Origin of the sequence: uncultured Arthrobacter sp. (assembly GCF_947495145.1) — a bacterium.
Classification (GTDB): Bacteria; Actinomycetota; Actinomycetes; order Actinomycetales; family Micrococcaceae; genus Arthrobacter_D.
This window is the reverse complement of sequence record NZ_CANLXP010000002.1, coordinates 56,569-171,394: the sequence shown is the minus strand read 5'-3', so window position 1 is coordinate 171,394 and position 114,826 is coordinate 56,569. Positions and strand designations below refer to the sequence as shown.

Sequence of the window (114,826 nt, the reverse complement as noted above, 5' to 3'; positions counted from 1 at the left end):
GGATCTACCTTGGTGCGCGGCGTTCCACCGTGGCGTCGCTGGGGCTTTGGGATGAGGCCTATGCCACCCCGGCGCTGGTGCAGCCGGAGCTGTCGCGGCTCGCCTCGCTCGCCGATGGGCCGGAAGGCTCAGTGGCGTTCTTTCTTGAGGGGGTGACCGAGTTCAGCGATTCGCTGGCCGAACTCGAGCTGTCCTCGCTGGTGAAGGCTGCAGTGAAGGCCGGGCAGTGGGTTGTCGGAGAGGCTGAGACCTCAACCTGGTCCAGTGCCTGGAACCTGTCCGGTCCGTTCAAGTCCGGCAGGCGGGGTCTGCTGCTCAATCCGAACGAGCTCGACGGCGACACGCTCCTGAACACCTCGCTTGGGCGCACGGCGGGTAACCGCTTCATCCCGGGGCGCGGGTACGTCATCGGCAGGGGCAAGGCGTACAGGCTGCAGGTCGCCACGACGATGGGCGGCGTGGACTAGCGATGGTTCCTTGGAATCGGCGCCGGGGAGTGCTGCCTGGGTAGAGCTCCTTGGGGAGTGTTCCTTGGGTAGAGGTCCTTGGGGAGCGGTCCCCATCGACACTTCACACGGGGCTTGGATAGGTTGTACTAGGTCGCCCTGACAGGGAACCCGCAAGGGATACCCCCGCAAGGCAGGCGGTTCCGGAAATGCCGGGCCGCCACAGACGAAAGGTGGGGACAATGAGCAACGTTACGCACGGTAATAACCCGGAGCAGATGGGACAGCTGGCACAGCTGCTTACCCAGAAGTCCGAAGAACTGAACCAGACCGCCAACCAGCTGACGCAGCAGCTCGGCAACACGGCGTGGGTTGGCCCGGACTCGGAGCGCTTCCGCGGCGAGTGGGAGACCCACCGCGCGCAGCTGACCCAGATTGCAGCACAGCTGCAGGAAGTGAGCGCAACCGTACAGCGCAACCGCCAGGATCAGGAAGCCACCTCGAACGCGTAGGTTTCCCGATACGGCAGGACGGCCCGCGGCATCACGCTGCGGGCCGTTTTCGTTAACTGTCCTTCGTTCTCTCCTTCGTCCGGGAGCACCGGCCGGTGAGCGGGCAAGTGTCGGTGGTCTGGGGCAAGATAGGAAGCGTGGCCACAGTGAACCAACACGCCGATGAGCAATCCGATGAACGTCCCGAGGTTGAGCTGCCCGCCGATGAGGTGCCGGGTGACGCGCTGAAGGAGGAATACGGCAGGCTCGTGGAGGAGGTGCGGCGGCACCGCTTTGCCTACTACAACGAAAACGCGCCAGTCATTTCCGATGCCCAGTTCGATGAGCTGTTTCGCCGGCTGGAGCAGATCGAGGCCGAGCACCCGGAGCTGATTTCCAATGATTCTCCTACCCAGGAGGTCGGCGGGGATGTGTCGGCTGCGTTCGCGCCGGTGCAGCACCTGCAGCGCATGTACAGTCTCGAGGATGTGTTCTCCACCGAAGAGCTCGAGGCTTGGGTGCGGCGGGCTGAGGCAAGCATTGAATCGCAACGTCCGGGAAGCAGCGTGTCGTGGCTGACCGAGCTGAAGATCGACGGCCTCGCGGTCAACCTCCTTTACCGCAACGGTGAGCTGGTTCGCGCAGCCACCCGTGGTGACGGATCAACCGGTGAGGACATCACGCACAATGTTTTGACCATCAAGACCATCCCGCGCAAACTCTCCGGTTCCAACCATCCTGCGGAGGTGGAGATCCGTGGAGAGGTATTCTTCCCCTCCAGGGAGTTCGCCCAGCTCAACGAGGCGATGGTCGAAGCGGGCAAGGCGCCCTTCGCCAACCCGCGCAACGCTGCGGCCGGCTCTCTTCGCCAAAAGGACCCGGCACTCACGGCGCAGCGGCCTCTGGACATGTACGTGCACGGAATCGGTGCGCGCGAGGGACTGGAGGCCGAAAGTCAGTCGGAGACCTATGGATTGCTCGAGCAGTGGGGTTCGCCGGTTTCCCCGTACTTCAAGGTGCTCGGTTCCTACCAGGAAGTGCTCGATTTCATCAGGCACTACGGTGAGCACCGCCATGACCTGCTGCATGAGATCGACGGCATTGTGGTCAAAGTGGACAGTTTTGCCCTGCAGCGCGCACTCGGTCATACCTCCCGGGTGCCCCGATGGGCGGTGGCGTACAAGTATCCGCCGGAGGAGGTAAACACCAAGCTCCTGGACATCCGGGTCAATGTTGGCCGCACCGGGCGGGTGACCCCTTACGGCATGATGGTCCCCGTGAAGGTGGCTGGTTCCACTGTGGAAATGGCTACCCTTCATAATCAGGAGGTCGTCAAGGCCAAGGGCGTGCTGATCGGCGATATTGTGGTGCTCCGCAAGGCCGGTGACGTGATTCCGGAGATCGTCGGTCCGGTAGTGGCGCTCCGGTCCAAGCAGGATCCGCCGCCCCACGAGTTTGTGATGCCCACAGAGTGTCCCTCGTGCGGAACACCGCTGGCACCTGCCAAGGAGGGCGACGTCGATATCCGTTGTCCCAACGCGAATTCGTGCCCGTCCCAGTTGCGGGAGCGGGTCTTCCATGTAGCCGGACGGGGTGCGTTCGATATTGAGGCGCTGGGTTGGGAAGCAGCGATTGCGCTGACGCAGCCGGCCGAACCAGCAGTCCCGCCGCTGACCAGCGAGGCGGACCTGTTCAGGCTGACTCCGGAGAAGCTCGCGGACGTGCGGATTCTCCGCGACAAGAAGGTCAAGGGAGTTGTCGACGGCCAGGAACCCGTTCCGTATTTCTACACCCGCGGTACGGCCAAGAAGCCGTCGGAGCCGACGGCGAACACCCGCAAGCTCTTTACCGAACTGGAGAAGGCGAAGTCCCAGCCGCTGTGGCGTGTGCTGGTTGCCCTGTCAATCCGGCATGTCGGCCCCACGGCTTCGCGTGCGCTTGCCACTGCGTTCGGTTCGATGGAGCGGATCCGCAGTGCCGGCGAGGAGGAGCTCGCCAATGTAGACGGTGTAGGCCCAACCATCGCCGCTGCATTGAAGGAATGGTTCGCGGAGGACTGGCACTGCGAGATCGTCGACAGATGGGCAGAAGACGGCGTCCGGATGGCGGACGAGGTTGATGAGTCCATGCCCCGCACGCTGGAGGGTCTCACCGTCGTCGTTACCGGCTCGCTTGAAGGCTTCAGCCGTGACGAGGCGAAGGAGGCAATTATCCAGCGTGGCGGGAAAGCATCCGGTTCGGTGTCGAAGAACACCAGCTACGTGGTGGCGGGGGAGAACGCAGGAACCAAGCTCGACAAGGCTGAGCAGCTGGGGCTGCCGGTTCTTGATGAGGATGGTTTCCGCAAGCTGCTCGAGGAAGGAAGCGTATGACCACCAGTGATAGTCCGGCAGAACTGCTTCATGTCGCCATACAGGCGGCGGAGGCGGGTGCTTCAGTGCTGCAGAAGCGCGGCGAGGGTGACCTTCAGGCGGAGAACAAGAGTTCGGACAGCGACTGGGTGACGGCTTTTGATACGGCCGCCGAAAGAGCCGTACGCGACGTTATCTGGCGTTCGCGTCCGCACGACGCGATCACCGGCGAGGAGTACGGCACTACCGTGCCGGAAGGGGTGCCGTCCGGCGTCCGTTGGTCCATTGATCCACTGGATGGCACCACCAACTTCATTCGGAACATTGTCTATTACGGAACCTCTGTTGCAGCGGTGAACGACGACGGCGTCTGGTTGGCCGGCGTCGTTCACGCTCCGGCGCTGGATCGCGTGTACTGGGCGTCTCGGGGTCAGGGCGCATGGGTGCGTGAACGGGGTGCGGTGCGACAGTTGCACGGTCCGGTTGCCGGTCGCCCCGGCACCATTGTCGGCAGCGGCTTCACCTACAATCCCGGACAGCGGACGCAGCAGTTGGGGGAGTTGAGTGAGCTCCTTGCAGGCCATGGTGATCTGCGGCGTATTGGATCGGCTGCCCTCGATCTCTGCATGGTGGCGGACGGGACGCTGGATGCCTATGTCGAGCGTGGGCTGAACGAGCACGACTGGGCGGCCGGTGCGTTGATTGCGGAGGAAGCGGGCGTAGCTGTGCGTCGGCCCGATGTTTCTTCTGTGCTCGATGGCGGACCGGATGAAGCCGAGCGCTTTTCCGCTTTCACCGTGGCGGGTCCACAGGCGGTTGTCGACCTAGCGCAGCGGCTGGAGGCTGGGTTGTGACTGCGAGCTGGCAGAAGGTTTTTTCGACCCTGGCGTCGGAACAGCTCCGGGAGGCATATGCCCGGGCAGTTCTTGGACAGGAACCCGAGGTGCGGTCCCGGGAGTTCTCGAAGCTTGTTGAATCGGGGTTGCTGCGCAGCGATGGGACCGTTGACGGCGGGCTTTTCAAGGAGGTACTGGGTAGCTCGGCACGTCCTCGTCCGCAGGGGATTGACCGGTTTTTCCGGAAAGGGAGACTCGAGGCGTTGCCGGCGAGTCAGGGGGACCGGCGGGCCGTGCTCGAGCATCTTGCCCGCAGGCTGTTTCCCGCTGACCGGGAGCTGGGTGAGCCGACCGTGAATTTATTGATTGCAACCGTGACACAGGACATTCCCACCCTGCGGCGTGCGCTTGTTGATGCCGGGTACCTGGAGCGTCATCCGGATGGCACGGGGTACCGCAGAACGACAAGTCCGCTAATTTAATCTGATCGTTGCATCGGTCCTGTCCCACGGGTTCTTTGTTCTGCCACACTCAGATCATCGGTCCGACGCATGAGGAGGCGTTTGTGGACATCAACATCAGATCGGCTGACAGGGAAGACTTCGGGGATATCCGGCGTATCACTGTCGAGGCTTATTCGGGCGCCGGATATATCGACGACGAGTACGCCTATAACCACATTCTTGCGGCCATCGAGGAGGGGTACTCCGGTTCATCCCTTCTGGTGGCGGAATCGGATGGACGAGTTGTGGGTTCGGTTTTTGTTACCCGTCCGGGCGGCGACTTCAGCGATGTTGCCCATGACGGTGAACTCGAGTTCCGAATGCTGGCAGTCGAGCCCGGTCAACAGCATCAAGGGATCGGACATTCGCTGGTTCAGGCTGTCATCGATCGTGCTCGGTTGGATCCTGACGTCTCGGGGGTCGTTCTGACCATTGCGCCAGACATGGACGGGCAGCACGCACTGTACGAGTCCATGAACTTTGTGCGCATTCCGGAAAGGGACTTCCTGTTATCGGACACTTTTGCGCTGCACGTCTACAAGCTTGCGCTGTAGGGCTGGTCTGGCTGGTTTAACCGGTCGGGTTGGTCCGGCAGGCAGGTTGGTCCGGCGGGCAGAGAGATGCGCTGTCCGGCCAAGCACTAATCCCGCCCGCGTCGGTTTTCAGCAGAGTGTCCAGTAGTGGTTTCGCCGGGGTTGTCTGTCTGGGTCGAGGTATGCGGGTGGGATGAACCAGGGGATGCGGTCCCGGATTTGGATCGTCCAGTCGTTTTGGTGGATGAGGTGGTGGTGGTGGCTGCAGAGCAGTACGCCGTTGTCGGTGCTCGTTGAGCCGCCGTGTGACCAGGGTGTGATGTGGTGGGCTTCGGTCCAGTGCGAGGGCAGGGTGCAGGCGGGAAACGCGCAGCCCTTATCTCGGGCTATGAGGGCTTTGCGCTGCTTTGCCGTGAAGAGCCGTTGGGTGCGGCCGAGGTCTAGGATCTCGTTGTTTCCGCCGAGGACGACCGGGATTAGGTCGGCGTCGCACGCGATCTTGCGGGCGGTGCGGGCGCTGACGGGGCCGGTGTAGGCAAGGAACGCCCCGACCGCGGGGGAGAAGCCACCTTCGGTGAGGGTGGCGTCGCCGTTGGAAAGCGTGGAGTTGGAAGCGCAGGCGCCGTCGGTAGGCGTGGCGCTTGTGGTAAACGTGGCGCCGGTGGTGGTGAAGACGCCGTCACTGGTGGAAGGCGTTGCGGGTGTGGCGTCAGTGTGAGTTTGTAGGTCGTCCAGCAGTGTTTTGTAGTCGATGGTGACGAGTACTTGCGGCCGTTGGCCTCCGGTTGCCGGGAGTTTGTCGGTGGCCAGGGCTACTTGGCAGGCGCCGACGAGTCCGTCGAGCAGTAACTGTGCCCGTGTTCTGGTATCCACCGTGCCCGGACAATCGCGCAGGGAGCCGCCCTCGCCGCCGCCGTCGCCCTCGCCGCCGCCGCCGCCCCTGCCGCCCTCGCCGCCGCTGCCGTGCTCGCCGCCGCTGCCGTGACCGGGTCCGTCCCCACCGCCGTCGCCGTCGTCGGCCTGTCCGCTGGAGGTGGTGGCACTGGCCGAGGGTGTTCGGGGGTTGGTGGCGGTGTTCATGATGGTGATGAGGTGTTCGTATTGTTCGTCGGTGGCGGCGATGTCGAGCAGGTGGAGGCCGCGTTTCTTGCCGCGGAGGAACACGCCTTGACGGGCGGTGAGTTCCTTGTCGGTGGGCTCGGACCCGTCGGGATCCAGGTGCGCTTCGAAGCGGTGGATGAGTTTGGTAAGGAAGTCGGGATCGAAGCGGGTGGCGCTGGCGGTGAGCTGGGCTTCCATCGTGTCGAGCACGGCCGGTTCGGCGAGGAACCGTGCCCGGTCCAGGGCGTTGGCGATCATGGTCGTTGCTTTGCCGGAGACGGTGCCTGTGGACGCTGCTGCTGCGAGGTGTTCGCAGGCAGCGGGTAGCGGGTCTCCGGTGAGGGTGGTGCGGGGCAGGAGTTTGCCGCCCAGGCGTAGCCGCCGGTTGGCTTCGGTTCTGCTGATTCGTAGCCGGTCCCGCAGGTATTCGGCGGTGCACCGGTACACGGACCGGGCACCGGCAGCCGAAGCGGGCAGCCCGAAAGCGAACCCGACACCGCCCGTAGCTGCGGCACCACCGGTAGCAGCGGGACTGTCTCCTTCGGTTGGTCGGCCGCCGGCGTCGGCGCTGCTGCGGTCCACAGCCGCGGCGGCAGCAACCTGGAGGTACTCCACAGTCCGGGAGAGGTCTTCAATCTTGACGAGGTGCTCGGCGAGTTCGACCTGATCCATCCCGGGGAACGCGTCAACGAAATCCGACGCGTACGCGGCAGCGACCCGGTTCAGCTCCTCGATTGAGGTAGCCAGACCGTTTGCAGGGTCAGCAAACTCGAGGACCGGGACCGCACGCAACATACTGCCGGGGGAGGCGTCGAGTGCGGCTGTCAGGCTCATACTTCATTCTATTCGAACACAACTACGAAATAAAGAGGGTTGTGGAGAACATTGAAGCTAGCCTCCAGACGACGCCTCGCCAGGCAGCGGCACGGACCGGCTGAAGGCTAGCTGAGTTCCAAGACCACATGCTTTAGTGGCTGCATGCCCTCCCGAGACATGCCCTCCCCAGACGTGCCTTCCCGAGACGTGCCCTCCAGAGACACACCTTCCAGAGACACACCTTCCAGAGACACACCTTCCCGCGCCAGGTCTTCCCGGGATTGGGCAGTGGTGTGGCAGGCTGTGCATGAAGAACGCCGGGCCTTGATCGAAGACCTCGCTGCTGCCGATCCGGACCAGTGGACAACGCCCTCATTGTGTCCCGGTTGGGACGTACATGACGTGGTGGCTCATCTCGTGGATACCGCAAAGACCACTCGTCTCGGTTTCGTTCGTCGCCTGTTGGCCGCACGGTTCGACTTCGACCGGGATAATGCCGCAGGGGTAGCTCGCGAGCGGTCCGCGACGCCGGCCGAAACTCTCTCCGAATTTCGCCGCGTACTGAATGAAACCAGAACGCCGCCCGCAGCGCCGGCAACCCGATTGGTGGAAGCCATCGTCCATGGCGAGGACATCAGGCGCCCGCTTGGATTCAAGCGCACCTATCCGATCGAACACGTTGTCACAGCCCTGCAGTATCAATTGAAGACGACCGTCTCAATGGGAGGAGGCAAGCAACGCGCCGCAGGCTCACGGATAGTGGCCACAGATTCCAACGTCGACGCCGGATCTGGTGCCGAAGTCAGGGGATCAACCTTGTCGTTACTGCTCGCTGTCTCGGGTCGCCCAGCCGACCGTAATGAGTTCACCGGTGAAGGCGCCACGGCTTTTATCGAGCACCTCACGGGATAGGGAACAATGGATAGGCGGATCTTCCGCCGTCCAAACAGAACAAGGTTCGTTTCATGCCCCTCACCATCCGTCGCGTAACGGCAACCGATTACGACGACGTTCGCCGGATCACCCGCGACGCCTACCTTCACGCCGGCTACTTCAGTGAAGCTGACCATCCATACGTCCAGGTCTTGGCCAACGTTGAACACAGGGCTGAACACGCAGAGGTATGGGTTGCGGAGGAGGAGGGCGTCGTCGTCGGCTCCTTCGCCATCACTTTCGAGGGCCAGCGCTACACCGATATCGCAATCGCAGGCGAGCTCGAGTTCCGTATGCTCGCTGTGGACCCCGCCGCGCAGCGCGGCGGCATCGGACGGCGGATGGTCGAGTGGATCATCGACTATGCCCGCAGCCTGGAGGGCATCGACGCAGTCAGTCTGACCAGTGGCTCCGATATGGTCCGTGCCCACCGGTTGTACGAATCGCTCGGCTTCGAACGGGTCCCGAGCCGCGACTGGTGGGTTCCGGATGAAGACATCCAGCTATGGGTCTTCCGATTGGCGCTGCAATCTAACAAGCAGGTTGGCGCTACAACCTGACAAGAGTGTCACCGGTCGCGCATAGACTAGAACCCGAAACCCCAGCCACTGAAGAAGTACCAAGGATCGTGGAGAAACATGCCCGAGATCACCCGTGAGGACGTCGCGCATCTGGCACGGCTTGCCCACATTGATATGACTGGCGAGGAGCTGGACCGGATGACCGGCGAGCTCTCCGTCATTGTCGACTCCATCAAGACGGTCAGTGAAGTTGCCGGTGACGACGTTCCCGCAACCAGCCATCCCATCCCGCTGAGCAACGTCTACCGCGATGACGTCATCGGAGAAACGCTCACCAACGAAGAAGCCCTTAGCGGCGCTCCCGACAACGCCGCCGGCCGCTTCAAGGTCCCCGCAATCCTGGACGAGGAGTAGAAATGACCGATCTCACCAGGCTCAGCGCTGCCCAGCTTGCCGAGAAACTTTCCTCCCGCGAAGTTTCAGCAGTTGAAGCTGTCCAGGCCCACCTCGACCGAATCGGCGAAGTCGATCCGGCAATCAACGCGTTCCTGCATGTCAACACTGATGAAGCCCTCCGCGTGGCCAGCGAGGTGGATAAAGAACGGTCCATCGGAGATGCGATGCACCCGCTTGCAGGTGTTCCCATCGCCGTCAAGGACCTCATCGTCACCAAAGGCCAGCCCACCACAGCCGGCTCAAAGATCCTCGAGGGCTGGCACAGCCCGTATGACGCCACCGTCGTCCGGCGCCTGCGCGACGCCAGGATGCCCATCCTCGGCAAGACCAACCTCGACGAATTCGCCATGGGTTCCTCTACTGAGCACTCGGCTTACGGGCCCACCCGCAATCCGTGGGACCTGGACCGTATTCCCGGTGGTTCCGGAGGTGGATCAGCCGCCGCCGTCGCTGCCTTTGAAGCGCCGCTCGCGCTGGGAACCGACACTGGCGGTTCGATCCGCCAGCCCGGCGCAGTCACGGGAACCGTCGGCGTCAAGCCGACCTACGGCGGCGTGTCCCGCTACGGTGCCATCGCCATGGCGTCCTCCCTCGATCAGATCGGTCCCGTCACTCGCACGGTGCTGGACGCCGCTCTACTTCACGAGGTTATCGGCGGTCACGATCCCCATGACTCGACTTCGCTGACGGACCCGGTCGGCGCGCTCGTCGAGGCCGCCCGCAACGCGGACGTGAAGGGCATGCGTATCGGCGTCATCAAGGAACTGCAGGGCGAGGGTTACCAGGACGGCGTCCAGGCACGCTTCAACGAAGCGCTTGATTTACTGCGCCAGGCGGGTGCCAACGTCGTCGAGGTCTCCTGCCCCAACTTCAAGTACGCGCTGGGCGCCTACTACCTGATCATGCCGTCGGAAGCCTCGTCGAACCTCGCAAAGTACGACGGCGTCCGGTTCGGCATGCGCGTCGTGCCCGACGGCGCTCCCACCATTGAGCGCGTCATGGGCGCCACCCGCGCAGCCGGCTTCGGTGACGAAGTGAAGCGACGCATCATCCTCGGCACCTACGCGCTGAGCGCCGGTTACTACGACGCCTACTATGGCTCAGCGCAGAAGGTCCGCACCCTGATCCAGCGTGATTTCGACGCCGCCTTCACCCAGGCTGACGTGTTGATTTCGCCCACCGCTCCCACCACCGCCTTCAAGCTGGGGGAGAAGCTGGATGATCCGCTGGCAATGTACCTGAACGACGTCGCCACCATCCCCGCAAACATGGCCGGCGTTCCGGGCATTTCGGTGCCCGGCGGTCTTGCCGACGGTCTGCCGGTCGGCGTCCAGTTCCTCGCCCCTGCACGTCAGGATGCACGGCTCTACCGTGCCGGCGCTGCACTGGAATCGCTGCTCGAAGACACCTGGGGCGGACCCCTGCTGGCACAGGCACCTGAGATCGCTGGAGTGAAGTAAATGACTACTGCAACCGCCGAGATCCTCTCCTTCGAAGAGGCCATGGAGAAGTTCGACCCGGTGCTCGGCTTCGAGGTCCACGTCGAACTGAACACCCGCACCAAGATGTTCTCATCAGCGCCGAACGCTTTCGGGGACACACCGAACACCAACGTCACCCCGGTGGACCTTGGACTCCCCGGGGTTCTGCCGGTCATCAACCGGGTAGCCGTCGAGTCCTCGATCAAGATCGGCCTCGCGCTGGGCTGCAAGATCGCCGAGAAGTGCCACTTCGCCCGGAAGAACTACTTCTACCCGGATACCCCGAAGAACTTCCAGACCTCGCAGTATGACGAACCCATTGCCTACGACGGCTCAATCGACATCGAGCTCGCCGACGGCACCGTCTTCACCGTCGAGATCGAGCGCGCCCACATGGAGGAAGACGCCGGCAAGCTCACCCACATGGGCGGCGCCACCGGCCGCATTCAGGGTGCCGAGTTTTCGCTCGTCGACTATAACCGCGCCGGCGTACCCCTCGTGGAGATCGTCACCAAGCCGATCGTCGGCGCTGGGGAACGCGCACCGGAACTGGCCAAGGCCTACGTTGCGGCCATCCGCGAGATCGTGAAAAATCTCGGCGTTTCCGATGCCCGCATGGAACGCGGCAACGTCCGCTGCGATGCCAACGTTTCCCTCAAGCCCAAGGGCCAGGAGAAGTTCGGCACCCGCACCGAGACAAAGAACGTGAACTCGCTGCGCGCGGTTGAGCACGCGGTTCGGTACGAGATCCAGCGCCACGCCGCAGTGCTCGACGGCGGCGGCACCATCACGCAGGAAACGCGCCACTGGCACGAGGACACACGGTCGACGACGGCCGGTCGCCCCAAGTCAGACGCCGACGACTACCGCTACTTCCCCGAGCCCGACCTGGTTCCGGTAGTTACCGACGACGCCTGGATCGAGAAACTCCGCAGCGAGCTTCCCGAACCGCCGGCTGCCCGCCGCAAACGGCTGCAGACCGACTGGGGCTACGCGGACGCCGAGTTCCGTGACGTGGTGAACGCCGGTGTCATGGACTCCATCGAGGAAACCATCGCTGCAGGCGTCAAGCCGGCAACGGCCCGCAAGTGGTGGATGGGTGAAATCTCCCGCCGGGCCAAGGTCGCGGAGGTCGAACCCGCCGAGCTGGGCGTCACGCCCGCCCTGATCGTGGAACTGCAGGGGCTCATCGACGCAGGCAAAATCAACGACAAGCTCTCCCGCGAGGTGCTCGACGGCGTCCTCGCCGGTGAAGGAACGCCCACCGAAGTGGTGGCACAGCGCGGTCTGGAGGTCGTGTCCGACGACGGCGCCCTCCTGGAAGCGATCGACGGCGCCCTCGCCGCACAGCCCGATGTCGCGGACAAGATCCGCGGCGGAAAGCTGCAGGCAGTCGGCGCAATCGTTGGCGGCGTGATGAAAGCAACCCGCGGACAGGCCGACGCCGGCCGGGTTCGCCAGCTCATCCTCGAACGCCTCGGCGTCGAGGGCTGATCTGCGGAGTCGAAGCCCAGTTTGCAGGTGAGCTGATTGGACATGAACGAGAGCAACCAAGACGCAGGTGGGCAGCATTCCGCCCACCTGCGTCCGGGTTGCTCCCACGGGTGAGGAAGCCATGGCGAACATGCCGGCAGCGGAGGTGGATGTCACTACTGAACTGGTCGTCCGCCTGCTCGCCGAGCAGCACCCAGACCTGGTTGAGCTGCGACTCACTCCAGCTGCCAACGGCTGGGACAACGCGATCTTCCGGCTCGGAGCCGACCTTGCCGTACGCCTGCCACGGCGGCAAGCGGCCGCGGAGCTGATCCGGAACGAACAGCGTTGGCTGCCGGAACTGAGCCAGGGCCTTCCTGCGGCAACGACCGTCCCAGTGCGGACTGGTGCTCCGTCGTCGTACTTTCCCTGGTACTGGACCATCACACGCTGGGTGAACGGCGTGCAGGCCGCAGCCATCGAACCGCGGCGTCGCAGCCACGCGGCGGAAGACCTGGGGCGGTTCGTCCTCGCTTTTCACCGCCCGGCCCCCGCCGACGCCCCGCGTAACCCTGTCCGCGGAGTACCACTGTCCACCCGGAACGCCGCTGTGGAGGAACGGATAGCCGCAGCCGGACTGTCCCGCGAACTCCTCGGTCTGTGGCGGATTCTGCGCGATCAGCCCGAATGGAGCGGCCCGCCGCTCTGGCTTCACGGTGACCTGCATGCGGCCAACCTCGTACTAAATCCGAAGGGCAGGCTCGCCGGCGTCCTCGACTTCGGTGACCTGACAGCGGGAGATCCTGCCACCGACCTCGCCGCCGCATGGCTCGTCTTCGACCGTGCTGGCCGACGCGTCTTCATGGACACCATCAACAGCGAACGACCGCTGGACGCAGCAACCTGGCAGCGGGCACGCGGCTGGGCACTGTGTATTGCCGCTGCCATGGCGGCGACATCGGACAACAATCCGGCATTCCGCACCATGGGCAACCGCATCCTCGACGACGTACTGACCGACGAAGGGCCCGCCGGATGAACTTCACCCACGTATCCCGCGTCCAAACCGAGGGCGACAGGCACGTTATGGAAGACGCCTGCGGCTACCGAGCCAACGCCGCCTGGATGATCGACGGAGCAACGTCCCTGCTCGACGAACTCGATCTTCCCGGCGCGTCAAACCCTTCCTGGTACGCGCAGGTTCTTGGCTTGGCGCTGGCGGAGAGCGTCGGACCCAAGAACCCCCGCACGGTTTTGGCCGCGGCATTGGCCAAGGTCGACGAACTCGGTCACCATCTGGTGGGACCTGAGTCCCAGCGCTTCCCCAGCGCCGCGGTCTCACTTGTCACAACCGACGACGACGGCGCCCTCTCAGTGCTCAGCCTCGCGGATTGCCACGTAGTCGCAGCCCTCAATGGCGGGGGAGTGAGGCACGTAGGGCAGGCGTTGGACACGTCGTCGTCGCTCGATGAACTACGGCAGGCGAAACGGGCGCGGAACACCGCAGAGGGGGTATGGGTGGCACGCCGCGAACCGGCTGCCGCCGAACACGCCCGGCTCGTCACGCTCGAGCCGGCACATACGGTGGCGCTGGCGTCGGACGGCGCTTGGCGTGCAATCGACCTTGGGCTGGTGAGCGGGCCCGAGGAGTTCCTTGAGGCGGTACAAACCCCGATGGGGGCGCAGGAGCTTATGCTGATGCTGCGGACCACACAGAATGAGATCGGCGAATCAGCCGATGACGCATCGATCTGTGCGTCGCATTGGCGGAGCGTTAGCGGTAGCAGTATCGAAGCGGAACGTTAGGGAGCACTGCAATGACTGAGACAGCAGATGTTGTGATCGTCGGAGGCGGCATCGCGGGACTCTCGCTCGCAGCTGCGCTCACAGCGGGTGACCGGGCAAAACTGAGGGTCACCCTCGTGGAAGCGGAGCATTCGCTCGCCTACCACACCTCCTCGCGATCGGCCCGCCAACTCATCCCGAGTTACGGCCCGACAGTGATCCAGCAACTGACGGGTCGAACGCTCACGCTCATCCGCGAACTGGAACAGGAACTTCCCACGCCGGTGCTGTCGCCGCGCAGCTTCATGCTCGTCGGTTCAGAGAACGACGTCGCTGCCCGCGCCAGCGGCGCAGTGGAACGAATACCGTGGGAAGAAGCGGTGGTGCTCTGTCCGCAGATCTCTCCGGCAGCCCCGGAGCAGGGTTACGATGCCGCAGGGCTGGACACCACGGCAGTCGGGTGCAATACCGACGTCCTCCTCGAACACCACCGGTCAGCAGCGGAAGCCGGTGGCACCAACATCATGACCGGCGCGCGCGTGCACTCGGTCCAGAAGCTCCGGACGGCCTGGGAAATCGGTGCCGGATCCCACGCGGTGCACGCCGCCGTCGTCGTCAATGCGGCAGGAGCGTGGGCAGATGAACTTGCCGTCCTCTCAGGGGTGGCGACGCAGGGCATGCGGCCCTACCGGCGGACCGCCGCGGTTGTCGCCGCCGATAATATCCCCGCCCCGGATTCGCCCATGGTGGCGGCCGCGGATGACAGTTTCTATTTCCGCAGGGACGACGACGGCCTGCTGATCTCGCCCGCCGAATCAGTTCCCAGCGTGCCGGAGGACGCGCAGCCCCGGCCTGAGGATCTTGAAGCGCTCATGGCCCGCCTTGATGCCATGACTACGCTCGGGATCGGCAAGGTAATGCGGGCCTGGACAGGTTTGCGAACCCAGGTGGCCGACGGGCTCCCGGTCGTCGGGTTCGACCCGGAGGCTGAGGGGTTTTTCTGGCTGGCGGGCCAGGGCGGCTATGGGTTCCAAACGTCGTCGGCCATTGCTGAATTGTCCGCGGGGCTCATTACCGGGACCAAGGAAGGTTCCGCCGGCCAGTCCCTCGCATCATCGCTCGCTGCCGGGCGATAGCCGGGGCGCATCATCAGGAGCTGAGCAGCGTTTCGCCTTCGGTGGACAGCACCCCATCCAGCTGTTGCGGCGGGTCTAAAGTACAAGCATGAAGGTTGAAGAAACGCCGCTGCCCGGAATCGGCATGCGCAAGGACATTGTGACGGCCTCCGGACGCCGGATCGGTACGGTCACCCAGCGCGATGGCGCAACCGAGTTGATCGTTTCCCGCGAGGATGATCCGGACGCATGCGTGGCATCCATTCCGCTGACCGCGGAGGAAGCCTCCGCCCTCGGCAACCTCATCGGCGGCCACCAGATCGTGGCGCAGCTGACGGAGGCGCACCGGGATCTGCCGGGAGTGAGCACCCGGCAATTCCTGGTCGAAGCAGATTCGCCTTACGTCGGCCGCAGTCTTGGCGACACGAGGATGCGTACCCGAACCAGTGTTTCGCTGGTCGCCGTTCTGAGAAGGGGACAGGTTCAGGCATCACCCACTCCTGATTTCACGCTGACCGCCGGAGACCTGCTCGTTGCCGTAGGCACCTCGGAAGGGCTTGACGCCGCCGCCGAGATCCTTCGCGGCGGCTGAGCCGCCCGTGGAAAGTCACAGCACCCTTGTCCTCATTGAGTTGGGCGCGGTCTTCCTTGGTCTCGGCATTCTTGGCCGGTTAGCCGGTCGCATCGGCCTCTCACCCATCCCGCTCTATCTGATCGGCGGTCTGTTCTTCGGACAGGGCGGCTTCGTCGAACTCGAAGGCCTGGAGGAATTCAGCGCAATAGCCAGCGAGATAGGCGTCATTCTCCTGCTCCTGCTGCTTGGCCTCGAGTACACAGCGGGCGAGCTGGTGACCGGGCTCAAGCAGTCCTGGACAGCCGGGCTCCTGGACATCGTGCTAAACTTCCTGCCCGGCGCCATCATCGCGCTGATTCTTGGCTGGGGTGGCGTAGGAGCGCTGGTGCTCGGGGGAGTGACGTACATTTCGTCGTCCGGCATCATCGCCAAGGTGCTCACAGACCTGGGGCGCCTCGGCAACAGGGAAACCCCGGTCATACTTTCGCTGCTGGTCTTCGAGGACCTGGCCATGGCCATCTACCTGCCCATCCTCACAACAGTGCTGGCAGGAGTCAGTTTCGCAGGCGGGCTCCAGGCTGTTGGCGTTTCCCTGGTAGTGGTCACCATCGTCCTGGTCATTGCCCTCCGGTTTGGCCGCACCGTTTCGGCAATCGTCGATTCCAAGGACCGGGAGGTCTTCCTCCTGACCCTCATTGGCGGGGCACTGCTTGTTGCGGGTCTTGCCGCGGCAATGCAGGTGTCAGCTGCGGTCGGCGCCTTCCTGCTCGGCATTGCGATCTCGGGTGCCACCGCCACCAATGCCACCCGGCTCCTGGAACCGCTGCGCGACCTGTTCGCCGCCATCTTCTTCGTGGTCTTCGGGCTGAATACCGATCCCTCCACCATCCCGCCGGTGCTCGGTTATGCGTTACTGCTGGCGGTCATCACGGCCGGAACAAAAGTGGCAACCGGCTGGTGGGCAGGAAAGCGGCAGGGTGTCGGTCGCCTGGGACGCGCCCGCGCCGGTGCCGCACTGATTGCCCGCGGCGAATTTTCCATCGTCATCGCAGGCCTGGCGGTTGCGTCCGGAGCCATCCCCGACGAGCTGGCCGCCCTCGCGACGGCCTATGTGCTGCTGATGGCCATCCTCGGTCCGATCGCAGCCCGGCTTGCCGAGCCCACAATGAAGCTCATTTTGCGCACGGCTCCGCAGAACCGTCCGGCGCCGAAGGAAGCACAGGATGACATTGCGGTGTCCGAATGATTGCGTTTTGAGCCTGAAATCGCCGGTGAAAAGCGGGTCGACGGGCTACCCGTAACGGTTGTGCGCCGATGGGCCAATCCCCGGATCCTCCGGCGTCAGCCAGCCCTACGATGATCCCACCTACTCATTTGAAAGGTGGTGCATCATGCACTCACTTCGTGCGCTGCTGGCGAGCCTGCTCCTTATAGTCGGGTTCGGTCTGGTGGCGCCCGCCCCAGCCGCTGCAGCTCCCTACTGTGGAATTACATGGGGCTCACTGGCGAAGGCCAGCACGCCCTACACCGGTGCCCCGGTCGTGAACGTTCGCGCCGGTCGCCATGCCTGCTTCGATCGGCTCGTGATCGACGTGCGCGGCAAGAGTGCCGGCTACAACGTCCGCTACACGAGCCCCGTCACCGGAGCCTCCGGAATCGCTACTCCGCTCCGTGGTGGCGCAGACATCCAGGTGACCGTCAACGCGCCCGCCCACGACTCCCGGTACAACGCAACCTATCGCCCGGCGGTCCGGTCAGAAGCAGTGAATGTGGCCGGATTCCCGACTTTCCGCCAGGTGGCTTACGTGTCCAGCTACGAGGGCACAACCACGTTCGGCCTCGGTGTCCGTGCCCGTCTCCCGTTCCGGGTGTTCAGCCTTAACGGACCGGGTACCTCGTCGAGGATCGTCATCGACGTGGCCCATCGCTGGTAGGGGAAATCCGCCCCCCACCCCGTCCACGGATGGAGTCACATAATGGCGCTCTGAGGTTCTCAGAGCGCCATTATCTCTGCCTCCGCCGGCGACGTACGCGCCAACGGAAGGTATGGACCCGGCCGACGAACCGTCGCGGAGCACAAACAGCACCTACGCGAGCGGCTCGCCCAGCACGCGGTCGACGGCGGTGAGTACCGACCCAGCCTCCACCAGCTTCCGCACGGCCTCGATTTCAGGCGCGAGATACCGGTCGGTTCCCGGCCCTTCGACTACCTCGCGGATAGCAGTCCGCGCCGCATGGATGGCAGGAGAACTGCAGGAGGTGCTGATGCCGCCGTCGCGCATGTCCAGCGCACGGGCGGCGGTCAGCAGCTCGACTGCCACCACGCGGGTGAGTCCGTCCAATGCGCGCCGCAGCTTCAGGCCCGCGGACCAGCCCATCGACACGTGGTCCTCCTGCATGGCCGAGGACGGGATGGAGTCAACGGACGCCGGGACCGCAAGGCGCTTGAGCTCGGACACGATGCCGGCCTGGGTGTACTGGGCGATCATGTGGCCGGAGTCCACGCCCGGATCATGGGCCAGGAACGGATTGAGGCCGTGGTTGCGGCTCTTGTCGAGGAACCGGTCGGTGCGGCGTTCGCTCATGGAGGCGAGGTCAGCGACGGCGATCGCGAGGAAGTCGAGTGCATACCCGATCGGTGCGCCATGGAAGTTGCCGTTCGATTCAACCCGGCCGTCAACAGTCACCACCGGATTGTCGATTGCCGAACCCAGCTCGATCGCAGCCACCGATTCGACGTGCGCCAGGGTTGCCCGCGCTGCCCCGTGAACCTGCGGCGCGCACCGCAGCGAATAAGCGTCCTGGACCCGGGTGAAACGATGCGCCTTGCGCTCCTCCGACGCATGCTCGCCGATCAGCCGTGACCCGGACAGCACCCGGCGAATGTTTGCAGCGGAAACAAGCTGGCCCGGATGCGGCCGAAGCCGGTGCAGGTCCTCTGCAAAGACGCTGTCGGTACCCAACAGGCCCTCGACGCTCATTGCAGCGGCAAGGTCGGCAGTACGCAGCAGCCGAAGAAGGTCGGCGGACGCAAGGACCAGCATGCCCAGCATGCCGTCGGTGCCGTTGATGAGGGCAAGGCCCTCCTTTTCCCGCAGTTCGACGGGGGCGATGCCGGCGGCATCGAGCGCCTCAGCGGCAGGCAGCAGCGCGCCGACGTCGTTCCTCACCTCGCCCTCACCCATGAGGGCCAGCGCCACGTGGGACAGCGGCGCGAGGTCGCCGGAGCAGCCGAGCGAGCCGTACTCGCCGATCACCGGCGTGATGCCCGCGTTGAGCATGTCCGCGTAGGTCTGCGCGACGACCGGCCGCACGCCTGTCCGGCCGGTGGCCATGGTGGAGAGCCTGCCCAGCATCAGCCCGCGCACCACCTCACGGTCAACTTCCGCGCCCGACGACGCCGCGTGGCTGCGGATGAGGCTGCGCTGCAGGTGGGTGCGCTCCTGGACAGGGATGTGCTTGGTCGCCAGCGCGCCGAAGCCGGTGGATACGCCGTAGTGCGGTGTCGGATCATCGATAAGGGCGTCGATAACCGAGCGGCTCGCTTGCATGGCGGCCAGGGACTCTTCGCTGAGCTCCACCTTCGCGCCGTACCGCGCGACGTCGACGACCTCCGCCGGCGCCAGAGCTCCCAAACCGATACTGACGATCGTCCCGTGCCGCATGTCTGTCCTCTTCCGTCCTGAACCTGCGCGCTCTTGCCAATCAGTGAAATGAGCGTTTCAATAAGTGAAATACAAATGTCCCCCGAACGCAAGGAAGAAACCCGTGGCGGATACCTCCACCCGCACCGTTGAACGGGCGCTGCTGCTGCTCGGCACGGTGTGCGATCGCGGATCGGTGACGCTCGCCGACGCCGCCCGCGACGCTGGCCTCTCGGCGTCCACCGCGCTGCGCCTGCTGCGCACGTTGGAGGGGACAGGGTTTGTCCGCCGGGACGACGACGGCTACCGCCCGGGCATGCGGGTGGTCCAACTCGGCGCGCAGGCGCTCTCCCATGAATCGCTTGTGTCGCTGGCTGAGGACGCGCTTGAGCGGCTGGTCAGCTCGACGGGGGAGTCGGCCTACCTCAACGTGCCCTCCTCGGACGGCCACGGCATCTATCTCTCAGTGCGGGAAGGAACGCACTCGGTCCGCCACACCAGCTGGGTGGGCAGGAGCATCCCGTTGGAGGGATCAGCGGCCGGAGCTGTTCTCAGCGGAGACACCCCTGAGGACGGCTTCGTGGTGATCAGCAACGGCATCGAACCTGACGTTACGGCCATCGCTGCGCCCGTTCTGTCGGGCGGACAGGTGGTGGCGGCGCTCAGCGTTGTGGTGCCGAGCTACCGGATCGACGACGACGGCGCCCGCCGGATCGGCCGTCAGGTCGCCGCCGAGGCGGCGGGCGTCCTCGCAGCCCCGACGGATGCCGCCCCGCAGGGCACCTCCTCCACCGGCATCGAAACCCCTACAACTCACGAGCCCTCGACAACAGGAGCACAGTCATGACTTTCACCCAGCACGATCCGTCGCGCACCGTCCGGGCGCCGCGCGGCACCGAGCTGTCCGCGAAAAGCTGGCAGACCGAGGCGCCCCTGCGCATGCTGATGAACAACCTCGACCCCGAGGTGGCTGAGCGGCCCGAAGACCTCGTCGTCTATGGGGGTACGGGCCGGGCTGCGCGCAGTTGGGAGGCGTACGACGCCATTGTCGCCACGCTGAAGGACCTCGATGAAGACGAAACGCTGTTGGTGCAGTCGGGCAAGCCGGTGGGAGTGTTCCGCACCAACCCCTGGGCGCCTCGGGTTCTTCTGGCCAACTCGAACCTCGTGGGCGACTGGGCAACGTGGCCTGAGTTCCGGCGGCTGGAGGCGGAGGGACTTATGATGTACGGGCAGATGACCGCAGGCTCCTGGATCTACATCGGCACGCAGGGGATCCTGCAGGGGACCTATGAAACCTTCGCAGCCGTAGCTAAAGCCCGGTTCGACGGATCCCTCGCCGGCACTCTCACCCTCACAGCAGGCTGCGGCGGAATGGGCGGTGCGCAGCCGCTGGCGGTCACCCTGAACGGCGGCGCGGTGCTGATCATCGACGTCAGCGAAACCCGCCTGCGCAGGCGGTCCGCCAAACGCTACCTCGACGTCGTCGCCGCCGACCTTGAGGATGGCCTCGCACAGGTGCTCGAGGCGAAGCGCGGGAAGCGCGCCCTGTCGGTGGGCGTCGTCGGGAACGCCGCCGAAATCCTGCCGGCGCTGCTGGAACGCCAGCGAAACGGTGAGTTCACCATTGACATCGTTACGGACCAAACCTCCGCCCATGATCCGTTGAGCTACCTCCCCGAGGGCATCGGCGTCGACGAGTGGGAACGCGAAGCATCGGGTGATCCGGACGGTTTCACCAAGAAAGCGCAGACCTCCATGGCCCGTCATGTGGAGGCGATGGTCGGGTTCCAGGATGCCGGAGCAACGGTCTTTGACTACGGCAACTCCATCCGTGACGAGGCACGCAAGGGCGGCTATGAGCGTGCCTTCGAGTTCCCCGGCTTCGTTCCGGCCTACATCCGTCCGCTGTTCTGCGAGGGAATGGGCCCCTTCCGCTGGGTTGCGCTATCCGGCGACCCAGCGGACATCGCAGTCACCGATGCAGCCCTCAAGGACCTGTTCCCCGAAAACGAGCACCTGCACCGGTGGCTCGATGCCGCAAAAGACCTCGTCGAGTTCGAAGGCCTGCCGGCACGCATTTGCTGGCTCGGCTACGGCGACCGGGCGAAGGCGGGCCTGCTCTTCAACCGCCTCGTCGCTGAGGGCAAGGTGTCCGCGCCGATCGTGATCGGCCGTGACCACCTCGACTCCGGTTCGGTCGCTTCGCCCTACCGCGAGACGGAAGCCATGGCTGATGGATCCGACGCCATCGCCGACTGGCCGCTGCTGAACGCAATGCTCAACACCGCATCCGGCGCCACCTGGGTGTCTATCCACCATGGCGGCGGCGTCGGCATCGGACGCTCCATCCACGCCGGGCAGGTATCGGTGGCCGATGGAACGGCGCTCGCCGCCGAAAAGCTTGAACGCCTGCTGACCAATGACCCGGGAACCGGGGTCATCCGCCATGTGGACGCCGGTTATGAACGCGCACAGGAGGTGGCCCGTGAACGTGGAGTGCGGATCCCCATGGAGCGCTGACCCGAAAGCTTGGCCGCGGTCAGGGATTCTGCCAGAGGCCCATCACATTGCCTTCGGGGTCCCGGAAGTAGGCGGCGAAGCCCATGTCACCGACCGCCATCTTCTCGCCCACGGCGGATCCTCCGAGCGACTCGATCTTCGCCACGCAGGCGTCGATGTCCTCGACATCGATCGTGATGATCGGCCCGGCCAGCGGCCCGTCGTCGCGCTTGAACATGCCGCCGTTGATGTAGCCGGGCTCCGTTGGCCCTTGTTCGCCGGCCGGCCCGGTGCCCGCAGCGGTGTAGTCAAACTCAGGCATCTGCGCCACGTCCCAACCGAATGCATCGCGGTAGAAGCTCCGCGCGCGGTCGCCGTCGTCGAAAGGGATCTCAAAATGCACAACACGTCCGCTCACAAGGAACTCCTCCGGATCAGTGGGGATAGCAGGATGTTCGCGATTCTAGGCCCAGCGCCCGCAACTGGGTAGGGGTATCGCGGCGCTCACGGAAAATGCTTGAACACGGGAAGGGAAACTATTGGAGAGCGTAAGCAGCCTGCTCGGTTCGATTGAGGATGTGGGGCGCGACGCCGTGCGCGGCGGCTACTCCCGTCCGGTCTTCTCGACCGCCGAACTCGACCTGAGGTCCTGGTTCCGTGAAGAGGCCCAGCGGCGCGGACTCGACGTGGAGACCGACCGCAACGGGATCCTCTGGGCCTGGTGGGACACGGAGACGCACGACGACGCCGGTCGCCAGGGTGCCCTCGTCACCGGCAGCCACCTCGACTCGGTTCCCGGCGGCGGCGCTTTCGACGGTCCGCTCGGTGTCGCCTCTGCACTGGCCGCCGTCGATCTCCTGAAGAAGCGCGGCGTCCAGCCCCAGCGGGCGCTTGCCGTCACGGTGTTTCCGGAAGAGGAAGGCTCGCGCTTCGGTGTTGCCTGCCTGGGTTCCCGGCTGCTGACCGGCGCTATCGACGCCGACACCGCGCGCAACCTGAAAGATCCCGACGGCGTCACCATCGCCGAAGCAGCACGAGCCAATGGATTGAATCCCGAGCACTTCGGCAGGGACGATGACGCGCTGCGCCGGATCGGCGACTTCGTCGAGCTGCACGTCGAGCAGGGCCGCGGCCTGATCGACCTTGATGCGCCCATTGCGGTAGGCACCTCGATCATCGGTCACGGGCGGTGGAAACTGGCCATCAGCGGGCAGGGCAATCACGCCGGCACCACCCTGATGGATGACCGCGCCGACCCCATGGTTGCGGCCGCGCAGGTGGTCCTCGCCATCCGGAAGACAGCTGCGGCGACGCCCGAAGCCCGTGCCACCGTGGGCCGCATCCAGCCGATCCCGGGCGGCACCAACGTGATCGCTTCCCGGGTGGACCTGTGGATCGACCTCCGGCACCCGAATGACGCCACCACCGCGGCGCTCGTCGAGTCCATCCACGGCCAGGCCCAGAAAGCCGCCGCGTTCGAGGGGTGCACTGCCGCCCTGACCCGGGAGTCGGTCAGCGGCACGGTCAGCTTCGACGGTGAACTCCAGCGTCAACTGCAACTCGCCATCCCCGGCGCTCCCGGCCTGCCCACCGGTGCAGGGCACGACGCCGGCATCCTGGCCGCCCACGTGCCCTCAGCCATGCTGTACGTACGCAACCCGACAGGCATCAGCCATTCGCCCGAGGAATACGTTGAGGGCGACGACGTCGACTTCGGCGCCGTCGCCCTCGCCGATGCGCTGGAGCGGCTGCTGTGAATACGCTGTGGTGTGAACAGGCCTGGATGGAGCCCGGAGAGATTGCGACGGGAGTGCGCGTTGAGTGCGACGATAGCGGCATCGTCCGCCGGGTCACTCGCGCTACCGAACCCGCACCGGGTGACCTGGTGCTGGACGGCGTCGTTTTTCCGGCCGCCGCAAACGCGCACTCCCATGCCTTCCACCGGGTCCTCCGCGGGCGGACACACGCCGGCACCGGCACCTTCTGGACCTGGCGGAACGCAATGTACCAGGCGGCAGCCGTCCTCACCCCCGAGGTGTACGAGGAACTTGGCACCGCCGTCTACACCGAGATGGTGGCCGCGGGCTGGACCAGCGTCGCCGAGTTCCACTACGTGCACCACCGGCCGGACGGCACGCCTTACGGCGAGCCCTACGACGGCGGCCCGCACGCCTTGGAACTGGCCCTTGCCCGCGCGGCGGTCACCGCCGGCATCCGGCTGACGCTGCTGGACACCTGCTACCTCTCCTCCGGATTCGGGGCACCGATCCTGCCGGAACAGGCCCGCTTCAGCGATGGCACCGCAGAGGCCTGGCTCACCAGGTGGCAGTCCCTTCGTGCGACCGTCGCCGAAAGTTTCCCGGCATCGGAGGTATCGGTCGGCGCAGCCCTGCACTCCGTGCGTGCGGTCGACGAACCCGCGCTCGCCTTCATCGCCCGGAATTTGCCCGGGGACGTACCCCTGCACATCCACCTCTCCGAGCAGCCCGCCGAAAACCGTGACTGCCTCGAAGCGACCGGAACCACGCCGACCGGGTTGCTGGCCAGACACGATCTGCTTTCGGAACGACTGACAGTTGTCCACGCCACACACCTGACTCCGCAGGACATTGACCTTCTTGGCAACGCCCGCGTCACCGTTGCGATGTGCCCCACCACGGAGGCAGACCTCGCCGACGGCATCGGCCCCGCACGGGCTCTGCAGGATGCCGGCGCCGTGGTGGCACTGGGCACCGACCAGCACGCCGTCGTCGACCCCTGGCTTGAAATGCGGGCACTGGAACACGGCGAACGGCTGGCCGGCGGCCGGCGCGGTCGGTTCTCGCCGGGTGACCTGGTGCGCGCAGTCGCGGCCGGCGGCGCGCGAGCGCAGGGTCGCGTGCCGGCTGGCTTAGTACCGGGACAGGTGTGCGACCTGGTGGCACTCGATCACGCAAGCGCGCGGACGGTTGGATCGTCCCCGGCCCAGCTCCCGATGACTGCCACAGCGCAGGACGTCAACGCCGTCGTCGTCGGGGGTGAACTGCTCGTCCTTAACGGCCGCCACAGCCGGCTGGGATTGCCGGGCCCACTGCTGGCCGCGGCTATCGCACGCGTGGACGGGGCAGCACCAGCTGAGGCGATAACAGCTGAGGCGGCTACAATCCGAAAGGCACAGCCATGACCGGACCTGCGGGTAACGCGTCAACCATTCTCACCAACATCGGCGAACTCATGACGCAGGACGCCGAGCACCGTGTGCTGACGGATGCGGCGATCGTTTTCGAGGGCGAGCGGATCGCCTGGATCGGTTCCGCCGCGGACGCTCCTGCAGCTGATAGCCACTACGACGCCGCGGGCCGCGCCTGCCTGCCCGGATGGGTGGACAGCCACACGCATCTGGTCTTCGCCGGCGATCGCACGGCCGAATTCGAAGCCCGGATGTCCGGGCAGTCCTATGCCGCCGGCGGGATCTCAGTCACCGTGGAGGCAACCCGGCGGGCAACGGATGAGGAACTCGGCGACCTGGTGACACAGCGGGCCGCCGAGGCGGCAGCTGGCGGCACCACCTACCTCGAAACCAAAACCGGTTACGGCCTGGATGTGGCCGAAGAAGCCCGCAGCGCCCGGATCGCTGCCGCTACGGCAGATGAGGTGACCTTCCTCGGCGCGCACCTCGTGCCGGAGGGGTGGTCGGCCGACGAGTACGTTCGCACGGTCACCGGTCCCATGCTCAGCGCCGTCCGGCCCTATGTGCAGTGGGCCGATGTCTTTTGTGAGACAGGCGCATTCACTCCCGACCAGAGCCGCGAAGTGCTCCGCGCCTGCCGACTGGCGGGGCTTGGGCTTCGCGTGCACGGCAACCAGTTGGGGCCGGGGGAGGGCGTACAGCTCGCGGTGGACGAGGGAGCGGCCAGCGTCGACCACGTGAACTATCTGACAAAGTCGGATATCGACGCGCTCGCCGGATCCTGGTCAAGCTGGAACGGTCAGTCGGCCTGGAACGGGCAGTTGGGCCAGAATGCCAACAACCGGGGCACCGTCGCCACATGCCTGCCCGCGTGTGATCTGTCCACCCGCCAGCCGCTCGCGCCCGCCAGGGAACTGCTCGACGCTGGAGTTCCAATCGCGCTCGCTTCGAACTGCAACCCGGGCACCTCCTACACCACGTCCATGGCGTTCTGCGTGGCGACGGCCGTGCTGCAGATGGGCCTCACCGTCCACGAGGCCGTCCGCGCAGCCACCTATGGAGGAGCGCTTGCCCTGCATCGCGAACAACCGAACGACGACGACGGCCGGCTTGCCGTGGGTTCGCTCGCTGTCGGACACCGGGCTGACCTGCAGCTGCTGGACGCACCGTCCGCAACGCACCTCGCCTACCGTCCGGGGATGCAGTTGACCCATGCGGTATGGCGCGGCGGGGAGCCAGTGCGCTGAGTCCGCTTGGGCACACGTCCGGCCATACGGCACCATGAAAGCATGCCAACCGCTAGGACCAACCCGCCGCCGTCGTCGTCGCAAACTGCCAGCCGGAGCAGGATCAAGGCCGAGATCCTGATTGTCCTTGGTCTATCGCTTGGCCAGGCCGGGGTCTACGCGGTGGTCGAATTGATCGACAAGCTGACCCGCGCGCCCCTCGCCTCGCAGACTACGAGACTCAATCCCGTACTGGACGACCGGCAGTACTTCGACCTCACCTATCAGCTGCTCGGGATCTTTTTCGCGCTGGTTCCCGTGGCACTCGTGCTTTTTCTGCTCACCGAACCGGGGAAATCGGCGTTCCGCCGGATGGGGTTCACTTTCAGCAGGCCGAAGCTCGACTTCGGCCTGGGCGTGGCGCTCGCGGCAGTCATCGGTGTCGGAACTCTCGGAGTCTACGCGGCCGGCCGGGCACTGGGGGTTACAACGGCAATCATCCCGACGGCGCTGGACACCTACTGGTGGACCCTGCCGGTGCTGGTGCTTTCGGCGGTCCGCCATGCGGTGCTCGAAGAAGTAATCGTTGTGGGTTACCTCTTCGAACGGCTGCGGGAACTCGGCTGGTCGGTGCCCGTCATTATCGTGACGTCAGCGCTGCTGCGCGGAAGCTACCACCTGTATCAGGGGATCGGGCCGTTCATTGGCAACGTGATCATGGGCCTTATCTTCGGCTACGCCTACACCCGCACCAGACGCGTCATGCCGCTGGTGGTGGCGCACGCGCTGCTGGACATTGCGGGCTTTGTGGGCTTCGCGCTTTTCGGTTCGGCGATCGGGATCGGAAACTAGTACGGCCCCGGCTTATGGAAGCCGGGGCCGTACTGCTTCTTGAGGAAGCTAGATTGAGACTGCACCCTTTGGGGTTTCGAACGTGACAGACATAATGCCCGGGGTGCCGTTCGGTGCGATCCATTCCACGTCGACGTCGTCCAGCGGGTGGGCGACCGGCGTCCCCAGCCACTCGGTAACCCGTGCAGCGGATCCGGCGATGGTCAGCGCATTGAGGCGCACCGACGCCGGCCGAGCCTGTGACGGGTGGAGGGACTCCGTGCCGTCATCCCAGCGGATCATGTAGGGAACCTGCGGATCAGCAATCAGGCCCTTGATGCCGATTTGCTGCCAGGTCAGTTCCTGGCCGTCGGGGAACTTGCGGTTGCCGGGAACGGCGCTGCGGCCCAGCCGCTCCTCGAACGGTGCGAGGTCATCAACGGCAACGCACCAGCCCATCCAGCCGCCGCCGGCCTCGGACCGCGCACGCACGGCCTGGCCGAACGGAGCCTTGTCCGATGCGGGGTGGTCAAGTACCTCGACCACCTCGAGGTACTGGCCGTTGACCAGCGGGAAAATCATGTTGCGGGTGCCGAAGCGCGGGTGCACGCCACCCTTCACAAATTCAACCCCGAGGGCATCGGAGATCCGCTCCGCAGTGGCAAGCAGGCCATCGGGTTCGCAGGCATAAGACACATGATCCAGACGCATGGCCCCATCTTGGCACTTTGTGATCCACGCCTCGACTTAGGGTTACCTAAGTCACAGTCCCGTCGCGCCAGAGCCCAAGTAAACCCCAAGGTCAGCCACCGATAGTTGGAGCACACAGGGAGCCCGGTTCCGAGACCGCCGGACTTCCTGCCGGGGACGCCTTTGAGCGTCCACCTTGAGTGGGGCAGCCCGTTTCCCATAGACGAGAGGCTGCCCCACTCAAGGCTTTCGCAGCTCCGGCCCTCCTCAGCGCCGAATCGAACGCCGAATCGAGCGCCGAATCGAGCGCCGAACTTTTCACCGCGAGTCACAATAGTTGCCCTCTGCGCCGAGTGTCGGGTTTCCTTGTAGAAGGTCACGAGTGACAGCGCGGTGGGTTTCTTCCGCCACCAGCCCCGGCTTGCTGTCCGGCAACCCTCCTTCGCGGCGGGGTGCCCCGGGTGACGACCTGGCCCTGCACGCGGTGTGCAGGAGCAAGCGCGATTCACAAAGGCGGCAGGTTTGACAAGCATCACGACAGTGAAACCGCATCCCGGCGCGGAAACTGTTGCCGGCGTCATCGTACAGCGGCTTTCAATTGGCCCGCTGACACTGGAAACAGGTGGACACCTGCCCGACGTCGTCCTGGCCTATGAGACCTGGGGCGCGCTCAATGCGGATGCCTCCAACGCGGTGCTTGTTGAGCATGCCCTCACCGGAAGTTCACATGTTGCCCGCGGCGACTCTTCCGAGGACGGCTGGTGGGACGGTCTGGTCGGTCCGGGCAGAACCATCGACACAGACCGCTTTTTCGTGGTGTCCATCAACATGCTGGGCGGCTGTTACGGGTCCACCGGTCCTGCCTCCCCGGATCCGGATGGCCGGCCCTGGGGTTCGCGGTTCCCGTTCGTCACCATCCGCGATTCAGTCCGGGCAGAAGCTCTGCTCGCAGATCTGCTCGGCATTTCCTCGTGGCACTCCGTGCTTGGCGGCTCCATGGGCGGCGCCCGGGCGCTTGAGTGGGCGGTCACCTATCCCGAGCGGGTGCAACGGTGTGCTGTCATCGCGTGCGGCGCCGCCAGCACTGCCGAGCAGATCGCTTTCGCCCAGGCGCAGGTGCAGGCCATTCGCCTCGATGCTCGGTTCGCGGGCGGAGACTACTACGGCAGCGCCGGCCCCGAGGACGGCTTGGGCCTTGCACGGCGGATCGCGCACATCACGTACCGCTCCGAAACCGAGTTCAGCTACCGGTTCGGGCGCGCGGCGCAGGGAGTTGAGGAGCCGTTCGGATCCGCGCTGCCGGGCGGGCGGGGGCGCTACCAGGTGGAGAGCTACCTGGATCATCAGGCGGACAAGCTGGTGGGCCGGTTCGACGCCAACAGCTACGTGATCCTCACCGAAGCGCTGATGAGCCACGATGTTGCGCGCGACAGGGGCAGCCTTCCAACGGCACTGGCGAATGCAACGGCGTCGTTCTTCCTAGCAGCGGTGGAATCCGACCGCCTGTACTGGCCGGCGCAGTCCCACGAGCTCGCGGCTGCACTGCCCGGGGACGTTGCCGTGCACACCATCGCATCACCCATCGGGCACGATGCGTTCCTGACTGAAATAGCGCAACTGGAACCCGCGCTGGCAGCGGCGTTCTTCAACGACGACGGCCTATGACGACGACTGCGCTGTCCGGTTACGCCTGACGCCCGGAATCAAGGCCGATCGGCCGAATCAATTGAGATGTCTCCTCCGGCTGTTTTACGGTGAGAAACATGTATCTGGAGAACCTCGTTTTCGATGCAGTAGATCCCCAGCGGCTTGGCCGGTTCTGGGAAGCGGTGGTCGGAGGTGAGCGGCTCACCGATGAACCTGACGGCTATGAGACACGGCTCGCCATCGAAGGCGGCCCGGTCCTGGACCTCTGTTTTCAACGGGTTCCCGAGTTGCCGTCCGGCGAGCCCCGGCTTCATCTCGACCTGCTTGGCGGTGCTCAACAGGCCCAGGAGGTTGACCGGCTGCTCGCGCTGGGCGCCCGGCATCTCGATATTGGTCAGGGCGATGTGCCGTGGATTGTGCTCGCCGATCCGGAGGGAACTCCCTGCTGCGTGATGGGGGAGCAGGCAGTACCGGACAGCGGACCGATCGTGTCGCTTCCGCTCGACTCCGCCGATCCTGACCGTGATGCCCGGTTCTGGTCCTGGCTGACGGGCTGGACAAGCGTTTCCGGGTCGCCACGGTCCCTGCGCCATCCATCGATGCGTGGACCCGTTCTTGAGCTGTGCGACGAGCCGGCGCCGAAGGGCACCGGAAAGAACCGGCTGCATCTCGACATCCGGCTTGAAGCGGGGGACAACCCCGATGCGGTCGCGGCCGGGATCGCTGAGCGCGGTGGCCGGGAGCTGAGCCCGGGCTACGGTGACCTGCCGTGGCGCATCTACGCTGACCCGTCCGGCAACGAGCTGTGCGTGCTGCCCGCGCCGTGATTCAAGATACGACGTCGACGTCCGCCCTCGTGAACATGCCACTATTGATCAATGACCAATCTCTCCCAGTCTGATCATTCTGCCGCGCCTGCACCCGTAGTTGTCTGGTCAAAGCCCGAAAACGAGCGCTCCGGCTCGCCCCTGCTGGTAATGCTGCACGGACACATGGCCAACGAGGAAGACCTCATGGGCATCCTCGACTTCCTGCCCGACGAGTTCACGGTGGCCTCCGTCCGCGCACCCGTAGCCCAGGGGCAGGGTTTCACCTGGTTCCCGCTGATGCAGGATGCCGCGTACTCGGTCGACAAGGTGACGGACGCAGTCCAGGACGTCCTTGACTGGGTCGATTCGATCAAGGAACCGCATTCAAGCGTCACCCTGCTCGGCTTCTCGATGGGAATGGCAGTGGCGAGCTCGATGCTGCGTGCCCGCCCTGCAGACTATGCGGCCGTCGTCGGGCTTTCCGGGTTTGTTGTTCCGACCGATGGCAGCACGTTATTCCACGACAGCGAACTCGAAAACCAGCGCGTGCCGTTCTTCTGGGGCCGGGACCAGGAAGACCCGGTCATCCCGGGCGACCGCATCGAGTTCACACACGCGTGGCTCAACCGCCACACCAAGCTGACCAAGGTGCTCTACGCAGGGATGTATCACAGCATCAATGCGCAGGAACTCGGGCACGTCCGCGAATTCCTGCAGATGGTGGTGCCAGGGGTCAGCCGGACACCACTGTCACGGTAACGCCGTTCACCGTCACGGAATCGCCGGGGTGAATCTGCCGTCCGCGGCGGTCCTCGATCTCACCGTTGACCTTCACCAGGCCATTCTCGATCAGTTCCTTGGCCTCGACGCCGTCTTCGGCGAGGTTGGCCAGCTTCACCAGCTGGCCCAGCCGGATCATTGAGTCGCGGATCGGCACTTCAGTGTTATTGCTCATAGTTACATCATGCCCGCCCAGCGCGAGCGGCTGTTCCACAACGGTGCCCTAGGGTTAACGGGTGTCTCGCGCCCGTCACCTGCCCGCCGTCGTCGGCCTTCCGTTGGCGGTAGCCGCCGGGGTTGCCATTCCGCTTCAGAGCAGGATCAACGGCGCGCTGGGCCAGACGCTCGATGACGGACTCGCCGCTGCGCTCGTCAGCTTCGGCACCGGGCTGGTGCTGATGATTCTGATCTCGCTGGTGCTGCCCCGCGGGCGTGCAGGGCTGCGGCAGCTGATCCCCGCGGTCCGCGAGCGGCGCTTTCCGCCCATCTATCTGGCAGCGGGAACAATCGGTGCCCTGTTCGTTTTCTCGCAGGCCATCACCATATCGATCCTGGGAGTCGCACTCTTCACCGTTGCAGCCGTCATGGGCCAGACAGTGAGCGGGCTTGCCGTGGACCGGGTGGGTCTGGGACCGGGCGGACGCCGCTCGATCACGCCGATGCGCATGATCGGCGTGACGCTCACGGTGGCGGCGGTGGTGTGGGCGGTCTCGCCCAGGCTGTGCGGAACCGGTACGACGGCGGCACTCATCCTGCCGCTTTTGCTGCCCATCGCGGCTGGCATCCTGGTGAGTTTCCAGCAGGCCATGAACGGGACTGCCGCCGTGCACTACGGCACACCCATCACGGCAACGCTCATGAACTTCATTGCCGGATCGGCAGTGCTGCTCGTCGCCTGGCTGGTGAAGCTGCTGGTAGCCGGACCGCCCGAACCCCTGCCGGAAGAGTGGTGGTATTACCTCGGCGGACCGATGGGGTGCGTGTTCATCGGAATCGGTGCGCTCCTGGTGCGATCCCTCGGGGTGCTGCTGACCGGCCTCGGAATGATAGCCGGGCAGCTGCTGGGTTCGCTGGCACTGGACCTGGTCCTTCCCACGCCGGGCACCGTCGTCGTTTTCGCTACCGTGGCGGGGCCGATCCTGGCGCTGGGAGCCATCATCCTCACCACGCTGCCGTGGAATCGCCGTCTCCTGCAGCGCACCTGAAAGACGCCGCAGGAGAGGCCAGTTGAGACGGCCGGGCCGGGTCCCAGTGGAACCCGGCCCGGCTTCAGTTCTTCCCGGATGAACCGGTCATAGCTGTGTTTACCGGCAATCCCGGGATTTTACCGGTCGGCCAACTCGTGGTCGTGGTCATGCTCCGGGTGGAGCCCGCCGCCGCTCTCGGTACCGCCGCCCAGCGGGTTGCCTTCGAAGCTGCCCTTCTGCTTGAAGTTGCCCTTCACGTTGCCGCCAACGCCGTTCACAGCCGTCGTGTTCATTGCGTACGTCAACGTCAGGTGTGCGATTGCGTCGCTCATCTGATCCAGCGATTCGATGCTGACGTTGCCTGTGTCATCACATTCAGCGTGGTAACAGGCGTCGTACGGGGCACCCGCAACGCCACCGAACAGGTCGGCCTGCTCCTCGGTCTTGATGCCTTCGGCACCGGTGAAGAGCCCGCCCGCGGGAATGCCTTCTGCAATGAACGGTCCGTAATCACTGCGGCCACTGAACGCTGTTTCGCCCGAGGGCAGGCCCTCTGCGGCGAAGTAGTCGTGGAAGTCCTGCTCAATCTGGCCGGAACCTGCAGGCCCCTCAGCAGCACCCGGACCCACCGGGAAGGCAGAGTTGTCACCGTCGTACACGAAGCGGCCAAAGTTCGGCGACCCGATCATGTCAAAGTTGAGATAGAGCCCCACGTTGGCCAGTTCGCCGGACGCCGCGAGATCGGCGACATAGTGTTCCGCTCCGAGGAGGCCCTGCTCTTCAGCGCCCCACCACGCAAAGCGGACCTTGTTGGCGGTCTTCACCTTGTGCATTGACTCAGCGACAGCAAGGATTGCGGCGCTTCCCGAGCCGTTGTCATTGATGCCCGGACCGGCCACCACACTGTCGAGGTGTGCGCCGACCATCACCACATTGCCGGCATCACCCGAAGCGGTCTCGGCAAGCACGTTGTAGGTCGCCCGGTTTTCCGAGATGGTGTCCACCACGACCGTGCCCGTAACGCCGTCACCGATCAGGTCGGTGCCGACCTCGTAGCTTGCTCCCAGCACCGGAATCCCGATGCCCGGTGCGCCCAACGTGCCGTTGATTGGTCCGGTACTGCCCGGCAGTCCGGTGTTGAAGATAACGACGGCGGACGCGCCGGCGGCTTCAGCATTGCTCGCTTTCTGTGCGAACGGGCAGCTGCCGCGCTGCACCAGGGCGATTGATCCGGCTACGAAGCCTGCAAAGTCCTCACTTTCGCAACCGCTGGTGCCGGCGCCGTCGACCGCTCCTGTGGTATCGACAGTGGTGATTGTGCCCGCTGCGTTTCCGGCGCCGGAGTAGGTCATCGTGGCGAAGGAATCCGAAGGATAGACGCGTGACTCCGGGCTGGTTTGAGTGAGAACCGAGGGGCTCAGCTGCTGGAAGTAGGGGAAGGTGAACTCCTGCACAACGGGTGAGTACCCCGCAGCGCGAAGCTTCCCGACCAGGTAATCCACCGAGTCGTCATACCCCTGGGTGCCGGATGCCCGAGTGCCGCCATTGGCATCGGCAATCGCGTCCAGTGCGTCAAGATGACCGACCACCCGATCGACCGACACAGCGGTTCGGAGTTTCTGGGAGGTGTTGTTGTTGCTGTTCTCATGGGTTGGACCGGCGTTGGCAGCCAGTCCGCCCGAGGCAACGAGGGCAAGTCCACCAACAAATGCAAGCGATGCCCGCCCAAAATGGGCGCGCTTTAGTAGAGCGATTGGGATCACCGTTGTTCCTTCTGTCGCAAAGGCGTGTCTGCGGTCGCAGACACTCGAACCCCTGTGACGCTGATCACGCCACAGGGGTGCGCTCAATCTATGGACAGTTCTCCCGCCGCGTCAAGGGCGCCGAACCAGCGTGGAGATCGGCGGTGGAAAACCACTCCGTAGGCGCGTAGGGTCGGAAGTCCGAAGCGAATGAATAGTTCTACGCGAAGGAGATTCCCATGGGCCTCAGCAATATCCTCAGGAGCGCCGCAGGTCGACTTGCAGGCAGGGGAGGCACCGGCACAACCCGGCGGACCCCTCGGACCGGTGGAATGGGAGCCGGCCGCGGCGGAGCCGGCCGGCCCGGTTCGGGCGGCGTGGGCGGAATGATCCGCAGCATCCTCAACCGGCGGTAGTTCCGCCACATCCCGGTCAGGAAACGGTTTTCACTACGAGGACGTCGCAGGGTGCGTTGTGTACAACGCTCCATGCGACGCTTCCCAGCACCCGGCCAAGCCCCTTGATACCCACGTTGCCGACCACCAGCAATTGGGCGCCGGTCCGCTCGGCCTCCTCCATCAGGACGTCCTGGGGCTTGCCGCGGCCGGCGGCAGGACGGACTTCCACACCAGGGTGCTCCTGACGGAGCTTGGCCGCAACCCGCTGGGCCAGCTCCAGCGCACGCTCGGCGTCGTCCAGTACCCAGGTCTCGCTTCCGATCTTCACAATTTCAGTGTTGCCCGTGATGTGCGCACTCAACACCACGAGTTCGGCTCTCAAACTCCCGGCAAGCGTCGCCGCCCGTGATGCAGCCTTGTACGCCGTCTCGCTGCCGTCCACTCCAACAACCACATTTCCTGCCATTTGCTGTTCCTCCTTGAACTGCTCATTCCAAGCGCGGTTCCGGCGCGGAACCTTCAGCACTGACCTTAGCGGCAGCCAACCGGCCGGGTGAGTTTCGGTAGGCTAAGGTGGTACCTTCGCCCGCCCGTTCCGGCGCCGCAGTCAGCGTTTGTTCCGCTTGCTGCGCTGCCCCGGCGGCACATCGACGACCGCACCCAGCGGCCTGTCCAGACATGTAGAGGATGGCATTCATCGTGGCCAAGCAGGTTTCCGCCCTGGACCCAATCATTTCCCTCGCCAAGCGGCGCGGCTTCGTTTTCCAGGCCGGTGAAATCTACGGTGGATCCCGGTCCGCGTGGGACTACGGCCCGCTCGGAGCCGAGCTGAAGGAAAACATCAAGCGCCAGTGGTGGCAGTCCATGGTGCGCGGACGCGAGGACGTCGTCGGTCTCGATTCATCGGTGATTCTTCCCCGCCAGGTGTGGGAAGCGTCAGGCCACGTCGAGGTGTTCTCCGACCCGCTGGTCGAGTGCCTTTCCTGCCACAAGCGCTACCGTGCGGACCACCTCGAGGAAGAGTACGAGGAAAAGAAGGGACGCCCCGCGGAAAACGGCCTCGCCGATATCGCCTGCGCCAACTGCGGCACCCGCGGCCAGTGGACCGAACCGCAGGAGTTCTCCGGGTTATTGAAGACCTTCCTCGGCCCGGTCGCCAATGAGGAGGGCATGCACTACCTGCGGCCCGAAACGGCTCAGGGCATCTTCGTGAACTTCAACAACGTGCTGACCACGTCCCGCAAGAAGCCGCCGTTCGGTATCGGCCAGATCGGCAAGAGCTTCCGCAACGAGATCACGCCCGGAAACTTCATCTTCCGCACCCGTGAATTCGAGCAGATGGAGATGGAATTCTTCGTCGAGCCGGGCACGGATGATGAATGGCACGAGTACTGGATCAAGGAACGGTTCGACTGGTACACGGGCCTGGGCATCAACCCGGAGAATCTGCGCCTCTTCGTCCACCCGCAGGAAAAACTGAGCCACTACTCCAAGGGCACCACGGATATCGAGTACCGTTTCGGTTTCTCCGGCTCGGAGTGGGGGGAGCTGGAGGGCATCGCCAACCGCACCGACTTCGACCTCTCGACGCACTCCAAGCACTCCGGCACCGACCTGAGCTACTTCAACCAGGCCACCAACGAGCGGTTCACCCCGTACGTCATTGAGCCGGCCGCCGGCCTCACGCGCTCCTTCATGGCCTTCCTCGTTGATTCCTACGCCGAGGACGAGGCGCCCAACGCGAAGGGCGGCGTGGACAAGCGCACGGTACTCAAGCTCGATCCGCGTCTCGCCCCGGTGAAGGCTGCCGTGCTTCCGCTCAGCCGCAACGAGGACCTCTCGCCCAAGGCGAAAGACCTGGCAGCGCAGCTGCGCAGGAACTGGAACATCGACTTCGACGACGCCGGCGCCATCGGCCGCCGTTACCGCCGCCAGGACGAGATCGGCACGCCGTTCTGCATCACAGTGGACTTCGACACCCTCGAGGACCAGGCGGTCACCATCAGGGAACGCGACACCATGGCCCAGGAGCGCGTTTCGCTCGACAAGGTCGAGGGCTACCTCGCGCAGCGACTGATAGGAGCCTGAGTGGCGATCCAGTACCGCCCCTGGCGTGACGGCGACGACCTTGAGCTCCTGCAGGTATGGGGAGGCCCGGACAGCGCGCAGGCGGAACAGTCCCGGGCACTGTTCCGGCCGTCGTCGGACTCGCCCTGGCTGCGCTGCATCGTGGCGGAAGACGTGATCGATTCCGTCGCGGTGCCTGTCGCGGCCGGATACGTCTTTGAACCCAAGCTGCACGATCAGCGGCTCTGGGCGTACGTCGAGGTCGGCAGGGACCACCGGGGTGCAGGAACCGGAGCCACGCTCCTCGGGATGCTTCGCCACGAAGCCGGCTCATCGCCGTCGGGCGTGTCTGCTCTGCGGGCAAAAGTGGTCCCCGGCTCTGACGGCGCCGCCTTCGCCGCGGCGGCGGGCTTCCGCGAGATCCAGCGTTCGCGGATCATCGAGGTTGCTCCGGGCGCGCTTGCCATACCGGACTTCGCGGATGACGCGGGCCCCCAGCTTGAAGAAGCAGCCACCGGATCAGTTGAACTCACCAAAGCGGTGACCGATTGGTACAACGCGGTACATGCGTGGGATCCGGCCGACATGACTTTGGGGCAGGCGCAGCAGTTCCTGCTCTCTGACACCGCCGGTGCCGGCGGGGCAGTTGTCCTGCGGGACAAGCCGAAGAGCGCCGGCGGTGCGATCGCCGCGTTCGCGCTGAGCTACACGCAGAGCCGCACGGACGCCCCCGCCGACGTGCTCCTCGGATACGACACGACGCTCCGCCCCAGCGAACAGAGCGCAGCCGTGGCTTCGCTGTTGGCGATGCTGGTCCATCAGTACCCGGTTCAGGTGGAAGTCGATGATTCGATGACCGCTCTGGTCGAGGTGCTGGAGCCTCTGCTTGCCGCCGGTTCTGCCAAAGTGGTGAGCGAAACGCAGGTCGTCAGCGACTGACCCACTGCTGGGATATCCCGCCGATGCCCGCCGCACGTACCAGCGTCAGCCGCGGCGGTAGCGACCCTCTGCAATGTCCCGTACATCTGCTGCGTCCCGCTCAGCCTCGGTCATGGCACCGCCGCCGAGGTGCGCAGGATGCCACCAGGCTCCCTGCGGTGGATTGATCGGGAAGTCCGCGATGCCGCGGTCAATGCCGTCCTGCAGTTCAGCCCGCAACTGTTCCGTTTCGCGCAGTATGTCGGCGTCGGTGGTGTGCCGGATCGGTTCGCTGATGTGCACCCGGACCGGTGCGCGCCACGCCCGGCGGAATGAGAATGGGTGGCCCCGGGTCAACAGCCGGTGCGCTCCCCAGACCGAGATCGGAATAAGGGGGACGTCTGCCTCGGCGGCCAGGCGCACTGCGCCGGTCTTGAGCTCGCGTACGGTGAAGCTCCGGCTAACCCCGGCCTCCGGGAGGATGGCGATGTACTCACCGGCACGAAGCTTCTCGAGCGCGCCCTCGTAGGCGGCGGCGCCCGCGTTCCGGTCGACGACCACGTGTCCGCAGGCAGCAATCACCGGTCCACCGAACCAGTGCGACGCCGCGGCCTTGGTGATCAGGAACTTCAGTTGGGCACGGGCGGCCTTCCAAAGCACGAGTTCGGCAAAAGCAAAGTCGAGGTAGCCGAAGTGGGTGATGGCGAACACTGCCCCGCTTCCCGGCGTAGCGGTCCGTGACAGCCCCGTGAGCGGCCCGGCGGGCGGCAGATTTGCCTGCCCGCTGACAAGGACCCGCACCCGGAAAGCCCATCGCAGCAGCAAGCCGGTTCGCACGAGCAGCCGGTAGAACCGGTCACTCTGCCTGGGAACCCACGCCACGGCCTCAGGCACCTTGTCCGGAACTGCACGGCCTGGAGCTGCACCGCAGTGAGAAGGGGATCACAGCGTCATACCAAGCGGCGAGGGCTGCGCGATCACATGTGCAGCGCGCCGCAGGCGCCTGGGATCCACAGGGGCGCCGGTATCGCGGGAGAAACTGTCAAGCAGGTAGGAGGCACTGAGTTCGTGCCACAGGGGCAGTTTTGTGAACATGAAGTGGCCGGCACCGGCGAGGGTGACGTAACGGACGTCGTCGGCAATCGGTGCAATCCGCTGCGCATACCGCAGCGACTGCCGGGGAGAGGTCCAGCGGTCAGCGTCGCCGTGGACAATCAGGACCCGCCGCCCGGCCACCTGCTGCACGGGCGTTGTGCTGTCCACCCACGGTGCCAGGGCGACGACGGCGCGCACCTGCGGATCATCCGCTACGCACAGGGCGGTGAGACCGCCCATTGAGTGGCCCAGCAGGTATACGGGAAGATCGGGGGAACGTTCCCGGATCTGCTCCAGCGCCCATCTGGCATCGTGGAGCGGCGACATATGCTCACCGTTCCAGCCACGCACGCGGTTGCGCAGGCTCCACGTTTCGAGGCCGGCTGGAGACCCCCAGGAGTGCAGCAACCGGGCGATCGGAACCATGCGAGCCGGGCTCAGGTGCCGGGACCGCACCGGCTCGAAGCTGTTCGCACGGCCGCCGTGCAGCACCAGCACAACGCCGCGGACTTCGGCGGCGGCCGGGCGCACCGTCACCGCCGGCTCATGCGCGATCGCGTTTGCCGGATTCCCGTCAGTCTCGCTGAACCGTTCCTTCGCCATGCGCCCTCCGTTCAATCAACCTGCATCCACAACGCCTGGGCCGCCTGCCGGCTCCAGCCATGCGCCTGCGTAGAATCCTCAGGGGATCCCACCGCGGGTCCCTCGATCCATCCTGCCAGTAGTACAGCAACAGCAAGGGAAGATGAGTGGGCCACAGCCACATCCACGCGTCGGCGGCGGCCGCTTCGCCGCCCGGACCAGAGCAGAACGCTGCCGTGAGGGGAACGCGCAGGCGGGCGAACCTGCTCCTGGCTGCCATCCTCGTTCCGCTCGGCGTGATCACGCTCGTCGCCATGATGTTGCTGTGGCCAAGCGGGGACAGGTCCGGTATCGCCGTGGCCAACCCGCTCGCAACCGCGCCCGGCACGTCGATGGATGTGGGAACGGTGCAGCGCGTGCTCCTGGAGGACTGCCCGTCTTCGCAGCCGACTGTCGACGCGGGCGGCGAAGCCCAGCAGTGCCTCGTTGCCTACACGCAGCCCGACGCGGGCGGTTCAGCTGTGCCAGTCGAACTGAATCCGGAGATCGCCCGCTCCGGACAGGTCGAGCCGGGCGATTCGATCCGGTACCTCAATCTTGAAGGCGTCATCAGCGGTGCCGGCGCGCCGTACATCTTCGTCGATTTCGTCCGCACCCTCCCGGTGGCTGCGCTCGCGGTGCTGTACGCCGTCGTCGTTGTCTCTGTTGCGCGGTGGCGGGGACTGCGGGCAATCATCGGGCTGGTCGGAGCACTCTTTGTGCTGGCGCAGTTCATGCTGCCGGGCCTGGTGGAAGGCAAGCCGCCGCTGCTGCTGGGACTGGTGGGCTCCGTGGTCATCATGTTCGGGGTCCTTTACTTCGCGCACGGGTTCTCTGCGCGCACCTCGACGGCGCTGCTCGGGACAATCTTCGGGCTCGCAATCACGGCGCTGCTGGCCGCGTGGTCAACCGACACGGCCAATCTCACCGGCGTCGGTAACGACAGTTCCAGTGCGCTGATCAACGCCGCGCCGGAGGTATCGCTCTCCGGAATCATCCTCTGCGGACTCATCATCTCCGGGCTGGGCGTGCTCAACGATGTGACGATCACCCAGTCCTCGGCGGTCTGGGAACTCTACGAGCTGGCTCCCGGGACGTCCACGCGGCGCCTTTTCACGGGCGCGATGCGCATCGGCCGCGACCATATTGCCTCGACCGTCTACACGATCGCCTTTGCCTACGCCGGCGCCGCCCTGCCGCTGCTGATCCTGGTGTCATTACAGGACAGTTCGCTGGTCAGCACCCTGACCAGCGGCGAACTCGCCGAGGAAGTGGTGCGTACCCTGGTCGGATCGATCGGGCTGGTTCTGGCGATCCCGGTCACCACGCTGATCGCGGTGCTGGTGGTGAAGGTGGTCGGCCAGGGGACCGGTTCAGGCAGTTCCGGGAACCAGCACGACGACGCACCCACCCCGGCCGCGCTCGCCGCCGAGGAGGTGCAGGGCGCACCGGCCGCGGAAATACCCGCCGGGCAGGTTACGGAGGGCGCGCTGCCGAGCCGCAGGGAGTTGCGTGAGCAGAGGCAGGGCTGACGGTGCCGGTTTCGACCCCATGACGCACGCAACCAGCGGATCGTTGGGGGACTGCCCCTCGATTTGCCCCGCCTTGCGACAATGGATGGGTGAGCATTGCATCAACAACCACCGCCACGCGGCTTGACCTTCCGCCGCTGCGCCTGGGCGGCATCACCGTCAACACCCCCGTGGTTCTCGCTCCGATGGCCGGCATCACCAACACTGCATTCCGGCGGCTATGCCGCGAGTACGGCGGCGGACTGTACGTCTCGGAGATGGTGACGTCCCGCGCCCTCGTTGAGCGCAACCCGGAATCCCTGCGCATCATCTCGCACGACGAGGATGAAAAGGTGCGCTCCGTCCAGCTGTACGGGGTGGATCCGAAGACCGTCGGCGCCGCCGTCCGCATCCTCGTGGAGGAAGACCGCGCCGACCACATAGACCTCAACTTCGGCTGTCCCGTTCCCAAGGTCACACGTAAGGGCGGCGGAGCGGCGCTGCCCTGGAAGCTCGACCTTTTCACCGGCATCGTCCAGACGGCCGTGCGGGAAGCAGCACGCGGGAACATCCCGCTCACCATCAAGATGCGCAAGGGCATCGACGACGATCATCTGACCTTCCGCGAAGCAGGCAAAATCGCGCGCGACGCCGGGGTAGCCGCCGTCGCACTGCATGGACGCACCGCGTCGCAGTTCTACTCCGGCAAGGCCGACTGGAACGCAATCGCTGAGCTGCGCGAAGCCTTGCCGGACATCCCGGTACTGGGCAACGGCGACATCTGGAGTGCGGAAGACGCGGTCCGCATGGTCAACCAGACCGGTGTTGACGGCGTCGTTATTGGCCGTGGATGCCAGGGCAGGCCCTGGCTCTTCGGTGATCTGGTCAACGCCTTCGAGGGCAAGGATGAACGCCATCAGCCCGGGCTCGGGCAGGTTGCGGACACCGTGTACCGGCACGCGGAACTGCTGGTGGACACCTTCGGCAACGAGATGATGGCGCTGCGGGATATCCGCAAGCACATGGCCTGGTATTTCAAGGGCTACGTGGTGGGTGGAGATCTGCGGGCCGCGCTCGCCACGGTGCCCACCCTCGAGGTGCTGCGCGGCCTGCTGGACCAGCTGGACCGCACGTCCCCGTATCCGGGAGCCGACGCCGAGGGCCCGCGCGGCCGGGCCGGTTCGCCCAAGCGCACCGCGCTCCCCGAACGGTGGCTCGAGGCACGCCAACTGAACCCCGAGCAGCAGGCAGACATCGCGGCTGCGGAAGTCGACGTATCCGGTGGATAGGGCAGGGGAGCACGTGCACAATCAAACCGGAGGCAACCAGGCGCCGGTCACGCCGGGCTACACAGACGCGGACATGCAGCGATGGGTTGATGAGGCGCCCAAAAGCCTTCACCGCACGCACTTCGAACGTGATCGTGCACGCGTACTGCACTCCTCGGCGCTGAGACGGCTCGGCGCAAAGACGCAGGTCGTTGCCCCCGATACGGACGACTTCGTGCGGACCCGGCTGACCCACAGCCTCGAGGTTGCCCAGGTGGGGCGCGAGCTGGGACGCTCCCTCGGCTGCGACCCCGACATTGTGGACGCGGCCTGCCTTTCACACGATCTGGGCCACCCGCCGTTCGGACACAACGGCGAGGCCACGCTGAACGACCTGGCGCACTCCATCGGCGGTTTCGAAGGCAACGCCCAGACCCTTCGGCTGCTGACCCGGCTCGAGCCGAAGGTTATCCGCGACGACGGCGAGCCGGCGGGGCTCAACCTCACACGCGCCAGTCTCGACGCCGCCTGCAAATATCCGTGGACAGCGCTGGACGCTCCGGTCATTCACGGGCACCGGACCTCGAAGTTCGGCGCCTATGAGGATGACCTGCCCGTCTTCGCCTGGCTGCGGCAGGGGGCTCCGGCCGGTCGGTCCTGCCTCGAAGCGCAGGTAATGGACCTCGCCGACGACATTTCCTACTCGGTCCACGACGTCGAGGATGCGATCGTCGCCGGGCACTTCCAGCTCAAGTGGATGGACAACCCGGACCAGCGCGCCCGCGTCGTCGGGTACACGCAGCAGTGGTATCTGCCGCATTCCGAGCCGGCCGCCGTCGACGCCGCGCTCGCGCGGTTGGAAGCGACGGACGTGTGGGTGCGCGAGGCGGACGGCAGCCGCAGGGCAATGGCCGCGCTGAAGAACATGACCAGCCAGCTGATCGGTCGCTTCTGTCTCAGCGCACTGGAGACCACCCGCGGCATTTATGGCACGGCCCCCCTCACCCGGTACGCCGCGGAAATGGTGGTTCCCGAAGACACGGTCACCGAGATCGCGGTCATGAAGGGGCTTGCCACCACATATGTGATGACGAGCGTCCACCGCCAGCCCATCTACGAGCGCCAGCGTGAGGTGCTGTCTTCCCTCGTGCAGCAGATGGCCGCTGCAGGGGACCGCTACCTGGAGCCGATGTTCGCCTCCGATTGGCGCCAGGCCGACGACGACGACGCCCGCCTCCGCGTGGTGATCGACCAGGTCGCGTCCCTCACGGACGCTTCCGCGCTCGCCCTGCATGAGAGGGTCGTCGGGCCCGTTCCTGCGCTCTGGTAGGGGTATTCACAGGGCGAAACGATCGGACGGCGTGATCGAAGACCCGACACTAGACTGGATGGCATGGCCGGACTCATCAAGCGTGAAGATATCGATGAGGTTCGCCAGCGCACTGACATCAAGGAAGTGGTGGACGGCTACGTCACCCTGAAATCCGCCGGCGTCGGGTCCTGGAAGGGCCTGTGTCCCTTCCACGATGAGCGGTCGCCGTCGTTCCATGTCCGTCCGCATATGGGCTCCTACCACTGCTTCGGGTGCGGCGAGGGCGGTGACGTCATTTCCTTCGTGCAGAAAATGGACCACACATCGTTCGCTGAAACCGTTGAAAAGCTGGCGGCGCGGATCGGTTTCGAGCTGCGCTATGAGGACGGGGGGACCGGTCCTCGCCGTGAGGACGCCGGCAAGCGGCAGCGGCTTCTGGACGCCCACAAGATCGCAGCGGAGTTTTACCGCGACCAGCTGCTCACCATGGAGGCGGCGACGGGGCGTGCTTTCCTGCAGGAGCGAGGCTTTGACCGGGCGGCTGCGGAGCAGTTCGGAGTCGGCTATGCACCCCAGGGCTGGGACGGGTTGCTCAACCACCTGACCGGCCGTGGCTTTCTGCTGGATGAGCTGAAACTGACCGGGATGTTCAGCGTCTCCTCCAACAACGCCGGCCGGCTCTACGACCGCTTCCGCGGCAGGTTGATGTGGCCTATCCGGGACATCACCGGTGACACCGTCGGATTCGGCGCCCGCAAGCTGTACGAGGATGACCCCGGCCCGAAGTACCTGAACACCCCGGAGACCACCCTCTACAAGAAGTCGCAGGTGCTCTACGGAATCGACCTGGCGAAACGGGAGATCGCGAAATCCCGGCAGCTCGTAGTGGTGGAGGGCTACACCGACGTCATGGCGTGCCACCTGGCAGGCGTGGGCACCGCCGTCGCTACCTGCGGTACGGCCTTCGGTGCCGAGCACATCAAGATCGCGCGGCGGCTCCTCTCGGATGACGGCACCGGCGGGGAGGTCGTCTTCACCTTCGACGGCGATGCGGCCGGTCAGAAGGCGGCCCTGCGGGCTTTCGAGGAAGATCAGCGGTTCAACGCGCAAACGTATGTCGCGGTCGGTGCCGGCGGCGCCGACCCCTGCGAGCTCCGGCAGACGGCGGGGGGCCAGGCGGTGCAGGACCTCATCAGCACGCGCCGTCCGCTGTTCGAGTTTGCCATCAAGGCATCCTTTGACCAGTTCGATCTCTCCACCGGCGAGGGGCAGATGAAGGCCCTCCGGCACGCTGCACCGATCGTGGCGAATATCCGCGATGTTTCCCTGCGATCCGTCTACACCCGGGAGCTTTCCCGCTGGCTCGGGATGCAGTTCGTCGGCGAGGATCAGGTGGCGCGTGCCGTAACCTCCGCCGCGAAGCGTGCGGCGCAGCCGGCGCAGGATGGGCAGCAGGGTGCGCAGAACCAAAAGAACCCACAGCACTCGCAGCACCCACAGCACTCACAGGACCCACAGCGCCGACAGGGCGGGCAGGGGGCGAGTAACGAGCGTGAACCGGTCGAAGAAGTGCCGCAGTTCCGCCGCCCCGATCCGCGTGATCCTGTTGCGCGCATGGAACGAGAGGCGCTCGAGGTGGTCCTGCAGTATCCGCAGCTGCTGGACAAGAGCCAGTGGGAACGGTTCGCTGACTCGCGGTTCTCGGTCCCCGCGTACGCCGCGCTGCACGATGCGGTCCGGGCTGCCGGCACCGGTGGGACGGACGGGCCGGGCGCTGCATCGAACTGGGTGGAGCGGGTACGTCAGGAGGTTCCCGAGATGCTGCGGGGCTATGTGAGCGAGCTTGCGGTAACCCCGCTGCCGGCGAAGGACGCCGACGCTCTGGTTTTGTACTGCAGGGACATTCTCAACAGGCTTTCGGAGCTACGGATCACGCGGTTGAAAGCTGAGAAGCTGAGCGCCCTGCAGCGGCTTGAACCGGCGGCGGACCCGTCCCTGTTTCAGCAGCTCAACCGGGAGTTGATGGAGCTCGAAATGGAACGCCGCGCGCTGCGCTCCGACTAGCGACGAGCCAATTTCACTTCGTCGCTCTTCCTATGTAAAGTTGTATCTGCTGCTTTCCCCCGTAGCTCAATTGGCAGAGCATTCGACTGTTAATCGAAGGGTTACTGGTTCAAGTCCAGTCGGGGGAGCAAATAGGCTCCTGACCTGCGGTTTCGCCGGTCAGGAGCCTTTCTTCTCTCTACGCCCACTGCACGTTCAGGGTGGAGCACTAACCTTTCTCTATGAGCAAAGACGATCTTGTCCTCGTAACGGGCGCCACCGGATACATCGGAGGCCGTCTCGTTTCGCGGCTGGTGGAAGACGGCCGCCGGGTTCGGGTTGTGGTGCGTTCGCCCCAGAAGCTGCGGGATGTGCCCTGGGCGCCACAGGTGGAGGTCGTCGAAGGCGACCTCAAGGACGCCGAAACCATGCGCCGAGCATGTGAGGGCGTTTCCACGCTCTACTACCTCGTCCACTCAATGGGATCCGGACGCGGCTTCGAGGAGCGGGAAGCGCACATCGCATCGACCGTCGCCACGGCTGCCGCGCAGGCTTCCGTACGCCGCATCGTCTACCTCGGCGGCCTCCACCCGGAGGGCGTGAAACTCTCAACCCACATGCGCTCCCGCGTAGCAGTGGGCGAAGCGCTGCTGGCCTCAGGCGTTCCCACCATCGCATTCCAAGCCGGCGTGGTGATCGGATCCGGCTCCGCATCGTTCGAGATGATTCGGCATCTGGCCGACGTCCTGCCGGTGATGCCTGCGCCGAAGTGGGTACTGAACCGCATTGAACCGATCGCCGTGCGGGACGTCATCTCCTACCTCCTCGGCGCGCTGGATCTTCCGGAGGGACTCAACCGCACCTTCGACATCGGCTCCGGCGACGTGCTCACCTACGCGGACATGATGAAGCGCTACGCAGAAGCCGCCGGCCTGCCCCAGCGGACCGTGCTGGCGCTGCCTGTCCTCACCCCGCGCCTGGCCGGGCACTGGGTGAATCTGGTCACGCCAATCCCGCGAGCCATGGCGATGCCGCTGATTGAATCCCTCCAGCACGACGCCGTCACCGCCGAAGCGGACATCAACGACTATCTGCCGCAACCGGAGGGCGGGTTCACCGACTACCGCACCGCCGTCGGCCTGGCGCTGAACAAGATGAGCGCCGGGGAAGTGGAAACGAGCTGGGCGGGAGCTTCACAGCGCGACGCAGTTGCGGACCCGCTTCCCTCGGACCCGCAGTGGGCCGGCCACGCGGTCTACAAGGATGAGCGGACCTTCCGTTCCAGCGCACCCGCCCCTGCGGTCTGGACGGTGATCGAAGGCATCGGCGGGGAAAACGGCTGGTACTCCTGGCCCGTCGCCTGGGCCGCACGCGGTTGGCTGGACAAGCTCGCGGGCGGGGTCGGCCTACGCCGGGGACGCCGGCATTCATCCGAGCTGATGGCGGGGGAGGCACTGGACTTCTGGCGCGTCGAAGAGCTGGTGCGCGGCGAGAAGCTCCGCCTGAGGGCGGAGATGAAACTTCCAGGCCGTGCCTGGCTTGAGCTGTCAGTAGTGCCCGACGGCGATGCCAGCGAATACCGTCAGCGCGCCATCTTCTTCCCCAAAGGGCTGGCCGGCAGGCTGTACTGGCTGGGCGTGCTGCCGTTCCACGGGGTGGTGTTCTCGTCGATGGCGCGCAACATCACGCGAAGGGCGGAGCGGGCGGGCCAGACGCCCTCGATCCATAAGGGCTAGATTGCGGGCACAGTCCTCGGCCGGACAATCGTCCACAGGAACACGATTCCGAGGCCGATGCAGACTGCCATGACCGCGGCCATGGGCGTTGCCGAGGCAATTCCCAGGACACCGACGATCGGCGAGATGATCCCGGCGAGCCCGAAGGTTGTTGCTCCCAGGAGCGACGCCGCGGTGCCGGCCTGGGCGCCGTGATTCGCGAGGGCCAGTACCTGCACGCACGGGAAGGTGAAGCCTGCGGCCATGATGTAGAACCAGAGCGGAACCGCCGTGCCCCAGAAACCCAGGTCCAGGAAGTCGAAGAGGATGATCAGCAGGGCCATTGCCAGCATCGCTGCGGTGGCGCAGGCAATGATCCATTGGGGGCCGACCCGGCGGACGATACGTGCGCTGATCTGGACAGCTGCCACGATGCCGAGCGAGTTCACGGCGAAGAGCAGACCGTACTGCTGCGGATCGAGCCCATAGACGTCCTGGAACAGGAACGGTGACGCCGAAAGATAGGAGAACAGGCCGGAGAAGTTCATGCCGCCCACCAGAAGGATCCCGATGAAGACCCGGTCGGTCAGCACCGCGCGATACCGCTGAAGAGCGGTGGACGAGGACGCTTTCCGCCGGTCCGCCGGCAGCGTTTCGATGATGAACGAGGAGACCGCGAGGATCACCAGGAAACCGTACGCGGCGAGGAACCAGAAGATACCGGGCCAGGGCATGATGACCAGCAGTTGGGATCCAATAACCGGCGCGAAGATGGGAGCCATCCCGTTGACCAGCGCCATGTAGGAAAGCATGCGGACCAACGGGTAGCCGCTGAAGAGATCCCGGATCATTGCCATCGCTACAACCCCGCCTCCCGCAGCCCCCATGCCTTGCAGCACGCGGAAGACCATGAGCATGCCGATCTCGGTGGACATGGCCGCACCGATCGAAGCAATGACATGCAGGCTGGTCGCGAAGATCAGCGGAAGCCGTCTGCCCACCTTGTCGCTGAGGGGGCCGACGAGCAGCTGGCCGGCTGCAAAACCGATGATGGTCCCGGTCAGGGTGAGTTGCACTGCCGCTTCGGTGACGCCCAGGTCGTCTTGGAGGGCAGGGAAAGCGGGAAGATACAGGTCGATGGTGAACGGGCCCAGTGCAGTCAGAGTGCCCAGAATCACAACGTAGATCAGCTTCTGGCGCCGGGTAAGGGCGTCGCCGGGGTGAGTGATAGTGCTCAACAGATACCTATCTGGCGTGTGCGGATGCGGGAAGTTGCACTGCGGCGCTGCAGACAAAGGGGTGTTGGAGAGCGGGCATACCCAACTGGGTGGTTGCCACGGCGAATCAATAACCATCTTAGGGCCCTTGCAACCGCCATCGAAAGACCCCCGGCACTCTACGGCACCTGGACATTGCTCAGTAGGCTTTGGATTGTCGTAGGGTGAAATGCAGCTCAGAGGTCGAACAGGGTAGCCGGAAGGTCAGGAGAAGCGACGTGAACGCCAAGGGTCGGGACAAGAACAAGCCGTCTGGTGAGGTACAGCCGCACATGGGGAAGGTCATCGGGGTCAGTGTCGCTGCCGCCGTCGGCGGTCTCCTGTTCGGGTTCGACACCGCCGTGGTAAACGGTGCGGTGGACGCCATTCAGGAGGACTTCGGACTTGGTGAGGCCATCCTCGGTTTCACCGTCGCGATCACCCTGCTCGGTTGTGCCGCCGGTGCCTGGTTCGCCGGTGAACTGGCGGACCGCCTCGGCCGCAAGCGGGTGATGTTCGGCGCCGCAATCCTCTTCCTCGTCAACTCGGTCGGCTCCGGTTTTGCGTTCAGCGAGTGGGACCTGATGCTCTGGCGGCTCATCGGCGGCGTGGCGATCGGGGTGGCGTCCGTCATCGCGCCCGGTTACATCGCGGAGATCGCACCAGCCAAGTGGCGCGGCGGCCTTGCCTCCATCCAGCAGCTTGCAATCACGATCGGCATCTTCGCCGCCCTGCTGTCCGATGCGTGGCTTGCTGACATCGCTGGCGGAGCCACCGGCGAACTGTGGTGGGGACTGCCGGCCTGGCGCTGGATGCTGCTGGTCGGCGTCGTACCGGCAATCATTTACGGGGTGCTGGCGCTCACTATTCCAGAATCCCCGCACTACCTGATCCGCGGCGGCCGCGACGCCGAAGCGGCACACGTACTTTCCCGCGTCACCGGGATCCGGGACACCGCCGCCAAACTGACCGAGATCCGTTCCACCCTCCGCGTCGAGGACAAGACCACCCTTCGGGACCTCCGCGGGTCGGTCCTGGGCCTGCAGCCAATTCTCTGGGTGGGCATGGCTATCGCAGCCCTGCAGCAGCTGGTCGGTATCAACGCCATCTTCTACTACTCCACCACGCTATGGCAGTCGGTCGGTTTCAGCGAGAGTGATTCATTCACGACGTCGGTGATCACCTCGATCATCAACGTCGCGATGACTTTCGTGGCCATTTTCTTCGTCGACAGGATCGGCCGCCGCAAGCTGCTGCTCGTCGGTTCGGCAGGCATGTTCGTCGGCCTGCTCGCCGCAACAGTTTCATTCGCGCAGGCGACCGGCAGCGGTGAGGATGTTTCGCTGCCGGGGTTCTGGGGACCGGTGGCCCTTATCGGGGCCAATCTGTTCGTGATTTTCTTTGCAGCGACCTGGGGCCCGGTCATGTGGGTGACGCTCGGTGAGATGTTCCCGAACAAGGTACGCTCCATCGCCCTTGGCGTGGCAACCATGGTGAACTGGATCTTCAACTTCATCGTGACCCTCGCGTTCCCCTGGGTCAGTGAGAACCTCGGAGTCTGGATCATGTACGCCGTCTTCACCGGTTTCGCGGTCGTTTCCTTCTGGTTCGTGAAGACCCACCTGCAGGAGTACGCAGGCCGTGAACTGGAGGACCGGGATGATCTGGTCGCACGTTAGAGCGTCGGCCCGGTGCCCGGTCGGGCGAGAAGTATGCGTCGGTGGTAATTTTGGGAGCAGATGCGCAGGATGAACGGATGGGAGCAGGGCACATGGACAGCTCGACCAGCACGCGGGTGAACCGACCCGGCGGCACGCCGTCGGTGATCGGCCTGATCAGATTGCTGTTGCGGCTGACCCCGCGCCAGCTCGGAGACGAAGTTTCACTTGCCCGCGAGCAGCTCAAGCAGAAGGGCATCACGGCAGGCATTGCCGCCGCGTTCTTCGTTGTGGCGCTGGTATTCGTGGCTTTCCTTGCCGTAGCCCTCATCGTGGCCGCCATCATGGGTCTCGGCACGGTCATGCCGCCCTGGCTGGCCGCGTTGTGCTTCGCCGCGCTGTTCCTCATCATCGCCGCCGTGGCCGCCCTGATGGGACTGTCCCGGTTCAAAAAGGCACTCCCGCTCCTGCCCGAAGACGCCATCCGCGGCGTCAAGTACGACATCGGCGTGCTCAAGGAAGGCCGCAAGTTCAATCCGGCAACCTTGGACGTCAAGAAGCCCAAGGAAGAAAAGAAGCCAAAGCACAAGGAAACCGGGGAGCCCAAGCCGCCTGCGCCGTCGTACGCCGAGCTCCGCAGCCGCTCCGGGCGCCGTCGTGACCACATCGCCGAAGCGCGGGATGATCTCGGCCGCGGACTGGACTTCAAGTCCCAGGTCAACGGCACAACCACCAAAGCACGCGCCGCTGCCGCGCACGCGAAGTCCTCGGCGGTCCATGCACGGGACTCGAGGCGCACCCGGAGCAGCTCCACGGACGTTGCAGCCAGGTCGGTCTCCAGCCCGGCGCGCCACAACCAGACCCTGGCCGACCGTTGGAAGCCGCTTAGCGTCGTCGCTGCATCAGCCGCTGCAATCGCTGTGATGGTGCGCCGGCTCGTCGCCAAGTAAGCGTTGATCCCTCTGCCTGGCAGGCACTGCTGCCGCTGCCGGCTTAACCAGCTCCTGCCTGCATAATGGGAGCGGAGGGACAGTGATCAGACTTATTGGCGCCGGGGGAAAGCCTGGGCAGGCTCCTGCCGAATTGGACACGTTCTGGACCGTGCCGAACATCATTACTGTGGTCCGGTTCCTGGGCGTCCCGCTGTTTGTGATGTTCATCGTCCAGCGCGAGTATGCAGCCGCTGTCATCACCCTCGTGTTGCTGGGCTCGACGGACTGGATTGACGGCTATATAGCCCGCAGGTTTGGGCAGGTCTCGTCCGTGGGCAAGTGGCTCGATCCGCTGGCGGACCGGTCGGCGCTGATAGTCGTCGCCGTGACTTTCGTGGTGGACGGCGTTGCGCCCGCCTGGTTGGTCTGGGCCATCGTGGTTCCCGACGTCATCCTCATCACCAATGCGCTGATTCTCTTCCGCGGACGGCTCCGTCTACCGGTTTCAAATATCGGCAAGATTCGCACCGCACTGTTGCTGGTGGGATCACCGCTTCTGCTTCTGCAGCGCGTTGAGGGCTTCGATTTGCCGTGGCTGGAAATCACCGCCAATGTGCTGCTGATTCTCGGGTGTATCGGTCACCTCATAGCGTTCTATGGCTACTTCACTGCTGCGCACCGGGTGTATCGGCTGGAGCGCACCGCATGACGGAAGTGGGCGCATGGCCTGGGTAGCGGTGCTCCTGGCGCTGCTCGGCGCATGCTTCCTGGCCGTCGGTGCCCAGCGCCAGGGCAGCGCAGTACGGTCAAACACCGGCGGCCTGTCACTGAACTCCACCGGTTTCATGCGGCTCCTGCGCAATCCCCGCTGGATCCTCGGCCTGATCCTGCTCGGCGCCGGAATGGTGTGCAACGTCATTGCCCTCAGCATGGCCAGCCTCACCGTTGTGCAGCCGATCGGCGCCATCGCCCTCGTCATCACCACGATCGTGAACTCCCGGGACCAGGGCGTGCGCATCAACCGTCCCACCGTCGTCGCAATCTCAGCGTGTGTGGCCGGCAGCGCACTGTTTGTACTGCTGGCCGTCAACGTCACGCGCAAGGACCACGTCGTCCTTCCTGACCAGGAACTGACCGCCGTATTGCTGCTGTGCATCGCCGTCGCACTGTTTGGCACACTCGCCGCCGTCTTCCGGCGGAGGCTCAGTGCGTTTGCCTACATTCTCGGTGCCGGCGTGCTGTTCGGTTTCGTTGCCGTGCTCACCAAGATCATCGCGACACACCTGCTCGATCCCAACGGCCGATTCCTCCTCAACGTTCCGCTGTACAGCGGAATCGCGATCGTTGCAGCCGCCGGCCTGGGCTCATGGTTTGTGCAGAGCGCCTATGCCTCCGGTCCTCCCGACCTCGTGATCGCGGGCCTGACGGTCATCGACCCCATCGTGGGCATCGCCGTCGGAATCGTGGTGCTCGGTGAATTGCAGCCCAACGTCGAATCGGTGATAGCAATTGCCATGGGAGCAGCCGCCATCGTTGCTATTGTTGGAGTGATAGCACTGTCGCGCCACCATCCTGATGTGGTCAAGCGCCAGAAGGAAGCACGACGGCGTTAACGCCGGTGACTTCGCCCACCGTTGCCAACCCGAGGACTACTTCGTGACTGATACGGCAGCAGATGCGCCGCTGACTATCCTCATTGCCGCTGACACCTACCCCCCGCACGTCAACGGCGCCGCCATGTTCGGGTACCGGCTCGCCAAGGGCATGACCGCGCGCGGCCACAACGTCCACGTCCTGGCTCCCAACACGATCAACGGCAAAAGCTTTACCGAGCCGGGCGGGGACTGGACGGTGCACCGCCTCCGCTCGCATTCGGTTCCAACGCATGAGTACTGGCGCATCTGCCTGCCCTGGGAGATCAAGCGTGATATCCGCATGCTCTTCGACCGGGTGCAGCCCGACGTCGTGCACATCCAGTGCCACTACATGGTGGGTGAGTACGCGCTCTATGAGGCCCTGAAACGCGGCATCCGTGTGGTCGCCACCAACCACTTCATGCCGGAGAATTTGAACCCGTTCCTGCCGTTTCCGCAGTGGTTCAAGAACATCGTCGCGAAAAATTCCTGGCGGGACATGGGCAAGAAAATGGGAAAGGCGGACGTCGTCACCACACCCACTCCGCTGGCGGCCAAGGCGATGCACGAGCACGCGTTCCTGCGTAAGGTGCTCCCGCTGTCCAATGGTATCGATGCAGCTGCCTATGAGCCCAGGCCCGGTGAGCATCTTGAGCAGCCGGACCATCCGATCGTGCTGTTCGTGGGGCGCCTCGCCGAGGAAAAGCACGTCGACGTGCTCATCGATGCCGTGGCTAAGACTCCCCGCGAGTTGAACCTGCACCTCGAGATTGTCGGCGGGGGAGAGGTAAAGCCCGTGCTGCAGGCACAGGTCCAGCGGTTGGGGCTGGAGGGTCGGGTGAGGTTCCATGGCCTCATCAGCGATGAGGAACTCCGCCAGGCTTACCTGCGGGCCACAGTCTTCTGCCAGCCGGGAACCGCCGAACTGCAGTCGCTCGTCACGCTCGAGGCGATGTCCGCTTCCACTCCCGTGCTGCTTGCCAACGCGATGGCGCTGCCGCACCTGGTGGAAGACGGATCCAACGGCTACCTGTTCACTCCTCATGACAGTGCCGAGCTGGGCCGCCGGCTGACGGAGATCATCTCCATGCCCGAAGCCGAGCGGCAACGCATGGGCAAGATGAGCCGCTCGATGGTCGAAAAACACAGCATCGAGACCACGCTGGCCACGTTCGAGGACCTCTACTACGGCAGGCTGCACGACACGGAAACCGTGTAGCTGCCTGATCCACCGCCACGGTCGTGGCTAGAATGGACTGCGCCGAGGAGTAGTCGGCGTTGCGGGGCTGTAGCTCAGCTGGTTAGAGCAGCGGACTCATAATCCGTTTGTCCTGGGTTCAAGCCCCAGCAGCCCTACCGGAACACAAGAAAATAGCGGGAACCCCGGTCCGAAAAGGGCCGGGGTTTTTCTATTCGTCCACCGCTGGCTGGCTGGGTGGCACAGGAAGTTACTCGCGGGTAACATAAGCGGGGGAATCCACGCTGCCCGGGCGTGGTCCGGCGGCGCGAGTAAGCGCCGGTTGACGAATGGTGAGGAACGTTTCATGGGTGCACCCGCTTTTGACGCAGACAATCTTCCGTACGCCGACGGCGACTTCTACTTCTTCGAGCAGATGCTCGACCCGAAGGAGCGCAACCGGCTCCACGAGGTGAGGGAGTGGCTCGCGCAGGAGGTCCGGCCGCACGCCGCGCACTGGTGGAACGTTGGAGCTTTCCCGACCGAACTGATCCCCCGCATCGCCGAGCTGGACATCGTGTCTCCGGTGAAACGATTGGGCTACTCCAACCTGTTCGCAGGTCTCCTGCACGCTGAGTTCACCCGCGCCGATACCTCCATCGCAACATTCATGGGCGTTCATGACGGGCTGTTCACGGGCTCCATTGAGACACTGGCCTCACCCGAGCAGCAGGCAGAGTGGCTCCCGGATATCTATGCCATGAAAAAGATCGGTGCCTTCGGCCTCACCGAACCGCTGGGCGGTTCCGACGTTGCCGGCGGTACGCGCACCACGGCGGAGCGCAGCGGTGACGGATGGGTCCTCAACGGCGCGAAGCGCTGGATCGGCAACGCCACCTTCTCGGACTGGGTGGTGATCTTTGCCCGCGACGTCGCAGACAACCAGGTCAAAGGCTTCATGGTGGACACCTCGCTGCCCGGCTATAAGGCCACAAAAATTGAAAACAAGACCGCACTGCGAACGGTCGAGAACGCCGACATCGTGCTGGAAAACCTCCAGATCAGTGACTACTACCGCCTCACCGGAGCCAACAGCTTCAAGGACACGAACAAGGTCCTGCGCATCACCCGGCTCTCCGTGGCATGGCAGGCGGTCGGACAGCAGCTGGCAGCCTTCGATGTTGCCCGCCGGTACGCGGTGGAGCGCCAGCAGTTCGGCCGCCCGCTCGCATCCTTCCAGCTCATTCAGCAGCAACTGGTGGAAATGCTGGGCAATACCGTCAGTTCCCTGGGGATGATGGTGCGCCTGGCACAGCTGGCCGACGACGGCGGTGCCCGCGACGAGCAGTCCGCACTCGCCAAGGCGTTCACCACCGCGCGCATGCGGGAAACGGTTGCCCTCGGCCGCAGTATCCTCGGCGGCAACGGTATTGTCACCGACTACGAGATGGCCAAGATCTTCGCCGATGCCGAAGCGGTCTACTCCTACGAAGGCACCTACGAGATCAACACGCTGGTGACCGGACGCGCCATCACGGGAATCGCCGCCTTCGTTTAGCGTCGCGACTGGCTCGGGCACGGCTCAGGCACGGCTCAGGCACGGGCGCGGGGAGCGGGCCAGATGCGGGCTCAATGATCGGCCAGCGGCAGCAGGATCGATGGCCGCCGGTCGGAGACAAAGGGCAGGGGATTGACGTACTCCCCGTTCTCCCGCACGCCCCAATGCACGCACAGGCTGGGGCAATGAGGTTCGGTGCTGATACGGCCCACCTCCTGCCCGGCCCGTACCGGATCTCCCTCGGCAACAGACGCGGCGACCGGCTCAAAGCTGGACAGCAGGCCGTCGCCATGATCGATGGTCAGGACCGGACGGTCCACCACAATGCCTACGAAGACCACTACGCCGTCAGCCGGGCTGAGGACACTGCGATCCGAGCTGCCGAGATCGACGCCGCGGTGCCCTGCCATCCAGCGCTCGGGCGGCCGGTCAAAGTGGCGCAGCACCGGCGGGGACTGGCCGGCAAGCGGCCATTCCCAAGGGATCCCGGGGTCAGGGGCCGCAGGGGCAGGCGAAGAAAGCGACAGCAGGATGCCGGCGCCAACGACGGCGGTCGCCAGCGGGCGGAAAAGGTTCGATAGATCAGCCACCTATCCACTGTGCGTCGGCTCCCACGACAGCGGCCGGCGTCGTGCGCTGATGTGGACAGAATCAGCGCGTTCGCAAGAAATGTGGAGCGAAAGTCAGGCTGCACCGCCCGTCGGGGGCAGTTGGCGGCTGTAGTACACTTGGTGGAGCAGTTTCCCGTATGCCGTCGTGCCATAAAGCTTGTCCATGGTTCGCCGGGTGTCAGGAACTGACTACGCGTGTCCCTGATTTTCAGGCACCTTCCCGATGAATGCTCACCGGGAGCGGATGCCTGGGAACACTGCTCCAGCGGTCCGGAGGAATCCGGTTGGAGGGGTGAGTTGATCAACTGACGGGCACCAGGACCCCCGCATTGTCCGCGGGATATCAACCGTCAAACCGGCAGATCACAGCATCGCCTGTGCTGCCCTACGAAAGGAACGACATGCCCGTCGTTACCATGCGCCAGCTGCTCGACAGCGGCGTCCACTTCGGCCACCAGACCCGTCGCTGGAACCCGAAGATGAAGCGCTTTATCTTCACCGAGCGCAACGGGATCTACATCATCGATCTCCAGCAGTCGCTGTCCTACATCGACCGCGCCTACGAGTTCATCAAGGCAACTGTCGCCCACGGCGGAACCGTACTTTTCGTCGGTACCAAGAAGCAGGCACAGGAAGCAATTGCAGAGCAGGCCACCCGCGTCGGCCAGCCGTACGTCAACCAGCGCTGGCTCGGCGGCATGCTCACGAACTTCCAGACCGTTTCCAAGCGCATCCAGCGCATGAAGGAACTTGAGGAAATCAACTTCGAGGACGTCGCCGGCTCAGGCCACACCAAGAAGGAACTCCTCCTGCTGCAGCGCGAGCTGACCAAGCTTGAGAGCAACCTTGGCGGTATCCGCAACCTCACCAAGGCTCCGTCCATCGTGTGGGTTGTCGACACCAAGAAGGAGCACCTCGCAATCGACGAGGCCAAGAAGCTCAACATCCCGGTCGTCGCCATCCTCGACACCAACTGCGATCCCGATGAGGTCGACTTCCCGATTCCGGGCAACGACGACGCCATCCGCGCAGTCAACCTGCTGACCCGCGTTGTCGCTGACGCAGTTGCCGAAGGCCTCATCGCCCGCAACAACCGCGCCTCCGGTAATGACGCCGCAGCAGCCGAAGAGCCGCTGGCTGAGTGGGAGCGTGAGCTGCTTGAGGGTAGCGCCGCACCTGCTGCCGAAGCTCCCGCTGCCGAAGCACCCGCCGAGGAGGCTCCCGCCGCAGAAGCACCCGCGGCCGAAGCTCCTGCCGAGGAAGCTGCAGCTGCCGAGGCCCCCGCCGCCGAAGAAGCTCCTGCTGAGGAAGCTGCGAACGGCGAGAGCAAGTAGTTTCAGCGACAGGGTGCGGGAGGTCAAAGCCCGCACCCTTTCGCTTGTGCCGGGCCTGGAGTCCGGAGAACTTTCACTCAAAAGCTTGACGAAAAACCACATCTGAGGAGTTCAAATGGCAAACTACACTGCCGCTGACATCAAGGCTCTCCGCGAGCGGACCGGCGCCGGAATGATGGACGTGAAGAAGGCTCTCGACGAGGCCAACGGCGATGCCGACAAGGCTATGGAGCTCATCCGCATCAAGGGTCTGAAGGGCGCCACCAAGCGCGAAGGCCGTTCAACCGCTGAAGGCCTCGTGGCCGCCAGGGTCGAGGGCAACGTCGGCGTCATGGTCGAGGTCAACTGCGAAACCGACTTCGTTGCCAAGGCCGGCCCGTTCATCGAATTCTCCAACAAGGTGCTCGCCGCTGCCATCGAATCCGGTGCGTCTGACGTTGAGGCGCTGCTGGCCCACACGGTTGACGGCAAGGCTGTCTCGGAGCACGTCATCGAAGCCGGCGCACTGCTCGGCGAGAAGGTGGACATCCGCCGCGTGGCACGCGTTGAAGGCGCAATTGTTGACGCCTACCTGCACAAGACGTCCAAGGACCTCCCCGCACAGGTAGGCGTGCTCTTCGCCGTTGAAGGTAGCGGAGACGGAGCAGTTGAGGCTGCACACGACGTTGCCGTCCACATCGCTGCCTACTCGCCGACGTACCTCACCCGTGAGGACGTGCCCGCCGAGCTCGTCGAGACCGAACGACGCATCGCTGACGAGACGGCGCGCGCCGAGGGCAAGCCCGAAGCAGCGCTCACCAAGATCGTCGAGGGCCGCCTGACCGGCTTCTTCAAGGAGGGCGTCCTGGTTGACCAGGCGTTCGCCAAGGACGCGAAGAAGTCCGTTGCCCAGGTTCTGAAGGAAGCCGGCGTCGAGCCCAAGCAGTTCGCGCGCTTCCGGGTAGGCTCCTGACCGGTAACTGACCCTCACGGGGGAACTGGTTCTTTGAGATGATGGAGGGGCGGTCGCCGAGGCGGCCGCCCCTCCGCCATGTCCGGCGCAGGGCAGCAGCCGGAAAACCTGCAAGACTTGTCCAGATCCACCACCGGTTGCACTGTTAGGTTCCAGACAACTGCTGACCGTTGACCCCAGCACAAGCCCCAGACATGAAACCCAGACACGCACGCACGACAGCCCGGGAGGCACCCATGGAGAACTACGACAACGCTGGCCACAGCGGATCCCCGAGACGGCGCGTGCTGTTGAAGCTCTCCGGAGAGGTCTTCGGCGGCGGAAAGCTCGGCGTGGACCCCGACATGGTCCGCGGCATCGCGAAGCAGATCGCCGCGACCATCGGTGAAGTCGAAGTCGCCATTGTGGTGGGCGGCGGCAACTTCTTCCGCGGCGCCGAGCTGTCGCAGAGCGGAATGGACCGCTCACGGGCAGATTACATGGGCATGCTCGGCACGGTTATGAACTGCCTGGCGCTGCAGGATTTCCTCGAGCAGGCCGGAGTCGAAACCCGTGTGCAAAGCGCGATCACCATGGGCCAGGTCGCGGAAGCCTACATCCCGCGGCGCGCCATCCGGCACCTGGAAAAGAGCAGGGTAGTGATCTTCGGCGCCGGTGCAGGCCTGCCCTATTTCTCTACCGACACGGTCGCTGCCCAGCGTGCGCTGGAAGTGCGTGCCGACGTCGTTCTGATGGCCAAGAGCGGAGTCGACGGCGTCTATACGGCAGATCCGCGCAAGGACCCCACCGCGAAGAAGCTGGAGTCCCTTTCCTACGATGATGCGCTGCGGCAGGACATCCGCGTGATGGACCAGACAGCCATGACCATGTGCAAGGACAACAACCTCTCCATGGTGGTCTTCGGTATGGAGGGCGAAGGCAACGTCACCAGCGCGATCATGGGCGAGCGGATCGGCACCATCGTTACAGCCTGAGCGCCGCGCAGCAGCTGGTGGTCCCAGCGGGCGCCCGGCTGTGAACTAGGATTATCAACTGAATCGGACGCTTGGAACAGCGGATTTCGAACCAAAGGAGAAATCGTGATCGAAGAGACCATGTCAGAGGCCACCGACCGGATGGACAAGGCAGTCGAGGCCGCGAAGGAAGACTTCGCGACCATACGCACCGGCCGTGCCAACCCCTCGCTGTTCGCGAAGGTCATTGTCAACTACTACGGCTCGCCCACCCCGCTGCAGCAGCTGGCGTCCTTCCAGAATCCTGAAGCACGGACGCTGCTCATCACGCCGTTCGACCGCTCGGCACTCAGCGAGATCGAGAAGGCGCTCCGCGATTCCGATCTCGGGGCCAACCCGTCCAACGACGGCAATGTCATCCGCGTTGTGCTCCCCGAGCTGACGCAGGAACGGCGCAAGGAGTACGTCAAGGTGGTGCGCGGCAAGGCTGAAGACGCCAAGATCCAGATCCGGAACATTCGCCGCAAGGCGAAGGACGGCATCGATAAGGCGGTCAAGGACGGCGACGCCGGTGAAGACGAGGGCGCACGCGCCGAGAAAGACCTCGATGCCAGGACGAAGTCCCACACCGACACCATCGACGACATGCTCAAGCGCAAGGAAACCGAGCTGCTCGAGGTCTGATGAGCGACTCCCAGCCTTCCACAGAGGCTGGCCGCACGCCTGCCGCTGACGCTGCACACCAGGCGGCGGCCGGTCCGCCGGCCGCCGGTGCGCCGTCCGGCCGGCGAGCACTACGCGATGCTGCAAGCCAGCGCACGCGCGGTCTGTTTTCACGCCGTCCGCTGCGGGCGAAGTCCGGGGAGCCGTCGCGTGCCGGGCGGAACCTTCCGGCAGCTATCGCGGTCGGACTTACGCTGCTCGTGGCGCTGCTGGTGGGAATGCTGTTCCTGCCGCTCGGGTTTGTCGCGCTGACCACCGCGATCGGCGTCGTCGGGGTCTGGGAAGTGGGCAGGGCGCTTGAGGTGCGGCAAATCAAGGTGCCCACCGTACCGGCGGTAGCTGCGGGAGTGGCGCTGCCCTTCGCTGCCTACCTGGGTGGTCCCGAAGCGCTGGCGTTCGCCACTGTCGTCTCGGTGACAGCTCTGGCGCTCTGGCGCAGTCTCGACCCGGCGCCCGACGCCGCGCGCAGCATCATGGCGGGCACATTCGTTCTCCTCTGGGTGCCGTTCCTGCTCAGCTTCGCGATGCTGCTGCTCCAGGAGCCCTCCGGTCCGATCAAGGTCGCCACGCTGCTGCTGCTCGTGGTGGCCAATGACACATTCGGCTATCTGGTCGGCGCATTCTTCGGAAAGCACGCCATGGCACCCCGCATCAGCCCGAAGAAGTCCTGGGAAGGCTTTGGCGGGTCGATCGGCGGAGCGATGATTGTCGGCGTTCTTGCTGTGGTGTTCCTGCTCGACCGGCCCTGGTGGGTGGGAATCTGCCTGGCGGTTGCCGTCGTTGCCGCTGCCACAGCCGGTGACCTCGCCGAGTCGATGATCAAGCGGGAGCTCGGCGTCAAGGACATGAGCAGTCTCCTTCCCGGGCACGGCGGCGTGATGGACCGGCTCGACTCGATTGTTTTCGCCTCGCCGGTTGCCTTCCTGCTGTCAGTTACATTGGTACCCGGAGTCCTGTAGAAACGCTGGTCCGTCGTCGTGTCGGCGTCGTGATGACAGAAGTCGTGATGAAGAAAGAGAACCGCACAATCATGGATGGAGCACGCAACGGTAGTTCGCCGTTTGCCCGTGTCGCCCGGCGCGAATATGGCTACAACGCACGGCAGGTGGACAAGTTCCTGACCCGGGCGCGCACCTTCTACAACTCCGACGGCACCGACGGTGAACCGGTCACCAGTTCCGACGTACGTACCACCGCCTTCGATCCTGCACGGGGAGGTTACGAACCCCGCGCGGTTGACGCAGCACTGGACCGGCTGGAGGACGTCTTCGCGCAACGGGAGCGGGACACGCTGATCGAATCCAACGGCGAGCAGGCCTGGCTCATGCGGATCGGACGCACTTCCGCCGTCCTTCGGGGCAGGCTGCACCGGCCGCCGGGTGAGAGGTTCCGGCGCCCCTCGCGGAAGAACGCCATCAGCTACGACATCGACGAGGTGGACGCCCTCTGCGACGCGCTTCTCGGCTACTTCGAGAACGACATGCCCCTCAGCGTGGACGTGGTCCGGCGGGCGGTCTTCCGGGAGGCCGTCGGCCAGGACGGTTACGAGGAAACCCAGGTGGACGCGTTCCTGGACCGCGTGGTTGAACTCATGGCGGCAATCGACTAGTTTCGGACACCGTTCAACGGCGGCTTCAGGCAGCCTCAGGTGTGTGCAGGCGTGCGAGCACCCTCGAAACGTTCTTCGGCCTTCGCCGGACGGTCAGCCGCGACACGATGACGGTGACTGCGAACGCCGCCGGCACCGTCCACAGCGCCGGCAGCCGGAGCCACTCGGGCGCCCGTTCGATGCCGAGCGCCGCGGCCAGCAGTATCGAGCCGCCGCACAGGGCCGCGCCCGTGACCATGCCCGCTATCGCCCCGGTATCGGTGAGTCCTCGCCACCAGATGCCAAGCACCAGCAGCGGGCAGACGGTGGAAGCCGTGAAAGCAAAGACCATGCTCACGCTGCCGGCCAGGGCAAGGGTGTCCGTCAGCAGGGCAAACCCGAGCGGAATAAGCGCCGAGACAATCGCGGCCCACCGGAAGCCCGACACGCTGGCACCGAAGAAGTCCTGGCTCACCACACCCGCCAGCGAGACCACGAGGCCGCTGGAGGTCGAGAGGAAGGCCGCGAACGCTCCGGCTGTGACGAACGCCGAGAGTATGTCGCCGCCCACGCCGTCGAAGATGCGGCTCGGCAGCAGCAGCACGGTGGCATCCGCTGAGCCCTGCGCGGCGAGGTCGGGAGTGTGGATCCGTCCGAGCAGCCCGTACAGCGTGGGAAACAGGTAGAACACGGACAAAAGGCCCAGCACCAGGAGGGTGGTGCGGCGGGCCGAAGCGCCGTCCGGGTTCGTGTAGAAGCGCACCAGCACGTGCGGCAAACCGAGGGTCCCGAAGAGCAACGCGATGACCAGGGAGATGTTCTGGTACAGCGAGGCCTCCACCGTGGAGTTGAGCTCGGACCGGAACACGGCGCCGTCGTCCGTCAGTGACTCGCCCGAGCCGGTCAGCTGAATCAGGATGAAGATGATGGGCACTGCCAGAGCGGTCAGCTTCAGCCAGTACTGGAACGCCTGGACGAAGGTGATGGAGCGCATCCCGCCGGTGATGACGCTGAGACACACAACGACGACGACGGCAACCGGGCCGACCCAGGACGGCAGGCCGGTGGTGATGCGCACCGTGAGCGCTGCGCCGTGCAGCTGCGGCACGATGTAGAACCAGCCGACCGCGATCACAAGCAGGCTCGTGACCCGCCGGACGTTGCGCGACTCGAGCCGGGCTTCGGCAAAATCGGGAATTGTGTAGGCGCCGGACCGGCGCAGGGGAGCGGCCACGAACAGCAGGAGCATCAGGTAGCCGGCGGTATAGCCGATAGGGAACCAGAGCGCATCCACCCCGGAAAGCAGGATCAGCCCTGCAACACCGAGGAAGCTGGCTGCCGAGAGGTATTCGCCGCCGATGGCAGAGGCGTTCCACCAGGGCCGGACGGTACGGGAAGCCACGTAGAAGTCGCCCGTGGTCCGCGAAATTCGGAGCCCGTAGATACCGATCATGACCGTTGAGACAGCGACCAGAACGAGCGATACATACCCGACCACGGGGTTCAGCTCCGGGAAGGTCACTGCTCGTCCACCAGGTCGCGGAAGCGCTGTTCGATGCGGCCGGCGCTGCGCACATAGAGCACGGCACACCCGATCACCAGCGGGTAGATGGCGAGGCCGAGGAGGAGCCAGGGGACCGGGACGGTCGCGATGGTCCACGTGTTGACGGCCGGGAAGATACTGAGCAGGACCGGGATGCCCACGAGGATCACCAGGAATCCGGAGGCAACCACGACGGCCAGCCGCAGCTGGGACCGGATAAGCGAGCGCACAAACAGTTCACCGACGTCGGACTGTTCAGCCATTTCCCTCGCGACGGGATAGCTCGCAGCCGGGCCGGTAGGGAACTGCGGCGCGGTCACGCGCACCCGGGCAGGGCGTCCTTCGGGCTCTGTCACTGGCGCTATTGCCCCGGCCGGAGGCGTGTGGCCTCGAGTTTGCCGCGGATCTGGGACAGGTGGCGCCTGCTCACGGGCAGCTCCGCGTCGCCCACGAGGACGCTTGCCCTGCCGGTGGCAAGCTTGACCTGGGTGACCTGTTCCATCGCCACGAGGTAGGAACGGTGTGTGCGCAGGAAACCGGCGTCGGCCCACTGCCGTTCGAGGTCGTTCAGGGGAATCCGGATGAGGTAGCTCGCCTCAGCGGTATGCAGCCGGGCGTAGTCGCCCTGGGCCTGCACATAACGGATCTCATCGCGCCGGATCATTTTGCTGATGCCGCCCTGATCCACCGTGATTACTTCCGGTGTGGTGGCGCCGTCCTCCATCAGTTCGCAGATGCGGCGGACCGACTCGGTCAGCCGCTCCGTGCGCACAGGCTTGAGCAGGTAGTCCACGGCGCGCAGCTCGAAGGCTTCCAACGCCCGGTCCTCGTCCGCGGTGACGAAGACGACGGCGGGAGGCCGGCTGAAGCGTGAAATCACCCGCGCGATGTCCAGCCCGGAGAGGGAAGGCATGTGAATGTCGAGGAATAGGGCGTCGACCGGGTGGCTCTGCAGGATTCGAAGCGCTTCGGCGCCGCTGGATGCCTTGTGGATGGTGTCGATGCGGGCGTCCCTGGACAGCAGGAAGCCGAGCTCGGCGAGTGCGGGAAGTTCATCGTCGACGATGACCACGTTGACCATGCTCCCAGATTACGTGCTGAAGGGCCCCGGACCCGCTTCCTCGGCCACGGCACGGCTCAGCGGGTCAGATGTGATGGTCGGGCTGGGATTTCGGAATGCGCAGGGTGATCAGGGTTCCTGCCCCCGGCGCGGTGTCGATGATGAGCCCGTGGGCGTCGCCGTAGACCTGCCGGAGCCGGGAGTCCACATTCCGTAATCCGACGTGCACCCCGTCCAGATGCCCGGCAAGCACTGCGCGCAGCCGATCGGGTTCCATGCCCACGCCGTCGTCCTCGATCGTGACTTCGGCGTAAGCGCCGGCGTCGTGCGCTGTGATGGTGATATTGCCGGTCCCGTCCGTGGAGTCCAATCCATGGCGGACTGCGTTCTCCACCAGCGGCTGCAGGCTGAGGAAGGGGATCACGGTACTGAGTACTTCCGGCCCGATCTGCAGGCTGACCCTCAACCGGTCGCCGAACCGTGCCCGTTCAAGCAGCAGGTAGCGGTCAATGGACCTGAGCTCCTCAGCCACGGTGGTGAAGTCGCCGTGGCGCCGGAACGAGTAGCGGGTGAAGTCGGCGAACTCGACCACCAGTTCGCGAGCCCGCGCTGGATCGGTGTTGATGAAGGATGCAATGGCGTTGAGTGAGTTGTAGATGAAGTGCGGGCTGATCTGCGCCCGCAGGGCGCGGACCTCCGCCTCCATCAGCTGGGTCCGCGAGGAGTCGAGTTCGGCCAGCTCGACCTGGGTGGCGACCCACGTGCCAACCTCGTTCGTTGCACGGACCAGCCCCGCGTTGACCGAGAGCGCGAACGCCCCCACCGTACCGACCACCCGGTTGTTCACCCGGATCGGTGCAAGAACGGCCTCAGCCGGGCCGCCGTCCTGCCCGGTCATGGCTCCGAGCCGTGATTGCCGGAAGATTTGGGTGCGCCCGCTGGCAAGAACCTCCTGCGCAAGCAGCATGACATCCGCGGGCTGGGCCGACGTACCGTCCCACGCGAGGACGCCGTTCGCGTCGGTCACCAGCAGCGCCTGGCACCGCAGCAGGCCCCGCAGGTGCCGCGCGGCCTTCGAGGCGCCGCTGGGCGTCAGACCGGTTCGCAGGTGTTCGGAAGCCAGGGCGACCGTGTGCAGGGTGGCGTAGGTGGCGCGGTCGGCGTCGGAACCGAGGTCGCGGTAGGAGCGCGAGAACTTGAATCCCAGTACCGCCACCACCGCCAGCGTGATGATCACGACGGCGGCGACCAGCGCTACGTCGACGGCCGGGCTGAGCATTGGTCAAGAGTAGCTGCGAAAACTGCTGTTTCTGACCGGGCGCTGATCAGGCCTTGATCCGGCACCGAACCGTTCGGCGCAGTTCGGTGCCGTTCATCGCATGCCGATGGCCGTTGAGCGACGTGCTCTGCCAAGTGCTTGGCAGAGGCATGCGGGGTAGCAGACAGTGATGGGAGTCACACTCCCTCGTTCTCGCCGCCCAGCGCGGTGCTGACCTGCGTGGGAGACCCCCAAAGGAGGAGGAATTCATGGGTCCCGACCCATCCACACCCGACGCACCGCCGTCGGCGTCCGTGGACTTCACGGAAGTTCAACAGAGACCGCAGTTCCAGGAGCTGAGGAAGCGCCACCGCAGCTTCGTCTTTCCCATGGCGGCAGTATTTCTGCTCTGGTACTTCCTGTACGTCCTGCTTGCCGATTACGCGCACGAGTTCATGTCCACGCCGGTGTGGGGGAACGTCAACATCGGCCTGCTCCTCGGTCTGCTGCAGTTCGTCAGTACCTTCGGCATCACCATGTGGTACGTCAGCTACGCCAACAAGAAACTCGACCCCATCGCCGAGGAACTGCGCAACGACCTCGAAGGCGCCGCCCCTGAGGTCTTCAATGCTCCTGAGGGAGGAACCAAATGACGCAGTACCTGCCGCTGCAGACCGTTGAAACGACGACGGTGGGCGAACCGTGGCTGAACATGACCATCTTCGGCCTGTTCGTGGCGATCACGCTGGTGATCGTGCTCCGCGCCAGCCGCAACAACAAGACGGCCGCCGACTACTACGCAGCCGGCCGATCCTTCACCGGTCCGCAGAACGGTACGGCGATTGCCGGTGACTATCTGTCCGCCGCGTCCTTCCTGGGCATCGTGGGCGCCATCGCCATCAACGGGTACGACGGCTTTTTGTATTCGATCGGCTTCCTGGTTGCCTGGCTGGTGGCACTGCTCCTGGTGGCGGAACTGCTCCGCAACACCGGCAAGTTCACCATGGCCGACGTGCTGTCCTTCCGGCTGCAGCAACGACCGGTTCGCATCGCGGCGGCAATCACGACGCTCGCCGTCTGCTTCTTCTACCTCCTCGCGCAGATGGCCGGCGCCGGCGCGCTGGTGTCGCTGCTCCTCGGCATTGACGACAGGCTTGGGCAATCCCTTGTCATCACCGTGGTAGGCGGGCTGATGATCCTGTACGTACTGGTGGGCGGTATGAAGGGCACGACCTGGGTCCAGATCATCAAGGCCTGCCTGCTCATCGCCGGTGCCTTCGTGATGACTGTCTGGGTACTTGCCCTGCACGACTTCAACCTCTCGACCCTGCTCGGCGCAGCGATTGAAACCTCCGGCAACCCCGCCATCACCGGGCCTGGCCTGCAGTACGGTGCAACCGGCACCACCCGCCTGGACTTCGTGTCACTGGCACTCGCGCTCGTGCTGGGAACCGCAGCCCTGCCGCACGTTCTCATGCGCTTCTACACCGTGCCCACAGCCAAGGAAGCCCGCCGTTCAGTGGTGTGGGCCATCTGGCTCATCGGAGCGTTCTACCTGTTCACCCTGGTGCTCGGCTACGGTGCCGGCGCGCTCATCGGCGCAGACCGCATCAGTGCAGCTCCGGGCGGCGTGAACTCGGCGGCTCCGCTGCTGGCCTTCGAGCTTGGCGGACCGCTGCTGCTGGGAATCATCTCGGCCGTGGCCTTCGCCACCATCCTCGCGGTGGTTGCGGGACTCACCATCACAGCCGCTGCTTCCTTCGCCCATGACATTTACGCGAACGTTGTTCGCCGGGGCAAGGTGGATCCGGACGGTGAGGTGAAGGTGGCGCGCCGCACCGTCGTCGTTATCGGTGTGCTTTCGATTGTCGGCGGCATCGGCGCACAGGGACAGAACGTCGCGTTCCTTGTTGCGCTCGCCTTCGCGGTTGCAGCGAGTGCCAACCTGCCGACCATCATCTACTCGCTGTTCTGGAAGAAGTTCAACACCCAGGGCGCGCTGTGGAGCATGTACGGCGGCCTGCTGACCGCGATCATCCTGATTGCGTTCTCACCGGTTGTCTCCGGCGCAGAGAAGTCGATGATCCAGACGGCTGACTTCTCCTGGTTCCCGCTCAGCAACCCCGGGATCGTCTCGATTCCGCTGGCGTTCTTCCTTGGCTGGCTCGGCACCGTGCTCGCCAAGCGGACGGAGGATGCGCAGAAGCAGGCGGAGATGGAGGTCCGTTCGCTGACCGGTGTCGGTGCCGAAAAGGCAACCAACCACTAAGTTCAGCACCGAAGTCTCAGCCAGAAGGGACCGGAATCCTGTCGATTCCGGTCCCTTCTGTCGTGTTCGGTGAAACTCGCGTATCCGGTGTCTTGCCTTTTCAGTGGCCGGGATGCTCCTCCGGGGAGGGAAGCTGAGCCGGAGTCGGAGCGGGAGCCGGAGCGGGCACCGAACCATGCTCCCCGTGAGGCACGGCATTGTCGCCGGCCGTTGAGGCGGCGAGTCCCGGCGTCGTAATCCCCGCAACCAGCACGGCAGAGAAGAACAGTCCGGCGAGGAGCCTGCCGGGAGATGCCTGCGTGCCGGAACCTGTGCCGCGCTGCATGCCCGCCCGCCGGCGCAGGGCACCGTGACACCCGAGCTGCAGGAGTACGAGCGCCAGCGCGGACGCAAGCGTGAGGTTGAAGTTCCGGCTCCCGGCCGGCGCCAGCAGTGCGCCCCAGGCAAGGGCCCCCAGCACGACGGCGGCAGCACTGGGAAGAGCGGCGGGCACCGCTACTGCCAGCAGCGCAATTCCGCGGTTCCGGCCCGGCCCCCGCAGAGCCAGGATGCCCCACGAAACCAGTGCTGCCGCCCACAATGCGACGATGGCTCCCAGCACACCGTTCAGGATGCCGCCGGAAGAGGCGCCCGAAACCAGCAGGGCGTCAGATGCGAGGGCAAAGAAGGTGAGGCCGGAGCCAAGGGCAGTGAAGGCGGTAAGCAGGCGGAGCAGTTCATCCGTGGTGCCCTGCCCTGCCCTGCGCCGGCGCGCGGCCGAGGAGCGGGTAGTGTCCGCTCCTCGGCCGCAGCACTGTTCATCTCGGTGATCTCCGTGATAACCCGTATGACCTGTGATGACCCGTAGTTACGCGGTGTGCGCGTGGGTGTTGGCGGTGCGCACCTGCTTGTCCTGCGACAGGCCGACGCCGAGCAGGAGGACGGCGCTTGCGAGGTGCAGGACGTTGTCGGCGCCGTTGAGGGCGATGATGTTCAGCGAGGTGCCCACCAGGAAGAGCCCGAGGATGCCGACCAGGAGGTACACCGCACCCACCGTGGTGTTGACGCCCTTGGCGGCGCTCACCGAGTTGAGGCCGCCCAACAGCAGCGCCGCGCCGATGGCCAGGTGGATGATGTTGTGCAGGGGATTGACTTCGAAGACGATCAGCGTGTTGCCCTCGGTCGCGAAGAAGTCAACGCCGGCGGTGACAAAGAAGCCGAGAATTCCGACGAGCAGGTAGACGGCTCCGAAGACGGTCGCGAGTAGCCGGTTGGGGGAAGTTTTCATGGTGATGCCTTTCCATTGATGTGCGCTCCCTGGTGGAGCTCCGCACACCATTCGGACCCGTCGGCTTTCCGGATGGATCCATTGGAAAATGGACCGGCTACCCCTCGGATCCCCGCTCCAGCAGGGGTTCCATCCGATAGGGGATCAGCTCGTGCATGGCGAGGGAGGTATCGCAGCGTTCGACGCCGTCGCACGCCAGGATCTTCCCGTTGATCCGGAAGAGGTCTTCGGCATCGACCGATACCACCCGGACGAGGATGTCCGCCTGCCCAGTAAGTCCGTGCGCTTCCAGCACCTCGGGAATGTCGGCCAACTGGCCCGTGATGGAGCCGAGCTTCCGCTGGTCCACATGCACCTGGATGAACGCGGTCAGCGGATACCCGAGCGCGGCGGGATTGATGCGGCGTTCGAAGGACAGAAAGGTTGAATTCCTCTCCAACCGGGTCATCCGCGCCTGCACTGTGTTCCTCGAAAGGCCCAGTTTCTGGGCGAGGGCGACGACGGTGCGCCGAGAGTCGCGGGCCAGTGCAAGTAGAAGCCGCGTGTCGGTCGCGTCAAGGGGCTGCATAGTGCGCAACGGTAGCACGAGCGGAAACTGCCAAACAGAGCACAATGCTCAATGAACCGGGAATCGGTTGTGCTGTGTGGCCTGCGTGAGTATCGTCACACTAAAGCTCGGGCAACGGTGCCCTCGGCGGCCGTTCCCATTCGGATCTGTGCCGGAGGGTGCGGTTCGCGGGTTGCAGGAACGTCGACGCCGGTAAGAAGAAGGAAGAGTGAACGTGCCTCTGAACAACGAAGCGGACGCCACGCAGAATGAGCTCGTGCAGCTCATAACGCCCTCTGGCGAGCGCCGAAGTAACCCCGTGTATGACCGCTGGGTCTCCGACGTCGACGGCGCCGCCCTGCAGGCCCTGTATGAGGACATGGTGGTCATTCGCAGGATCGATGCCGAAGCCACAGCCCTCCAGCGCCAGGGGGAACTTGCGCTCTGGCCGCCGTTGCTGGGACAGGAAGCGGCGCAGATCGGTTCGGGACGCGCCCTGCGCGAAGATGACTTCGTATTCTCCAGCTACCGCGAGAACGGCGTTGCCTACTGCCGCGGCGTTGACCTCACGGACCTTCTGCGCGTCTGGCGGGGCAACGCCTCAGCCGGCTGGGATCCCTACGCCATCAACATGGCTCCGCCGCAGGTCATCATCGGGGCACAGACCCTGCACGCCACCGGATATGCCATGGGAGTTCTGGCGGACGGCGCCGACTCCGTTGCGGTTACCTACTTCGGCGACGGCGCCACGAGCCAGGGTGATGTGAATGAAGCGATGGTGTTCGCCGCCAGCTATCAGGCTCCCGTCATCTTCTTCTGCCAGAACAACCAGTGGGCCATCTCCGAGCCGGTCCGGCTGCAGGCTCACGTACCGATCGCGCACCGCGCACCCGGATTCGGCATTCCCTCCGTCCGCGTCGACGGCAATGACGTTCTCGCCTGCCTGGCCGTTACCCGGGAAGCGCTCGATCGCGCCCGGACCGGCGGCGGTCCCACTTTCATCGAGGCAGTGACCTACCGGATGGGCCCGCACACCACGGCCGATGACCCAACCCGCTACCGCGACGCAAACGAGCTTGAGGACTGGGCAGCAAAAGACCCCATCTCACGCGTGGCCGCGCTCCTCGACGCGCAGGGCCTTCTGTCAGCGGAGGTGAGCGACGCAGTCAAGGCCACCGCTGACGACGTCGCTGCCCGGCTTCGCGAAGGCTGCATCTCCATGCCGGAGCCGCAGGCCCTCGACGTGTTCAAGCACGTCTACAGCGAGCCCAATTCCTGGCTCGAGCGCCAGCAGGACTCCTACGAGCAGTACCTGACGTACTTCGACTCAGCTGAGTCTGTCAACACTGCACCCAACCCCTCCAGGGAGGTGAGCCGCTGATGTCCACCATGACATTCGGCCGAGCCATCAATGCAGGCCTTCGCAGGGCCATGGAAAATGACCCGAAGGTTGTCCTCATGGGCGAGGACATCGGAAAGCTGGGCGGCGTCTTCCGCATCACGGACGGCCTGCAGAAGGATTTCGGGTCTCACCGCGTCCTCGATACTCCACTCGCCGAGTCCGGCATCATGGGCACGGCAGTCGGCCTGGCCTACCGCGGCTACCGTCCCGTCGTCGAAATCCAGTTCGACGGCTTCATCTACCCGGCATTCGACCAGATTGTGTGCCAGGTAGCGAAGCTGCACTACCGGACCCAGGGGCATGTGAAGGTGCCGCTGACCATCCGGGTACCGTTCGGCGGCGGTATCGGCTCACCCGAACACCACTCGGAATCACCCGAGGCTTACTTCACCCATACCTCGGGCCTGCGCGTCATCAGTGTCTCCAATCCGCAGGACGCCTTCGTGATGATTCAGCAGGCCATCGCGAGCGACGATCCCGTCCTGTACTTCGAACCGAAGCGTCGCTACCACGTCAAGGGCGAGGTGGACGAGAGCGTCGACCTCAACGCCACCAGCATGAACAACGCGCGCGTGGTCACCGAGGGCAGCGACGTCACGCTGGTCACCTACGGGCCGCTGGTGCCGACGGCGCGCGACGCCGCAATCGCCGCGTCCGACGACGGCGTCTCGGTTGAGGTGATTGACCTGCGGTCTCTTGCCCCGATCGATTTCGCCACCGTGGAGAAGTCTGTGCGGAAGACCGGCCGCCTGGTCATCACGCATGAAGCGGCCCAGTCGGGCGGCCTCGGCGCTGAGATCGCTGCCAGCATCACCGAGCGCTGCTTTTACCACCTGGAGCACGCACCGGTCCGCGTGACGGGATTCGACATCCCGTATCCCTACTCCAAGCTCGAGTTCCATCATCTGCCGGATCTGGACCGGATACTCGACGGAGTTGACCGCGTTTTGGGCCGGTCCAACTCCCTTAGCTCACGCAGCGGACTGGAAGGATAGTGTCACCGGTGATCAAGGAATTCCGACTGCCCGACCTCGGCGAAGGCCTCACTGAATCGGAGATCGTCGTCTGGCATGTCGCAGTCGGCGACACAGTGGAGCTGAACCAGGTCATTGCCGACGTGGAAACAGCCAAAGCTGTGGTGGAGCTGCCCTCGCCTTACGCCGGCGTTGTCGCGAAGCTGCACGAGCAGCCCGGGACGGTGGTGGAGGTCGGTTCGCCGATCGTCTCCTTTGACGTGCCGGGTTCCGGCGTACCCTCCGGTGATTCCCCGGACTCGTCAGCGGACAAGGCCGACGACGACGAGCCGCCGGCCAAGCGGGAGCCGAACCTTGTCGGGTACGGTGCCGCAGTGGAGAAGACCGGCCGGCCCACGCGGCGAGCCCGGCGCGGAGCAGCGTCGACAGTACCGGCAAGGCCTGCTGACGCTTCAACCGCCGACGACGCTGCCGTCACAGCAGAAGCACCGCAGACTTCCGTTCCGGAGGAGGCACCCCTGGAGCGTCCGCGGTCGACGCCGCCGGTACGTAAGCTTGCACGTGATCTCGGCATCGACCTTCCTGCGGTGAACGGCACCGGTCCACAGGGGCTGATCACCCGTGAAGATGTCCTCGCGGCACAGCAGAAATCCGCGCAGGAAGAATCCGCCCAGTCGGGAACAGGACAGTCGGGAACAGGACAGCAGGGAGCCGATCGCGGGGTGCCGGCGTCGATTGCTGCAGGGGAGCGGGAAACACGCACACCGATCAAGGGCGTGCGCAAGCACACCGCTGCCGCCATGGTGGCCAGTGCCTTCACTGCACCGCACGTCACCGAGTTCCTGACCATCGACGTGACCGCATCCATGGACCTGCTGGCACGGCTGAAGTCGAGCAGGGCGTTTGCGGACGTGCGCATCACTCCATTGGCATTGGTGGCCAAGGCGTTGTGCATCGCACTGGACCGGAACCCGACCCTGAATTCACGGTGGGATGACGCTTCCCAGGAGATCGTCCAGCACCATTACGTGAACCTCGGCATTGCGGCGGCGACTCCGCGGGGTCTGATGGTCCCGAATATCAAGGACGCCCAGGCGCTGGGCCTTCGGGAGCTGGCCGACGCGCTCAAGGGCTTGACCGAGACCGCACGCGCCGGCAAGACCAGTCCCGCGGACCTCTCCGGTGGAACAATCTCCATCACCAACGTTGGAGTGTTCGGCATCGACGCGGGAACGCCGATCCTCAATCCGGGGGAGGCGGCGATCCTGGCCATGGGCTCCGTGCGGAAGATGCCGTGGGAGTACCAGGACGAGATTGCGCTGCGGCAGGTCATGACCCTCAGCCTGTCCTTCGATCACCGCCTGGTGGACGGCGAGCAGGGATCACGGTTTCTCGCGGACATCGGCACCATCCTGTCCGACCCGGGCATGGTCCTGACGATGGTATAGCTGGGACTAGCGGAGCTCGAGAACGAGCTCGCGGACCACAGCACCGCGTGCGTTGGCGAAACCCTGGGTTTCGCCAACCTCGGTGAAGCCGTAACGCTCAAGGATGCGGATCGAGTTGGTGTTGTCAGCGACCGCGCGTGCCCGGAGCGGACGCTCGGTGAACTCTTCAAGGAAGAGGCCGACTGCCGCCGTCGTGATTCCCTGTCCCCAGCGGGCCTTGTCAATCCAGTAGCTGATTTCCGGGATGTCGCCGTCGCGGTAGGCCAGAATACTTCCCACCACGGTCTCGTCAGCAACGATGGTGCGGACCGTGACGGTCGGATCATTCAGGATGTTCTGCCAGTGGTGGTCGAAGACGCCTCGGTCCGAGGGGTTCTTTGCACTGAAGGCGGCCATGTGGTTGGCGCTGGGGTCGAGCTGGTGGGAGAAGAACTCGTCCAGGTCGGAGGGTTCAACGGCGCGTAGCGTGATCACTGGAGGCTTTCAGGTAGGCGGAGCTGGGTACTTGCGAAGTTCGGGTGCACTGGGAATTCGGGTGCCCTGGAAGTGCAACATTCCTCAGCGTACTAGGACCGGGCGGATCCGAGTCGCTTGGGCCATTACGTCTCCACGCTGAGGGCAGCCCAGGCCATCTCCTCGAGCAGTTGCCGCAGTTCAGCCGTGTCCTTGCTGCTGCGACGGCGGTGGGTGGAGTGCGGGGTCGAATTGATGAGTCCGAAGGCGGCATGGGCTTTGCGGCGCAGGTGCGTTCTCTCAGCGCCCTGCTCCAGATCGGCAAGGGCATCCACCCATACCTCAACGTAGGTGCGCTGCAGGGAGCGCACGGTTTCCTGGTCCTCGTCAGCCAGTGAACTAAGGTCCCGGTCCTGGACCCGGATGACATTGGCATTGCGGAGGGCGAAGTCCACCTGGAATTCGATAAGCCCGCGGAGTGCCTGCTCCGGGCCGGGAGATTCGGCCACCACGGCGCGGCTGCCCTCGAGCAGGTCCTGGCTGACTCCGGCCAGCAGCGCTGCAAGGACTGCGGGTTTTCCGCTGAAGTGCCGGTAGACCGCCGGTCCGCTGACTCCCGCCGCTGCACCCAGATCCTCGATGGAAACCCCGTTGTACCCGCGTTCGGCGAAAAGCTGTGCAGCGGAGTCAAGGAGCGCCGCGCGCCGGGACGCCTTGGCCAGGCTGCGGCCGGTCATCCGGGTAGGAGCTGGTGCTTCCATGGCCGCCTTTCAGGGGTGTAGCGGATCGACAGAGGGGATGCCTCCATTCTGGTGGACAGTTCGGTTAATAGCTACTAACCTAAATTTGAGTTAATTTCCGCTAACTGAGTGGTCGTGCGCGGGTAACGCCATGCATAGACCGGAAGGACGTCAATGGAGACCCTGGCATCGATGCTGGACCCGAGCGCTGAAGCGTTCCGGCAGAACGACGCAGGTCAGCGGGCGCTTGCGGACGAACTCCGCGACCGTCTTGCCCACACGGCGCTTGGAGGCCCTGAACGCTCCCGTGAGCGTCACGTCAGCCGGGGAAAGCTGTTGCCGAGGGATCGCATCGACCACTTGCTGGATCCTGGTAGTCCGTTCCTGGAAATCGCTCCACTGGCGGCCAACGGGATGTATAACGACGAGAGCCCCGGTGCCGGCGTAATCGCGGGCATCGGTCTGGTGCACGGCCGTCATGTCCTCGTCATTTCCAACGACGCGACCGTCAAGGGCGGCACCTACTATCCGATGACGGTCAAAAAGCACCTCCGTGCCCAGGAAATCGCGCTGGAGAACAACCTGCCCTGCGTGTACCTGGTGGATTCCGGCGGAGCCTTCCTGCCCAGACAGGACGAGGTGTTCCCTGACCGGGAGCACTTCGGCCGGATCTTCTATAACCAGGCCACCATGTCGGCACGCAAGATTCCGCAGATCGCCGCTGTCATGGGCTCCTGCACTGCGGGCGGCGCCTACGTGCCGGCGATGAGCGACGAGACAGTCATTGTCAGGAACCAGGGCACCATCTTCCTCGGCGGCCCGCCGCTGGTGAAGGCCGCCATCGGTGAGATCGTCACTGCGGAGGAACTCGGCGGCGGCGACGTGCACGCCAAGACGTCCGGCGTCGTCGACCATCTCGCCGAGAACGACCAGCACGCACTGGAGATCGTCCGGGACATCATTTCCACGCTGCCCGTGCCGGCGCAGGCGTGGAGCACCAGCGCTCCCGAGGACCCAGCCGTGGAGCTGGGAAGCCTTTACGGCGCCGTGCCGGTTGACGTCAACGCGCCTTACGATGCCCGCGAGATCATCGCGCGGATCGTTGACGGCAGCCGTTTCCACGAGTTCAAGAAGGAATACGGCACCACCCTCGTGACGGGCTTTGCGACGCTGCACGGCCACAAGGTGGGGATCGTTGCGAACAACGGCGTCCTCTTCGGTGAATCTGCCCTGAAGGGCGCCCATTTCATCGAGCTGTGTGACCAGCGCGGCATCCCGCTGATCTTCCTGCAAAACCTCTCGGGTTTCATGGTCGGCCGCGACTATGAGGCCGGCGGCATCGCCAAGCACGGGGCAAAGATGGTCACCGCGGTGGCGACGTGCCGCGTGCCCAAGCTGACCGTCGTCGTCGGCGGCTCCTTTGGCGCGGGCAACTATTCGATGTGTGGGCGCGCCTACTCGCCGCGTTTCCTGTGGATGTGGCCGGCCAGCCGCATCTCCGTCATGGGCGGCAACCAGGCATCTTCCGTGCTGAGCACAGTGAAGCGGGACCAGCTTGAGGCGCGCGGTGAACAGTGGAGCGCCGAGGACGAGGAGGCGTTCAAGGCTCCCATCCGCGAGCAGTACGAAGCACAGGGGAGTCCCTACTACTCCACCGCACGGCTTTGGGACGACGGGATCATTGATCCGGCGGACACCCGCCGTGTCCTGGGGCTCGCTCTCGATGTCTGCGCCAATGCGCCGCTGCCGGAGACCTCCTTCGGCCTTTTCAGGATGTGAGTTCGATGAAAAACAGTGCCCTCTTCGCCGCCGTTCTCGTTGCCAACCGCGGTGAAATTGCGTGCCGGGTGATCCGCACGCTGCGCGCCCTGGGTATCCGTTCGGTTGCCGTCTACAGCGATGCCGACGCCGGTGCCCGCCACGTGCGCGAAGCGGACCAGGCAGTGCGGATCGGCCCGGCTGCCCCTGCCCGGAGCTACCTCAACATCGATGCGATCATCGCGGCTTGCCGGGCGACCGGTGCGGATGCCGTGCATCCCGGGTACGGGTTCCTGAGCGAGAACCAGGCCTTTGCCCGCGCGCTTGAGGAAGCCGGGATCGTGTTCATTGGACCGCGGGTCCATGCCCTCAACGTCATGGGCGACAAGATCCGCTCAAAGAACCATGTCGGCGGCTTCGACGTGCCCGTGGTCCCCGGCATCGCGGAGTCGGGACTGAGCGACGAAGACCTCATCGCAGCCGCCGGTCAGGTTGGTTATCCGCTGCTCATCAAGCCCTCGGCAGGCGGCGGCGGCAAGGGCATGCACGCCGTGGAACGCGCTGCAGACCTCCCCGGCAGCCTCCAGACGGCTCGCCGTGTCGCTGCCTCCGCGTTCGGCGATGACACCCTCTTCCTCGAGCGGCTCATCCGTACGCCTCGGCACATCGAGGTTCAGGTCCTCGCTGACTCCTATGGCAACGTCATTCACCTGGGGGAGCGGGAATGCTCCCTGCAACGGCGGCACCAGAAGGTGATCGAGGAAGCTCCGTCGGCGCTCCTGGACGAAGCGACCCGCGAACGGATCGGCGAGGCGGCGTGCAATGCAGCTCGCAGCGTTGACTACGTCGGAGCCGGAACGGTGGAATTTCTCGTTTCCGACGACGCGCCGGACGAATTCTTCTTCATGGAGATGAATACCCGGCTTCAGGTTGAGCACCCGGTTACCGAAATGGTGACGGGCGTGGACCTCGTCGAGTGGCAGGTGCGCATTGCGGCAGGTGAGAAGCTCACGCTGGCGCAGGACGACGTCGTCCTCACCGGCCACGCCGTCGAAGCCCGCGTATATGCAGAGGACGCTGAGGCCGGCTTCCTGCCCGCGGCCGGCATAGTCGTGGACCTGTCCGAACCCCACGGAGAGGGCCTCCGGGTCGACAGCGCGCTGCTGCCGGGGCTGGAAGTATCGCCGACCTATGACCCGATGCTCTCGAAGGTCATCGCGTGGGCGCCGTCCCGCTCGGAAGCGCTCGACCGGCTGGATTCTGCGCTGACACACACCCGGGTAGCGGGGCTGCGCACCAACGTTGAGTACCTGCGGCTGTTGATCAACGACGACGACGTCCGCGCCGGCCGGCTCGACACCACCATGATTGAACGGAAGCTTCCGACTCTCGCCTTCCGGACGGCGACGGACGCGGAGATCGCTGTTGCCGCCGTCGTCCTGGCCGGTGGTGCCCCGCCCCCTGCCATGGCGGACTGCGCGGCCGCCGGTTCAGCGTCGCCGTGGCACTCCCGGGACGGCTGGCGGATCGGCGGGGTGCCGGCGGCACTCCCCGTTGAGCTCCAGGTCGGTAACACCGCGTCCCGGACTGTTCTTGTGCGGCGTAACGGTGCGCACAGCATCGTCGACGTCGGTGAAAACCGCTGCAAGATCTCCTGGCTCCCGTCAGTGGGCGGCAGCGGGGTGCCGCGCGCCGTCGTCGACGGCGTCACGCTGGGTACCCGCCTCGTCCAGGCCGGCGCCATCGTTTGGCTGACGGACGCCGGCTGGTCCCAACCGGTCCGGATGCTTGCGCGGGAGGAAATACTGCAGGCACAGCTGGCATCCATTGCCCGCACCGAAGGCGCCGCTGATCCTGAAGTGCGCTCGCCGATGCCCGGCACCGTCATCACGGTGAATGTGGCCGACGGCGAACTCGTCGAGGAAGGGCAGGTCCTGCTCAGTGTCGAGGCAATGAAGATGGAGCACCAGCTGATCGCCACCATCACCGGCACCGTTGCCGTCACCCTCAGCCCCGGCGACCTCGTAACAGCCAACCAGGTCGTCGCCCGAATCCACCCCGCATTGTCCGGCGAGCCAGAAGAACCCGCCGGCTCCGTCCCCACCGAACAGGAAGAACCCCAGTCATGAACTTTGAACTGAGCGAGGAATACCAGGACCTGGTCGATACCGTCCGGGAGTTCGCAGACCAGGTCGTAGCACCGGTCTCCGCGAAGCACGATGAAGAGCACAGCTTCCCGTACGGGGTCATCGCGCAGATGGGTGAAATGGGGCTGTTCGGGCTGCCATTCCCTGAGCAGTACGGCGGCATGGACGGCGACTACTTCGCGCTGTGCCTCGCCCTTGAGCAGCTGGCGCGGGTCGACCAGTCAGTCGCTATCACCCTCGAAGCGGGAGTATCGCTGGGCGCCATGCCGGTCTACCGGTTCGGCACCGAGGAGCAGAAGCAGCAGTGGCTGCCGATGCTGACCAGCGGCGAGGCGCTCGCCGGGTTCGGGCTGACCGAATCCGAGGCAGGCTCTGACGCGTCGGGCACCAAGACCAACGCCAAGCTGGTTGATGGGGAGTGGGTCATCAACGGCAGCAAGGAGTTCATCACGAACTCCGGAACCGACATCACCCGGCTCGTCACCGTCACCGCCGTCACGGACACCACCACGAGGGAGGACGGCTCGGTCAAGAAGGAAATCTCCACCATCCTCGTGCCGACCGACACGCCGGGCTTCACGGCGGAAAAGGCGTACAACAAGGTGGGCTGGAACGCTTCCGATACGCACCCGCTGACCCTGAAGGATGTACGCGTTCCCGAGGCGAACCTGCTCGGAACGCGGGGACGCGGTTACGCGAACTTCCTCCAGATCCTCGACGAGGGCCGTATCGCCATTGCCGCGCTCGCCACGGGTGCCGCGCAGGGCTGTGTTGAAGAGTCCATCCGCTACGCGAAGGAACGCCAGGCCTTCGGCACCAACATCGGCAGCTACCAGTCGATCCAGTTCAAGATCGCCCGCATGCAGGCGCGCGCCCACACCGCCCGGCTCGCCTACTACGACGCCGCGGCGCGCATGCTCGCCGGCAAGCCGTTCAAGACCCAGGCATCGATCGCTAAGCTGGTCGCAGGCGAGGCAGCCATGGACAATGCCCGCGACGCCACGCAGATTTTCGGCGGCTACGGGTTCATGAACGAGTTCACGGTGTCGCGCCACTATCGTGACTCGAAGATCCTTGAGGTCGGCGAGGGAACCACCGAAGTGCAGCTGATGCTCATCGCCCGTGAACTGGGGCTCTAGAGGATCGGCTCCGTCGAACAACAGTTGATACGCGCAGATCGAAACGCTCAAGGGAGAAGCAGTGATAGACAAAGTCGTCGCCTCAGCAGCTGAGGCCGTAGCGGACATTCCTGATGGAGCGTCCCTGGCCGTTGGCGGATTCGGGCTCTGCGGTATCCCCGTGGCGCTCATCGACGCGCTGCACAAGCAGGGAACCACAGAGCTCGAAACCATCAGCAACAACTGCGGTGTTGACGGCTGGGGCCTCGGACGGCTTCTCGACGACCACCGCATCCGGCGCACGATCAGCTCCTATGTCGGTGAGAACAAGGAGTTCGCCCGCCAGTACCTCGCGGGGGAACTGGAAGTTGTGCTGACACCGCAGGGCACGCTGGCAGAGAAGCTGCGTGCCGGCGGCGCCGGCATCCCCGCTTTCTACACGACGGCCGGCGTGGGCACGCAGGTGAGCGAGGGCGGCCTGCCGCAAAAATATGACGACGCCGGCAACATCGCCATTGCGTCGTCCCCAAAGGAAGTGCGGGAGTTCGGCGGGCAGGATTACGTGCTCGAGGAATCGGTAAATCCTGACTTCGCCCTCGTTCATGCCTGGAAGGGGGACCGTCACGGGAACCTCGTGTTCCACGCGACGGCCATGAACTTCAACCCGCTGTGTGCCCAGGCTGGCCGCATCACCATCGCCGAGGTGGAGGAGTTGGTGGAGCCCGGCGAGCTGGATCCGGAGCACATCCATATTCCGGGTATCTTCATCCAGCGCGTTGTCCATGCGCCGAACACCGAGAAGCGGATTGAGAAGCGGACAGTGTCCCTGGACAAGAACGAACCCTCCAGCCTGGCGAAGGAGCTTTGATCATGGCCCTGACACGAAATGAACTGGCCGCACGGGTGGCCCAGGAGCTAGAGAACGGGCAGTACGTCAACCTCGGCATCGGCATGCCCACGCTCATTCCCAATTACATCCCCGCCGGCGTTGAGGTGGTGCTCCACTCGGAAAACGGAATCCTCGGCGTCGGACCGTACCCCACTGAGGACCAGCTGGACCCGGACCTGATCAATGCGGGCAAGGAAACCGTCACCGTGAACGACGGCGCGGCCTTCTTCGACTCCGCTTCATCCTTCGGCATGGTGCGCGGTGGACACGTCGACGTCGCCGTCCTCGGAGCCATGGAGGTCGCCGCAAACGGGGACCTGGCCAACTGGATGATTCCCGGCAAGATGGTCAAGGGAATGGGCGGCGCCATGGACCTGGTGTTCGGGGCCAAACGTTTGATCGTGATGATGGAGCACGTTGACCGGAAGTCCAATCCGAAAATCGTTGAGCGGTGCTCGCTGCCGCTGACCGGCAAGGGCTGTGTGGACCGCATCATCACCGACCTGGCGGTCATCGATGTGGACTCCGAGCGCAACGGAGGAACACTGATCCTTCGTGAGACCGCTCCCGGGGTCAGCGTGGATGACGTGATTGCTGCCACCGGCGCTCCGCTCGAGGTTGATTTGAATGGGCAGGCCCGAAGTGAGCGCTGAGGACCCCGCGCCGGGCACCATCGTGCAGCGCGGCCTCTACTATGACGAACTGCAGACGGGCGTCGTGTACGCACATCGCCCGGGCAGAACGCTAACCGAAGCGGACAACGTCCTGTTCACCACCATGACCATGAACACGCAGGCGCTGCACCTCGATGCGGCGTGGAGCGGCGAGCAGCCCTTCGGTCAGCGGCTGGTGAACTCAATGCTCACATTGGCCACCGTCGTCGGGCAGTCAGTCGCCCAGCTCACGCAGGGGACTATCGTGGCGCAGCTCGGATTGACGGATGTTTCGTTTCCCAAACCCGTCTTTCACGGTGACACCCTCTACACGGAGACGGAGATCACGGAGAAGCGACCGTCGAAGTCCCGGCCCGGGCAGGGACTGGTAACCATGAAGCACACCGGACGCAACCAGGACGGCGAGGTGGTGGCGCTGGCCACGCGCACTGTCCTGATGTGGAGCGCCGGCGCGCATGGAGAGGGTAGGGGCGTTCATGACTGAGTTCGGAATGGGCCCGGCCCTCCTCTTTTGTCCGGCCGACCGTCCGGAGCGGTTCGGCAAAGCCGCTGAGCGCGCCGACGCGGTGATTCTCGATCTCGAAGACGCGGTGGCTCCGGACAGTAAGGCCGCCGCCCGGAAGGCGCTGATTTCGCATCCGCTCGACCCGGCAAAGACCATCGTGCGGGTGAATCCCGCGCAGAGCCACGAGTTCGCGCTCGATCTGCAGGCGCTTCGGGATACGCAGTACCGGACGGTCATGCTGGCCAAAGCTGAGGGCGGCGAAGACCTGTGGGCCCTCAACGGGTTCGATGTTGTCGCGCTCTGCGAGACGGCCCGCGGAGTCCTGAAGGCGACTGAGCTGGCTGAGGAACCCAACGTCGTCGCTCTCATGTGGGGAGCGGAGGATCTGGTTGCCTCGCTGGGTGGTACCGCAAGCCGCAAGGACGACGGCGGCTACCGCGACATCGCGATGCACGCCCGCTCAACGGTGCTGCTGGCGGCAGCGGCCGCAGGGAAGCAGGCAGTGGATTCGGTCTATGTCAACATCCCCGACGTGGACGGGCTTGCCGCGGAGGCGCGCGACGCCGTCGCTTCAGGGTTCGGTATGAAGGCCTGCATCCACCCCAGCCAGGTGGCGATCATCCGGGAGGCATACCGGCCCTCGGCTGACGAGGAACAGTTTGCGCGCGACGTACTGGCAGCGGCCCAGCACGAGGGCGGCGTCTTCACCTTCCGGGGCACCATGGTGGATGGGCCGATCCTCCGCCACGCAGAGCAGACCCTCCGGCGGGCGGGGCACCCCTAACCCCCTACTGCGTTGAGTTGGCAGGACACGCCCCGAATAGCCCGCCAAAAGGGGTGTGTCCTGCCAACTCAACGCATTGAAGTGAGGCGCTCAACGCATTGGGAGCGGTGCGGAATACTAGGAGGATGGAGTTTCCCCCTTCCCGGTCTGACCCCTCGCAGTCCGCCCCGCGCCGCGTGATCATTCTCGGATCCACCGGTTCAATCGGCACCCAGGCGCTCGATGTCATCGCGCAGTCGCCGCACCTGTTCTCGGTGGCGGGCCTGTCAGCCGGCGGTTCGAACTTGGCGCTGCTCGCTGATCAAGCGGTGAAGGCCGAGGCTCCGGCGGTGGCCGCAGCGGCCAGCTCCGAACAGGAACTGCACGCCGCAATCGCCGACGCCGCCTGCAAGGCGGGCAAGCCCTCGTACCAGCCGGAAATCTTCGCCGGCGCCGACGCGTCCGCGCGACTGGCAGCCTGGCCGGATGCCGACGTCGTCCTCAATGCCATCACCGGCTCGATCGGCCTGGCACCCACCCTCGCGGCACTGAAGCAGGGCCACCTGCTGGCGCTCGCCAACAAGGAATCGCTCATCGCCGGTGGGCAATTGGTCCACGACGCGGCACGTCCGGGGCAGATAGTCCCCGTTGACTCAGAGCATTCCGCCATTGCCCAGGCACTGCGCTCCGGAACCGCCGAGGAGGTCCAGCGCCTGGTGCTCACAGCTTCCGGCGGCCCGTTCCGGGGCCGGTCCCGCGCCGAAATCGCGTCGGTCACCCCGGCAGAGGCGCTCGCCCACCCCACCTGGGATATGGGGCTGATGGTCACCACCAACTCGGCCACCATGGTGAACAAGGCCCTCGAAGTGATTGAGGCGCACCTCCTGTTCGATGTGCCGCTGGACCGGATCGACGTCGTCGTCCATCCGCAATCCGTGGTGCACTCGATGGTGGAGTTCATCGACGGCTCCACGATCGCCCAGGCGTCGCCGCCGGATATGCGGCTGCCGATTGCCCTCGGTATCGGCTGGCCGAACCGCGTGCGCGGCGCCGCTTCAGCGTGTGACTGGACGAAAGCCACCTCCTGGACCTTCGAGCCGCTGGATGAGGACGCGTTTCCTGCCGTTGCGCTCGCGAAGGACGCAGCAGCGCGCGGCGGGACGTTCATGGCGGTCTACAACGCAGCCAACGAAGAGGCAGTAACGGCGTTCCACGCCGGACGGATCGGCTTTACGGATATCGTGGACACCGTGCGCGCCGTCGTCGAAGAACATACGAGCGAAGCGGACCTCACCCTCAAATCAGTGCTCGACGCCGAAACCTGGGCACGACGCAGCGCGCGGATTCGTTGTGGCTTCCAGGACTGAGACTTATCCACCGAGAAGGAACTGACGCGTGTCGATTTTGCTGTTTCTCGCCGGCGTGCTCTTCGTCGCCGTCGGCATCGCGGCCTCCATCGCGCTGCACGAAGTGGGCCACCTGGCACCCGCGAAGCTTTTCAAGGTCCGGGTCACGCAGTACATGATCGGGTTCGGTCCCACCATCTTCTCCCGCCGCAAGGGTGAAACCGAGTACGGCGTCAAAGCACTCCCATTGGGCGGTTACGTCTCAATGGTGGGCATGTTCCCGCCCGCAAAGGCCGACGACGGCGGTGCAACGGTCCGTCAGTCCAGTACCGGCATGTTCCAGCAGTTGGCAGCGGATGCCCGCCAGGCTGCAGCGGAGCAGCTCCAGCCCGGTGACGAGAACCGGGTCTTCTACAAGCTGCCTATCTGGAAACGTATTGTGATCATGCTCGGTGGGCCGCTGATGAACCTGCTGATCGGCATTGTGATGTTCGCGGTCCTCATCATGGGCTTCGGATCCGCGCAGCCCACCACCACCGTCTCCGAGGTCTACCAGTGCGTGGTTCCGGCCGATCAGCAGCAGGAGACCGGACAGACGGACTGCGGGCCCGCGGATCCGGCCGCTCCCGCCTTCGAGGCCGGCCTGCAACCGGGGGACCGGGTTGTGGCATTCGACGGCCGGGAAGTGACCGGCTGGACCGAGCTTTCTTCCTGGATCCGCGATGCTGCGGGCCAGGAAGTGCCGATCACCTACGTACGCGACGGTGAGACGATTACCGCAACCATCGAACCTTTGCTTACCGAGCGTCCGGTTCCCGACATCGACGGCAGGGCAACCCTGAACGACGACGGCACCCCTGTGATGCAGGAGGTCGGCTTCATCGGAGTTGGTTCCCAGCAGGAACTGGTGCCGCAGCCTGCATCGGAGGTGATGCCGGCGGTAGGCGAAAGCCTGGTCCGTGTAACCGGTGTGGTACTCAATCTGCCGCAACGCGTGGCGCAGGTCGCCGAAGCGGCGTTTTCCGATGCTCCGCGTGACCCGGAGGGCCCCATCAGCGTGGTGGGAGTGGGACGGATCGCCGGAGAGGTCTCGGCGATGGAGGAGATTCCGCTCGAGGCCCGCGCTGCAACACTCGTAGGTCTCGTTGGCGGCGTGAACCTTGCACTGTTTGTATTCAACCTGATTCCGCTCCTGCCGCTCGACGGCGGCCATGTCGCCGGCGCCCTGTGGGAGGGACTGCGGCGGTGGGTGGCGAAACTTTTCAAACGCCCGGATCCGGGGCCGTTCGACATGGCGAAGCTGTTGCCGCTGACCTACGCGGTTGCGGTGCTCCTGATGGGGATGGGCGCACTTCTTATCTATGCCGACATCGTGAAGCCGGTCGACCTCTTCGGATAGGTTGAATTTCAAAATTCATATCAGATAGGTTGAATTCGCGAAATCAACCTTATAACGTAGCACTATGTATGTGCTGACGATCGACCAGCGGAACAGCACCAATGAGCCCGACGGCGTTCCGAGTCTCCTGGCGTATCTGGACGGGGTGCCTACCGCGGTCCCCTTCGAGCGGTCGGTGGGAGATGAGATTCAGGGAATTCTCGTATCCGGCGAAGATGTCATCGAAGCGACGATGCGGTGTTTGCGCGCAGGCGGCTGGTACGTCGGCATAGGTATTGGAACGGTAGAGCTTCCCCTGCCCGCAACCCCGCGAGAGGGCAGGGGGAGTGCCTTCGTGACGGCGAGGACCGCCGTCGAGCGCGCAAAGAAAACAGGAGACCGGGCGCCTCTTGCCGTGGAGGGTGCAGACGGGGCAGCTGACGCTGAAGGCGTACTCTCCCTCATCGGTCGGTTCGTCATGCAGCGAACGGATGCGGAGTGGCGGATTCTGGACCTACTCGAACCACAGCAGCGCGGCAGCCAGTCAGCAGTGGCCCGCACACTGGACATCAGTCCGCAGGCTGTCAGCAAAGCGGTCTTCCGGTCAGCCTGGGTCGAAGAGTGGGCGGCCCGCCCCGCGGCCGCAGTATTGTTGCAGCTGGCAAGTGAAAATGCCGGGCACACCGCAGACGGGTTGAGGGAATAGTGGAATTTTTTTGGGGCTTTATGGCGCTTGTCGTTGCGGGGGCTCTGGGTTCTCCCATCACGCTCGCGGTCCTTCGCCTGGCACGCGCAGTGGATGACCAGAAAAACCTTCCTGCTCCGATCTCCGATGTAGAGGCGGTGCCGGTTGCCGGCGGGGAACAGGAAGCAGCGCTCGACGAGGCGGCTCCGGACACCCCGGGCGTTCTCCGGGGCGGGCTGGTCATCGGCATCCTTGAGCGGACCGGCGTGGCGCTCGCGATCCTCCTCAACGAACCCGTTGCTATTGCCTATGTTGTGGCGATCAAGGGCCTCGGGCGTTATGCGGAATTGAAGGAGACTCCTGCGGCGGCCGAACGGTTCATCATCGGTACGTTGACCTCCCTGCTGTGGGCCTGCGCTGTCGCGGGACTCACAGCTGTCTACCTGCTCTGATCACGTAGGGTGGACGTATGAGTGTTTACGCAGTCGAGTACGTTTACGGAGCCGAATCCGCAGCCAGCCGGGACGAACACCGCCCTGCACATCGGGAGTGGCTGAACCAGCTGGTCAGCCGGGGAAGCGTCCTCGCATCCGGGCCCTTCGTGGACAATGCGGGGGCACTGCTGCTCTTCGTCGCAGACACCGAAGCCGAGCTGAATGACCTGCTGAAGCAGGATCCATTCGCCGCGGCCGGCGTCATCTCTGCGGTGAAGTCAACGCAGTGGAACCCCGTAATCGGCGTTCTCGCCGAGCACGCGGATCGCTGACTGGTCGGCGACGATCAGCAACGTTTCCCCCGACCTTTAGCCACAAACCTATCCCTGGAGGATGCTTTGACCTCGGTCAACCTCGGAATGCCTGCCGCTCCGCCGCCAACCCTGGCTCCGCGGCGAAAGACCCGCCAGATCAAGGTGGGCTCAGTTGGGGTGGGATCAGACTCGCCCATCAGCGTGCAGTCCATGACCACAACCCCCACCACGGACATCAACGCAACCCTCCAGCAGATCGCCGAACTGACGGCGTCCGGCTGCGACATTGTCCGGGTCGCCTGTCCTTCGGCTGATGACGCCGAGGCGCTGCCCATTATCGCCAGGAAGTCGCAGATTCCGGTCATCGCCGACATCCACTTCCAGCCGAAGTACGTCTTTGCAGCGATTGACGCCGGATGTGCAGCGGTTCGCGTGAATCCCGGCAACATCCGGAAGTTCGACGACCAGGTCAAGGAAATTGCCGCCGCAGCGAAGGCCGCAGGAACGTCCATCCGGATCGGCGTCAATGCCGGGTCCCTCGACCCGCGCCTGCTGCAGAAGTACGGCAAGGCAACTCCGGAAGCGCTCGTTGAGTCCGCGGTCTGGGAAGCGTCACTGTTCGAGGAACACGATTTCCACGATTTCAAGATCTCCGTCAAGCACAACGATCCCGTGGTGATGGTCCGCGCTTACGAGCTGCTGGCCGAACGCGGTGACTGGCCCCTGCACCTCGGCGTGACGGAGGCCGGGCCGGCCTTCCAGGGCACCATCAAATCGGCCACAGCGTTCGGTGCGCTGCTTGCCAAGGGGATCGGCGACACCATCCGTGTGTCTCTCTCGGCGCCTCCCGTCGAAGAAATCAAGGTCGGAAACCAGATTCTGCAGTCGCTGAACCTGCGTCCGCGCAAGCTCGACATTGTCTCCTGCCCGTCCTGCGGCCGTGCCCAGGTGGATGTGTACACCCTCGCGGAGCAGGTGACCGCCGGCCTGGAGGGCATGGAGGTGCCCTTGCGGGTCGCTGTCATGGGTTGTGTGGTGAACGGACCCGGCGAAGCGCGTGAAGCGGACCTCGGCGTGGCTTCCGGAAACGGGAAGGGCCAGATTTTCGTCAAGGGAGAGGTCATCAAGACTGTTCCTGAGGACCAGATTGTTGAGACACTCATTGAAGAAGCAATGAGAATCGCAGAAGAGATGGGCGTAACCGATGGCGAAACTGCTGGCCCGGGTGGCCCCGTGGTTTCCGTCCGGTAAGCAGGCTGCGGGCGGGCTCGTGTTCCGCACTCTCGACGGGAAAGACACCCCGCATCTCTGGCAGCTGGTGAACTCGGACAGCACGGCCAATGTCTTCATGGCCGCGCATCTGGAGGCGGCAGGGACGGCCGCGCCGTCGTCGTCCGGGGGAGAGGTAATCGGCGCGTTCTACGGTTCGCACATGGTCTCCGCGTGCTGGACCGGGGTCAACCTCGTTCCGATCGGGATGGTAGGCAGTGACGCGGCCGCCCTGGGAACCCTGCTCGGCGAGAGCGGGCGGCGCTTTTCCTCCATTTTCGGCCCCGCGGCTTCCGTGATGGGCCTCTGGTCCACGTTGAGTTCCTACAGCGCGGAGCCCTTCGACGTCCGTGCCGAACAGCCGCTGCTGGAAATCCGGGAGCCTTCGTCGATTCCGCCGGCACCCACCCTCCGGCATACCAGGCCGTCCGAGCTGGAAAAGATCCTGCCCGCATGTGCTGCCATGTTCGAGGAGGAAGTCGGTTACTCACCGTATGTCGGCGGTGAGGAGCACTACCGCCGGCGCGTGGCGAGCCTGATTCGCAGGCGGCACTCGCTCGTGGATTTCGACGACGACGGCCAGGTGATCTTCAAGGCGGAGTTGGGCACGGTGTCGGCGGACACCGCGCAGGTTCAGGGCGTGTGGATCAACCCGGCCTACCGTGGGCAGGGGCTGAGCGCAGGGTACATGTCCGCCGTCGTGAATGAGGCGCTGAAGCTGGCGCCCGTTGTCAGCCTCTACGTGAACTCGTTCAATACACGGGCTTTGGCTCTCTACCGGACCGTCGGTTTCACCCGGACGGGTGAGTTCGCGACGGTGCTCTTTTGACCATGCGCGCTTTTTGGCCGTGCCTCCGTCCCGCAAGACCAGCCGTGAGCAGGGTTGCCCGTATCGTCGGCGGACTCGCCATTGTCACGGCCTTGGCGGGGTGCAGTTCGGAGCGCGCGGTGGAGGATCCCGCAACGCAGGAACCGGTAACGACGACGGCGCCCAGCCCTGCGGAGCCGGCCCCTTCGGCAACCCCGTCCGGGCCTTCGGTTCCTGCGGGCGACGGCTCCCAATTAAGTGCCGAACAGCTCGAAGCGGTGCTGGCCGCAGTCAACGAGGGCGAATCACTCAACGCCCAGATCATTTCCGATGCCGAGCTTCGTGCCCTCGAGGAGGAGGGCGCCCGTCGGGCGGAGGAAATTGCCGTGACCCCCGCGGAATGCAACATCTACGCCGAATCCAGTCCGGAAAGTTCCCTGATAGAGGCGAGCCGCGCGGCCATGACATTTGCGGGGGAGTCCTCGCTGCAGCCCGACACGGTCAGTCTGTCCGGTCTTCCGTCAGAGGAAGCAGCGGGCGCCCAGGTCCAGGCGAGCCGGGACCAGTTGAACACGTGTTCCGGATTCACGATGGAGATATCGAGCCAGGAGATCAGGACCACAGTGATGGAAGTCGAGGTGGAGACCGCGGCTGATGAGGATCTTGCCCTGCGTACCACCGCGCAGGTGCCTGGAACCGTGCAGGAATCCATCACGGTGCGGGCCGCTGTGGGCAGCACCGTCGTCGACGTGCTGGTAGGCGGATCGACCGATCCGGAAGCCGACGTTGACCGCGCCGAACTCCTGACGGATCTCGTGGTGGCCGAGCTCCGCGCGCCCTGAGCCTGCCTGTCACCGGCAACCCGCCGGACCGGTTAGATTGGTAGGTGTTGTTGCTGCCGCTCTGGTCCTTGAACCGCGGCAGAAAGTGCCAAAGAAACGGATTCCAAGCGTGGTCCTTCGACTCTCCACTCTTTTCCTTCGCACGCTGCGCGAAGATCCAGCCGAAGCTGAGGTGGCAAGCCACCGCCTGCTGTTGCGCGCGGGTTATATCCGCCGCGCCGCACCCGGTATCTACAGCTGGCTGCCGTTGGGCCTGAAGGTCCTTGCCAGGGTGGAAGCGGTCATCCGTGAGGAAATGGACGCAATCGGTGCGCAGGAGGTCCATTTCCCGGCGCTTCTGCCCAAGGAGCCCTATGAGGCAACCAACCGGTGGACCGAATACGGCGAAGGCATTTTCCGCCTGAAGGACCGCAAGGACGCGGATTACCTGCTCGCACCCACGCATGAGGAAATGTTTACCCTGCTGGTCAAGGACCTCTACAACTCCTACAAGGACCTGCCGCTCAGTCTCTACCAGATCCAGACCAAGTACCGCGATGAAGCACGTCCGCGGGCAGGGCTGCTGCGCGGCCGTGAATTCATCATGAAAGACTCCTACTCCTTCGACATCGACGATGCGGGGCTTGAGCACAGCTACGACCTGCATCGGGCGGCCTATCTTCGGATCTTTGCGCGGCTCGGACTGGACGTAATTCCGGTCGCCGCTACTGCCGGGGCGATGGGCGGATCCCGGAGCGAGGAGTTCCTGCACCCTTCCGAAATCGGCGAGGACACCTTCGTGGTGTCCGACGGCGGTTACGCGGCAAACGTGGAGGCCGTCACCACAGTGGTGCCTCCCGAACTGGACTACGCGGATGCCCCGCCCGCCGAAGTGCGGGACACGCCGGACACACCGACCATCGAAACACTGGTCGACCACGCCAACGACGTGCTCCCGCGTCAGGACCGGGCGTGGTCCGCCGCTGACACGCTCAAGAACGTAGTGCTGGCGACAGTCTTGCCTACCGGTGAGCGAGAGCTCGTTGTGGTGGGTGTGCCGGGCGACCGCAGCGTTGACCTGAAGCGCATTGAAGCCAATATCGGCGTCCATTTGTCAGTCAGCGGAGAAGTGACTGTCGAAGCGGCCACCGATGAGGACCTCAAGAAACATCCGGGTCTGGTCAAGGGCTACATCGGCCCGGGACTGAGCAGCGACGCAGCAGTGTTGGGGACCGAGGGCTCCACCGGCCTCACGTTCCTCGTAGACCCGCGCGTCGTCCGGGGCAGCACCTGGGTGACCGGCGCAAACGTCCGCGGGAAGCACGTCTTCGGTCTCGTTGCAGGCCGTGATTTCAACTGGGACGGCGTCATTGAATCCGTCGAAGTGCGTGCCGGCGATGAGGCACCTGACGGGTCAGGTCACCTGCGTGCCCAGCGCGGTATCGAGATGGGCCACATTTTCCAGCTCGGGCGGAAGTACGCCGAAGCACTCCATCTGAAGGTCCTGGACCAGAACGGCAAGCTGACAACGGTCACCATGGGCTCCTACGGCGTCGGTGTCACCCGGGCAGTGGCTGCACTGGTTGAATCCAACCGTGACGACAAGGGCATTATCTGGCCGCGCAACGTTGCACCCGCCGACATCCACCTCGTAGCGACGGGCAAGGGCGATGAAGTGTTCGCCGCGGCCGAGCAGCTAGCGGGCGAACTCGAGGGCAGGGGACTCAGCGTGATCTTCGACGACCGGCCGAAGGTTTCGCCCGGCGTGAAGTTCGGCGATGCCGAACTGATCGGTATCCCGACCATCGTCGTGGTGGGGCGCGGTTTGGCTGAAGGACTCGTGGAGGTCAAGGACCGCCGCTCCGGTACGAGCGAGAACGTGGCTGTCACCGACGTCGTCGATCATCTGCATGCGCTGATCAGCGCCTAAGGCGCGAAAGGATGTTGTCCGGGCTGGAGGAGATCCAGCTCTCTACCATTGTGCTTGTCGTGGTTGCCGGGTTCGCTGCCGGCTGGGTTGACGCCGTCGTCGGGGGCGGGGGACTGATCCAGTTGCCGGCGCTGTTGATGGTTCCCGGAATAACGCCCGTGCAGGCCCTGGCGACCAACAAGATGGGTTCCATCTTCGGCACCACAACGAGCGCGGTCACCTACTTTCGGCGTGCGAGACCGGATCTGCGGACGGCTGTGCCGATGGCGCTGATCGCGCTCGTCGGAAGCTTCGGCGGAGCCATTCTCGCTTCGTCCCTTCCGGCGTCGGTATTCAAGCCCATCATCATTGTTGCGCTCATCGCCGTCGCCGTGTTCACAGCGTTCCGGCCCACCGTCGGCACCCTCACCAAGCTCCGCTACACCGGCCACCGGCACTATGGGACGGCCGGTGCAATCGGCCTGGTCATCGGGTTCTACGACGGCCTCATCGGACCGGGCACGGGTTCCTTCCTCATCATCGCGATGGTCACCCTGCTCGGTTACAGCTTCCTCGGCGCCAGCGCGAAGGCGAAGATCGTGAACATGGCAACGAACTTCGGGGCCCTGGTGTTCTTCCTGCCCAACGGTTCGCTCCTGTGGGGCCTCGGCCTGATCCTCGGAGGGGCGAATATGGTGGGCGGCTACACGGGCTCGCGGATGGCAATTACCAAGGGCAGCACGTTCATCCGCGTGGTCTTCCTGGTCGTGGTCGGGGCGCTCATCCTGAAGCTCGGCTATGACGTGTGGGTGGAAAACATCCGCTGAGGTTAGTCAGGGTGCGGACAACCGTTCCGCCGGCGGCAGGTTCAGCAGAGGTTTGCGCAGCAGGTTGCTTGCCACCCAGAGCGAGCGGTCGGCGTCGCCGGCTTTTCCTTCCCGCAGGTACCCCAACGCGTTGTCCACCTCACGGACCACCGACCAGTCCCGGGCAAGCATGGGATCGAGTCCCGCTGCCAGCGCGAGGTCAGTACAGCGGTCGCGCAAGTGTGCGGCGGGGTCGGCGGCTGAAAGCTCACCGATCCGGTTCCAGAGCATCGGCGCCACCGCGAACTCCGCATCGCCCAGGACCGGTTTGGGGTCGATGGCGAGGAACTGCCGTGGGCTTTCCAGGGCCGGCAGGATGTTGAGATAGTGCAGGTCCGAATGCACCAGCACATCATGGTCGCGGCGCCGTCCCACCGCGCCATGCACCTGGCACACCTCGAGCGCATACTCCAGCAGCCAGCGGTCAAAGGGACGCCCGAGAGTTTCCCACTCAAGCGGCAGCGTATCGGTCCATTGCTCCGCCTGATCCGCCACCGACGGCAGGGAAAGCCATCGCGGGTCCCTTGTGCGCGGGTTGTCGATCGCACCGGCGGGCGCGATGGACAGCCTGCGCATCACAGACCCCCAGACCTCGGTGGTTTCAGCAAGCGGGAGCGCCGCCAGAGAGGAATCCCCGTCCAGCCGTTCAAGCAGCAGCACGAAGTCATCGCGCGCACTGTCCAGGAGTTCGACGGCGCCGCGTCCGTCCCACAGTGCCAGCGCGTCAGGTTCGGAAACCGCTTCCGGATGCGGGGCAGTGATCTTGAGGACGGCCGGCCGCCCGTCCGCGCAGGCGACCGGAAGCACGACGGCGCAGTGTCCGCTCCACGGCGCAACGCCCGGCTCAAGCTCAAGAACCAGGTCCCAGGCTTCAAGGTAGCGGTTTGCGATGCTGCCCCAGCTGTCCAGCCACGCCCTGCCCCCGGGCAGGATCAACACCTTGCGCATCAACGTGCGCGGAAGCTCGATATTGCGTGCGTCCACCCGCCAAGACTAGCTGGCGGGGTCCTGAAGCCGCGGGTACTCGGCCGGGTCGATTCCCGGGAGAACCTCGAGCTCAGCAGCATCGGACTCAACCAGACCCTGCGCGGTTTCCGCCAATTGCCGGAGAGCCCACTCCCGCACGGGTCCCGGCGCGCTCACGCCCACGAGGTCCGTATAGGTGCCGACCAGCGCGGCTTCCAGCTCCCGCAGCGCCGTGTCGGGACCGGACGAGAAGCTCGCATCCAGCGCATAGGCGGCGGACGGCAACGGGCCGGCCAGGCAGTGCTGGGCGAGGATCTCTGAGCCCTCCGCAGCTGAACCCTCGTGGGCCGCCATTCGGTCGAGAAGGGCTTCGGGGTCGTCGGCACGCGCCGCAACGATTTCATAGGCGTACGACGCCCGTTGTTCAGCCAGCACTGCGGTCCGCGCGCCGTCCAGGCCGTGGTCCGGTGTGAGTGTCGTCTGCGTCGGGCAGTTGGGGGCGGCGCCGTCGTCGTACCGGGTTTCCGGTACCGGGATCACAGGTACGGTAACGCCCAGATCCTCGGCCAGTGCGCGGCTCCTAAGCCACTGGGCGGTTGCTGCGGAAGCCAGTACCCGGGCCGGTCCGGCGTCGACGACGGCTGCCGCGGCAAAGGCGCTGGTGTAGGAGTGTGTGAGATTGGTCAGGAAATCAGCAGGCGAGGGGGCTACCGGCGCGGCGGACGGCAATGTCGGCGACGGGGAGCCCGCGGGGGAGGAGGCAGGAGACGGGGATTCGCCGGTGCTTGCGGCGGGACGCAGGGCAGACGCGTGCAGGTCGAGCATCTCCGCCATTGCCTCATAGTCGGCTTCGACCGCTGGAGCGGACGTTTCCAGTAACCGGGCGGCCGCCGCAAGCGCCTGCGCGGAAGCCGCACCCTCGCTGAGGGCAAGTTCAGCGGCGCTCGGTTCTGCATTCGGGGCACCCTTCCCGATGACAAGGCCGATTGAAGCCACGAGCAGAAGGACGAGCAGCAGGACCAGGGTGCGAAGAACGCGCCTGACCGCTGCACCGAATCCGCTGCCGGTTGCGGCCGAACGGTCCCTCGAGTGCATCACAACCGATCATCATGCCATGCACAAGAGCGTTCCGGGTGCCATTCACCGACCTGTCATAAAGTCGTTAGGGTAGTAGCTACAAGATCATCGAGCGGGAGGCGGCCATGGCGGTTCGGTCGGGCAAACAGACTACTGCCGGCAGGCAGACCATTCCGGCGCACCCAGGGAGCGCGGCTTCCGCGCACGTCGACGCGGCGGCTGAGGCTGCGCGGCTCCATGAGTTCCTGCGTCCCACCGTGGAACAGCACAACCTCATCCTGGAAGAGGTGGAAGTCCGCCTCGCGGGCAGCCACCGGACGCTGCATGTAGTGGTGGATCTGCCGGGCGAGGGCATTGAGGGCGTTAGCCTCGACGCCGTTGCCGAGGTATCGCAGAGCGTCTCCGATGCCCTCGACGATGATCCAGGGGATGACGGACGTCCCTACGATCTGGAGGTCTCCTCGCCCGGTGTGTCGCGGCCGCTTACCCAGCCGCGCCACTGGCGCAGGAACATCGGCAGGCTCGTCGACGTCAAGCTTGCTGACGGTGAAGTGCTGGAAGGCAGGCTGACCGATGCCGGTGAAGCCTCAATGTCCCTCACGCCGCTGATCGCGGTCAGGAAGGGCACCAAGCCGAAGTTCGGCCAGAGCCGGGAGGTTCCCTATGACAGCATCCGCAAGGGTACAGTCCAGGTTGAATTTGCCCGCGATGATGCCGAGGAATCCGGCGGCGACAATGACTGATTACCACCGCTGGTTGCTGAGGAGGCCCCAATGGATATAGATATGAGCGCTCTGCGGCTACTGGAACGGGAACGCGAGATCCCCCTGGATCTGTTGATCCCCACCATCGAGCAGGCCCTGCTGGTTGCCTATCACAAGACCACAGGAGCACAGGAGACAGCCCGGGCGCAGCTGGACCGGCGGACAGGCCACGTCACCATCTGGGCTACCGAGGTCGACGACGACGGCGTGGCAGTAGGCGAGTATGACGACACGCCCACGGGCTTTGGCAGGATCGCTGCAAGCACCGCCCGCCAGATCATTCTTCAGCGGCTGCGCGATGCTGAGGACGACAACATCCTCGGCGAGTTCCGGGGCAAGGAAGGCGAGCTGGTAGCCGGCCTTATTCAGCAGGGCAACAATCCGCACATGATCCAGGTCAACCTCGGCTCAGTTGAGGCGCTGCTTCCGCCGCCCGAGCAGGTCCCGGGGGAGAAGTACCTCCACGGGACGCGCCTGCGCGCGTTCGTGGTTGACGTGCATCGCGGAATGAAGGGGCCCTCGATCACGGTCTCGCGTTCACACCCCGGGCTTGTGCGGAAACTGTTCGAGCTCGAGGTGCCGGAAATCGCGGACAAGAGCGTAGAGATCGTTGCACTCGCCCGGGAAGCAGGGCACCGCACCAAGATCGCGGTGAAGGCGCATGTTCCGGGAGTGAACGCAAAGGGCGCGTGCATCGGAGAAATGGGATCGCGGGTGCGGGCCGTCATGAGCGAGCTCAACGACGAGAAGATCGACATCGTCGACTACAGCGATGATCCCGCAACGTTCATTGCGAGTTCACTCTCGCCGTCACGGGTTTCGTCCGTGACCATCACAGATGAGAAAACCCGCAGTGCGCGGGTTGTTGTACCGGACTACCAGCTGTCCCTCGCCATCGGCAAGGAAGGGCAGAATGCGCGGCTCGCCGCCAAGCTGACCGGATGGCGCATCGATATCGCGTCCGACGCCGCGGGCGCCTGAAACCCCGCGGCTCGCCTTTGTACACGGCCGATGCGTCATATCGACGTGCATGGCGCTAGAATGGATAGGGCTTATGTCGTTACGCCACCAACCGGTTCGAACCTGCATCGGTTGTCGAGGCCGTGACGACCAGGCCAATCTGGTTCGATGGTCAGAGATCAGCCACAGCGGCGTCAAAGTCGCTGAGGTGGATTCACACCGTCGGCTGGAGGGCAGGGGTGCCTGGTTGCACCCCCGGCCGTCCTGTGTGGAGATTGCGCTTAAACGCAAAGCGTTCAACCGCGCCTTTCGGGGTGTGATTGACACGCGAGGCGTTGAGCAGTGGCTTCACACACTCAAGGGTGCCTCCTGACGGAGGTTCCCTGCACGTACACCGTCCTCCCTGAAAGCGGGTCAGAAAACTGATGGAAACCCGATGAGTACCCAGCGATGAGTGCCCAACGATGAACAATCTGTTGAGCTCTGCAATCAGCGCGTCAGCTGCTTCGGCGGTTGGGGTCTGCAGTAGGAATTAGACGGTTCGCTCCTGACTCGGTGCGGACCGAGACAGGAGAAATGTGGCCAAGGTCCGCGTACACGAGCTCGCCAAAGAGCTCGGAATTACCTCGAAGGATGCAGTAGCAAAACTGCAGGAACTGGGCGAATTCGTCCGGTCGGCATCCTCAACCATTGAAGCGCCCGTCGTGAAGAAACTTCGCGGCGCGTTCCCCGATGCCCCGGCGGCAGCGAAAGCTCCCGCGTCGGCACCGGCACCGGCGCGTGCATCCCAACCCACTCCCAAGGCAGCTACGCCGAGGCCCGCGCCGGCAGCTCCGGCGCCCGCCCCGGAAAAGCCTGCTGCTCCGGCAGCTGATGCTCCCCGCGAGCAGGCTCCCGCAGCCCCTGCTTTCCAGGCACCCGAGCCGCCAAAAGCAGAGACAGATACAGGTGCCGGCACCGGCTCAGCAACGAGCAGTGACTCCGACACCGAACGCAAGCCATCTCCGGCTCCGGCCCCCAAGCCGGCAACGGCAAGGCCAACCTCGGCCCGCCCGGGAGCGGCACGCCCAGGGGACCGCTCCGGCGCCCCCCGTCCGGGCAACAACCCCTTCGCAACGTCCCAGGGCATGCCAAGGGGTGGCCGCGGTGACGGCGACCGCTCCGGTGGTCCTCGTCCGGGCAACAACCCGTTCGCGCCCTCGCAGGGAATGCCACGCCCCGGTGGACGTCGTGACGACGAGCGCAACTCACGTCCCGCAGCCGGTGCAGGCGGTCCCCGTCCCGCAGCCGGTGCAGGCGGTCCGCGCCCTGCTGCAGGTGCAGGCGGTCCCCGTCCGGGCGCACCCCGCCCCGGTGGTGCCGGTGGTACTCGACCTACTCCGGGCATGATGCCCAACCGCACTGAGCGTCCGGCTGCTCCCGGTCGTGGTGGAGCTGCCGGCGCAGGCGCCGGGCCCCGTCGTGGCCCCGGGGGAGCTCCCGGCGCAGGCGGCGGAGCCCCGGTCGGCGGCGGTTTCGGTAAGGGTGGCCGCGGACGCGGCGGCACTGCCGGCGCATTCGGCAAGGGCGGAGCCGGTCGCGGCAAGCAGCGCAAGTCGAAGCGCGCGAAGCGGCAAGAGCTCGAGCAGATGTCAGCTCCCTCGCTGGGCGGCGTCAGCGTTCCCCGCGGTGACGGCAGCACCATCGTGCGGCTCCGTCGTGGATCCTCGATCACCGACTTCGCCGAGAAGATTGATGCGAACGCCGCAGCGCTGGTCACCGTGCTGTTCCACCTCGGTGAGATGGCTACGGCAACGCAGTCGCTGGACGAAGCTACCTTCGAGGTGCTTGGCGCGGAGCTCGGCTACAAGATCCAGGTTGTGTCCCCTGAGGATGAGGAGCGCGAGCTGCTCGACAACTTCGACATCAACCTCGATGCCGAACTTGCCGCCGAGGGTGACGAGCAGCTTGAAGCACGTCCGCCCGTAGTGACCGTCATGGGTCACGTCGACCACGGTAAGACCCGGCTGCTGGATGCCATCCGCAAGTCGAACGTTGTGGCCGGCGAGCACGGCGGCATCACGCAGCACATCGGCGCATACCAGATCGACCACGAGCACGAGGGCGACAACCGTCCGATCACCTTCATCGACACTCCGGGTCACGAGGCGTTCACCGCCATGCGTGCCCGTGGTGCGAAGGTCACCGACATCGCTGTGCTGGTAGTGGCAGCGGACGACGGCGTCATGCCGCAGACCGTTGAGGCGCTCAATCACGCCCAGGCTGCCGGCGTGCCAATCGTGGTGGCAGTGAACAAGATCGACAAGGAGGGCGCCAACCCGGACAAGGTCAAGGGCCAGCTCACCGAGTACGGCCTGGTTCCCGAGGAGTACGGCGGCGACACGATGTTCGTGCACGTTTCGGCGCTGCGCGGCGAGGGAATCGACGAACTGCTCGAAGCAGTACTGCTGACCGCGGATGCTGCACTCGACATGCGTGCCAACCCGAACAAGGACGCCCGCGGTATCGCGATCGAGGCGAACCTTGACAAGGGCCGCGGTGCGGTTGCCACCGTGCTGGTCCAGTCCGGAACGCTGGTCGTCGGTGACACCATCGTCGCGGGCGTCGCCCACGGTCGTGTCCGTGCAATGTTCAACGAGAACGGCGACAACGTCACCGAGGCGGGTCCGTCCCGTCCGGTACAGGTACTGGGTCTGTCGACGGTTCCCCGTGCAGGCGATACCTTCCTCGTCACGCCCGATGAGCGCACGGGCCGCCAGATCGCCGAAAAGCGTGAAGCTGCGGACCGCAATGCGGCACTGGCCAAGCGCCGCAAGCGCGTCAGCCTGGAAGACTTCGACCAGGCAGTCGCCGAGGGCAAGGTTGATACCCTCAACCTCATCCTCAAGGGTGACGTCTCCGGTGCCGTTGAAGCACTGGAAGACTCGCTGCTCAAGATCGATGTCGGCGAGGGAGTCGCACTGCGCGTTATCCACCGCGGTGTCGGTGCCATCACGCAGAACGACGTCAACCTGGCAACGGTGGACAACGCGATCATCATTGGGTTCAACGTCAAGCCGGCCGAGCGTGTGGCCGACCTCGCTGAGCGCGAAGGTGTGGACCTGCGCTTCTACTCGGTCATCTATGGAGCCATCGACGACATCGAGCTCGCACTCAAGGGCATGCTCAAGCCGGAGTACGAGGAAGCGCAGTTGGGCACGGCGGAGATCCGGGAAGTCTTCCGGTCGTCCAAGTTCGGCAACATCGCGGGCTCGATCGTCCGTTCCGGCGTTATCCGCAGGAACTCGAAGGCACGTCTGATCCGTGACGGAGTGGTGGTTGGCGACAAGCTCACGGTCGACACGCTCCGCCGCTTCAAGGACGACGCCACCGAGGTCCGCACGGACTTCGAGTGCGGTATCGGCCTCGGGTCGTTCAACGACATCCGGGAAGGCGACACCATCGAGACCTACGAGATGCGTGAGAAGCCTCGGGTCTAGGCTCGTTTCAGGCGGGGCCGCTGCATGCAGCGGCCCCGCCTCCTGCCCATACCGACGCCGGGGCATCTGCGCCGTCGTCGTTATAGCTCCCCTGGGGGAGGAAGTAAGGAGAAGTCATGGCAGACGCCGCACGCGCTGCACGGTTGGCGCAGCGCATTAAGGTCATTGTCGCCGAGGCCCTTCGCCGGCGGGTCAAGGACCCCCGTCTCGAAGCGGTCACCGTCACCGACGCCCGCGTCACCAACGATCTGCAGCACGCCACGATTTACTACACGGTGTTCGGCGAAGCCGAGGAGCAAGCTGCGGTGCACAAGGCGCTCGAGTCGGCGAAGGGAGTGCTCCGCTCGGAAGTGGGCCGGAACATCACCGCACGGCTGACGCCCACGCTCGAGTTTGTACCGGACGAGATCCCGGTCAACGCGACCCACCTGGAAGAGCTGCTCCGTACCGCCAAGGAACGCGACGCGGAAGTAGCTGAACTTGCAAGGAAGGCCGCCTTTGCCGGCGACGCCGATCCTTACCGCAAGCCGGGCGAGGACGACGAACGGGACGAAGACTCCCTGTAGCGTCCTGTCGGTTCATCAGGCGTGCGTTATTAAGCGTCCGGAAAGCCTGCTCACTGATGTGAGCAGGCTTTCCTCTTCTGTAAATGCCTCGTAGCGGTGGGCCGGGCAGGTTTCCTGACGCACCTATACTGGAAGGCGTGAATTCAGGGCAGGTCCACTCAGGACTAGTGATAGTGGACAAGCCGCAGGGCTGGACCAGCCATGACGTTGTGGGCAGAATGCGGCGCCTTGCCGGAACCCGGAAGGTGGGACATGCCGGCACCCTCGATCCGATGGCCACCGGAGTCCTCGTGGTGGGGGTCAACCGGGCAACCCGCCTCCTGACCTACATTGTCGGAACCTCGAAGACCTATACCGCCACCATTCGCCTGGGCCAGTCGACGATCACTGACGACTCCGAGGGCGAGGTAACAGCCGAGACCTCCGCTGCTGCGGTCTCACCTGACGCAATACAAGCGGCCGTCGCAGAACTGACCGGTCCCATCAGCCAGATTCCCAGCAGCGTCAGCGCCATCAAGGTGAAGGGTGAACGGGCCTACAACCGCGTGAGGGCGGGGGAGGACGTCGTGCTGCCGGCGCGGCCGGTGACCGTGCACAGCTTTGACGTCGCTGATATCCGGCGCGAAAACGGCGGCGTGGTGCAGGACGTCGACGTGACCGTGAAATGCAGTTCCGGAACATATATTCGCGCGTTGGCAAGGGACCTCGGTACGGCGCTCGGCGTCGGAGGCCATCTGACAGTTCTGCGCCGCACGCAGGTCGGCCCGTATACGCTCGACCAGGCATCAACCCTGGAGGAACTGGCCCAGGACCTCAGGCTGCTCGGCATCGACGAAGCAGCACGCGCACTGTTCCGTGTTCGCGAGTTGAGCGCGGCGGAAGCATTGGACCTTTCACACGGCCGGCGGATCGGTGCGGGTACGGCGGCTGAACCTGCTGATTCGTCCTCCGAGGAGCTCAACCAGCGCCCCGTCGCAGCTTTCGGCCCTGATGGTGTGTTGATCGCACTCCTCGAAGAGCGGGGTAGCGAGGCTAAGCCGGCGCTGGTTTTCGCGCCCGGTGAGTCGGGTAGCTGATGATCGTGGACGGATTCTTCGTAGCGGGCACCGTCGTGTGCCTGGTCTCGACCCTGCTCTGCATTGGTGCGGCGGTCATCAGGCAGCCGCCCAACGATGTGACCATCCTCGCCGTGGCGGCCGTGGAACTGTTCCTGCTGGTGTATCTGGTCGCAGGAATTGTGCGGCAGGCCGGCGGGGAACCCGTCACCGGTGAGGTCTGGGAGTTTTGGGGCTACCTGCTGACGGCGCTGCTGATTCCAGTGGGCGCGTTCTGGTGGGCAATCCTCGAGCGTTCGAGATGGAGCAACCTGGTTCTGGGTGCGGTGGGGATAACGATCTTTGTGATGCTGTATCGGATGGAGCAGATATGGGACGGAGCAATGCCGGCGTGAGAACGCACGGTGAAGCCGCCGGTACGTTGAGCCGGGGACCGGGCCGCCTCCTGATTGCTGTGTACGGCGTTTTCGCGCTGGCGGCCACCGCGCGCGCAGCCTTTCAGATTGGGACCAAATTCTCCGAGGCTCCGCTGGCCTATGCCCTGACGGCGATCGCCGCCATTGTGTATGTGTTCGCCACGGTGTCCCTGAGCCGCCCGGGGCCGCGTTGGTACCGGCTGTCTGTTGCTGCCGTGGGCCTGGAACTGGTCGGTGTGCTCACCGTTGGCACGCTCAGCGTCGTCGACCCGGTTCTCTTTCCCGCTGACACGGTGTGGTCCGGATATGGCCGGGGTTACGGATTTGTTCCGCTGATTCTGCCGGTGCTTGGTCTGTGGTGGCTGTACCGGCACCGTGCCGCATCTTCGGAACGCGCTCCAGCACAGGCGCGTCCGGAGTGAGAAGATGAAGCTACAGGGCTTTGCCCGGCCGAATCATCGACCACAGAGGGAACACCATGAACAGCAGCACCCCTGACAACGCGCAGCCCGGCCGTCGGAGTTCTTCCATCGACGCCGGACAGGACGCAGCAGGCGCCGCGAGCGGCTCAGCAGGAGCAACTGGCGCTTCCGGAAAGCCTGCTGCAAAGCAGCCCTCTTCGGGCGGAACCACGGCAAAGACCTCAAAGAAGGAATCATCGAAGCCGGCCAAGACCGGCAACGACTGGAGTGTCTTCCGCACAGTGGTGGTCCTTGTCGGTCTCGTCATCGCCGGCTTCGGCGGGTATTACCTCATCACGGGTACGGCCGGACTGCCGGAGACCGGAGACGGCCCGGTAAACCCAACGCTGGAAAACCAGTTCCGCTTCTTCGCCGCGATGATGATTGGCGTCGGCGCTGCATTCGTAACCATTGCCATCAAGTTTCAGTGGGCGAACATGCTCTGGCTGGTCTGCCTCATGGTGTTCATCGGCGGTATCGGGCGTGTTCTCTCCTGGGCCTTCTCCGGAACACCGCACTTCCTCCTGATCATCCTCATGGTGGTCGAGCTCGCGTTCCCCGCAGCGCTGCTGGTCTGGCACCGGTATATCGCCAAGACCAGCGAGCTGCGGCGGGAGTACGCTGCCCGTCCCTAGGAACGTCCGCTAACGCGTCCTCCTCCGGAATGCTCCACCCTGATGGAGACAGGCAAGACCTAATCCGAGCAGCACCAGCGCCGCTCCGGCGGTAACCTCTGCACGGGCACCTGTCTGCGCCAGTTCCGGTCGCTGCAGCGGAGGAACTGCCTGCGCAGGGCCGTCGCTGACGGCGGGAGCGGCCGGCGCGTCCTTCGCTGCTGGGCTGGCGGATTCGCCAGGTTCGGTAGGTTCCGCGGGTTCGGCGGGTGCCGGCAGATCGACACAGACGGTTTCAGACGGCTCACCAAAAGCGGAGGTGAAGGCGTTCGTATGCTCGTCACCGGCATAGGTCGCCACGACGGTGTAGCAGCCCGGATCCGCGAAAGCCGCGAACGCGTCGCTGGTTTGATCCCCGTTCAGCACAGGCACGGTGACTTCCGAGTGGAGCCGGGCGTCTGCGGGAATTTCGGCCACAGGTAAGGGCCGTTCGGTGAGCGGTCCGTACATGGACAGGGTGATCGTGCCTTCAGATCCCGGTGCAGGCGGACCGAAGCCGGATCCGGTCACCGCATCGGTGACCTGGTCACCCACGAGCGCATTGTTCGTGGAGAGCTGTGTCCGGACCTCTGGAACCCACGGCACGAAGGTCGTCTCTGCCGCTATGCCGAACTGTCCCTGCCAGGCGAGGACGTAGGGTGCCGCAGCTGCCGGCAGCGCGCTTTCAGGGTTGATCGACTCCGTCCAGACATACCACCCGGGTGCCGGTACAACCAGCTCCGCGGTGTTGTACTCGCCCGGTCCCTCCACCCTGGTAGTGACAGTGCCGACGCGGGGTGTTTCCTCCGGCACAATCTCCCGCAGAACCGGCTTGCTGTCCAGCGGCCCCCACAGCGTGGAAACTACCTCTACGGATACCGGCGCGTCAGTGCCGGGGACCGACAGCCACGGAACAGAAGCGTTTCCCGCCCCGGGTGCGCTGCTCACGGTGAGGATGTCGTGGACAGCAGCCCCCGCATGCGTCCGGGCTGCAGAACTCTTGGTTGCTACAGCAGGCTGGAAGGCGGGCAGGTCGGCGATCGCCGCTGCGGCGTCGCGCGGTTCCACGACTGCAGCAAAGAGCAGCCGCTGGACATCGCCGCGATTGGGCACGAGCCATTGCACTGCGGCCGCCGGAGTGCGGGGGATCGACACCTTCAGGGAGCCGCTACCGAGCCCCGTCCTCAGCAACTTCAGGCGGTACGGTTCCTCGCCGCTCGTCCACGTGGACGACTCCTTCTCCGCGAGCGTGAACGGTCCGCTCAGCTCCGCGGCTGCGGCCAGGCCAGCCGCAGGTTGCCCGTTGGCTCCCAGTACCTCTACAGCTGCAGAAACAGTTCCCTCCGAAGCTGCAGGCTTAAGACCGATTTCAACGGTGTACGGCCCCGCTTCGCTGAATGCCGTTCCCGTCATGGAGCGGGCCTCGGCGACGATGTCAGCCGGCAGCTGTTCTGCGCGAAGAATGGCCTTCATGCCCGGTGAGTCCCAGGCCATCCCGGGCGACGTAAGGGCCCAGACCGCCAACTGTACGGACGCCGCAGTGGCGTTGTCCGAAGTGGCGCCCCACCGGTGCAGCAGGTAGGACAGCGCTGAGTTCTCCGCCGCGGTGAGTTCGGTGCCGTCGCTTCGGATGAACCCGCCTGAATGGCCGCCGTCGTACCCGCCGGAGCTGTCCGGTGCCAGGCGTTCGAAGTCCGTGCAGTAGGCAACCCGGCCATGGGCGTCCTTGTACTGCCCGACAAAGTGCACTGCCGCATGCACGCCGGCCCCACGGGTCCAGTCAGCTCCGACAGGCGCTGCCTGTGACGGCTGTACCTGTGGAACCAGCAGCAAAGCGGCGAGCAGCAGCCAGGCGCCGACAGCCCTCAGCACCGTCCGGCGCAGGGAAAGGGAATGAAGAGATAGCACGGATGTCCTCCAGATCAGGTTCAGGGGCGGCGCCGAAGCCGGCGCGAACAGCCCGCAGGACCCAACTCTGGCCTTCCTCCGGGGCCGGGCGGTTTCGTCTGTCGCCTATGTGGACAAGCTGCCCAGTTCAACGGCGCTGTGGAGGAATGGACGCAGCGAACGGGCTGCCCCGTCGAAACCGAGGGTGTTCCATCGGCCATAATGAAGGAACGATGAAGGGCTTCGCGCCCGTCCAACCGCCGAGGGAGATGCGTGTTCTACTGGAGAGACCTGGCCGACGTGCCGGAGGGTTTCGGTCCCGCAGTTGTCACCATCGGTAACTTCGACGGTGTGCACCGCGGCCACCAGAGCGTGCTCGGGCAGCTCGTAGCGGCCGCCCGGGAACGGGACGCGGCCGCCGTCGTCATTTCCTTCGAACCGCATCCGGCCCAGGTCCACCGGCCGGAAAGTGCACCGGAACTCATCATGGGGCTGCAGGACCGGGTGGAAACCCTCGCTGACACCGGTATCGACGGGCTGCTCATGATGCACTACACGCTCGAGCTGGCAGCACTGACGCCCGAGGAATTCGTCCGTTCCGTCCTGGTGGACGGCTTGCGCGCGAAGGCGGTCGTCATCGGCCACGACGTACGCTTCGGGCGCGGCAATTCCGGAGATCTCTCAACCATGCAGGAGCTCGGCGGACAGTTGGGCTTCGACGTGGTCGTCATCGACGACTACGGATCGAACCTGCAAAGCACCACGGCGGGAGGGGAGCGCCGCTGCTCGTCGACCTGGGTGCGTGAGGCGCTGGTCGTCGGTGATGTCACCACTGCCGCCCGCATCCTGGGCCGGCCGCATCGCATGCGGGGCGTGGTAGTCCACGGCGCGGCCCGCGGACGGGCGCTTGGATTCCCGACCGCGAATCTGTCACCGGAGGCGACCGGTTTCATTCCCGCGGACGGGGTGTATGCCGGCTGGCTCATCGACAGCAGCCAGGTACGCTGGCCGGCCGCGATTTCCGTCGGATCCAATCCAACGTTCGAGGGAGTCAGCAGGCAGGTCGAGGCGCATGTCATCGACCGGCCGCAGGAGGAGATCGACGTGTTCGACCTGTATGGGCAGACCGTCATCGTCGAATTTGTCCGGCGGCTGCGCGGGATGGTTGCCTACCGGGGGCCCGAAGCACTCATCGAACAGATGCGGCTGGATGTGGACCGGACGCGCGGCGTGCTTTCGACAGAACAGCGTACCTACGGGTAAAGTTGACCAAGGCCCTGCTGCAGTCCGTGGTTGCTGGGCCGCCGCCGGAGCTCCTCTCGTTCACGAGGGGGACCGGCATCTACTTTGTTCACGGTACAACTCATAGGAGTTATTTGTGGCACTTGACGCCGCTCTGAAGCAGGAAATCATCAAGCAGTACGCAACTTCCGAGGGCGACACCGGCTCGCCCGAGGTGCAGATTGCAATGCTTTCCCGCCGCATTCTCGACCTGACCGAACACCTCAAGATGCACAAGCATGACCACCACACCCGTCGTGGCCTGCTGCTGCTGGTGGGTCGCCGTCGTCGTCTGCTGGATTACCTGCGCGACACCGACATCACGCGCTACCGTACGCTCATCGAGCGCCTCGGCCTGCGTCGTTAGTTAGACTGTGAGGCGGCACCTTCCTCTGGGAAGGGGCCGCCTTCAATCTTTGCCTACCCGTGTGGCGCCAGGGATTGGAGATTCGCAGTAAGTGCATGCAAGAGTGCACGGAAGTACCAAGTACATAACCAGGAGCCAGGCGGACACGCAGGCATTCGCGGTCCTCGGTAGTGGTCTCCGGGACACCATCAGGTGATGGTTCTTTCCCGTGGACCTCGATCGAAGACCGGGTGCCACAACCCGTCCTAACGGCGTTGACCAGCAATACGCCGCCTGCCTCCGCCACCAAAGAAACGGAGGTGACTCTCTTGGAGGGTCCCGAAATCCAGTTCGCCGAAGCCGTTATTGACAACGGTCGTTTCGGCCAGCGCACTGTTCGCTTTGAAACCGGGCGTCTCGCCCAGCAGGCCGCCGGCGCTGCCATGGTCTACATCGACGAGGACACCGCGCTCCTCTCTGCCACTACTGCAGGCAAATCCCCGCGTGAGGGTTTTGACTTCTTCCCGCTGACCGTGGACGTCGAGGAGCGTATGTACGCTGCCGGCCGCATTCCCGGCTCGTTCTTCCGCCGTGAGGGCCGCCCGTCGACGGAGGCAATCCTTGCCTGCCGCCTGATGGACCGCCCCCTGCGCCCCGCTTTCGTGAAGGGCCTGCGCAACGAGGTCCAGATCGTCGTCACCGTTCTGGCAATCAATCCCGATGTCCGCTACGACGTCGTTGCCATCAACGCCGCGTCGATGTCCACGCAGCTTTCCGGCCTGCCGTTCTCCGGCCCGATCGGCGGCGTGCGGGTTGCGCTTGTCTCCGACGGCTCGGGCCAGGACCAGTGGATCGCTTTCCCGAAGCACTCCGAGCTTGAGAACTCGGTCTTCGACATGGTCGTGGCCGGGCGCGTCATCGGCGATGACGTCGCCATCATGATGGTCGAGGCGGAAGCCACCGACAACTCCTGGTCGCTCATCAAGGACGACGGCGCCACCGCACCCACCGAGGAAGTTGTCGCTGACGGCCTCGAAGCGGCCAAGCCCTTCATCCGTGCACTGTGTGAAGCGCAGGCAGACCTCGCGGGCCGGGCTGCCAAGCCCACCGTCGAGTTCCCGGTGTTCAAGGACTACGAGGACGACGTTTTCTCCGCCGTCGAGAGCGCTGCCGGCACACGTCTGGCAGACATCTTCACGATTGCTGACAAGCAGGAGCGCGAAACCGCAGCGAACAGCTACCGTACGGAGACCATCGAGTCCCTCGCCGGCCAGTTCGAAGGCCGCGAAAAGGAAATCGCCGGTGCCTTCAACTCCCTTACCAAGAAGGTTGTGCGCCAGCGGATCCTTCGCGACCAGGTGCGTATCGACGGCCGTGGCCTGAGCGACATCCGCAAGCTCACCGCCGAGGTCGAGGTTCTCCCGCGTGTTCACGGTTCGGCCATCTTCGAGCGCGGCGAAACCCAGATCATGGGTGTCACCACGCTGAACATGCTGAAGATGGAGCAGCAGATCGACTCGCTGTCGCCGGTAACGCGCAAGCGCTACATGCACAACTACAACTTCCCGCCGTACTCCACCGGTGAGACCGGACGCGTGGGATCGCCGAAGCGCCGCGAAATCGGCCACGGTGCACTTGCCGAGCGTGCGCTCGTTCCGGTGCTTCCCAGCCGCGAGGAATTCCCGTACGCCATCCGCCAGGTCTCCGAGGCCCTCAGCTCCAACGGCTCCACCTCGATGGGCTCGGTCTGCGCTTCGACACTGTCCCTGCTCAACGCCGGTGTGCCGCTGAAGGCTCCGGTTGCCGGCATCGCCATGGGCCTCGTGTCCGATGAGGTTGACGGTCAGACCCGCTACGCTGCGCTGACCGACATCCTGGGTGCCGAAGACGCCTTCGGCGACATGGACTTCAAGGTCGCAGGTACCTCGGAATTCGTCACTGCCATCCAGTTGGACACCAAGCTTGACGGGATCCCCGCATCGGTGCTCGCCGCAGCGCTGAAGCAGGCACGCGAAGCCCGCCTGCACATCCTCGGTGTGCTCGAGGCAGCGATCGACACTCCGGATGAGCTGTCGGAGTTCGCTCCGCGCATCATCTCCGTGAAGATCCCCGTCGACAAGATCGGCGAGGTCATCGGCCCCAAGGGCAAGATGATCAACCAGATCCAGGAAGACACCGGCGCTGACATCTCGATCGAAGATGACGGCACGGTCCTGATCGGCGCTACGGACGGTTCGTCCGCGGAAGCCGCACGGGCAGCGGTGAACGCCATCGCCAACCCGCAGGTTCCTGAGATCGGTGAGCGCTACGTGGGCACGGTTGTGAAGACCACCACCTTCGGTGCGTTCGTCTCGCTGACGCCGGGCAAGGACGGGCTCCTCCACATCTCGGAGCTGCGCAAGCTGGCCGGCGGCAAGCGGGTGGATAACGTCGACGACGTCGTCTCCGTAGGCCAGAAGGTCCAGGTTGAGATCACCAAGATCGACGACCGCGGAAAGCTTTCGCTGTCTCCGGTCGTAGCAGAGGAAGCACCGGAAGCGGCCGCTGACGATGCTCCCCGCGCACACGCGCAGGATCCCGCTGAGGGCGGCGACGACAACTCGCTGTAAGCACTCACGCTCAAAGAACAAACCGGCGGCTCCGCGGCGAAAACTGATTTTCGCCGCGGAGCCGCTGGCGTTGAGGAGAATAAATGACTGACACAGGACAGGGCAGCCCCGTGCTGCTGCCGCTCACGCCGAGCGGCCCCGAGAGCAAGTCCATGCTTGTTGCAGGCACATCCGGGGGCGCAGTGGTCCGGCGCTCCGTACTGCCCGGAGGCGTCCGCGTGCTCACCGAGGCCATGCCGGGACAGCGCTCGGCCAGCATCGGCTTCTGGGTGGGTGTGGGATCGCGGGATGAGGCGGACGGCGAGCACGGCTCCACGCACTTCCTCGAACACCTGCTGTTCAAGGGCACCCAGCGTCGAACCGCGCTGGATATCGCGGCTGCCTTCGACGAGGTAGGCGGCGAGTCGAACGCTGCAACGGCGAAGGAGAACACCTGCTACTACGCAAGGGTCCTCGACACCGATCTGCCCATGGCGATCGACGTTATCGCCGACATGGTGACCTCTCCGGTTATCGACCCGGAGGAACTGGAGCAGGAGCGCCACGTCATCCTTGAAGAGATCGCCATGGACAGCGACGATCCATCAGATGTGGCGCATGAGAACTTCGTCGAGGCGGTTCTCGGCTCTCATCCGCTGGGCCGTCCCATCGGCGGAACGCCGGAGGCCATCAAGGCCGTCTCGAGGGAAGCGGTGCTGCAGCACTATCACCGCTACTACCGGCCTGAGGAGCTGGTGGTCACCGCTGCGGGCGGACTCGATCACGACGTCGTATGCTCACTCGTCGTTCAGGCGCTGCAGCGGGCGGGGTGGGATCTTGCGGAAGAAGCGGCACCCGTGCCGAGGCGGGCACCGGTTCCGGCTGTGCTCAAGGGCACAGGGGCAGTGCAGGTCATCCGCCGGGCCGTCGAGCAGGCCAATGTCCTGGTCGGTTGCCCTGCGCTGACTGCAACCGATGACCGCCGGTTTGTGATGAGTGTCCTCAACGCGGTGCTCGGAGGTGGAATGTCCTCCCGGCTGTTTCAGGAAATCCGTGAGAAGCGCGGGCTTGCCTACTCCACCTACTCATTTTCGGCGTCGTACGCCGACGCCGGCTACTTTGCCATGTACGCGGGGTGCAGCCCGGCCAAAACAGGCCAGGTCATCGGCCTGCTCACCGACGAGCTGGAGCGGCTGGCTTCGGACCCGGTGAGCGACGAGGAACTTCGGCGCGCCGTCGGACAGCTGTCCGGAGGCATGGTGCTCTCCCTCGAAGACAGCGGATCACGGATGACGCGGCTCGGCCGGGCAGAGCTGGTCAGCGGCGAATTCCTCGGGCTGGACCTGACCCTTGAGCGGGTGAGGTCAGTGACTGCCGAGCAGGTGCAGCACCTCGCGCGTGAGTTGGCGGACGCGCCGCGAACCATCACCGTCGTCGGGCCGTTCGACAGCGAGGCCGAGCTGGGACTGTAGACCGGACCGGATATCCTGCCGCCCGGGGCCTGAGGCCACAGTCTCCGGTCCTGCCGCCGAAGCTAGCCGCCGGCGAAGGGCGGCAGGATGTCCAGCACGTCATCCCGGCTGATCGATCCGCTCCGGTCCCGCAGGGCAACCTCATTGAGCAGAAAGCTGCTTCGCTCCAGCACCCGGGCCATGGACGGATCGCCGTCCGGATGCAGCCCGCGGATTGCAGCGAGAACCTCTACCAGAGCCGCGCCGTCCAGTTCCAGGCGTTCTTCAGGGACGCCCGCGGCAGCCTGGGCCGCGCCGAAATACCGAACCAGCACGTCAGCCGCCGATCGCGCTCATGGAGCGGTCCGGCTGCACAAAGTCGGCAGCTCCGAGGCCGGTGTGGTCCATGCCGTGGGCCTTGGGCTTGGCCCACATGGCCTCCTGCCAGCGCAGCGCTATCGCGGCGTCGTCGGCGCCTGACCGGAGAAGGTCCCTCAGATCGGTCTCCTCCCGGGAGAAAAGACAGCTCATGATCTTTCCCTCCGCAGTCACGCGTGTCCGCCTGCAGTCGGCACAGAAGGGCTCCGTCACTGAGGCAATGATGCCTACAGTGCCTACGACGACGTCGGGCGCCTCCGCCCGGCGCACCTCCCACCGCTCAGCAGGGGCACCGTCGCGGTTCCGCGGATCAGGAGTCAGCACGAACCGTTCGGTCAGGCGCTCACGTATCTCCGAAGCCGTGATCATCCCCTCGCGCGTCCACCCGTGGTCAGCGTCGAGAGGCATCTGCTCGATGAAGCGCAGCTCGAAACCGTGGGTCACTGCCCATTCCAGCAGCTCCGGCGCCTCGTGATCATTGATGCCGCGCATCAGCACGGCGTTGATCTTCACCAGCCCGAGCCCGACGGCGGCAGCAGCTTCGATGCCGCGAAGAACCCGATCCAGGAACGGGCGCCGCGTCAGCTGCGCGAAAGTATCCGAGTGGAGCGAATCCATTGAGACATTGATCCGGGTCAGGCCGGCGTCCTTGAGCCGCTGTGCTTTCTTGTCCAGCCCCAGGCCGTTCGTCGTCAGGGATACCGGTAGGTCAGGGTGCTGTGACCGGATATCCGCGATGATGTCGACGAGGTCTGCCCTCACCAGCGGCTCACCTCCAGTGAGGCGAAGTTCGCGGATGCCGAGAAGATTCACGCCGATGGCCACCAGCCTGACGATCTCTTCGCGGGAGAGCACCTGGTCCTTCTGCAGCCACTGGAGACCCTCTGCAGGCATACAGTAGGTGCAGCGTAGATTGCACTTGTCCGTCAGCGAGAGCCGCATGTCCGTGGCGCGGCGGCCGTAGGAGTCGAGCAGCCCCGCTGCCGGCACGGGTGCGCCCACGCCTGGTGTGCCAAGTCGGATTCCCATAGTGAGAGGTTACGCCCTTTGCAGCGGTGCCTCTATCGGCCGCCACTATGCGGGCGGGTCCGGCGGGCGTGGCGCGGCTAGGCTGGTAGCTGCAGCACTCGATGCAGCAACACGAATGTCCGCGCGGGCTGATACAACGGGGCACAATGAAACGAACAGTCGAGGAACACCAGCAGGCCGTGCTCGGGCTGCTGCGCTACAGCAGCGCCTTCACCGACCGGCCGGCCGAGTCGCTGCCGTTGCCGCTTGCCAGGGGCCGGGTGCTCGCCGAGGACCTGCACAGTCCCGTCAGCCTGCCGCCGTTCGACAACTCGCAGATGGACGGCTATGCCGTGCATCGCGATGACCTCGCCGGCGCCGAGCTCCTCCGGCTCACTGTCGCGCCGCCGGTGCCGGCCGGCGCTGAGCCTGCCGGCCTCGAGCCGGGCTACGCTGCTCCGATCATGACGGGGGCCATGATTCCGGAGGGGGCCGCCGCCGTCGTACCCATTGAGCGGGCGGTGCCCTCACAGTTTCCCTCGGCCGCCCAATACCGCGATGGGGAGCTCCTCACGGTCGAGTTGCCTGTCGTGGAGGAGGGCCTGTTCATCCGCTCCGCGGGAAGTGACCTGTCGGAGGGAAGCCTCGCCCTTGAAGCAGGCAGCCTGCTGGGACCTGGGCAGCTGGGCCTCATCGCTGCTTGCGGACTGGAAGCCGTGCCGGTGCGCCCGCGGTTCCTGGTCTTGCTGCTCAGCACGGGAGATGAGGTACAGGAGCCCGGCGGCATCCTCGCGCCCGGACGCATCTTCGACGCCAACACGACCCTGCTCACCACGGCGCTGGAGGAGGCCGGTGTGGAGGTCCAGCGGCACCGGGTGGTGGCTGATGACCCCCAGGAGCTGCGGCGTGCCCTTCAGGATATCGGCCGACCGGTCAACCTGATTCTCAGTACGGGCGGCATCAGCCAGGGTGCATACGAGGTGGTGAAGCAGGCACTGGCAGACAGCAGCGTGGAGTTCCTTTCGGTGTCAATGCAGCCTGGCGGGCCTCAGGCGATCGGCACCATCAACGGTGTGCCGTTCCTTGGCTTCCCCGGTAACCCGGTGAGCGCCCTGGTTTCCTTCGAGATGTTCCTCCGGCCGGCCCTTGGCGCGGTCACCGGCATACCCGGCAACCGCGTCTGCCTTCCCGCGAGGCTCACAGAGGACGTGCAGTCACCCGAGAACAAGCATCAGGTCCGGCGCGGCCTTTACACCGACCGGTCCGGCCAGGGGGAGGGAATCGGCGACGTGACGCTGCTCGGCGGGCCGGGCTCGCATCTGCTGCACTCCCTCGCCGCTTCGAACGCACTGGTGCACCTGCCGGTCGGAACGGGCGCCCTCGAGGCCGGCACGCCGGTTTCCGTGTGGCTGCTCAGTGAACTGCGCGGCGGCGTGCAACCTCTTCATCCCAGTAACCCCAATCGAGAGGCCCTGACATGACGGAACCGGACGTCCGGCTCACCCACGTGCGGGAGGACGGCTCAGCCCACATGGTGGATGTGTCGCAGAAGGCGGTAACGGCGCGGGAGGCCACTGCGCAAAGCGTGCTGCGGACAACGCCGGAGGTACTTGCGCTCATCGCGGAAGGGGACCTGCCCAAAGGTGACGCACTGGCAGTGGCCCGGGTCGCGGGGATCATGGCGGCGAAGCAGACATCGTCGCTGATCCCGCTCTGCCATCCGCTGCCGTTGAGCAAGGTAACGATTGATTTTGAACTGGGTGATAACGCCGTCGTCGTGTTGGCGACGGTGAAGACGACGGCGGTGACCGGCGTGGAGATGGAAGCCCTGACTGCTGCATCGGTTGCTGCCTTGACGCTGTACGACATGATCAAAGCGGCGGACAAGCATGCAGTGGTCACGGACATCCGGGTGCTCGCAAAATCGGGCGGCAAGAGCGGGGACTGGGTCGCGTGAGCAAACAACGGACCGCGGCGCTGATCATTGCCTCTACCCGCGCGGCAGCCGGTGTGTACCAGGACGAGTGCGGGCCCCTGATCCAGCGGTGGCTGGTTGCCAAAAGCTATGCGGTACAGCGGGCCGAAGTGGTTCCGGACGGCGAAGCGGTAGGGGAGGCGCTGGCGCAGTGCCTCGCCGGCAAGCCCTCCGTGCTCATCACAAGCGGCGGCACCGGCCTCAACGCCGACGACGTCACCCCTGAACTCACCGAACCCTTCCTCGCCCGCTCCCTGCCCGGCGTGATGGAGGCCGTACGCAGGGCAGGAGCCGTCAAAACACCCATGGCTGCCCTGAGCCGCGGTCATGCCGGTGTCTCCGGAGAGACCTTCGTCATCAATCTTCCCGGCTCTCCCAAAGCTGTCCAGGACGGACTGGACGTCCTGGAGCCCATTCTCGACCACATTTGCGCGCAACTGGAGGGAAGCCATGAGCACTAGCACCGTTCTCCACGCAGGAGTTTCCACTGATCCCCTCGATCTCAACCATGCCCTCGCAGTGGTTGGATCCGCCGACTGCGGTGCGGTGGTCGGCTTCGGGGGAGTGGTACGCAACCACGACGGCGGGCGGCAGGTCGACCGCCTGGGCTACAGCGCCCACCCCTCAGCCGGCGGTGTGATCGCCGAGATCGCGACGGAGATCGCTGAAAAGTACGACGGCGTACGGATCTGGGTGGCTCATCGCACCGGTCCGCTGCAGATCGGCGACCCCGCGCTCGTCGCGGCGGTTGCGTCCGGACACCGTGGGGAAGCCTTCGCCGCCTGCACCGAGCTGGTGGACACGGTGAAAGCGCGCGCTCCCATCTGGAAGGAGCAGTTCTTCACCGACGGCACAGTGGAATGGGTCGGCGTCGATGGCTGACACTAATCTTGACCGCATGACACAACCGATACCTGTTGCGGTACTTGGCGCCTCCGGACGCATGGGATCCGAGGCCGTCAAGGCCATCGACGCCGCCGCTGATCTTCAACTTGTCGCCGCGCTGGGCAGAAACGACCCCCTCGACAACCTGCTGGCGGCCGGAGCACAGGTCGTCGTGGACCTCACGGTGCCGGACAGCACCGAGCAGAACGTTGCCTTCGCCGTCGGACACGGCATTCATACTGTTGTGGGCACCACCGGATGGGACGGGGAGCGGCTCGGCCGGTTACAGGACCTGCTTGGGCAGAATCCGGACGTGGGCGTTCTGATCGCGCCGAACTTCGCGCTCGGGTCCGTACTCGCAACGGCTTTCGCCGCACGCGCTGCCAGGTACTTCGAATCGGTTGAGCTGATCGAGCTGCATCACCCGGACAAGGTGGACGCTCCGTCCGGCACGGCCGAGCGAACGGCGGCGCTGATAGCCGAGGGCCGCAAGAATGCCGGTCTCCCCGCCAGCCCTGACGCAACCCGGACTGCACGCGACGGCGCCCGCGGCTGCGACATCGACGGCGTCCGGGTGCACTCCGTCCGCCTCCGCGGTCTGGTGGCGCACCAGGAGGTACTGTTCGGCGGGCCCGGAGAGCAACTGACCATCCGCCACGACTCATTTCACCGTGAGTCCTTCATGCCCGGCGTACTTCTCGGAATCCGTGAGGTGGGTTCCCATCCCGGCCTGACCGTTGGTCTTGACGGCTACCTGGACCTGCAGGCGTGAGGAATTTTGTGGAGACAGTGAAGCAACATCGCGTCAAAATCGGCGTGGTTTTCGTCACTGTCCTCCTCGCCTTTTGGCTCGTCGTCGCGCTGCAGCGCAGCGTCCTCCTGCTGACCGACCCGAACCCGGTGGCCAAAGCGCTCGGCGCCGCGTACCTGCTGCTTCCGCTGATCGGCGCATGGGCTCTGGTTCGCGAACTGTTGTTCGGCGCCCAGACTGAACGGATGGCGTCCAGGCTGCACGCGGA

113 protein-coding genes, 2 tRNA genes and 1 riboswitch (2 of these 116 running past the window's edge) are annotated in these 114,826 nt (G+C 64.9%); of the genes, 90 read left to right on the top strand and 25 right to left on the bottom strand.

What is annotated here, in order from left to right:
* The 6 genes from Q0877_RS02290 to Q0877_RS02265 form a co-directional block, all read left to right on the top strand.
* Window positions 1-467 carry the 3' end of an FtsK/SpoIIIE domain-containing protein gene (locus Q0877_RS02290; protein ID WP_299165465.1) on the top strand. 3,973 nt of this gene lie to the left of the window's left edge, so the window shows 467 of its 4,440 coding nt (coding positions 3,974-4,440); the start codon falls outside the window, past its left edge; its stop codon occupies window positions 465-467.
* Window positions 468-688: 221 nt separating this feature from the next.
* Complete coding sequence (locus tag Q0877_RS02285) at window positions 689-958, top strand: WXG100 family type VII secretion target (RefSeq protein WP_026544706.1); 270 nt, start codon at window positions 689-691, stop codon at window positions 956-958.
* 146 nt (window positions 959-1,104) lie between these two features.
* Window positions 1,105-3,309 carry an NAD-dependent DNA ligase LigA gene (gene ligA, locus Q0877_RS02280; RefSeq protein WP_299165580.1) on the top strand — a complete coding sequence of 735 codons (2,205 nt, stop codon included), beginning with the start codon at window positions 1,105-1,107 and terminating at the stop codon, window positions 3,307-3,309.
* Complete coding sequence (locus Q0877_RS02275; RefSeq protein ID WP_299165464.1) at window positions 3,306-4,142, top strand: inositol monophosphatase family protein; 837 nt, start codon at window positions 3,306-3,308, stop codon at window positions 4,140-4,142. Before ligA ends, Q0877_RS02275 begins: the two co-directional genes overlap by 4 nt.
* On the top strand, window positions 4,139-4,606 hold the full coding sequence (locus tag Q0877_RS02270) for a DUF2087 domain-containing protein (RefSeq protein ID WP_299165463.1): 468 nt from the start codon (window positions 4,139-4,141) through the stop codon (window positions 4,604-4,606). The genes Q0877_RS02275 and Q0877_RS02270 overlap by 4 nt, the downstream gene beginning before the upstream one ends.
* An 83-nt stretch (window positions 4,607-4,689) precedes the next feature.
* On the top strand, window positions 4,690-5,181 hold the full coding sequence (locus Q0877_RS02265; RefSeq protein ID WP_299165462.1) for a GNAT family N-acetyltransferase: 492 nt from the start codon (window positions 4,690-4,692) through the stop codon (window positions 5,179-5,181).
* A gap of 108 nt (window positions 5,182-5,289) precedes the next feature.
* Here the strand turns inward: Q0877_RS02265 and Q0877_RS02260 are convergent, their stop codons facing one another.
* Window positions 5,290-7,095 (bottom strand): HNH endonuclease signature motif containing protein, encoded by a 1,806-nt coding sequence (locus Q0877_RS02260; protein ID WP_299165461.1) that lies wholly within the window; start codon window positions 7,093-7,095, stop codon window positions 5,290-5,292.
* Between the two features lie 270 nt (window positions 7,096-7,365).
* Between Q0877_RS02260 and Q0877_RS02255 the strand changes: the two genes are divergently transcribed.
* The 11 genes from Q0877_RS02255 (at window position 7,366) to Q0877_RS02205 (ending at window position 17,349) form a co-directional block, all read left to right on the top strand.
* Window positions 7,366-7,989, top strand: a complete 624-nt coding sequence (locus Q0877_RS02255) for a maleylpyruvate isomerase family mycothiol-dependent enzyme (protein ID WP_299165460.1) — start codon at window positions 7,366-7,368, stop codon at window positions 7,987-7,989.
* A gap of 53 nt (window positions 7,990-8,042) precedes the next feature.
* Window positions 8,043-8,570 carry a GNAT family N-acetyltransferase gene (locus tag Q0877_RS02250; protein ID WP_299165458.1) on the top strand — a complete coding sequence of 176 codons (528 nt, stop codon included), beginning with the start codon at window positions 8,043-8,045 and terminating at the stop codon, window positions 8,568-8,570.
* A 78-nt stretch (window positions 8,571-8,648) separates the two neighbouring features.
* On the top strand, window positions 8,649-8,945 hold the full coding sequence (gatC, locus tag Q0877_RS02245) for an Asp-tRNA(Asn)/Glu-tRNA(Gln) amidotransferase subunit GatC (RefSeq protein ID WP_277358311.1): 297 nt from the start codon (window positions 8,649-8,651) through the stop codon (window positions 8,943-8,945).
* Window positions 8,946-8,947: 2 nt separating this feature from the next.
* Window positions 8,948-10,447 (top strand): Asp-tRNA(Asn)/Glu-tRNA(Gln) amidotransferase subunit GatA, encoded by a 1,500-nt coding sequence (gatA, locus tag Q0877_RS02240; protein WP_299165454.1) that lies wholly within the window; start codon window positions 8,948-8,950, stop codon window positions 10,445-10,447.
* Window positions 10,448-11,962, top strand: coding sequence for an Asp-tRNA(Asn)/Glu-tRNA(Gln) amidotransferase subunit GatB (gene gatB / locus Q0877_RS02235; RefSeq protein WP_299165453.1), 1,515 nt, complete (start codon window positions 10,448-10,450; stop codon window positions 11,960-11,962).
* 67 nt (window positions 11,963-12,029) lie between these two features.
* On the top strand, window positions 12,030-12,980 hold the full coding sequence (locus Q0877_RS02230; protein ID WP_299165450.1) for an aminoglycoside phosphotransferase family protein: 951 nt from the start codon (window positions 12,030-12,032) through the stop codon (window positions 12,978-12,980).
* On the top strand, window positions 12,977-13,747 hold the full coding sequence (locus Q0877_RS02225) for a hypothetical protein (RefSeq protein WP_299165448.1): 771 nt from the start codon (window positions 12,977-12,979) through the stop codon (window positions 13,745-13,747). Before Q0877_RS02230 ends, Q0877_RS02225 begins: the two co-directional genes overlap by 4 nt.
* A gap of 11 nt (window positions 13,748-13,758) precedes the next feature.
* Window positions 13,759-14,862 carry an FAD-binding oxidoreductase gene (locus Q0877_RS02220; RefSeq protein WP_299165446.1) on the top strand — a complete coding sequence of 368 codons (1,104 nt, stop codon included), beginning with the start codon at window positions 13,759-13,761 and terminating at the stop codon, window positions 14,860-14,862.
* An 88-nt stretch (window positions 14,863-14,950) separates the two neighbouring features.
* Window positions 14,951-15,433, top strand: a complete 483-nt coding sequence (locus tag Q0877_RS02215) for a cation:proton antiporter regulatory subunit (RefSeq protein WP_299165445.1) — start codon at window positions 14,951-14,953, stop codon at window positions 15,431-15,433.
* A 7-nt stretch (window positions 15,434-15,440) separates the two neighbouring features.
* Window positions 15,441-16,661, top strand: coding sequence for a cation:proton antiporter (locus tag Q0877_RS02210; protein WP_299165444.1), 1,221 nt, complete (start codon window positions 15,441-15,443; stop codon window positions 16,659-16,661).
* 145 nt (window positions 16,662-16,806) lie between these two features.
* Complete coding sequence (locus Q0877_RS02205) at window positions 16,807-17,349, top strand: hypothetical protein (protein ID WP_299165443.1); 543 nt, start codon at window positions 16,807-16,809, stop codon at window positions 17,347-17,349.
* A gap of 153 nt (window positions 17,350-17,502) precedes the next feature.
* On the opposite strand, the gene hutH is transcribed toward Q0877_RS02205, so the two are convergent.
* Entirely contained in the window at window positions 17,503-19,080 is a 1,578-nt protein-coding gene (gene hutH, locus Q0877_RS02200; protein WP_299165442.1) for a histidine ammonia-lyase, read from the bottom strand.
* Between the two features lie 103 nt (window positions 19,081-19,183).
* On the opposite strand from hutH, the gene Q0877_RS02195 reads away from it, so the two are divergent.
* Together Q0877_RS02195 and hutU are read left to right on the top strand one after the other, a co-directional pair.
* Complete coding sequence (locus Q0877_RS02195) at window positions 19,184-19,906, top strand: IclR family transcriptional regulator (RefSeq protein WP_299165440.1); 723 nt, start codon at window positions 19,184-19,186, stop codon at window positions 19,904-19,906.
* Window positions 19,903-21,582 (top strand): urocanate hydratase, encoded by a 1,680-nt coding sequence (gene hutU / locus Q0877_RS02190; RefSeq protein ID WP_299165438.1) that lies wholly within the window; start codon window positions 19,903-19,905, stop codon window positions 21,580-21,582. The genes Q0877_RS02195 and hutU overlap by 4 nt, the downstream gene beginning before the upstream one ends.
* Window positions 21,583-21,601: 19 nt before the next feature.
* On the opposite strand, the gene Q0877_RS02185 is transcribed toward hutU, so the two are convergent.
* Complete coding sequence (locus tag Q0877_RS02185) at window positions 21,602-21,979, bottom strand: VOC family protein (protein ID WP_299165437.1); 378 nt, start codon at window positions 21,977-21,979, stop codon at window positions 21,602-21,604.
* A gap of 121 nt (window positions 21,980-22,100) precedes the next feature.
* Here Q0877_RS02185 and Q0877_RS02180 point away from each other — a divergent pair, with 121 nt between their 5' ends.
* The 4 genes from Q0877_RS02180 to Q0877_RS02165 are packed head-to-tail and all read left to right on the top strand — an operon-like array spanning window position 22,101 to window position 26,808.
* A complete protein-coding gene (locus tag Q0877_RS02180; protein WP_299165436.1) occupies window positions 22,101-23,318 on the top strand; it encodes an allantoate amidohydrolase in 1,218 nt (405 codons plus the stop codon).
* Complete coding sequence (locus tag Q0877_RS02175) at window positions 23,315-24,724, top strand: formimidoylglutamate deiminase (RefSeq protein WP_299165435.1); 1,410 nt, start codon at window positions 23,315-23,317, stop codon at window positions 24,722-24,724. The genes Q0877_RS02180 and Q0877_RS02175 overlap by 4 nt, the downstream gene beginning before the upstream one ends.
* On the top strand, window positions 24,721-25,977 hold the full coding sequence (locus Q0877_RS02170; RefSeq protein ID WP_299165434.1) for an amidohydrolase family protein: 1,257 nt from the start codon (window positions 24,721-24,723) through the stop codon (window positions 25,975-25,977). The genes Q0877_RS02175 and Q0877_RS02170 overlap by 4 nt, the downstream gene beginning before the upstream one ends.
* A 42-nt stretch (window positions 25,978-26,019) precedes the next feature.
* A complete protein-coding gene (locus Q0877_RS02165; protein WP_299165432.1) occupies window positions 26,020-26,808 on the top strand; it encodes a CPBP family intramembrane glutamic endopeptidase in 789 nt (262 codons plus the stop codon).
* A 48-nt stretch (window positions 26,809-26,856) separates the two neighbouring features.
* Here Q0877_RS02165 and Q0877_RS02160 read toward each other — a convergent pair whose 3' ends face one another.
* Entirely contained in the window at window positions 26,857-27,498 is a 642-nt protein-coding gene (locus tag Q0877_RS02160) for a VOC family protein (protein WP_299165431.1), read from the bottom strand.
* Between the two features lie 353 nt (window positions 27,499-27,851).
* A riboswitch (SAM riboswitch) is annotated at window positions 27,852-27,984 on the top strand.
* A 33-nt stretch (window positions 27,985-28,017) separates the two neighbouring features.
* On the opposite strand from Q0877_RS02160, the gene Q0877_RS02155 reads away from it, so the two are divergent.
* The 3 genes from Q0877_RS02155 (at window position 28,018) to Q0877_RS02145 (ending at window position 30,692) form a co-directional block, all read left to right on the top strand.
* The gene (locus tag Q0877_RS02155) at window positions 28,018-29,142 is read left to right on the top strand and encodes a homoserine O-acetyltransferase (protein ID WP_299165579.1); all 1,125 of its coding nucleotides are present in this window, start codon (window positions 28,018-28,020) and stop codon (window positions 29,140-29,142) included.
* Between the two features lie 98 nt (window positions 29,143-29,240).
* Window positions 29,241-29,951, top strand: a complete 711-nt coding sequence (locus Q0877_RS02150; RefSeq protein WP_299165430.1) for a VOC family protein — start codon at window positions 29,241-29,243, stop codon at window positions 29,949-29,951.
* A gap of 51 nt (window positions 29,952-30,002) precedes the next feature.
* Window positions 30,003-30,692 carry an alpha/beta hydrolase gene (locus tag Q0877_RS02145; protein WP_299165429.1) on the top strand — a complete coding sequence of 230 codons (690 nt, stop codon included), beginning with the start codon at window positions 30,003-30,005 and terminating at the stop codon, window positions 30,690-30,692.
* On the opposite strand, the gene Q0877_RS02140 is transcribed toward Q0877_RS02145, so the two are convergent.
* Entirely contained in the window at window positions 30,667-30,888 is a 222-nt protein-coding gene (locus Q0877_RS02140; protein WP_299165428.1) for an RNA-binding S4 domain-containing protein, read from the bottom strand. The genes Q0877_RS02145 and Q0877_RS02140 overlap by 26 nt on opposite strands.
* A gap of 61 nt (window positions 30,889-30,949) precedes the next feature.
* Here Q0877_RS02140 and Q0877_RS02135 point away from each other — a divergent pair, with 61 nt between their 5' ends.
* Complete coding sequence (locus Q0877_RS02135; protein ID WP_299165427.1) at window positions 30,950-31,918, top strand: DMT family transporter; 969 nt, start codon at window positions 30,950-30,952, stop codon at window positions 31,916-31,918.
* A gap of 119 nt (window positions 31,919-32,037) precedes the next feature.
* On the opposite strand, the gene Q0877_RS02130 is transcribed toward Q0877_RS02135, so the two are convergent.
* Window positions 32,038-33,663, bottom strand: coding sequence for a M28 family peptidase (locus Q0877_RS02130; protein ID WP_299165426.1), 1,626 nt, complete (start codon window positions 33,661-33,663; stop codon window positions 32,038-32,040).
* Window positions 33,664-33,881: 218 nt separating this feature from the next.
* Between Q0877_RS02130 and Q0877_RS02125 the strand changes: the two genes are divergently transcribed.
* Window positions 33,882-34,058: a hypothetical protein gene (locus Q0877_RS02125; RefSeq protein WP_299165424.1), complete on the top strand. Its 177-nt coding sequence runs from the start codon at window positions 33,882-33,884 to the stop codon at window positions 34,056-34,058.
* A 16-nt stretch (window positions 34,059-34,074) separates the two neighbouring features.
* Here the strand turns inward: Q0877_RS02125 and Q0877_RS02120 are convergent, their stop codons facing one another.
* The gene (locus tag Q0877_RS02120; protein WP_299165423.1) at window positions 34,075-34,506 is read right to left on the bottom strand and encodes a universal stress protein; all 432 of its coding nucleotides are present in this window, start codon (window positions 34,504-34,506) and stop codon (window positions 34,075-34,077) included.
* Between the two features lie 230 nt (window positions 34,507-34,736).
* Between Q0877_RS02120 and Q0877_RS02115 the strand changes: the two genes are divergently transcribed.
* Window positions 34,737-36,128 carry a glycine--tRNA ligase gene (locus Q0877_RS02115; RefSeq protein ID WP_299165577.1) on the top strand — a complete coding sequence of 464 codons (1,392 nt, stop codon included), beginning with the start codon at window positions 34,737-34,739 and terminating at the stop codon, window positions 36,126-36,128.
* Window positions 36,129-37,046, top strand: a complete 918-nt coding sequence (locus Q0877_RS02110) for a GNAT family N-acetyltransferase (protein ID WP_299165422.1) — start codon at window positions 36,129-36,131, stop codon at window positions 37,044-37,046.
* 45 nt (window positions 37,047-37,091) lie between these two features.
* On the opposite strand, the gene Q0877_RS02105 is transcribed toward Q0877_RS02110, so the two are convergent.
* Window positions 37,092-37,907, bottom strand: a complete 816-nt coding sequence (locus Q0877_RS02105; RefSeq protein ID WP_299165420.1) for a lysophospholipid acyltransferase family protein — start codon at window positions 37,905-37,907, stop codon at window positions 37,092-37,094.
* 60 nt (window positions 37,908-37,967) lie between these two features.
* On the bottom strand, window positions 37,968-38,723 hold the full coding sequence (locus Q0877_RS02100; RefSeq protein ID WP_299165418.1) for an alpha/beta hydrolase: 756 nt from the start codon (window positions 38,721-38,723) through the stop codon (window positions 37,968-37,970).
* Between the two features lie 215 nt (window positions 38,724-38,938).
* Between Q0877_RS02100 and Q0877_RS02095 the strand changes: the two genes are divergently transcribed.
* The 6 genes from Q0877_RS02095 (at window position 38,939) to Q0877_RS02070 (ending at window position 46,611) form a co-directional block, all read left to right on the top strand.
* Window positions 38,939-40,273 (top strand): YibE/F family protein, encoded by a 1,335-nt coding sequence (locus Q0877_RS02095; protein ID WP_299165576.1) that lies wholly within the window; start codon window positions 38,939-38,941, stop codon window positions 40,271-40,273.
* 89 nt (window positions 40,274-40,362) lie between these two features.
* On the top strand, window positions 40,363-41,541 hold the full coding sequence (dusB, locus tag Q0877_RS02090) for a tRNA dihydrouridine synthase DusB (protein WP_299165416.1): 1,179 nt from the start codon (window positions 40,363-40,365) through the stop codon (window positions 41,539-41,541).
* 13 nt (window positions 41,542-41,554) lie between these two features.
* Entirely contained in the window at window positions 41,555-42,850 is a 1,296-nt protein-coding gene (locus tag Q0877_RS02085) for a deoxyguanosinetriphosphate triphosphohydrolase (RefSeq protein ID WP_299165415.1), read from the top strand.
* Window positions 42,851-42,913: 63 nt separating this feature from the next.
* Entirely contained in the window at window positions 42,914-44,896 is a 1,983-nt protein-coding gene (gene dnaG / locus Q0877_RS02080; RefSeq protein WP_299165413.1) for a DNA primase, read from the top strand.
* Window positions 44,897-44,951: 55 nt separating this feature from the next.
* Window positions 44,952-45,024: transfer RNA gene (locus tag Q0877_RS02075), tRNA-Asn, on the top strand.
* Window positions 45,025-45,117: 93 nt separating this feature from the next.
* Window positions 45,118-46,611 (top strand): SDR family oxidoreductase, encoded by a 1,494-nt coding sequence (locus tag Q0877_RS02070; protein WP_299165411.1) that lies wholly within the window; start codon window positions 45,118-45,120, stop codon window positions 46,609-46,611.
* Here Q0877_RS02070 and Q0877_RS02065 read toward each other — a convergent pair.
* Window positions 46,608-47,828, bottom strand: a complete 1,221-nt coding sequence (locus Q0877_RS02065) for a multidrug effflux MFS transporter (RefSeq protein ID WP_299165410.1) — start codon at window positions 47,826-47,828, stop codon at window positions 46,608-46,610. The two genes, Q0877_RS02070 and Q0877_RS02065, sit on opposite strands and share 4 nt — an antisense overlap.
* Before the next feature lie 257 nt (window positions 47,829-48,085).
* Between Q0877_RS02065 and Q0877_RS02060 the strand changes: the two genes are divergently transcribed.
* The 7 genes from Q0877_RS02060 (at window position 48,086) to Q0877_RS02030 (ending at window position 54,805) form a co-directional block, all read left to right on the top strand.
* A complete protein-coding gene (locus tag Q0877_RS02060; protein WP_299165409.1) occupies window positions 48,086-49,525 on the top strand; it encodes a sugar porter family MFS transporter in 1,440 nt (479 codons plus the stop codon).
* Between the two features lie 92 nt (window positions 49,526-49,617).
* Entirely contained in the window at window positions 49,618-50,454 is an 837-nt protein-coding gene (locus Q0877_RS02055; protein ID WP_299165408.1) for a phage holin family protein, read from the top strand.
* Window positions 50,455-50,536: 82 nt separating this feature from the next.
* On the top strand, window positions 50,537-51,145 hold the full coding sequence (locus tag Q0877_RS02050) for a CDP-alcohol phosphatidyltransferase family protein (protein ID WP_367182107.1): 609 nt from the start codon (window positions 50,537-50,539) through the stop codon (window positions 51,143-51,145).
* A gap of 13 nt (window positions 51,146-51,158) precedes the next feature.
* Window positions 51,159-52,049 (top strand): DMT family transporter, encoded by an 891-nt coding sequence (locus Q0877_RS02045; protein WP_299165574.1) that lies wholly within the window; start codon window positions 51,159-51,161, stop codon window positions 52,047-52,049.
* A 43-nt stretch (window positions 52,050-52,092) separates the two neighbouring features.
* On the top strand, window positions 52,093-53,289 hold the full coding sequence (locus Q0877_RS02040; RefSeq protein ID WP_299165407.1) for a glycosyltransferase: 1,197 nt from the start codon (window positions 52,093-52,095) through the stop codon (window positions 53,287-53,289).
* Window positions 53,290-53,352: 63 nt separating this feature from the next.
* Window positions 53,353-53,426, top strand: a tRNA-Ile gene (locus Q0877_RS02035).
* A gap of 188 nt (window positions 53,427-53,614) precedes the next feature.
* Window positions 53,615-54,805 carry an acyl-CoA dehydrogenase family protein gene (locus Q0877_RS02030; protein ID WP_299165405.1) on the top strand — a complete coding sequence of 397 codons (1,191 nt, stop codon included), beginning with the start codon at window positions 53,615-53,617 and terminating at the stop codon, window positions 54,803-54,805.
* Between the two features lie 71 nt (window positions 54,806-54,876).
* Here Q0877_RS02030 and Q0877_RS02025 read toward each other — a convergent pair whose 3' ends face one another.
* Window positions 54,877-55,395, bottom strand: coding sequence for a M23 family metallopeptidase (locus Q0877_RS02025; RefSeq protein ID WP_299165403.1), 519 nt, complete (start codon window positions 55,393-55,395; stop codon window positions 54,877-54,879).
* 422 nt (window positions 55,396-55,817) lie between these two features.
* On the opposite strand from Q0877_RS02025, the gene rpsB reads away from it, so the two are divergent.
* From rpsB to Q0877_RS01995, 6 genes are all read left to right on the top strand, one after another.
* Window positions 55,818-56,750, top strand: coding sequence for a 30S ribosomal protein S2 (gene rpsB / locus Q0877_RS02020; RefSeq protein ID WP_299165401.1), 933 nt, complete (start codon window positions 55,818-55,820; stop codon window positions 56,748-56,750).
* Window positions 56,751-56,865: 115 nt separating this feature from the next.
* On the top strand, window positions 56,866-57,702 hold the full coding sequence (tsf, locus tag Q0877_RS02015) for a translation elongation factor Ts (protein ID WP_299165400.1): 837 nt from the start codon (window positions 56,866-56,868) through the stop codon (window positions 57,700-57,702).
* A gap of 236 nt (window positions 57,703-57,938) precedes the next feature.
* A complete protein-coding gene (gene pyrH / locus Q0877_RS02010; protein WP_299165399.1) occupies window positions 57,939-58,676 on the top strand; it encodes a UMP kinase in 738 nt (245 codons plus the stop codon).
* Window positions 58,677-58,781: 105 nt separating this feature from the next.
* A complete protein-coding gene (gene frr / locus Q0877_RS02005; protein ID WP_299165398.1) occupies window positions 58,782-59,339 on the top strand; it encodes a ribosome recycling factor in 558 nt (185 codons plus the stop codon).
* Window positions 59,339-60,337 carry a phosphatidate cytidylyltransferase gene (locus tag Q0877_RS02000; protein WP_299165397.1) on the top strand — a complete coding sequence of 333 codons (999 nt, stop codon included), beginning with the start codon at window positions 59,339-59,341 and terminating at the stop codon, window positions 60,335-60,337. Before frr ends, Q0877_RS02000 begins: the two co-directional genes overlap by 1 nt.
* 47 nt (window positions 60,338-60,384) lie before the next feature.
* Window positions 60,385-60,987, top strand: a complete 603-nt coding sequence (locus Q0877_RS01995) for a DivIVA domain-containing protein (protein ID WP_299165395.1) — start codon at window positions 60,385-60,387, stop codon at window positions 60,985-60,987.
* Window positions 60,988-61,012: 25 nt separating this feature from the next.
* Here Q0877_RS01995 and Q0877_RS01990 read toward each other — a convergent pair whose 3' ends face one another.
* From Q0877_RS01990 to Q0877_RS01975, 4 genes are all read right to left on the bottom strand, one after another.
* Window positions 61,013-62,473 (bottom strand): cation acetate symporter, encoded by a 1,461-nt coding sequence (locus Q0877_RS01990; RefSeq protein WP_299165573.1) that lies wholly within the window; start codon window positions 62,471-62,473, stop codon window positions 61,013-61,015.
* A gap of 11 nt (window positions 62,474-62,484) precedes the next feature.
* Window positions 62,485-62,865, bottom strand: coding sequence for a hypothetical protein (locus tag Q0877_RS01985; protein ID WP_299165393.1), 381 nt, complete (start codon window positions 62,863-62,865; stop codon window positions 62,485-62,487).
* Window positions 62,866-62,870: 5 nt separating this feature from the next.
* On the bottom strand, window positions 62,871-63,590 hold the full coding sequence (locus Q0877_RS01980) for a LytTR family DNA-binding domain-containing protein (protein WP_299165391.1): 720 nt from the start codon (window positions 63,588-63,590) through the stop codon (window positions 62,871-62,873).
* Window positions 63,591-63,654: 64 nt separating this feature from the next.
* Window positions 63,655-64,848: a sensor histidine kinase gene (locus tag Q0877_RS01975; RefSeq protein ID WP_299165390.1), complete on the bottom strand. Its 1,194-nt coding sequence runs from the start codon at window positions 64,846-64,848 to the stop codon at window positions 63,655-63,657.
* Between the two features lie 248 nt (window positions 64,849-65,096).
* Here Q0877_RS01975 and Q0877_RS01970 point away from each other — a divergent pair, with 248 nt between their 5' ends.
* Window positions 65,097-65,480, top strand: coding sequence for a DUF485 domain-containing protein (locus Q0877_RS01970; RefSeq protein WP_299165389.1), 384 nt, complete (start codon window positions 65,097-65,099; stop codon window positions 65,478-65,480).
* Window positions 65,477-67,096: a cation acetate symporter gene (locus Q0877_RS01965; protein WP_299165387.1), complete on the top strand. Its 1,620-nt coding sequence runs from the start codon at window positions 65,477-65,479 to the stop codon at window positions 67,094-67,096. Before Q0877_RS01970 ends, Q0877_RS01965 begins: the two co-directional genes overlap by 4 nt.
* Window positions 67,097-67,196: 100 nt before the next feature.
* Here the strand turns inward: Q0877_RS01965 and Q0877_RS01960 are convergent, their stop codons facing one another.
* The 3 genes from Q0877_RS01960 to Q0877_RS01950 all read right to left on the bottom strand — a co-directional run bounded on the left by Q0877_RS01960 (window position 67,197) and on the right by Q0877_RS01950 (window position 68,931).
* Window positions 67,197-67,697, bottom strand: a complete 501-nt coding sequence (locus Q0877_RS01960) for a hypothetical protein (RefSeq protein WP_299165386.1) — start codon at window positions 67,695-67,697, stop codon at window positions 67,197-67,199.
* Window positions 67,698-67,943: 246 nt separating this feature from the next.
* Window positions 67,944-68,363, bottom strand: coding sequence for a DUF4383 domain-containing protein (locus Q0877_RS01955; protein WP_299165385.1), 420 nt, complete (start codon window positions 68,361-68,363; stop codon window positions 67,944-67,946).
* Window positions 68,364-68,460: 97 nt separating this feature from the next.
* A complete protein-coding gene (locus tag Q0877_RS01950; protein ID WP_299165384.1) occupies window positions 68,461-68,931 on the bottom strand; it encodes an Lrp/AsnC family transcriptional regulator in 471 nt (156 codons plus the stop codon).
* Window positions 68,932-69,145: 214 nt separating this feature from the next.
* Here Q0877_RS01950 and pdhA point away from each other — a divergent pair, with 214 nt between their 5' ends.
* The 3 genes from pdhA to Q0877_RS01935 are packed head-to-tail and all read left to right on the top strand — an operon-like array spanning window position 69,146 to window position 72,734.
* Entirely contained in the window at window positions 69,146-70,291 is a 1,146-nt protein-coding gene (pdhA, locus tag Q0877_RS01945; RefSeq protein ID WP_299165382.1) for a pyruvate dehydrogenase (acetyl-transferring) E1 component subunit alpha, read from the top strand.
* Entirely contained in the window at window positions 70,291-71,307 is a 1,017-nt protein-coding gene (locus Q0877_RS01940) for an alpha-ketoacid dehydrogenase subunit beta (RefSeq protein ID WP_299165380.1), read from the top strand. Before pdhA ends, Q0877_RS01940 begins: the two co-directional genes overlap by 1 nt.
* A gap of 8 nt (window positions 71,308-71,315) precedes the next feature.
* Complete coding sequence (locus tag Q0877_RS01935; RefSeq protein WP_299165379.1) at window positions 71,316-72,734, top strand: dihydrolipoamide acetyltransferase family protein; 1,419 nt, start codon at window positions 71,316-71,318, stop codon at window positions 72,732-72,734.
* Window positions 72,735-72,740: 6 nt separating this feature from the next.
* On the opposite strand, the gene Q0877_RS01930 is transcribed toward Q0877_RS01935, so the two are convergent.
* Window positions 72,741-73,208 (bottom strand): GNAT family N-acetyltransferase, encoded by a 468-nt coding sequence (locus Q0877_RS01930; protein WP_299165378.1) that lies wholly within the window; start codon window positions 73,206-73,208, stop codon window positions 72,741-72,743.
* 125 nt (window positions 73,209-73,333) lie between these two features.
* Window positions 73,334-73,948 carry a TetR/AcrR family transcriptional regulator gene (locus Q0877_RS01925; RefSeq protein WP_299165377.1) on the bottom strand — a complete coding sequence of 205 codons (615 nt, stop codon included), beginning with the start codon at window positions 73,946-73,948 and terminating at the stop codon, window positions 73,334-73,336.
* A gap of 153 nt (window positions 73,949-74,101) precedes the next feature.
* On the opposite strand from Q0877_RS01925, the gene Q0877_RS01920 reads away from it, so the two are divergent.
* From Q0877_RS01920 to Q0877_RS01840, 17 genes are all read left to right on the top strand, one after another.
* Window positions 74,102-75,706: a carboxyl transferase domain-containing protein gene (locus Q0877_RS01920; protein WP_299165376.1), complete on the top strand. Its 1,605-nt coding sequence runs from the start codon at window positions 74,102-74,104 to the stop codon at window positions 75,704-75,706.
* A gap of 5 nt (window positions 75,707-75,711) precedes the next feature.
* A complete protein-coding gene (locus Q0877_RS01915) occupies window positions 75,712-77,814 on the top strand; it encodes a biotin carboxylase N-terminal domain-containing protein (RefSeq protein WP_299165375.1) in 2,103 nt (700 codons plus the stop codon).
* Complete coding sequence (locus Q0877_RS01910) at window positions 77,811-78,971, top strand: acyl-CoA dehydrogenase family protein (RefSeq protein ID WP_299165373.1); 1,161 nt, start codon at window positions 77,811-77,813, stop codon at window positions 78,969-78,971. The genes Q0877_RS01915 and Q0877_RS01910 overlap by 4 nt, the downstream gene beginning before the upstream one ends.
* Window positions 78,972-79,032: 61 nt before the next feature.
* The gene (locus tag Q0877_RS01905; protein ID WP_299165372.1) at window positions 79,033-79,818 is read left to right on the top strand and encodes a CoA transferase subunit A; all 786 of its coding nucleotides are present in this window, start codon (window positions 79,033-79,035) and stop codon (window positions 79,816-79,818) included.
* A gap of 2 nt (window positions 79,819-79,820) precedes the next feature.
* A complete protein-coding gene (locus Q0877_RS01900) occupies window positions 79,821-80,492 on the top strand; it encodes a CoA transferase subunit B (RefSeq protein ID WP_299165371.1) in 672 nt (223 codons plus the stop codon).
* Window positions 80,467-80,997 carry a MaoC family dehydratase gene (locus tag Q0877_RS01895; protein ID WP_299165370.1) on the top strand — a complete coding sequence of 177 codons (531 nt, stop codon included), beginning with the start codon at window positions 80,467-80,469 and terminating at the stop codon, window positions 80,995-80,997. The genes Q0877_RS01900 and Q0877_RS01895 overlap by 26 nt, the downstream gene beginning before the upstream one ends.
* Window positions 80,990-81,802, top strand: coding sequence for a CoA ester lyase (locus Q0877_RS01890; RefSeq protein WP_299165369.1), 813 nt, complete (start codon window positions 80,990-80,992; stop codon window positions 81,800-81,802). The genes Q0877_RS01895 and Q0877_RS01890 overlap by 8 nt, the downstream gene beginning before the upstream one ends.
* A gap of 125 nt (window positions 81,803-81,927) precedes the next feature.
* Entirely contained in the window at window positions 81,928-83,148 is a 1,221-nt protein-coding gene (gene dxr, locus Q0877_RS01885; protein ID WP_299165368.1) for a 1-deoxy-D-xylulose-5-phosphate reductoisomerase, read from the top strand.
* Window positions 83,149-83,176: 28 nt separating this feature from the next.
* The gene (locus Q0877_RS01880) at window positions 83,177-84,526 is read left to right on the top strand and encodes an RIP metalloprotease (protein WP_299165367.1); all 1,350 of its coding nucleotides are present in this window, start codon (window positions 83,177-83,179) and stop codon (window positions 84,524-84,526) included.
* A 64-nt stretch (window positions 84,527-84,590) separates the two neighbouring features.
* Window positions 84,591-85,211, top strand: coding sequence for a MarR family transcriptional regulator (locus Q0877_RS01875; protein WP_299165366.1), 621 nt, complete (start codon window positions 84,591-84,593; stop codon window positions 85,209-85,211).
* On the top strand, window positions 85,211-85,642 hold the full coding sequence (locus Q0877_RS01870) for a hypothetical protein (RefSeq protein WP_367182106.1): 432 nt from the start codon (window positions 85,211-85,213) through the stop codon (window positions 85,640-85,642). The genes Q0877_RS01875 and Q0877_RS01870 overlap by 1 nt, the downstream gene beginning before the upstream one ends.
* A 17-nt stretch (window positions 85,643-85,659) precedes the next feature.
* Complete coding sequence (locus tag Q0877_RS01865; RefSeq protein ID WP_299165365.1) at window positions 85,660-85,956, top strand: YciI family protein; 297 nt, start codon at window positions 85,660-85,662, stop codon at window positions 85,954-85,956.
* Window positions 85,957-86,022: 66 nt separating this feature from the next.
* On the top strand, window positions 86,023-87,189 hold the full coding sequence (gene ispG / locus Q0877_RS01860) for a flavodoxin-dependent (E)-4-hydroxy-3-methylbut-2-enyl-diphosphate synthase (RefSeq protein ID WP_299165364.1): 1,167 nt from the start codon (window positions 86,023-86,025) through the stop codon (window positions 87,187-87,189).
* Window positions 87,143-88,036 carry a GNAT family N-acetyltransferase gene (locus Q0877_RS01855; RefSeq protein WP_299165363.1) on the top strand — a complete coding sequence of 298 codons (894 nt, stop codon included), beginning with the start codon at window positions 87,143-87,145 and terminating at the stop codon, window positions 88,034-88,036. Before ispG ends, Q0877_RS01855 begins: the two co-directional genes overlap by 47 nt.
* Before the next feature lie 44 nt (window positions 88,037-88,080).
* Complete coding sequence (locus tag Q0877_RS01850; RefSeq protein ID WP_299165362.1) at window positions 88,081-88,857, top strand: hypothetical protein; 777 nt, start codon at window positions 88,081-88,083, stop codon at window positions 88,855-88,857.
* Window positions 88,858-88,966: 109 nt separating this feature from the next.
* Window positions 88,967-90,766 (top strand): proline--tRNA ligase, encoded by a 1,800-nt coding sequence (locus Q0877_RS01845; RefSeq protein ID WP_299165361.1) that lies wholly within the window; start codon window positions 88,967-88,969, stop codon window positions 90,764-90,766.
* A gap of 11 nt (window positions 90,767-90,777) precedes the next feature.
* A complete protein-coding gene (locus Q0877_RS01840; protein WP_299165360.1) occupies window positions 90,778-91,572 on the top strand; it encodes a TSUP family transporter in 795 nt (264 codons plus the stop codon).
* A 6-nt stretch (window positions 91,573-91,578) separates the two neighbouring features.
* Here the strand turns inward: Q0877_RS01840 and Q0877_RS01835 are convergent, their stop codons facing one another.
* Both Q0877_RS01835 and Q0877_RS01830 read right to left on the bottom strand, forming a co-directional pair.
* Entirely contained in the window at window positions 91,579-92,595 is a 1,017-nt protein-coding gene (locus Q0877_RS01835) for an aminoglycoside phosphotransferase family protein (protein ID WP_299165359.1), read from the bottom strand.
* Window positions 92,596-92,604: 9 nt separating this feature from the next.
* On the bottom strand, window positions 92,605-93,672 hold the full coding sequence (locus Q0877_RS01830; RefSeq protein ID WP_299165570.1) for a DUF4439 domain-containing protein: 1,068 nt from the start codon (window positions 93,670-93,672) through the stop codon (window positions 92,605-92,607).
* 107 nt (window positions 93,673-93,779) lie between these two features.
* Between Q0877_RS01830 and rimP the strand changes: the two genes are divergently transcribed.
* The 9 genes from rimP to Q0877_RS01785 all read left to right on the top strand — a co-directional run bounded on the left by rimP (window position 93,780) and on the right by Q0877_RS01785 (window position 101,990).
* The gene (gene rimP, locus Q0877_RS01825; protein WP_299165357.1) at window positions 93,780-94,397 is read left to right on the top strand and encodes a ribosome maturation factor RimP; all 618 of its coding nucleotides are present in this window, start codon (window positions 93,780-93,782) and stop codon (window positions 94,395-94,397) included.
* Window positions 94,398-94,427: 30 nt separating this feature from the next.
* The gene (gene nusA, locus Q0877_RS01820) at window positions 94,428-95,399 is read left to right on the top strand and encodes a transcription termination factor NusA (protein ID WP_299165356.1); all 972 of its coding nucleotides are present in this window, start codon (window positions 94,428-94,430) and stop codon (window positions 95,397-95,399) included.
* A 49-nt stretch (window positions 95,400-95,448) separates the two neighbouring features.
* The gene (locus Q0877_RS01815) at window positions 95,449-95,751 is read left to right on the top strand and encodes a YlxR family protein (RefSeq protein ID WP_367182105.1); all 303 of its coding nucleotides are present in this window, start codon (window positions 95,449-95,451) and stop codon (window positions 95,749-95,751) included.
* Window positions 95,752-95,956: 205 nt separating this feature from the next.
* Window positions 95,957-98,857 (top strand): translation initiation factor IF-2, encoded by a 2,901-nt coding sequence (infB, locus tag Q0877_RS01810; RefSeq protein ID WP_299165353.1) that lies wholly within the window; start codon window positions 95,957-95,959, stop codon window positions 98,855-98,857.
* A gap of 116 nt (window positions 98,858-98,973) precedes the next feature.
* Window positions 98,974-99,423: a 30S ribosome-binding factor RbfA gene (gene rbfA, locus Q0877_RS01805; RefSeq protein WP_299165351.1), complete on the top strand. Its 450-nt coding sequence runs from the start codon at window positions 98,974-98,976 to the stop codon at window positions 99,421-99,423.
* A gap of 137 nt (window positions 99,424-99,560) precedes the next feature.
* The gene (truB, locus tag Q0877_RS01800) at window positions 99,561-100,499 is read left to right on the top strand and encodes a tRNA pseudouridine(55) synthase TruB (protein WP_299165348.1); all 939 of its coding nucleotides are present in this window, start codon (window positions 99,561-99,563) and stop codon (window positions 100,497-100,499) included.
* Window positions 100,499-100,873, top strand: a complete 375-nt coding sequence (locus Q0877_RS01795; protein ID WP_299165346.1) for a hypothetical protein — start codon at window positions 100,499-100,501, stop codon at window positions 100,871-100,873. The genes truB and Q0877_RS01795 overlap by 1 nt, the downstream gene beginning before the upstream one ends.
* The gene (locus tag Q0877_RS01790; RefSeq protein WP_299165345.1) at window positions 100,849-101,316 is read left to right on the top strand and encodes a hypothetical protein; all 468 of its coding nucleotides are present in this window, start codon (window positions 100,849-100,851) and stop codon (window positions 101,314-101,316) included. Before Q0877_RS01795 ends, Q0877_RS01790 begins: the two co-directional genes overlap by 25 nt.
* Before the next feature lie 56 nt (window positions 101,317-101,372).
* The gene (locus Q0877_RS01785) at window positions 101,373-101,990 is read left to right on the top strand and encodes a DUF4345 domain-containing protein (RefSeq protein ID WP_299165343.1); all 618 of its coding nucleotides are present in this window, start codon (window positions 101,373-101,375) and stop codon (window positions 101,988-101,990) included.
* A 9-nt stretch (window positions 101,991-101,999) separates the two neighbouring features.
* Here Q0877_RS01785 and Q0877_RS01780 read toward each other — a convergent pair whose 3' ends face one another.
* Window positions 102,000-103,916: a hypothetical protein gene (locus tag Q0877_RS01780; RefSeq protein ID WP_299165341.1), complete on the bottom strand. Its 1,917-nt coding sequence runs from the start codon at window positions 103,914-103,916 to the stop codon at window positions 102,000-102,002.
* Between the two features lie 252 nt (window positions 103,917-104,168).
* Between Q0877_RS01780 and Q0877_RS01775 the strand changes: the two genes are divergently transcribed.
* From Q0877_RS01775 to Q0877_RS01760, 4 genes are all read left to right on the top strand, one after another.
* The gene (locus tag Q0877_RS01775; RefSeq protein ID WP_299165339.1) at window positions 104,169-105,158 is read left to right on the top strand and encodes a bifunctional riboflavin kinase/FAD synthetase; all 990 of its coding nucleotides are present in this window, start codon (window positions 104,169-104,171) and stop codon (window positions 105,156-105,158) included.
* A 115-nt stretch (window positions 105,159-105,273) separates the two neighbouring features.
* On the top strand, window positions 105,274-105,543 hold the full coding sequence (rpsO, locus tag Q0877_RS01770; protein WP_056548475.1) for a 30S ribosomal protein S15: 270 nt from the start codon (window positions 105,274-105,276) through the stop codon (window positions 105,541-105,543).
* Window positions 105,544-105,851: 308 nt separating this feature from the next.
* Window positions 105,852-108,131, top strand: coding sequence for a polyribonucleotide nucleotidyltransferase (locus Q0877_RS01765; RefSeq protein WP_299165569.1), 2,280 nt, complete (start codon window positions 105,852-105,854; stop codon window positions 108,129-108,131).
* Window positions 108,132-108,283: 152 nt separating this feature from the next.
* Window positions 108,284-109,582, top strand: a complete 1,299-nt coding sequence (locus Q0877_RS01760; RefSeq protein WP_299165567.1) for a pitrilysin family protein — start codon at window positions 108,284-108,286, stop codon at window positions 109,580-109,582.
* A 62-nt stretch (window positions 109,583-109,644) separates the two neighbouring features.
* On the opposite strand, the gene Q0877_RS01755 is transcribed toward Q0877_RS01760, so the two are convergent.
* Window positions 109,645-109,896: a MoaD/ThiS family protein gene (locus Q0877_RS01755; RefSeq protein ID WP_299165335.1), complete on the bottom strand. Its 252-nt coding sequence runs from the start codon at window positions 109,894-109,896 to the stop codon at window positions 109,645-109,647.
* 1 nt (window position 109,897) lies between these two features.
* Window positions 109,898-110,968, bottom strand: coding sequence for a GTP 3',8-cyclase MoaA (gene moaA, locus Q0877_RS01750; RefSeq protein ID WP_299165334.1), 1,071 nt, complete (start codon window positions 110,966-110,968; stop codon window positions 109,898-109,900).
* A 146-nt stretch (window positions 110,969-111,114) separates the two neighbouring features.
* Between moaA and glp the strand changes: the two genes are divergently transcribed.
* The 6 genes in view from glp to Q0877_RS01720 are tightly spaced (at most 16 nt apart) and all read left to right on the top strand, a layout consistent with a single transcriptional unit that may run on beyond the window.
* Entirely contained in the window at window positions 111,115-112,428 is a 1,314-nt protein-coding gene (gene glp, locus Q0877_RS01745) for a gephyrin-like molybdotransferase Glp (RefSeq protein ID WP_299165333.1), read from the top strand.
* On the top strand, window positions 112,425-112,904 hold the full coding sequence (gene moaC / locus Q0877_RS01740) for a cyclic pyranopterin monophosphate synthase MoaC (protein ID WP_299165332.1): 480 nt from the start codon (window positions 112,425-112,427) through the stop codon (window positions 112,902-112,904). The genes glp and moaC overlap by 4 nt, the downstream gene beginning before the upstream one ends.
* Window positions 112,901-113,383, top strand: a complete 483-nt coding sequence (locus Q0877_RS01735) for a MogA/MoaB family molybdenum cofactor biosynthesis protein (RefSeq protein ID WP_299165331.1) — start codon at window positions 112,901-112,903, stop codon at window positions 113,381-113,383. Before moaC ends, Q0877_RS01735 begins: the two co-directional genes overlap by 4 nt.
* Complete coding sequence (locus Q0877_RS01730; protein ID WP_299165330.1) at window positions 113,373-113,804, top strand: molybdenum cofactor biosynthesis protein MoaE; 432 nt, start codon at window positions 113,373-113,375, stop codon at window positions 113,802-113,804. The genes Q0877_RS01735 and Q0877_RS01730 overlap by 11 nt, the downstream gene beginning before the upstream one ends.
* Before the next feature lie 16 nt (window positions 113,805-113,820).
* Window positions 113,821-114,579 carry a 4-hydroxy-tetrahydrodipicolinate reductase gene (dapB, locus tag Q0877_RS01725; protein WP_299165329.1) on the top strand — a complete coding sequence of 253 codons (759 nt, stop codon included), beginning with the start codon at window positions 113,821-113,823 and terminating at the stop codon, window positions 114,577-114,579.
* Window positions 114,576-114,826, top strand: partial view of a hypothetical protein gene (locus Q0877_RS01720; protein WP_299165327.1) — the 5' portion only. It continues 226 nt past the right edge of the window; 251 of the gene's 477 nt are visible here — the first part of the coding sequence; its start codon is at window positions 114,576-114,578; its stop codon lies beyond the right edge, outside the window. The genes dapB and Q0877_RS01720 overlap by 4 nt, the downstream gene beginning before the upstream one ends.

Coding starts and splice junctions, on each gene's coding strand:
- Q0877_RS01840 (WP_299165360.1), top strand. CDS start 90,778: ATGTTGTCCGGGCTGGAGGAGATCCAGCTCTCTACCATTGTGCTTGTC.
- Q0877_RS02150 (WP_299165430.1), top strand. CDS start 29,241: ATGTATCTGGAGAACCTCGTTTTCGATGCAGTAGATCCCCAGCGGCTT.
- Q0877_RS01855 (WP_299165363.1), top strand. CDS start 87,143: ATGGCGAAACTGCTGGCCCGGGTGGCCCCGTGGTTTCCGTCCGGTAAG.
- Q0877_RS02205 (WP_299165443.1), top strand. CDS start 16,807: ATGCACTCACTTCGTGCGCTGCTGGCGAGCCTGCTCCTTATAGTCGGG.
- Q0877_RS01915 (WP_299165375.1), top strand. CDS start 75,712: ATGAAAAACAGTGCCCTCTTCGCCGCCGTTCTCGTTGCCAACCGCGGT.
- Q0877_RS02125 (WP_299165424.1), top strand. CDS start 33,882: ATGGGCCTCAGCAATATCCTCAGGAGCGCCGCAGGTCGACTTGCAGGC.
- Q0877_RS02100 (WP_299165418.1), bottom strand. CDS start 38,723: ATGGCGAAGGAACGGTTCAGCGAGACTGACGGGAATCCGGCAAACGCG.
- Q0877_RS01790 (WP_299165345.1), top strand. CDS start 100,849: ATGGGACGGAGCAATGCCGGCGTGAGAACGCACGGTGAAGCCGCCGGT.
- Q0877_RS02140 (WP_299165428.1), bottom strand. CDS start 30,888: ATGAGCAATAACACTGAAGTGCCGATCCGCGACTCAATGATCCGGCTG.
- gatB (WP_299165453.1), top strand. CDS start 10,448: ATGACTACTGCAACCGCCGAGATCCTCTCCTTCGAAGAGGCCATGGAG.
- moaA (WP_299165334.1), bottom strand. CDS start 110,968: ATGGGAATCCGACTTGGCACACCAGGCGTGGGCGCACCCGTGCCGGCA.
- dnaG (WP_299165413.1), top strand. CDS start 42,914: ATGGCCGGACTCATCAAGCGTGAAGATATCGATGAGGTTCGCCAGCGC.
- Q0877_RS02160 (WP_299165431.1), bottom strand. CDS start 27,498: ATGCGTCTGGATCATGTGTCTTATGCCTGCGAACCCGATGGCCTGCTT.
- gatC (WP_277358311.1), top strand. CDS start 8,649: ATGCCCGAGATCACCCGTGAGGACGTCGCGCATCTGGCACGGCTTGCC.
- Q0877_RS02120 (WP_299165423.1), bottom strand. CDS start 34,506: ATGGCAGGAAATGTGGTTGTTGGAGTGGACGGCAGCGAGACGGCGTAC.
- Q0877_RS02165 (WP_299165432.1), top strand. CDS start 26,020: ATGCCAACCGCTAGGACCAACCCGCCGCCGTCGTCGTCGCAAACTGCC.
- Q0877_RS01815 (WP_367182105.1), top strand. CDS start 95,449: ATGGCGCTAGAATGGATAGGGCTTATGTCGTTACGCCACCAACCGGTT.
- Q0877_RS01920 (WP_299165376.1), top strand. CDS start 74,102: ATGGAGACCCTGGCATCGATGCTGGACCCGAGCGCTGAAGCGTTCCGG.
- Q0877_RS01730 (WP_299165330.1), top strand. CDS start 113,373: ATGAGCACTAGCACCGTTCTCCACGCAGGAGTTTCCACTGATCCCCTC.
- Q0877_RS01785 (WP_299165343.1), top strand. CDS start 101,373: ATGAACAGCAGCACCCCTGACAACGCGCAGCCCGGCCGTCGGAGTTCT.
- Q0877_RS02055 (WP_299165408.1), top strand. CDS start 49,618: ATGGACAGCTCGACCAGCACGCGGGTGAACCGACCCGGCGGCACGCCG.
- Q0877_RS01975 (WP_299165390.1), bottom strand. CDS start 64,848: ATGCTCAGCCCGGCCGTCGACGTAGCGCTGGTCGCCGCCGTCGTGATC.
- Q0877_RS01890 (WP_299165369.1), top strand. CDS start 80,990: ATGACTGAGTTCGGAATGGGCCCGGCCCTCCTCTTTTGTCCGGCCGAC.
- Q0877_RS01900 (WP_299165371.1), top strand. CDS start 79,821: ATGGCCCTGACACGAAATGAACTGGCCGCACGGGTGGCCCAGGAGCTA.
- pyrH (WP_299165399.1), top strand. CDS start 57,939: ATGGAGAACTACGACAACGCTGGCCACAGCGGATCCCCGAGACGGCGC.
- Q0877_RS01995 (WP_299165395.1), top strand. CDS start 60,385: ATGAAGAAAGAGAACCGCACAATCATGGATGGAGCACGCAACGGTAGT.
- rimP (WP_299165357.1), top strand. CDS start 93,780: ATGGCGGTTCGGTCGGGCAAACAGACTACTGCCGGCAGGCAGACCATT.
- rpsB (WP_299165401.1), top strand. CDS start 55,818: ATGCCCGTCGTTACCATGCGCCAGCTGCTCGACAGCGGCGTCCACTTC.
- Q0877_RS02070 (WP_299165411.1), top strand. CDS start 45,118: ATGAGCAAAGACGATCTTGTCCTCGTAACGGGCGCCACCGGATACATC.
- Q0877_RS02145 (WP_299165429.1), top strand. CDS start 30,003: ATGACCAATCTCTCCCAGTCTGATCATTCTGCCGCGCCTGCACCCGTA.
- dxr (WP_299165368.1), top strand. CDS start 81,928: ATGGAGTTTCCCCCTTCCCGGTCTGACCCCTCGCAGTCCGCCCCGCGC.
- Q0877_RS01865 (WP_299165365.1), top strand. CDS start 85,660: ATGAGTGTTTACGCAGTCGAGTACGTTTACGGAGCCGAATCCGCAGCC.
- Q0877_RS01795 (WP_299165346.1), top strand. CDS start 100,499: ATGATCGTGGACGGATTCTTCGTAGCGGGCACCGTCGTGTGCCTGGTC.
- nusA (WP_299165356.1), top strand. CDS start 94,428: ATGGATATAGATATGAGCGCTCTGCGGCTACTGGAACGGGAACGCGAG.
- Q0877_RS02225 (WP_299165448.1), top strand. CDS start 12,977: ATGAACTTCACCCACGTATCCCGCGTCCAAACCGAGGGCGACAGGCAC.
- Q0877_RS02275 (WP_299165464.1), top strand. CDS start 3,306: ATGACCACCAGTGATAGTCCGGCAGAACTGCTTCATGTCGCCATACAG.
- glp (WP_299165333.1), top strand. CDS start 111,115: ATGAAACGAACAGTCGAGGAACACCAGCAGGCCGTGCTCGGGCTGCTG.
- Q0877_RS01830 (WP_299165570.1), bottom strand. CDS start 93,672: ATGCACTCGAGGGACCGTTCGGCCGCAACCGGCAGCGGATTCGGTGCA.
- Q0877_RS01760 (WP_299165567.1), top strand. CDS start 108,284: ATGCTTGTTGCAGGCACATCCGGGGGCGCAGTGGTCCGGCGCTCCGTA.
- hutU (WP_299165438.1), top strand. CDS start 19,903: ATGACTTTCACCCAGCACGATCCGTCGCGCACCGTCCGGGCGCCGCGC.
- Q0877_RS02170 (WP_299165434.1), top strand. CDS start 24,721: ATGACCGGACCTGCGGGTAACGCGTCAACCATTCTCACCAACATCGGC.
- Q0877_RS02000 (WP_299165397.1), top strand. CDS start 59,339: ATGAGCGACTCCCAGCCTTCCACAGAGGCTGGCCGCACGCCTGCCGCT.
- Q0877_RS02045 (WP_299165574.1), top strand. CDS start 51,159: ATGGCCTGGGTAGCGGTGCTCCTGGCGCTGCTCGGCGCATGCTTCCTG.
- rbfA (WP_299165351.1), top strand. CDS start 98,974: ATGGCAGACGCCGCACGCGCTGCACGGTTGGCGCAGCGCATTAAGGTC.
- Q0877_RS02215 (WP_299165445.1), top strand. CDS start 14,951: ATGAAGGTTGAAGAAACGCCGCTGCCCGGAATCGGCATGCGCAAGGAC.
- Q0877_RS01965 (WP_299165387.1), top strand. CDS start 65,477: ATGACGCAGTACCTGCCGCTGCAGACCGTTGAAACGACGACGGTGGGC.
- Q0877_RS01940 (WP_299165380.1), top strand. CDS start 70,291: ATGTCCACCATGACATTCGGCCGAGCCATCAATGCAGGCCTTCGCAGG.
- Q0877_RS01925 (WP_299165377.1), bottom strand. CDS start 73,948: ATGGAAGCACCAGCTCCTACCCGGATGACCGGCCGCAGCCTGGCCAAG.
- Q0877_RS01895 (WP_299165370.1), top strand. CDS start 80,467: ATGGGCAGGCCCGAAGTGAGCGCTGAGGACCCCGCGCCGGGCACCATC.
- Q0877_RS01950 (WP_299165384.1), bottom strand. CDS start 68,931: ATGCAGCCCCTTGACGCGACCGACACGCGGCTTCTACTTGCACTGGCC.
- gatA (WP_299165454.1), top strand. CDS start 8,948: ATGACCGATCTCACCAGGCTCAGCGCTGCCCAGCTTGCCGAGAAACTT.
- Q0877_RS02030 (WP_299165405.1), top strand. CDS start 53,615: ATGGGTGCACCCGCTTTTGACGCAGACAATCTTCCGTACGCCGACGGC.
- Q0877_RS02250 (WP_299165458.1), top strand. CDS start 8,043: ATGCCCCTCACCATCCGTCGCGTAACGGCAACCGATTACGACGACGTT.
- Q0877_RS01970 (WP_299165389.1), top strand. CDS start 65,097: ATGGGTCCCGACCCATCCACACCCGACGCACCGCCGTCGGCGTCCGTG.
- moaC (WP_299165332.1), top strand. CDS start 112,425: ATGACGGAACCGGACGTCCGGCTCACCCACGTGCGGGAGGACGGCTCA.
- Q0877_RS01980 (WP_299165391.1), bottom strand. CDS start 63,590: ATGGTCAACGTGGTCATCGTCGACGATGAACTTCCCGCACTCGCCGAG.
- Q0877_RS02220 (WP_299165446.1), top strand. CDS start 13,759: ATGACTGAGACAGCAGATGTTGTGATCGTCGGAGGCGGCATCGCGGGA.
- Q0877_RS01955 (WP_299165385.1), bottom strand. CDS start 68,363: ATGAAAACTTCCCCCAACCGGCTACTCGCGACCGTCTTCGGAGCCGTC.
- hutH (WP_299165442.1), bottom strand. CDS start 19,080: ATGCGGCACGGGACGATCGTCAGTATCGGTTTGGGAGCTCTGGCGCCG.
- Q0877_RS01875 (WP_299165366.1), top strand. CDS start 84,591: ATGTATGTGCTGACGATCGACCAGCGGAACAGCACCAATGAGCCCGAC.
- tsf (WP_299165400.1), top strand. CDS start 56,866: ATGGCAAACTACACTGCCGCTGACATCAAGGCTCTCCGCGAGCGGACC.
- Q0877_RS02260 (WP_299165461.1), bottom strand. CDS start 7,095: ATGAGCCTGACAGCCGCACTCGACGCCTCCCCCGGCAGTATGTTGCGT.
- Q0877_RS01910 (WP_299165373.1), top strand. CDS start 77,811: ATGAACTTTGAACTGAGCGAGGAATACCAGGACCTGGTCGATACCGTC.
- Q0877_RS02285 (WP_026544706.1), top strand. CDS start 689: ATGAGCAACGTTACGCACGGTAATAACCCGGAGCAGATGGGACAGCTG.
- dapB (WP_299165329.1), top strand. CDS start 113,821: ATGACACAACCGATACCTGTTGCGGTACTTGGCGCCTCCGGACGCATG.